This window comes from Rhizobacter sp. SG703 (genome assembly GCF_012275445.1).
Lineage (GTDB): Bacteria > Pseudomonadota > Gammaproteobacteria > Burkholderiales > Burkholderiaceae_C > Rhizobacter.
Window position 1 is genome coordinate 1 of the sequence record NZ_JAAZQK010000010.1, and the last position, 111,311, is coordinate 111,311.

Here is a 111,311-nt window from a genome sequence, read left to right on the forward strand (position 1 = left end):
CACCGTGCGGGTCACGGTCTGGCCGGCCGTCTGGGCCTGCGTTGCAACGCTCAACCCGAGCAGCGCCGCCAAGAACGCGGCCCGCATCATCTTGTGCTTCGTCGTGCTCATGTGCACTTCCCCGTCTTGATCGTGCCGCTCACCCCGATCGACGCAGTCGGAAAGTTTGCGCCGGAGATCTTGATGTTCTGGTTCAGCGTTCCGGCGGTGCAGCCGGTGATGAACACGACGCCCACCGTGCACGACGCCCCCGCGCCGAGCTGTGCGCCATCCACGCAGGTGCCGCCCTGTCGCCCGAAGTTCGCCCCGCCGGAAATCGCCGGCCACGTGAAGTTCAACGCCGCAGGCGCTGCGCCGGTGTTGGACACCGTCACCGTCTGCACCGCCGAGGTCTGGTCCATCCCATGGGAGCCGAATGCCAGTGAGGTGGGATTGACCGTCACCGTGGTGTTGCTCGGCGTCGGCAGCACCGTCAGCGTCACCGAGATGGGCGGCACGCTGCCGCCCATCGACGAGGTGCCGGTGATCGTGCCGGTGTAGACGCCGGCCGCTGCGGACGAATCGATCCGGAAGCCGCCGCAGGACGTCGAGGCGCCGCAATTTGCCGTGGTGGGAACCAGTGTCAGCCCAGCCCCGCTGATCGACAGCGTCAAGGTCGTCGCCGTCGGCGCGCTGTTGATGTAGCCCACGTACACCGAGGCCTGCGTCGGTGCCGTCGATGTGGCGCTGACCGAGTTCGATACCGCCGTGAGATTCGGCAGGATGTAGCCCGTGCCCGAGACGCTGAAGCTGTTCGCGTTGAACGATGCCGCACTCATCGTGAGGCCGCTGCCACTGGCGCTGCCGGCACTGCCTGGCGCGAAGCTGACGGTCACCGGGCACGAACCGCCCGGCGCCACGTTGCTGCACGCGCCGGTGTTGACCGCGAAGCCCGCCGGCAGGTTGACGACGGCGCTGTTGGCGGCCCAGTTGTAGGCCACGTTGCCGTCGTTGATCAGGTTCACGCCTTGCGACGCCGAACTGCCGACGGCCACGTTGCCGAAGGCGAGTGCGGTGCTGCTCCAGCGAGGCACCGCGCTCTGCGTGGTCCAGGTGACACCCGTCGAAGCGGGCGCCGTGGTCGCCCCGGCCGGCACGAAGCTCTGCGTCTGGCCGATCCCCGGCACATTGGTCGCCGCGGCGATCACCAGGTTGCAGCTGCCTCCGGTCGCCACCGCGCTGCAGCCATTGCTCGCCACGCTCAGCGGCGCTGCCAGCGCCGGCGAGGCCAGGCTCATCGGCAGGTTGCCGTCGTTGCGGTAGGTGGCTGTCACCGTCTGCGTCCCGCCGCCATACCAGGTTGCAGGCACGACGAGGTTCGCCGCCGAGGTCAGCGTGGCGATCGTGCCGGTGCCGTTGCCCGCCACCGGCAGCGCGAGGTTCACGCCATTCGCGAGGATGATACCGCCGGTGGCCCCGCCCTGCATGCGCGGATACGACCCCTGCACCTGCAGCGTGGCGCCGATGCCGTTGGCGATCGCCGTCGGCTTGAAGCTCACCGTCACCGTGCAGGCCGCGCCCGCCGCGAGGGCGGTGCCGCAGCTGTGCGTCAGCGCAAAGTCCCCCGGCTTCGTGCCGCTCAGCGCGATCGACAGGTTCGCGAGCGTGCCGCCGTTCGTCGCGTTGTTGGTCAGCGTCAAACTCTGCGCAGCGCTCGTCGTGTTCACCGGCACGTTGCCGAACGACAGGCTGCTCACGCTCGGCGTGGTGCTCGCCATCGAGAAGCCATAGCCCTGCTGCACCGTGTAGGTCGTGCCGGTCGCGCCGACCACCTGGTAGCCGATCTGGTCGGTGGCCGTGTAGCTGCCCGCGGTGGCCAGGCCGCCGGTGCCGAAGAAGGTCTGGCACGACGCACCGGGCGCAAGCACCGTGCTGCCCGGCTGGCAGTAGCCGGCCTGTCCCTGCCACGACCACATGCCCCCCGGCCCGGCGGCGGTCGTGTGTGCGGTGATCAGCAGCGACACGCTGCTGTTGTTCTTGATCGTCGGCCAGTCGCCCGAGTCGGACGCCGCACCGATGGTGCTCCACTGCGTCGACACCGGCACGAAGACCAGCGGCGGCGGCGCCACCGTCAGCGACACCGCCTTCGACGCGGCGCTGCCCGCCGGCGACGGCGTCGCACTCAGCGTGCCGCCGTAGGTGCCGGCGGCGGCGCCCGAGGTCAGCACCACCGCGCCGCAGTCGGCGGTGTTCGCCGAGCAGTTGGCCGGGCCGTTCACCGTCATGCCCGCCGGCGCGGCGTATGCGATCGATGCGGCCACCGTCTGGCCGGTGTTGCCCAGCGTGCAACTCATCCACGCCAGCGCCGGCATGGCCGCCGGGCTCGAGGTGTTGCAGGCCGAGAAGGTCAATGCAGCCGGCGTCGCCGCGACGTCGCCCGCCTGCTGCGCCGACTTGGCCACCACAGACTTGCGCAGCAGCCCGATCAACCACGGGCCGGTGAGGTTGTCGTAGGTGTTCGTCGTGGTCGTCGTGAAGCTGTCGCCCCCGCCGCTCACCGTCTCGCTGCTCGACGTGATGTTGCCGAAGGCGTCGATGCCGTTCGCATTGACCTGCGTCGTGCGCGTCACCATCAGCGCGTTGTTCAGGTCGCGCGTGATGCTCGTACTGCTGCTTGTGTAGGTGAACAGCGCGCCACCGGTGGTCGCGAACGACGCGAGGGTGCTGTCGGTCTGGCTCAGCACGACGCCGTTGGCCTGCGTGGCCTTGGTCTGCACCGGCATGCCGATGAACGGGTCGTCCTGCTTGAAGCGGCTCAGCGTGGTGGTGCCGGTGGCTTGGTCGGTCGATTCGATCGTCTCGAAACCCACCGAGCCCAGGCCCTGCTGGTTGCTGCGCAGGCCCTGGTAGCGGTAGTCGGTGCTGAGCCAGCCGCCCTGCCCGTTGGCGACGCGGCGCTGCGCCACCAGCGGCGGGCCGCTGACGGTGTTGCGCAGCGGCCAGGCGACATCCGCGCCGCGCGTGTAGACGCTGGTGTCGTCCATGCGCTTGTAGCTGAACTGCGTCTGGTGGCCCTCGCCGTCGGTCACCGACTCGAGCAGATCGGTGGTGCCGCCGTTGCCGGTCAGCGCCACGTACCAACTGCCCGCGGAGTTGCTCGCGGCGATGTAGTAGGCGCGGTCCGGGATGCCGTCGCCGTTGAAGTCGCCGACGTAGGTGGCCGTCGGAGTGCCCGGTGTAGCCATGGTCCATGCGCGGCAGGCCACGTTGACGCCGCCGCCGTAGGTGGCGCCGAACTGATACGGCGCGCTGTCGCCCATCTGGCAGACCGATGCGCTGCCGGCCGGATCGGCTCGGCCATCGCCGTCGTAATCGCCGACGTTGGCGTCGGAGTACCCGCCGTGCGCGAAGTCACCCAGGATCGGCGAGCACGACCAGGACACGCCGGTCGAGCGGCACACCTTGGCCGAATAGACGCCGTTCAGCGAATGCGAGTCCAGTGCGTCGCTGTAGCTGTCGTACGGGTCGCCGTTCTGGTCGCCCAGGATGGTCGTGCCCGGGTCGGGGATCGGCGGCAGAAAGAAGTCGGTGGCGCCCATCAGCCGGGAGCGCACCAGCCCCTGGTCGGTCGACAGGAACACGCTTGCATCGCTCCAAGCCCCCGACTTCTCGGTGATGAGGAAGTCGGCGCGTCCGTCACCGTTGAAGTCCCCGGTCACCTTCTTGATGGTCGGGCCGCTCTCCCAATCCGTCAGCGTGGCCAGCACGAACTCGGCGGTGTCGTAGGCGATGCAGCCACCGCCGGTGGCCACGCCGGTGCACAACCTGGAGCCGCCCTTGCTGCCGTTCTTGTCGACGGCAAGGATGTCGTCGCGCCCGTCGCCATTGAAGTCGGCCACCGGGCCGCCGAAGCTCGGGCCGGCCCAGTCGCTGCACGAGAAGCCGCTGCCGGTCGAAAGACACACGCTCCAGGTGGATGAGCCCACGACGGGAATCCATGCGATGTCCATGCGGCCGTCGCCATTGAAATCGCCCTGCGCCACCCCGCGATCGCCGTTGGCCGGTCCGGCCCACGACTGGCATGTGAAGGTCGTGCGCCGCGACAGGCACACGCGCCAGTTGCCGTTGCCATCCGAGCGCGCCAGGTCGACCGCGCCATCGCCGTCGAAGTCGCCCATCAGCACCTGCGTCTGCACCTGCTGCGTCTTGCTGCCGAGCTTCTGGTTCACCGGCATCAGTTCCTGCAGCTGCGGCACCGGGCCGCCCCAGTTGCCGCTGCCGGCAGCCGCAAAGGTCTCCGCCGCGGGGTCGCGCACCGTCCACGCGAAGCGCGTTGCGGGCAGGCAATTGCCCGCGCTGTCGCAATCGCTGATCGCATCAACCAAGCTGCGACCGTTGATCGGGTTGGTCTTGTAGGCCACGCGGTAGTCGCGCACCAGCGTGCCGCCGCTGCCGTCGGCCGCGGTGTCGACGCGCGTCTGGATCGCCGTCAGCCGCTGCGTGCGGCTCAGCAGGTTGCCGGCGACATAGCCTTGCCACGGGTCGGGCCGGGTCTCGTAGACGAAGTTGACCGCGTTGTACGGTAGCAGCCCGGTGCTGTCGTTGCCGGTGTAGCGGATGCGCGTCGGCACCATCTCGCCAAGCGCGCTGTTCTTCGCGTAGCTGATGGTGGAATAGCTGCCGCGCCGGTCCTGCGAGCGCGACAGCGCCCAGCGCAGGTTGCGCGTGCCGCCTTGCACGTCGAAGGTGGCGTCGGCCGTGCCGCCGTAGGTCATCACCTGCCCGGACTTCAGGTAGACCCTCCAGGAATCAGGGCCCTTCGCCGCGTCGGTGATGGTCGGCACGATCTTGCTGAAGCCGTCGATGCGCGTGCGGTACTCGGTGCCGTTCGAGCCGGTCGCCGGCAGCAGCCGCTGGCCGTCCAGGCAGAACTGGTCGTTCGCATCGAGCGACACCGCCGTGCGCACCTTGTCGATCGCCAGCGTCTTGCCGCAGCGCGCAATGCTCGACTGACCGCCCACGGCCCAGCCGCGCCCGAGCGTGCCCATGCCGGACTGGCTCGAATAGTTCAGCGACACGCCGGGCGCCATGCCCGCCGTGCCCGGCGGCACCGCGATCGACACCGAGTATGTCGCCGCACCGGCGCCCACCGAGGCCCGTCCGGCGAGGCTGCCGGACACCGCACCCGACAGGTTCGGCGGCTGGATCGTCACGGCGGTCTGCGCGAGCGCCATCGTCGGAATGCAGACGAGAGCGAGCACCGAGGCCGCCACTGCGACGGCCGTGCGTGGCCGCGCCACGGCCACATGACGTGAATGATTCAAGGATTTCCCCCAATGAGCTTCAAGCACCACGCCATGCGCATCGATCGTGCGACTTTGGCTGTGCCGCGCAACCGTCGGTGCGTCAGCAGTGGGAGTGCACGTTATGAACGGCGCAAGGGCTCGTCAAGACACTCCGATGGGGGTGTTGCGAATCAGCGAACGGGCCATTCGCTGCATTCAATCTCCACAATGTCCTGCCAACTCACCCCACCACCGTCTGCCGCACCGCGTGCTCCCACTCGCCCATCAAGGCCTGCGCGCGCTCGCGCGACATCGTCGGGTGGAAGGTGCGTTCGACCTGCCACTGGCGTTCCAGCTCGCCGAGCCCGCTGTAGACGCCGCACGACAGCCCGGCCAGCGAGGCCGCGCCGAGCGCCGTCGTCTCGATCACCTTCGGCCGCACCACCGCGATGCCCAGCAGGTCGGCCTGGAACTGCATCAGCAGGTTGTTGACGCAGGCGCCGCCGTCGACGCGCAGCTCGCTGACCGGCGCGCCGCCCGCGGCCACCGCGTCGCGTCCCATCGCCTGCAGCAGCGCCGCGCTCTGGAACGCGATGCTCTCCAGCGCCGCGCGAGCGATGTGCGCCACCGTGGTGCCGCGCGTCAGCCCGACGATCGCGCCGCGCGCATCGGCCTTCCAGTACGGCGCGCCCAGGCCGGTGAAGGCCGGCACGAACATCACGCCACCGGCATCGGGCACGCTCTCGGCAAGCGACTGCACCTCGCTGCTCGCCTTGATCGCGTTCAGCCCGTCGCGCAGCCACTGCACCACCGCGCCGCCGATGAAGACGCTGCCTTCGAGCGCGAACTCGGCCTGCGCCGTCGGTTGCGCCGCGCTGGTGGTGATCAGCCCGTTGGTCGAAGTCTGGAACTGCGCGCCGGTGTGCGTCAGCATGAAGCAGCCGGTGCCGTAGGTGTTCTTCGCGAGCCCGGCGCGGAAGCAGGCCTGGCCAAACAACGCACTCTGCTGGTCGCCGGCCACGCCGCCGATCGGCAGCGACGCGCCGAGCAACTCGGCCTTCGTGTGGCCGTACACGTGGCTGGACGGGAACACCTGCGGCAGCACCTCGCGCGGCACGTCGAGCAGTTGCAGCAGCTCGTCGTCCCACGCATTGCGGCGCACGTCCAGCAGCAGCGTGCGCGACGCGTTGCTGACGTCGGTGGCATGCACCGCGCCGCCGGTCAGGTGCCACATCAGCCACGAGTCGACGGTGCCGAAGGCCAGCTCGCCGCGCGACGCCGCCTCGCGCGCGCCGCCCACGTGGTCGAGGATCCACTTCAGCTTGGTGCCCGAGAAGTAGGCATCGATGATCAGCCCGGTCTTCTCGCGAAAGGTGCCCTCGAGCCCGCGCTCGCGCAGCGCGGCGCAGGTCGGCTCGGCGCGGCGGTCCTGCCAGACGATCGCGTTGTACAGCGGCTCGCCGGTGCGGCGGTTCCACACCACCGTGGTCTCGCGCTGGTTGGTGATGCCTATCGATGCGATGTCGCGCGCGGCGATGCCGGCCTTCGCCAGCACCTCCTTCGCGGTCGCGAGCTGCGACCGCCAGATCTCCATCGGATCGTGCTCGACCCACCCCGGCTGCGGGTAGATCTGGCGGAACTCGCGCTGCGCCATCGCGACGATGCCGCCGGCGCGGTCGAACACGATGCTGCGTGAACTGGAGGTGCCCTGGTCGAGGGCCAGCAGGTAGGTCGGTGTGCTCATGGACGGATCATGTCGCGACTTCGCACTGGACTCCAGCGTCGGCCAGCAATGAAGGGAAGGGCTCCGGCGGCGCCTGGTCGGTGAACAGCGCATCGATCTCGGCGAAGCCCGCCACCTGCACCATCGCCGGCCGGTTGAACTTGCTGTGGTCGGCGGCCACCCACACCTGGCGCGACTGCTCGATGATCGCGCGCGCCACCTTCACCTCGCGGAAATCGAAGTCGCGCAGCGTGCCGTCGCTCTCGATGCCCGAGATGCCGATCAGCCCGATGTCGACCTTGAACTGCTTGATGAAATCGACCGTCGCCTCGCCGACGATGCCGCGGTCGCGCGAGCGCACCACGCCGCCGGCGACGATCACCTCGCAGTCGGGGTTGTCCGACAGGATCGCCGCGACGTTCAGGTTGTTGGTGATCACCCGCAGCCCCTTGTGCCGCATCAGCTCGCGCGCGATCGCCTCGGTGGTGGTGCCGATGTTCAGGATCAGCGAGCAGCCTTCCGGCACGCCCTGCGCGACGCTGCGCGCGATGCGCTGCTTGGCCTGCTCGTTGAGCTGCTGGCGCTGCCGGTACGCGATGTTCTCGGTGGTCGAACTCGGCAGCCGCACGCCGCCATGGAAGCGCGACAGCAGCCCGGCATCGGACAGCAGCTTCACGTCGCGCCGCACCGTCTGCAGCGTCACGCCGAACTGCTCCGACAGCGCCTCCACCGTCGCCGTGCCGCGCGCGCGCACCTCGTCGAGCAGCAGCGATTGGCGCGGGTTCGGGGTCATGGCGGCGGAGGGTACCGAAAGCCCGAACGAAAACAGATGCTGGATTCCCTGGGTTGCATTGCTTTCGTTTTTCGCATAAAACGAAAAAAGAAGATCAGAAACGAACCGAATCGAACAGATCGTCGAACAACAACGCCGGACCGCCCCTTTGCGGTCGGCCAAACGTCGATGGGCCAGGAGACAGAGTGTTGAACCAAGCGTTGCCGGGTGAAGTGGACGTGCTCGTCGTGGGCGGCGGCATCAATGGTGCCGGCATTGCGCGCGACCTGGCAGGCCGCGGCGTGCGGGTGCTGATGTGCGAGAAGGACGACCTGGCGCAGCACACCTCGTCGGCGTCGACCAAGCTGATCCACGGCGGCCTGCGCTACCTGGAGTACTACGAGTTCTCGCTGGTGCGCAAGGCGCTGGCCGAGCGCGAGGTGCTGCTGAAGGGTGCCCCGCACATCATGTGGCCGCTGCGCTTCGTGATGCCGCACGACGCCAGCATGCGGCCGGTGTGGATGATCCGCGCCGGGCTGTTCCTGTACGACCACCTGGCCAAGCGCGAAGTGCTGGCCGGGTCGCGCACGGTGTCGCTGCGCGAACACCCGGCCGGCGCACCGCTGAAGCCGCAGTACACGCGCGGCTTCGTCTACTCCGACGGCTGGGTCGACGACGCGCGGCTGGTGGTGCTGAACGCCCGCGACGCCGCCGACCGCGGTGCGACGGTGTTGACGCGCTGGCGCTGCATCGATGCGCAACGCGGAGGCACCGCCTGGCGCGTCACGCTGCAGGCCGGCGACGGCCGCACGCACACGCTGACCGCGCGCGCACTGGTCAACGCGGCCGGCCCGTGGGCCGCGCAGTTCCTCGCCGAAGGCACGCATGCGCCGCGCGCCCGCTCGCTGCGCCTGGTGAAAGGCAGCCACATCGTCGTGCGCAAGCTGTTCGACCACGACCATGCCTACATCTTCCAGAACCCGGACCGCCGCATCATCTTCGCGATCCCGTACCAGGACGGCGAGTTCACGCTGATCGGCACCACCGATGTCGAGCACCACGGCGCGATCGGCGACGCCCGCATCGACGACGGCGAGATCGCCTACCTGTGCGAACAGGCGAGCCGCTATTTCGCGAAACCGGTCGTGCCGGCCGACGTGGTGTGGACGTATTCCGGCGTGCGGCCGCTGCTGGACGACGAGTCGGGCGATCCGTCGGCCGTCACTCGCGATTACTCGCTCGAGTTGAGCCTCACGCAAGCGAGCGCCCCGAGCGCCGGGCCGCCCCAAGCTCGGGGCGAGCCCCCTCGGGAGGCGGGCGCGCAGCGACCGGGGGCTCCACTTCTTTCGGTGTGGGGCGGCAAGATCACCACCTTCCGCAAGCTGGCCGAGGAAGCGGCCGACCTGCTGGCCGCGCCGCTCGGCACCGCCCGCGGCGCATGGACGGCCGGCGCCTTCCTGCCCGGCGGCGACCTCAGCGTATGGATCGGCGACCCGCAGCGGCCCGACACCGACTTCGCGCGCTTCGAGCAGGCCTTTGCGCTGCGCCACCCGCAGCTGTCGGCGGCGATGCGCCACCGGCTCGCGCGCTGCTATGGCTCGCGCGTGCAGGAGCTGCTGGCCGACGGTGCCGGCGCCGAGGTGGTGCCCGGGCTGCACGAGGCCGAACTGAACTACCTGCACGACCACGAATGGGCGCGAGAGCCCGACGACGTGCTGTGGCGGCGCACCAAGCTCGGCCTGCACCTGACACCGGCCCAGCGCGAACAGGTGGCCCGCTGGTGCGCCCAACACTGGCACGGCACGCCCGGCGCGGCACCGCAGACGAGACCTTCGGAGACCTCATGGAATTGACGCTGGAGCGCATCGGCAAGCAGGTCGGTGCGCAGACCCACCTCTACCCGCTGGACCTGACCCTGGTCCCGCGTGCGGTGACCGTGCTGCTCGGCGCGACGCAGGCCGGCAAGACCTCGCTGATGCGCCTGATGGCGGGGCTGGACACGCCGACGCAAGGCCGCGTGCTGGCCGATGGCCGCGACGTGACCGGCCTGCCGGTGCGCGAGCGCAACGTGTCGATGGTCTACCAGCAGTTCATCAACTACCCGTCGATGACGGTGGCCGACAACATCGCGTCGCCGCTGAAGTTGCGCGGCGAAAAAGGGATTGCCGAACGCGTGCAGGAGCTCGCGAAGCGGCTGCACATCGAACCCTTCCTGAAGCGGCTGCCGGCCGAGCTGTCGGGCGGCCAGCAGCAGCGCGTGGCGCTGGCGCGGGCGCTGGCGAAGAAGGCGCCGCTGATGCTGCTCGACGAGCCGCTGGTGAACCTGGACTACAAGCTGCGCGAGGAACTGCGCGACGAGTTGTCGCAGCTGTTCGCGGCCGGCGAATCGACCGTCGTCTACGCGACCACCGAGCCGACCGAAGCACTGCTGCTCGGCGGCTACACCGCGGTGATGGATGCCGGCGAGCTGCTGCAGTACGGCCCGACCGCCGAGGTGTTCCACCGCCCGCAGTCGATCCGCGTCGCGCGCGCCTTCAGCGACCCGCCGATGAACCTGGTCGAGGGCACGCACGCGAGCATCGGCATCAGCCTGCAGGCGGGCGTGAACCTGTCGGTGCCGCTGCCGGCGTCGAGCACGCCGGCGCTGACGATCGGCATCCGCGCCAGTGCATTGCGCGTGCGCCAGCGCGACGGCGACATCGCGTTGAGCGGCAAGGTCGAGCTGGCCGAAATCTCCGGATCGGACACCTTCGTGCACGTCGACACACCGATCGGCGAGCTGGTGGCGCAGCTGACCGGGGTGCACCAGTTCACGCTCGGCGAGGCGGTGACGCTGTACCTGAACGCGGCGCAGGTGCATGTGTTCGATTCGGCGGGCAAGCTGCTCGTCGCCCCGCATCGGGAAGGCATCTGACATGGCCCGAATCGATCTCGACCTGGCGCATGCCTACAAGCCGAACCCGCAGCGCGATGAAGACTATGCGCTGCTGCCGCTGAAGATGACGTTCAACGACGGCGGCGCCTACGCGCTGCTCGGCCCGTCGGGCTGCGGCAAGACGACGCTGCTGAACATCATCTCGGGCCTGGTGACGCCGTCGCAGGGCACGGTGAAGTTCGGCGGGCAGGACGTCACCGGCCAGACGCCGCAGCAGCGCAACATCGCGCAGGTGTTCCAGTTCCCGGTCATCTACGACACGATGACCGTCGGTGAGAACCTGGCGTTCCCGCTGCTGAATCGACGAAAGAGCCAGCGTGGCCTCACACCCGACCGCATCCGCCAGCGCGTCGGCCAGATCGCCGAGATGCTGGAGATGAGCGGACAGCTGAACACGCGCGCGGCCGGGCTGTCGGCCGATGCGAAGCAGAAGATCTCGCTCGGCCGCGGGCTGGTGCGCGAGGACGTGTCGGCGGTGCTGTTCGACGAACCGCTGACGGTGATCGACCCGCACCTGAAATGGCAGCTGCGTCGCAAGCTGAAGCAGATCCATCACGAGCTGAAGCTGACGCTGGTCTACGTGACGCACGACCAGGTCGAGGCGTTGACCTTCGCCGACCAGGTGGTGGTGATGACGCGCGGCCGCGCGGTGCAGGTGGGCAGCGCGTCGGCGCTGTTCGAGCGGCCGCAGCACCGCTTCGTCGGCCACTTCATCGGCTCGCCGGGGATGAACTTCCTGCCGGTGCGCTGGGCCGGCCAGGGCCTCGACGTGGCCGGCCGCGTGCTGCCGATGGCCCGCAACCCGCTGCACGGCGAAGGCAGCTTCGCGCTCGGCGTGCGGCCGGAGTACGTGACGCTGGCCGCGCCCGAGGCCGCCGGCGCCGTGCCGGCCACCGTGACGCAGGCGCAAGACATCGGCACCTACTGGCTCCTCGGTGCGCGCCTCGGCGCGGGGTCGGGTGCCGACGGCGGCGAGCAGACGATCCGCGCCCGCCTGTCGCCCGACCAGCGCATCCCGCGCGCCGGCGATACGGTGTGGCTGTCGCTCGTCGGGCCACACACCTGCTATTACCGAGACGACGTGCTGATCGACAACGTCAGCGATTCTTCCGTGGAGGTGGCGGCATGAAGCCGGTCAACCAGAAAGCCTGGCTGCTGATCCTGCCGGTGGTGCTGTGCGTGGCGTTCTCGGCGGTGCTGCCGCTGATGACCGTCGTGAACTATTCGGTGCAGGACATCATCTCGCCCGAGCGGCGCGTGTTCGTCGGCACCGAATGGTTCAAGTCGGTGATGCGCGACGAAGACCTGCAGGGCGCGCTGCTGCGCCAGATCGGCTTCTCGCTGGCGGTGCTGCTGGTGGAGATCCCGCTGGGCATCGGCCTGGCGCTGTCGATGCCGGCCAAGGGCGCGCGTTCGTCCGCGGTGCTGGTGCTGGTGGCGATCTCGCTGCTGATCCCGTGGAACGTGGTCGGCACCATCTGGCAGATCTACGGCCGCACCGACATCGGGTTGATGGGCGCCGCGCTCGCGAAGCTCGGCATCGACTACAGCTACACCGGCAATGCGACCGACGCCTGGTTCACCGTGCTGCTGATGGACGTGTGGCACTGGACGCCGCTGGTGGCGCTGCTGTGCTTCGCCGGGCTGCGCGCGATCCCGGATGCCTACTACCAGGCCGCGCGCATCGACGGCGCCAGCAAGTTCGCGGTGTTCCGCTTCATCCAGCTGCCCAAGCTGCGCGGTGTGCTGATGATCGCGGTGCTGCTGCGCTTCATGGACAGCTTCATGATCTACACCGAACCCTTCGTGCTGACCGGCGGCGGGCCGGGCAACGCGACCACCTTCCTGAGCCAGTACCTGACGCAGAAGGCGGTCGGCCAGTTCGACCTCGGCCCGGCGGCGGCCTTCTCGCTGATCTACTTCCTGATCATCCTGCTGCTGTGCTTCATCCTCTACAACTGGATGCAGCGCGTCGGCCAGGATGCCGCGACGACCGAGGGAGCCGCCCATGGATGAGCGCCGTTTCAAGAAGCGGGTGGTCTTCCTGCTGCTGTACCTGGTGTTCGCGATCCTGCCGGTGTACTGGATGGTGAACATGTCGTTCAAGACGAACGAGGAGATCCTGTCCTCGTTCAGCCTGTGGCCGCAGCATTTCACGATCGACCACTACGTCACGATCTTCACCGACGAGTCCTGGTACTCGGGCTACATCAACTCGATGATCTACGTGGCCATCAACACGGTGATCTCGCTGCTGGTGGCGCTGCCGGCGGCGTATGCGTTCTCGCGCTACAGCTTCCTCGGCGACAAACATGTGTTCTTCTGGCTGCTGACCAACCGCATGACGCCGCCGGCGGTGTTCCTGCTGCCGTTCTTCCAGCTGTACACGACGCTCGGGCTGATGGACACGCACATCGCGGTGGCGCTGGCGCACCTGCTGTTCAACGTGCCGCTGGCGGTGTGGATCCTCGAGGGCTTCATGAGCGGCATCCCGCGCGAGATCGACGAGACGGCCTACATCGACGGCTATTCGTTCCCGCGCTTCTTCCTGACGATCTACATCCCGCTGATCAAGGCCGGGGTCGGCGTGGCGGCGTTCTTCTGCTTCATGTTCAGCTGGGTCGAGCTGCTGATGGCGCGCACGCTGACCAGCGTCAACGCGAAGCCGATCGTCGCGGTGATGACGCGCACGGTGAGTGCCTCGGGCATGGACTGGGGCGTGCTGGCCGCGGCCGGCGTGCTGACCATCGTGCCGGGCGCGATCGTGATCTGGTTCGTGCGGCACTACATCGCCAAAGGTTTTGCCATGGGGAGGGTGTGATGTTCGAGTGGATGGCATGGACGACACCGGTGGCGGTGTTCTTCGTCTGCATCGTGCTGATGCTGGCCGGCATGACGGTGTGGGAGCTGAAGTCGCCCACCACGCTGCGCCGCGGCTTCCTGCCGATGGCGACGACGCGCGGCGACCGGCTCTTCATCGGGCTGCTGAGCGCGGCGTACGTGAACCTGGCCTTCGTCGCGCTGAGCGAGAAGATGGTCGGCTGGTTCGGGCTGGCGGAGGAACCGTCGATCTGGATCAGCTTCGGCGTCTCGATGGCCTTGCTGGCGCTCGTGATGCGCAAGGGTTGATGAGCTGGCGCAAAAGCTGAAGCTCCCTTTCTGTTTGAAAAGGCCGCCGGTGATTCTTCCCAGCCGGCGCGTCGAGTGAACCCCGGGAAGTACCAGAGGAGACAGACATGAAGTTGCGCTTGAACGCCGTGGCGTTTGCCGCCGTCGCGCTGGCACTGGGCCACAGCGCCTGGGCCGGCGAGGCCGAGGCGAAGAAATGGATCGATGCCGAGTTCCAGCCTTCGACGCTGAACAAGGACCAGCAGATGGCCGAGATGAAGTGGTTCATCGACGCCGCGAAGAAGCTGCAGGCCAAGGGCGTCAAGGAGGTCTCGGTGGTGTCGGAGACGCTGACGACGCACGAGTACGAATCGAAGACGCTGGCCAAGGCCTTCGAGGAGATCACCGGCATCAAGGTGAAGCACGACCTGATCCAGGAAGGCGACGTGGTCGAGAAGCTGCAGACCTCGATGCAGTCGGGCAAGTCGATCTACGACGGCTGGATTTCGGATTCGGACCTGATCGGCACGCACTACCGCTACGGCAAGATCATGAACCTGACCGACTACATGTCGGGCAAGGGCAAGGAGTTCACGAACCCCGGCATCGACCTGAAGGACTTCATCGGCACGAGCTTCACGACCGCGCCGGACAAGAAGTTGTACCAGCTGCCCGACCAGCAGTTCGCGAACCTGTACTGGTTCCGCGCCGACCTGTTTGCACGCCAGGACCTGAAGGACAAGTTCAAGGCCAAGTACGGCTATGACCTGGGCGTGCCGCTGAACTGGAGCGCCTACGAAGACATCGCCGCGTTCTTCAGCGAAGACGTGAAGACCATCGACGGCAAGCCGATCTACGGCCACATGGACTACGGCAAGAAGGATCCGTCGCTCGGCTGGCGCTTCACCGATGCGTGGCTGTCGATGGCCGGCACGGCCGACATCGGCATCCCGAACGGCATGCCGGTGGACGAGTGGGGCATTCGCGCGTCGGCCGATGGCTGCACGCCGCTGGGCGCGAGCGTCTCGCGCGGCGGTGCGACCAACTCGCCGGCGGCGGTTTATGCGCTGACGAAATACGTCGACTGGATGAAGAAGTACGCCCCGAAGGAAGCCACCGGCATGACCTTCGGCGAAGCCGGCCCGGTGCCGGCACAGGGGCAGATCGCGCAGCAGATCTTCTGGTACACCGCGTTCACCGCCGACATGGTGAAGCCGGGGCTGCCGGTGGTGAATGCCGACGGCACGCCGAAGTGGCGCATGGCCCCTGGCCCGAACGGCCCGTACTGGAAGCAGGGCATGCAGAACGGCTACCAGGACGTCGGCTCGTGGACCTTCTTCGAAGGGCATGACGCGAACAAGGTGGCGGCCGCGTGGCTGTATGCGCAGTTCGTGACGGCGAAGACGACCTCGCTGAAGAAGTCGATCACCGGGCTGACCTTCATTCGCGACAGCGACATCCGCAGCGACTACTTCACGCAGAACGCGAACAAGTACGGCGGCCTGATCGAGTTCTACCGCAGCCCGGCGCGCGTCGCGTGGACGCCGACCGGCACCAACGTGCCCGACTACCCGAAGCTGGCGCAACTGTGGTGGAAGAACGTGGCAGTGGCGGTGACCGGCGAGAAGACGCCGCAGGCCGCCATGGACAACCTGGCCGAGGAAATGGACCAGGTGATGTCACGGCTGGAGCGCGCCGGGATGGCACGCTGCGCACCGAAGCTGAACCCGAAGGGCGACCCGAACAAGTGGCTGAGCGACAAGGGCGCGCCGTGGAAGAAGCTGGCGAACGAGAAGCCGAAGGGCGAGACGATCGCTTATGACACGCTGTTGAATGCGTGGAAGGCGGGGAAGGTTCGCTGAGCTTTCTCCGGGCTGTCCAGCGCTCGCCGGGGGCACGGTTTCCTTCCGTACCACCGGCGAGGCTGCTGCGGCCAAGGGCCTGCGGCAGGCTCAGCGAGCGCGGTCTACCCTGGCCCGCCGACTCCACGACGAAGTCGCTCCGCCGAGGATTGCGCGTAGGGTCTCGTCATCCCGTTGAAGGTCGATCGTCGAATACAGAGTGATCTGAGAGTTCGACTTCACGGACGGGATGGCCCGCGTCCGGCGGCGCCTGGTGCATTTGCGCACTTCCGCGCCGCACTGGAGTCCCGGTGGCCGGATGCCGCAGCCGACCGGGCCCTGCCGGAGGGCCTTGAGCCGCCCGCCGACGGCGATGCCGTCTGGGCACTGGCCGTCGACCCATCGCGGGCGGGAGAGAACCTGTGGCGGCACATCGGAGGAGCCGCAGCTCAGGCCGGTCTGCACGTCCTCGATCCACAGGCCGGCGTGCTGCTCCGGCGCGACAGCGTACTCGTCGACATAAGTGGCGCAAGCCGCGCGCTGCGCACTCCGATGCCTTGGCCCACCGAGGAGCCGCGTGCGCCGCAACTCACCGAGAAGGAAGCGCAGCTCCTCGTCGAGGCCGCGGCCGCGAACTGCTTCGGCTCACAGGGGTTTTCGATCAGCGTGGACGGGCAGTGGCTGCAACTCGTGCGCGAGACGGACAGCGTGCGTCAGTGCATCGAGCTGACGGTGAGCCAGAGCGGGCGCGAGAAGGGCACGATGATGCTGCACCTCGGCATGCGCTTCCATTGCCCGAAGGTACGCGAGGTCTGGACGCGGCATTTCCACGACCAGGTCTCTGCGCACGTCGCAGCCGTGATGCGCCGGCCTGCGCCAGAGTTCAGCGCTTCCGCGGACCAGTTCGAGGACGATCCGGGGCCGCTGTCCGTGGCGCTGGGCGGACGCAAGTTCACACGAGCTCAGACCAGCGACCAACTCATTGCCTGGGTCAGCCAAGTCTCGAACTGGTTCGACACGGTGGGTCGGGGCGTGTTTGAGCAGACCACGACGGTGACCGGCCTCGCCCACTACGCGCTCAACGCGCAGCAGATGCACTGGCTGCTATTGAACAACAACCTCGCGATCGAAGAGATCTTCAGCCGTCTCGTGCTCGCCAGCGCTTTTCAGCCACAGAGGCTCGACGAATGGCTCGCCGCTCTGCGCGACCATCGGCATCGCAAGGGGCGTGACCCGCTGTTCGGCAAGGATCTCTTTGTGCCGGACCGCTCTGCGGTTTTCGAGGCTCTCGCAGCCTGGGTAGCCAGCACGGACTTCGAGCCCGAGGTGCACGGCCTCAAAGCCTGACGCGCGTTTCGTGGCCCGTGCACCTGACTTGATGCCTTGCCTTGCACGGCAGACCGGGTCGGTATCAAGCGTGGGGCTGCAATTGTCGCCAAGGGGCCGAGGCCGCTGTCCAGCGGTCGCCATGGCGACTGTCGACTTCCGGGCACTCAATCCGGCGCGATCACGCCCCGTCCGCTCGGACGCGACCGAAAGGAAACAAGGTCCGAGGACCTCGACTGAACCCCAACGCATCAAGCCCCAATAGCCCACCCCAGATGCCCTCCCTCGCTCTTCAGATTGCCCACTTCGTCGTGCTTGCATCGCAGCTCATCGAGGTTTCTGGTCGAGCGTTGCCGGTTCATGGCAGCGCAGGATCATTTCGTCGGCGTAAGGCTTGAAGCCAAGTGACCTGTACAGGTGAGCGCCCTCGGCCGAAGCCGCCAGGTTGAACACGCGGATGCCGGATTCGGTGCAGGTTGCCATCACCTCGCCGACGAGCGCCTTGGCGATGCCTCGCATACGCCACTGAGCGTCAGTGAACACGTTCACGATGCGGGCACGTGTGCCGGACGCCTCACCGCGGGTGGGTCCCCAGTCGAGCAGAACGGCGCCGGCACCACCTACAACGCGCCCTGCCGCTTCTGCAACGAACCCGATGTAGGTGCCGCGCTCGATGCGCATCGGAAGCCAGGCCGCGTACGCGTCGACGTCATATTCAGGCTCGCTCCGGTGGTAGCGATGCCGGGCGATGCCCGGGGCATCATCGGCGCGGACTGCGCGCAGAGTCCATTCCTTCGTCATCGTTCGACGCATGATGCATCGCGATGGATCGCCAGCCACCGGAAGTAGACCCCCGCCGTCAATGCGAACAGGGCATACGGCGGCAGGAGAGTGAACTGGCCATACAGCATCATCTCTGCCCCGGGGAAGCCGATGACGCCACCGACCAGAAGCAGGATCAGGCCGCACAAGCCGAACGCCGCCCGCGAGAAGCGCGGGTACTTTGGCGGCACCACCATCGGAAGCCATGCCGGCGCGAAAAGCAGCCCGCCATCCCGCGACAGAGGTGGCGGCGCTGACGGCCGGCACCCGAAGGTCATGTCAACACTCATGGAATAGAACTCCTTCGAACTGCAAGGCCGCTGCGCGACAGAGTCAAGCACTCTGAAAGCACGGCAGTGCTGCTTCGTCGGAACGACCGGTCGTGGATGCCCGCGCGCACACCGCAGGCGAACTGGTCGTTGCACGCCGCGTTGGCGTGAATGTCGATGGTCCTGGCCTTGACCTCGACTGTTAGCTCGCAGAGCGGCGCTCCTCGCTCTCGCATCGCGTCGGCGTCCTCGTCCGGCAACAGGGTGAGGACCTCGCGCTTTCCCTTCCTGGTGGCGTCCAAGCGTCCGGTGGCTTGGCACACATGGCCGTAGTCGCCCACGACGAGCAGATCGAATTCGTAGGTGGAATCGGAGTCGCTTCGGATCCCAAAGTGATCCACCACAGAAGTGAGTTCATCCGGTGCAGTGGACGTATTGCCTCGCACGCTGATGTCATGCGTCTGGACGTAGCAGCCCTCGATGGGCCCCGCAGTCGCAATGCCGATAGATCCCATCGCCAATGTTGATGCGAGTAGCAGAGTGAGGGGAAACCGCATTCGCCTCCCGGGTATGTTGTTGTCGTTTGTTGGAAGCCGCATGGTGCCACCGATCCAGGCGCTCTCTTCATCGCGAAAGCGTGGCGCGCCAATCGGGACAGGCCACGAAGCCAGCCAACTCAGGGAGAGTCGACGATTTCAGTCAGAGCACGCGCTTCATCCTCCGAGAGGGCACGCCGATATTGGCCGTGCGGACCCGAGGCATGAGTTGTCCCGCACTGAAGTCCAGCGATGACGCCTGACCGTCGCCGTGTTGCACCCAGAGCAGCGTTCGTGGCGCGTATGTCGCGACCGTTTGCGCCCCACCCGCCGCGATGTTCGCCGACCCACTTGTTCAACGCGTGAAGCTGGAGCTCGTCAATTCCGTGCCTGGCCCGGGTGAGGCTGCGACGAAAGTCGTGGATCTTGCCGACGAGACGGAGGGAACATCGAGATCACATCCCGACAAGCTCGCCGCGAAGAGGATGGCCACTACATAGGCGAGGATTGATTTCACAGCGCCGTGGTCTCCACGAACTGGATGGTGGAGTACGGGTGATCGCAGTGCAGCCAATGCGCCAGCAGAGGCTCGGTGTCCAGCGCACCGATATCGAACGTCAGCACCACACTGAGCGGGTCGTCCCCAATGCGACGAGCGCTGGCGCCCACCGTCGCGCCGCAGAGCACGAGATCGAAGTACGCGAGTGCGTAGCGAGACAGCGCCGCCTGCTGCTGCAGCGTCCAGCTGTCCTGCGGTCATCGACCCAACCGATCCAGCGACAGCTCGATCGAGTGATGGATCTCCTCACCCTCGGCCAATAGCTCCAGCATGGGCGACACGAATGTCCAACCTCGCGCGGATCCTGCTCGTGGCTTTTGGCCGAGCTGTTGTACTCTTAGAAGTGCCGCGCCGTGAGGCTCTTCAACGTCCATTCACGCAACTGCTTTTCCGTCTTTTCGCAGACGCAGCACGCGACGCAGACATCCCAAGGAGGCCGCGCGCGCCACTGCAGCAACCCGGGTCACACCGATGCACGCGAAAAAAAGGGGGCGCAACTCTCGTCGCGCCCCTGAAGGGTCACGCGCTGACCGCCAGGCCCGCGCGACCGCCGCAATCGAGAACCTCGCTCAGAGGTTCTTCACGATCCGCAGGTTGCGGATCTGGAAGTGGATGGTTCCGTTCTGGTCGCCCCACGCTGGCAGCATCTCCAGCGGCGACGTCAGCTTCGACGGATCGAACCCGTTCGCCACGTAGTCCGGCGAGCTGAACGGGATCTTCACCGTCTGCCAGGTGTTGACCGCCGGGTGTCCGACCTTGTCCTTGAGGTCGCCGGTGCGGCAGGTGTCGCTCTTGCGATCGCACACCAGCTTGGTCCAGAAGTCCTGCGTGGTGTTGCCGTAGTCGAGCACCCGGATCTCGAACTGCACGCCGCCGGTCGCCGCGATCGCCGACGCGTCGATCAGCGTGTTGTCCGGCACCGACATGAAGATGCCGCCGTTGCCACCGCCGTCGCCCACGCCGCTGAACACCACGTCGATCAGCTTGTCGGCGCCGTCGACCACGTCGTTCGTCAGCGTCACGCTGCCCGTGCCACCGGTCGACCACGCCCCCGGTGCCGCCAGCGCCGCCGCATCGCTGATGCCGTTGACGTACAGGTCCTTGTCGGCCGTCACGGCGATCACGTTGACCGGCGGGCCGCCGGCGCACGGCACGTTGCCGGTGTTCTTCGGGTCCCAGCGGATGTTGGCCACCGACATCTCGAACTGCCCTGCGCTGTAAAGCAGGAACGGCGTGTTGACCGCGGTGAAGTCGGTGCCCTGGTCGGCAAAGCAGTGCAGTGGCACCGCCAGCTCCGTCCAGGTGTTGGCCGGCAACGTGCCGAAGGTGGTGGTCGCGTCGATCTCGCCCATGCACGGGTAGCCGCAATCCACCCGCATCTTGATCGCCGCGGTCGGTGCCACGCTGACGCGCGCATCGAACACCAGCGAGCCCTGCGAGTTCAGGTACGACTGCAGGTCCTGCTTGTCGGCATCGTTGGTGCTCTGCATGTAGATCTGGCCGGCCGCGCCGTTCCACTTCGCCTTCATCGCCGCCCACTGCTTGCCGTCCTTGTCGTCGACCGGCACCGCGGTGATCTCGCCTTGCGGCGTCGAGGTGCTCGTCGCGGTCGACAAGCCCACCGTCACCGCCCAGCTCGACGGCGCGCCGATGCGCATCGTGAAGCCGCTCTGGTTCGCACCGTCGAACACCGCCAGCGTCTGGTCGGTGGTGCCGCCGCCGCCCGCCGGCGCACCGCAGCCCTGCGCCACGGTGGCCTCGTCGTACGCGCCCTGGTCGGTGCCGGGTGCGGCATACGTCAGGCCGTAGCCGAAGGCATACAGCGGGTCGTAGCCGGCATCGCCCTTGTTCAGCGCGACCTGGCAGGCCGCCTTCGGCCACGAGTACGACAGCTTGCCGCTGAAGTCGGCATTGACGGCTCCGTCGTCCTTCCTGAACAGCACGTCGGCCAGCCCGTCACCCTCGGTGCCCGGCAGCCACGCGGCGACGAAGGCATCCGAGCGGTTGATCTCGCGGCTGGTGTACAGCGGCCGGCCGGAGTACATCACCGTGACGATCTTCTTGACGCCCTTGGCCTTCAGCGCGTCGATCAGCGCGACGTCTTCCGGGTGCAGCTTCGCATGCTCCAGCGTCTTGTTCTTGCCGATGTCGCCGACGCCTTCGGCATACGGCGTCTCGCCGATCACGACGATGGCCGCGTCGTAGTCCGCGCTGCCCAGCGCACCGGTGGCGCTGGTGTCGATCGCCGCGTTCGGCGCGATCTTCTGGATCGCCGCCCACAGCGTGGTGCCGCCGCCGAAATCGGCATTGACGTTGTCGGTGCCCTGCCAGGTCAGCGACCAGCCGCCGCTCTGGTTCGACAGGCTGTCGGCGCTCTTGCCAGCCACCAGCACCTTGGCGCTGCGCGCCAGCGGCAGCACGCCGCCGTTGTTCTTCAGCAGCACCAGCGACTTGCGCACCGCCTCGCGCGCCACCGCGCGGTTCTCGGCGGTGCCGACCTCGCTGTTCGCATTGCGTGCCGACGGCTTCGGCTTGTCGAACAAGCCCGCGCGCAGCTTGACGCGCAGGATGCGGCGCACCGCATCGTCGACACGCGCCTGCGGGATCTCGCCGTTCTGCACGCTGGCGATCGTGTTGGCGATGAAGGCTTTCCAGTCGTCGACGTACGGCACCATCACCATGTCGATGCCGGCGTTGATGGCCTGCGGGCAGTCGGCATTGGTGCAGGCCCGCGTCGAATCGCTGTTGGTCGCGTTGACCTGGCCGAGGCCGTTCCAGTCCGAGACGACGAAGCCGTCGAAGCCCATCCTGGTCTTCAGCACGTCGGTCAGCAGGTACTTGTGGCCGTGCATCTTGTCGGCCCGCGCGGTGTCGCCCTTGGCCGCATCCTTCCAGCTGCTGAACGATGCCATCACCGATTGCGCACCGGCCTGCAGGGCGGTGTAGTAGCCGCGGCCGTGGATGTTGATCAGGTCGGCTTCGGTCACCGCCGTGACGCCCTGGTCCTTGCCGTCGGTCGTACCGCCGTCGCCCAGGAAGTGCTTCGCGGTCGCGACCACCTTCTCGCTGGCCTTCGCGTCCTTCGCGAGCGCGCCCTGCAGGCCCTTGATGACCTCGCCGCCGTACGACTGCACGACCAGCGGGTCCTCCGAATAGCCTTCGTAGGTGCGGCCCCAACGGTCGTCGCGCACGACGGCGAGCGTCGGGCCGAAGGCCCAGTCGATGCCGGTGTGCGCCACTTCGCGCGCAGTGACCTCGCCGATGCGGCGCAGCAGGTCCGGGTCGCGCGTCGCGCCCAGGCCGATGTTGTGCGGGAACAGCGTCGCACCCTTCACGTTGTTGTGGCCGTGCACCGCGTCCGTGCCCCAGATCAGCGGGATCGGGTTCGGGTTGGCCGGGTCCATCGACGCGGCCCACAGTGTGTCGGCCAGTGCCAGCCAGTCGGCCACCGGCGCATCCTTGTGCTGGCCGGGGAACGAGCCGCCACCGTTCAGCACCGAGCCGAGGTGGTAGGTCTTGATGTCGTCCGGCGTCACGCCCTGGATCTCGACCTGCGTCATCTGGCCGACCTTCTCGGCCAGGCTCATCTTGGCGAGCAGCGCGTCGACCTGCGACTCGATGCCGGCGTCGCGGGCCACCGCGCTCTTGATCGCGGGCCAGTCCTGCAACGGCGTGGTCGGGATGTCGGTGCTCACGGGGGGCGGGGCCGGTGGCGGGCTGCCGTCGGAATCGCCGCCGCCGCAGGCGCTCAGCGTCAGCGCGACGGCCCAGGCGAGCCCGTGCAGGGCAGCGCGTGAAGAACGGATCATGGCTGTGTCTCCTCTTGTGGGTATGTCGTACGCATCGGCGGACCGTGCGAACGCGGCGCGAGCATAGCCACGGCTGAAAGCGCTTGCAAGAAGACGTTTACCAATCGTTAAGACGATGACAAGCCCGGAACGCCCCGTCGAAGACTGTGAAAAACATCACGTGACATCGCCGGACACAAGCAGGCGCGCGCCCTGGCGCGGATTGCGGCAGTGCAGCTACGGCACTGCAGCAAAACGGCGGGCGTCAGGGAATCTACCGAGCGTTTCATGAAACTCGGTTGAAACCGCTTGCAACCTAACTTACGCGGCCTCGGTCGCGTGGTTCAGGCGGCTTTCTGCTCGAGCAGGTAGTTCGCGTCGTCGTACTGTCCCAGCACGTCGACCAGGTAGGGCAGCACCGCGAGCAGTTCGTCGTGCAGCGTGTACGGCGGATTCAGGATGAACATGCCGCTGCCGGCCAGGCCGAAGCCCTGCGCATCGGGCACCTGCACCGTCAGGCGCACATGCAGCCAGCCCTTGGGCGCCAGGCCTTCGAGGCGACGCGGCAGCTGCGCCGCTTCGAGCTTCTGCACCTGCGGGTACCAGACCATGTAGACCCCTTCGCTGAAGCGCAGCAGCGCCTCGCGCAACGAGGCGATCACGCGGCCGTAGTCGCCATGGCCCTCGTAGCTCGGGTCCATCAGGATGGCGGCGCGCCGGCTCGACGGCGGCACCTGGCCCTTCAGCCCGTCGAAGCCGTCGGCGTTGAAGATCTCGACGTTCTTCGTCGCGCCGAGGAAGGACTCGAGGATGCGGTGGTCGGTGTTGTGCAGCTCGAACAGCCGCAGCTGGTCTTGCGCGCGCAGCAGCATCTGCGCAAAGGCGGGCGAGCCGGGGTACTGACGCAGTTTGCCGTCGGGGTTGAACTGCCGCACCGCGGCCACGTAGTCGGCCACAGGACCGGGCAGGTCGTCGCGGCCCCACAGCCGCGCGATGCCTTGCTCGAACTCGCCCTTCTTGGTCGCATACTGGCCTTCGAGCGAATAGCCGCCGGCGCCGGCATGGGTGTCGACCAAGCGGTACGGCTTGTCCTTCTGGTTCATGTAGCGCAGCACCATGCCGAGCACGGTGTGCTTGAGCACATCGGCATGGTTGCCGGCGTGGAAGGCGTGGCGGTAGGCGAGCATCGGCGGCTTTCTGGAAACGGTTCAGCACCGTATTGTCGTTGCCTCGATCGCCGCCACGGCATTCTTCAAATTTTGTTTGAAGGTGATAGTGGCCGGGGCCGGATTATCAATTCGTGTCGCCTTCCGTACAGTGCCCGGACCGCACCACTTCCTTCCGGAGCCGCTCGATGAAAGCCGTTGCCTACCGCCGCCCTCTGCCGATCACCGATGCCGAGTCGCTGCTCGATGTCACGCTGCCCGAGCCGGTGGCCGCCGGCCGCGACCTGCTGGTCCGCGTGCAGGCGGTGTCGGTGAACCCGGTCGACGTGAAGATCCGCGCCGGCAGCATGCCCGCCGACGGGCAGGCGAAGGTCATCGGCTGGGATGCCGTCGGCACCGTCGAAGCGGTCGGCGAGCAGGTCACGCTGTTCAAGCCGGGCGACCGCGTCTGGTACGCCGGCGACATCACGCGCCCGGGCAGCAATGCCGAGCTGCAGCTGGTCGACGAGCGCATCGTCGGCCACGCGCCCACATCGATCCCGGTTGCGCAGGCCGCCGCGTTGCCGCTGACCGCGATCACCGCATGGGAGCTGCTGTTCGACCGCCTCGGCACGACGGCCGACACCGAAGGCGCGCTGCTGATCATCGGTGCGGCTGGCGGCGTCGGCTCGATCCTGACGCAGCTCGCGCGCCGGTTGACGAAGCTGACGGTGATCGGCACCGCGTCGCGCCCCGAGACGCAGGCCTGGCTGCGCGAACTGGGCGCGCACCATGTGATCGACCACCACCAGCCGCTGCTGCCGCAACTGCAGGCGGCCGGCGTGCCGCAGGTCGCCGCGGTCGCGGGGCTGACGCACACACCCACCTATTACCAGCAGATCGTCGAGGCGCTAGCGCCGCAGGGCAAGCTGGCGCTGATCGACGATTTCAAAGAGCCGCTCGACGTGATGCCGATGAAGCGCAAGAGCCTGTCGCTGCACTGGGAGCTGATGTTCACGCGGCCGATGATGCAGACCGCCGACATGCACAAGCAGCACGAACTGCTCGACGAGGTCGCGAAGCTGGTCGACGCCGGGCGGCTGCGCAGCACGCTCGGCGAGCACTTCGGAACGATCAACGCGGCGAACCTGAAGCGCGCGCATGCGTTCATCGAGAGCGGCAAGGCGCGCGGCAAGGTGGTGCTGGAAGGTTTTTGAAGGCGCGTGAAAGCGCGCTGACAGGCCCCGCGGCTAGCATCGCGGCGTGCCTGAATTCCTCTCCCGCCGCCCGGCCCGCCTTGCCCTGACCTTGCTCGCCGGCGCCGCGGCCGCCGGCTTGTGCCTGCTGCTGCGCACGCCGCTGCCGTGGATGATCGGCCCGCTCATCGCGACCGCACTCGGCTGCATGGCCGGGCTGCCGCTCGCGGCCGCCACGCCGTTGCGCAATGCCGGCCAGTGGGCCATCGGCACCGTGCTCGGGCTGTACTTCACGCCGCAGGTGGTCGGCATCGTCGCGAGCCACTGGGCGGTGATCCTCGCCGGCATCGCGTGGGCGCTGCTGCTCGGTGCCGGCTTCGGCGCCTACCTGGCGCGCGCCAACGCCGGCATGGCGCTCGACCGGCCGACGCTGTTCTTCGCCAGCGCGATCGGCGGCGCGTCGGAGATGGCGGTGCTGGCCGAGCGCTTCGGCGGGCGCATGGACCTGGTCGCGAGCGCGCATTCGCTGCGCATCCTGCTGGTCGTGCTGACGATCCCGTTCGGCTTCCAGTTCGCCGGCCTGCACGGGCTCGACCCGACGCTGCCCGGCCCGCAGGTCGTCGAATGGCACGGGCTGCTGCAGCTGATCGCGATGACGGCCGCCGGCGGCGCCTTCCTGCGCTGGCGCGGCGTCTCGAACCCGTGGGTGCTGGGGCCGCTGTTCGTCGCGTTCGGGCTCACCGCCACCGGCGTCGAGCTGTCGGCCCTTCCGAAGTGGATGACCAACCTCGGCCAGCTCTTCATCGGCGTCGCGCTCGGCACGCGCTTCACGCCGGCCTTCCTGCACACCGCGCCGCGCTGGCTGCTCAGCGTGGGCGTCGGCACGCTGGTGATGATCGCGCTGTCGGCCGGCTTCGCGCTCGGCGTCGCGCAGCTCAGCGGGCTGCACCCGGCCACCGTGCTGCTCGGCACCTCGCCCGGCGGCATCGCCGAGATGTGCCTGACGGCCAAGGTGCTGGAGCTGGGCGTGCCGGTGGTGACGGCCTTCCACGTGACGCGGATGGCGGCGGTGGTGCTGCTGGCGTCGCCGATGTTCCGCTGGTCGGCGCCGGCGGGCTGAAGTCCGGCCTCAGCCCTTCTTCATCCGGGCGCGGAACAGCTCCGGAATGCCGACTTCGCGCGGCCCCGGCAGCAGCTCGAAGGCCTGCCCGGCGCGCAGCGTGCCGGGCGAGCGCACCGACAGGTAGAAGCCGCACCAGGCGCTCGACGCCATCATCTTGACGGCCTGGTTGAAGCCCATCGCCGCGTTGAACTTGAAGCACGGGAAACGCGGCTCGCTGACCGCGAGCTCGCAGTCGGGAAAGCGCAGCACGTCGCCGATCCAGGCCTGGTTTTCAAGCAGGCCGGCGAGTGTCAGGTTCTCGCCGATCGAGCCGGGCGGCAGCGGCTCGTCCCAGCCGGCCACCTGGGCCTGCGCGCGCACCGTCTGCCAGAACGCATAGTGCTCGCTCGGGTAGGCGTAGACCGCCTTGCCCAGGCCGCCATGCACGCTGAGGTCGGCCTGCTCGTCCCCGGCCAGCCCCATCGGATGCGCCGCGACCGGGCCGGCGACCGGCCGCTTGCCGATCGCCGTCAGCACCGGCCGGCCGTCGATCAGCCGCTCGCTCGCACGGGCGACGTTGACGCTGAGCAGTTGCATGGTCACCGGCGGCTCAGCCGGTGACCGAGCGCCATCCGCGCACGCCGGAAGCGACACGGCGACCCTGCGGCCCGGAGATCCATTGCGTGAACAGCTTGGCCGCCGGGTGGTTGACGCGGAAAGCCCGCATCACGTGCACCTCGGTCACCAGCAACGGGTCGCCTTCGACGACGATCGCGAGCGGCTTGGCCGGGTGGCTCAGCCAGACGCCGCGCTCCACCACCGCATAGGCGTTCTGCGCCGCGGCCTGCGCGACGATCGAGCTCTTCGGGTCGGCCGTCACGTACCACGGTGCGGCAGGCGCCACCTTCGACGCACGCCACAGCGGCAGTTCCGCGAGTGCCGCACCGCTGCCGTTGTTGTTGCCGAGGAAGCGCGCCTGGGCGTTCGCGATGCCCATCAGCGCGGCGCCGATGTCCTTGCCACCGAGCACGCCGGCCGGGTCCTTGGCCTTCTTGCCCTTGCCCTCGACCGGGCCGATCAGCACGTAGTCGCCGACCGCGACGCGGTGGCGGTCATGCGCCAGGCCCTGCTTCTCGAGCTGCATCTCGAGCTCGGGCACGTTGGTCATCGCCATGTCGATCTCGCCGCGCTCCAGCGCCTGGATCAGCGCGGCACTCTGGCCGCCCGACACCTGCACCGCGACACCGGTGTCGCGGCCGAAGCCCTTCTGGAACGCCTGGCCGAGGCCGGAGTCGAGCAGCGACTGCTCGACGCCCATCAGCAGCGGGTCGGCGAGCGACTTGCGCTGGGCCGCGCGGGCGGTGAACGGGACCGCCAGACTGCTGGCGGCTGCGAGGGACAGGAGAAGGCGGCGTCGCATCATCCGACGATCTTAAGCGGCCGCAGAAACGGACACGTAACGCCCGGACCCCGTGCCTCCGGACGCCCGGCAGCCACTGCGCAGAACCGCCGAAAAAGTCACAACTGCTTTGCATGTCCGTATTCCCAATTTGCATGGCCCCCCGGGCCCCGGTGGTTACGGCGCGATTACAGTCGAACGACAATGCCTTGCCCGGTGGCGGCACGCCGATTGCCATTTCGTCGTGAAACCGCCTGTTCCCGGCGAACGGCATGGCAGAGGGTGGTTTGCGGCATGGGGCGAGCCCGGAGGTTCGCCCGATCCCGCAACTTTGATGATTGGAGTCCACGATGAACCGACCCGCGATGGAGGGTTTGCGCCTGAACGCGCCCACGTACGTCAAACACACCCGCCTGATGGAATGGGTGGCCGAGATGGCGGCGCTGACCGAAGCCCGCGACGTGCACTGGTGCGACGGCAGCACCGCCGAGTACGACAGGCTCTGCGCCCAGCTCGTCGCGGCCGGCACCTTCAGGAAGCTGAACCCCGAGTTGCGGCCGAACAGCTACCTCGCCTGCAGCAGCCCGAGCGACGTCGCGCGCGTCGAAGACCGCACCTTCATCTGCAGCGCGAAGAAGGAAGACGCCGGCCCGACCAACAACTGGATGGACCCGGCCGAGATGCGGGCGCTGCTGCAAACGGGTCGTCCTGACGGCACCCCGGCCTTGTTCCGCGGCGCGATGAAGGGCCGCACGATGTACGTCGTGCCGTTCAGCATGGGGCCGTTGGGCTCGCCGATCGCGCACATCGGCGTCGAGCTGTCCGACAGCCCGTACGTCGCGGTCAACATGAAGATCATGACGCGCATGGGCCGGGCGGTGCTCGACGTGCTCGGCACCGACGGCGAGTTCGTGCCGTGCATGCACACCGTCGGCGCGCCGCTCGAGCCGGGCCAGAAAGACGTCGCGTGGCCGTGCAACACCACCAAGTACATCGTCCACTACCCCGAGACGCGCGAGATCTGGAGCTACGGTTCCGGCTATGGCGGCAACGCGTTGCTGGGCAAGAAGTGCTTCGCGCTGCGCATCGCCAGCACGATGGGGCGCGACGAAGGCTGGCTGGCCGAGCACATGCTGATCCTCGGCGTCGAAAGCCCCGAGGGCAAGAAGCACCACGTGGCCGCCGCGTTCCCGAGCGCCTGCGGCAAGACCAACTTCGCGATGCTGATCCCGCCGGGCGGCCTGCCAGGCTGGAAGGTGACGACGATCGGCGACGACATCGCATGGATCAAGCCGGCCGCCGACGGCCGCCTGTACGCGATCAACCCGGAAGCGGGCTACTTCGGCGTCGCACCCGGCACCAACGAGAAGACCAACTTCAACTGCATGGCCAGCCTGAAGCGCGACGTGATCTTCACGAACGTCGCGCTCACCGACGACGGCGACGTCTGGTGGGAAGGCATGACCGACGTGCCGCCGGCCCAGCTGACCGACTGGCAGGGCCAGCGCTGGACGCCGGCGATCGCGAAGGAGACCGGCGCGAAGGCGGCTCACCCGAATGCACGCTTCACGGTGCCGGCCACCAACAACCCGGCCCTCGACCCGGCCTGGGACGACCCGGCGGGCGTGCCGATCGACGCGATCATCGTCGGCGGCCGCCGCTCGACGACCGTGCCGCTGGTCACCGAAGCGCGCGACTGGACCGAAGGCGTCTACATGGCCGCGACCATGGGCAGCGAAACCACCGCCGCCGCCGCCGGCCAGCAGGGCGTGGTGCGCCGCGACCCGTTCGCGATGCTGCCGTTCATCGGCTACAACATGAGCGACTATTTCCAGCACTGGCTGTCGCTGGGCGCGAAGCTGCAGGCGAAGGGCGCCACGCTGCCGAAGATCTTCTGCGTGAACTGGTTCCGCAAGGGCGACGACGGCAAGTTCGTCTGGCCCGGCTACGGCGAGAACATGCGCGTGCTGAAGTGGATGCTCGAGCGCGTCGAAGGCCGGGCCGAGGGCCGCGAGAACGTGTTCGGCGTCACGCCGAGCTACCAGGACCTGAACTGGACCGGCCTCGACTTCAGCGCGGCGCAGTACGACCAGGTGACCGGCGACGACAAGAACGCGTGGCAGGCCGAGCTGGCGCTGCACGACGCGCTGTTCAAGCAGCTCGCCTGGCACCTGCCGGAGGAACTGAGCGCGACGAAGGCGCGCATCGAGGCACGATTGGCCGGCTGACCTGGCCGGCTGAACACGGTCGACGCCCGATGAAAAAAGGCCCGCTTCTGCGGGCCTTTGCGTTGGGGCGGCGGGCGCTCAGACCTCGGCGTCGGCCCGGTCGGCGGCCGCGCGCAGGTCGGCGGCGTAGCTCGGCTGGCCGTCGCTGTAGGCGTCGGCAAGCGAGCGCAGCCGGCTCGCGGCTTCGGCCGGGCTTTCGGCGGCCGGGCTCAGCAGGCTGGCGAGCGCGGCGGTGGCGAACGCATAAGCGTCCGAAATGCGCTGGACGAAAGCCGTCGAGGCTTGCGAGTCAGCAAAGAAAGTCGACTGGTTCATGATGGTCTCAGGTGTGTGCCGCCGCCCGTGGCAGCGGCACGGGTGTTCAGTTGCCGTACAGCTCTTCGTGCCGGTCGGCGGCCGCGAACAGGTCCGCAGCGAAGCCGGGATCGGTCTTCAGGTACTGGCGAGCCATCGCCCGCACATCGGCGGCTTCACGGGCAGCCTGGTTCTCTTCGACATTGACGCGCTGGGCGGGCATCACGGCGTTCAGCAGCGCGGCGAAAGCGGCGGCGAACGGCGCGGCCAGGCGCGGAGCGGTGCGTTGTTGGGGGACTTGCAGGTCCATCGTCGTCGTGGTCATCGTGTTTCCTTCGGGGTTGGGGTCGCTTGTGGCGAATTCGGGGGAGGTCGGTGCGTGCTGGTGTCAGCGCTGACGAGCGGAAGCCATCGAGCGCAGCTGGGCTGCGAGTTCAGGCTGCGACGCTTCGTAGCGGCTGGCCAGCGCCAGCAGTTCGGGACGGGCGCGGGTCTGGCCGGCGGCTTCCAGCGAAGCCCAGACACGGCGGCCGAGGCGGCCCCACAGGTCTTGCGATGCCGAACCGGACGCGGCGGCGCCGGTCGGCACTTGCGGGAGATTCAGGCTGATCACGGGGTTCATGGAGAGGTCCTTTCAAGACTCGCGAAATCGTTTTCGACCTCGCATGACCGCAATCCTAGGGTTTACCCCATGGGTTGACCACTGAAAGCTGTGAATCAGTGATATACACGCCAGTGATATCCCGGTGTCGAGGAGTACGAAACATGAATTTCCGCACACTTGACTTGAACCTGCTGCGCGTGTTTGACGCGGTGATGGCAGAAGGCAACCTGACCCGCGCGGCCGAGCGGCTGGCGCTGACGCAGCCGGCGGTCAGCAACGCCCTCAAGCGCCTGAAGGACTCTGTCGGTGAGGAACTGCTCACTCGCACATCGTTCGGCGTGAAGCCCACGCCGCGTGCCGAGCAGCTGTGGCCGGAGGTCCAGGCCGCGCTGGCGGCGCTGCGCCAGGCCTTCGCGCCGGGCGACTACGACCCGCAGAAAGATGTGGCGAACTTCCGACTCGCGATGGCGGACGCCACCGCGGCGATGCTGATGCCGTCGCTGGTTCAGCAGATCGAACAGAGCCAGGCGCTCGCCAACCTGCGGGTGATCCCGTTGACGACGCGCGACCCGCGCCCGCTGCTGGAGCGGGGCGAGGTCGATTTCGCGCTCGGCTACTTCCCCGACGCGGTGGCCAACCTGATCGCCCAGGGCAGCGCGAGCCCGATCCACCACGAGCGCCTGTACGACAGCCAATATGTGTGCGTGATGCGGCGCGGCAACCCGCTGGCCGACGGCGAGCTGACGCTGGACCGCTTCTGCGAAGCACATCACCTGCTGGTCAGCTTTTCCGGCCGGCCGCACGGGCTGGTCGACCAGGCGCTGACGCAGCTGCATCGCACGCGGCGCATCGTGCTGACCGTCAACCAGTTCTTCACCGCCGGCCGGGTGGTCGCCAGCAGCGACCTGCTGACCGTGCTGCCGCGCACCTTCATCGCCGCGACCGGCTACCAGGAGCACTTGGTGCAGCGGCCGATCCCGCTGCCGCTGGCGGGCATCCACGTCGAGGCGCTGTGGCACATGCGGCACGACCGGGCCAGCGCGCACCAGTGGCTGCGCGCACGGCTGGTGGAGGCGGCGCAGTCGGCCACCGACTGATCGGCGAACTGCACCCCGGGCTTGACGGCCCGTGCAAGTCCCGGCATCCTGCGCCAAGTGGTCTAGACCACTTTCCAGAACCCCTCGAAGGCCGCCGATGAATTCCACCACCGACATGAAGACCGTGGCCCACGCCGCGGCACAGGCCGCGCGCTCGGCTCCCGGCCGCGTCGTGCGGGCGCCGCGCGGCAGCACGCTGAGCTGCAAGTCGTGGCTCACCGAAGCGGCGTTCCGGATGATCCAGAACAACCTCGACCCCGAGGTCGCCGAGCGCCCCGAGGAGCTGGTGGTCTACGGCGGCATCGGCCGTGCGGCGCGCGACTGGGCCTGCTTCGACCAGATCCTCGCGTCGCTGCGCGAGCTCGAAGACGACGAATCGCTGCTGATCCAGTCCGGCAAGCCGGTCGGCGTGTTCAGGACGCACCCAGACGCGCCGCGGGTGCTGCTGGCCAACTCCAATCTGGTGCCGAAGTGGGCCACCTGGGAGCACTTCAACGAGCTCGACCGGCAAGGCCTCTTCATGTACGGCCAGATGACCGCCGGCTCGTGGATCTACATCGGCACCCAGGGCATCGTGCAGGGCACCTACGAAACCTTCGCCGAAGCCGGTCGCCAGCACTTCGGCGGCACGCTGGCCGGGCGCTGGGTGCTGACGGCCGGGCTCGGCGGCATGGGCGGTGCACAGCCGCTGGCCGCGAGCTTCGCCGGCGCGGTCTCGTTGAACATCGAATGCCAGCAGAGCAGCATCGATTTCCGGCTGCGCACGCGCTACCTCGACAAACAGGCGAAGGACCTCGACGACGCGCTGGCGCTGATCCAGCAGCACACGTCGAGGCGCGAGGCGGTGTCGATCGGCCTGCTCGGCAATGCCGCCGAACTGCTGCCCGAACTGGTGCGCCGCGCGAAGGCCGACGGGATCCGCCCGGACATCGTTACCGACCAGACCTCCGCCCACGACCTGATCAATGGCTACCTGCCGGCCGGCTGGAGCGTCGTCCAGTGGCGCGATGCGCAGCGCGACCCGAACCAGCACGAGCGCCTGAAGCAGGCGGCCGCGCAATCGTGCGCGGTGCACGTGCAGGCGATGCTCGACTTCCACGCGATGGGCATCGCGACCGTCGACTACGGCAACAACATCCGCCAGGTCGCGTTCGACCAGGGCGTGAAGAACGCGTTCGATTTCCCCGGCTTCGTGCCGGCCTACATCCGGCCGCTGTTCTGCGAAGGCAAGGGCCCGTTCCGCTGGGTCGCGCTGTCGGGCGACCCGGACGACATCCGCAAGACCGACGCGAAGATCAAGCAGCTGTTCCCGCACAACGCGCACGTGCACCGCTGGCTGGACATGGCCGGCGAGCGCATCGCGTTCCAGGGCCTGCCGGCGCGCATCTGCTGGCTCGGCCTCGGCGAGCGCCACGTGGCCGGCCTGGCGTTCAACGAGATGGTGCGCAGCGGCGAGCTGAAGGCGCCGATCGTGATCGGCCGCGACCACCTCGACACCGGCTCGGTCGCGAGCCCGAACCGCGAGACCGAGGGCATGAAGGATGGCACCGATGCGGTGTCCGACTGGCCGCTGCTGAACGCGCTGTTGAATGCGTCGGGCGGCGCGACCTGGGTGTCGCTGCACCACGGCGGCGGTGTCGGCATGGGCTATTCGCAGCATGCCGGCATGGTGATCGTCGCCGACGGCAGCGATGCGGCCGCGAAGCGCCTGGCGCGCGTGCTGGTCAACGACGCCGGCTCGGGCGTGATGCGCCATGCCGATGCCGGCTACGAGCTCGCGGTGCAGACGGCGCAGGCCCAGCACCTGAAGCTGCCGATGGTCGGGCGGTGATGGGAGGGCGCAGCGAGACGCTGGACCTGCAGTCGCTGCCGGCCGTGGCCTGGCGCAACGGCGCCGGGCTCACGCGCGAGCTGGCGGTGCATCCGCGCGATGCTTCGGCTGATTTCGACTGGCGCCTCAGCGTCGCCGAGGTCGAGCGCGACGCGCCGTTCTCCGCGTTTCCCGGCATCGCCCGCTGCATCGTGCTGCTGCGCGGCGCCGGCATGCGGCTGCAGTCGGACGATGGCCAACTCGACGAGCGACTCGACCGCGCGCACCGCCCCTTCCATTTCTCCGGCGATGTTGCGTTGACCGCCACGCTGTTCGACGGCCCGTGCCGCGACTTCAACGTGATGGTGCGGCGTGGCCGCTGGCGCGCCGACGTGCGCGCATTGCACGGCGCCACGCGCACCGAGCCGGCCGTCGCCGGGCTGCTGCTCGCGAGCCTGGGCCGCTGGTCCGACGGCGCGCGCGGGCTCGGCCCGCTGCAGGCCTGGCTGTGGCGCGACGGGATGCCCGCGCTGTCGCTCGAATGCACCGGCGAAGCGCCCTGCGCGCTGCTGGTTCGATTGGAGCCCGTGACATGAGCCCGACCGGATCGCTGTTCGCCCGCCACGCGCTGCTGCCGCAAGGCTGGGCCGACGACGTGCTGCTGCAATGGGACGATGCCGGCACGCTGACCTGCGTCGAAGCCGGCCTGCAGCCGCCTGCCGGCACCGAGCGCGTGGCCGGCGCGCTGCTGCCCGGCCTGCCGAACCTGCATTCGCACGCGTTCCAGCGTGCCTTCGCCGGCTTGACCGAGCACCGCAGCGCCGAGCAGGACAGCTTCTGGAGCTGGCGCGCGCTGATGTACGGCTTCGCGCAGGCGCTGACGCCCGACGCGCTGCAGGCCATCGCGACGCAGCTCTACATCGAGATGCTGCAGGCCGGCTACACCGCCGTCTGCGAGTTCCACTATGTCCATCACCAGCCCGACGGCCGCCTGCATGCCGATGCGGCCGAGATGTCGTTGCGCCTGGTGGCCGCCGCGCGCGACGCCGGCATCGGCCTGACGATGCTGCCGGTGCTGTACCAGGCCAGCGGCTTCGGCGGCAAGCCGGCACTGGCCGAGCAACGCCGCTTCCTGAACAGCGTCGACGGCCTGCTGTCGCTGATCGGCCGGCTGCGGCACGACGGCGTGCGCGTCGGCGCGGCGCCGCACTCGCTGCGCGCGGTGCCGCCGGAAGCGCTGCGCGACCTGCTCGGCGGGCTGCACGGCGCCGACGCCAGCGCGCCGGTGCACATCCACGTGGCCGAGCAGCAGCGCGAGGTCGACGACTGCCTGGCCTGGAGCGGCCAGCGGCCGGTGCAGTGGCTGCTCGACCATGCCGCGGTCGACGCGCGCTGGTGCCTGGTGCATGCGACGCACCTCGACGCGATCGAGCGGCGCGCGCTCGCGCGCAGCGGTGCGGTCGCCGGCCTGTGCCCGAGCACCGAGGCCAACCTCGGCGACGGCGTGTTCGATGCCGAGGCCTTCATCGCCGACGGCGGGCACTGGGGCATCGGCTCCGACAGCCATGCGAGCGTCGACGCGGCCGAGGAACTGCGGCTGCTCGAATACGTTCAGCGGCTGACGAAGCAGCGCCGCAACGTGCTCGCGAGCGCCGCGCACCCGCAGGTGGCCGATGCGATGTGGCTGTCGGCGGTGACTGGCGGCGCTCGAGCCAGCGGGCGGTCGATCGGCGGACTGCGTGTCGGCCAGCAGGCGGACCTGCTGCACCTGGCTGACGATGCGGGCCTCAACGCCTCGCAACGCCTTGCGAGCCATGTGTTTGCGACCCATGGCGCCCGCGGCGTGCGCGACGTCTGGGTGGCCGGTCAACGCCGCGTGCACGAGGGCCGGCATGCCGGCGCTGAGCGCGCCGCCGAGGCCTTCATTGCCGCACGCACCCACCTGCTGGAGCTCCGATGACCGACCTGCTGCTGACGAACGCACGCATCGTCGACGGGCTGGACGACGCCTGCACGCCGTCGGCGCCAGGCTTCGTCGCGGTCACCGGCGGGCGCATCGAACGCGTCGGGCCGATGGCCGCGCTACCGCGCGGGCTGCGGCCGCGCGCCGAGCACGACGCCGGCGGCGCGCTGCTGACCCCCGGCCTGATCGACTGCCACACGCACCTGGTCTACGCCGGTGACCGCGCGCGCGAGTTCGAACTGCGGCTGCAGGGCGCGAGCTACGAAGAGATCGCGCGCGCCGGCGGCGGCATCCGCTCGACCGTGCGGCAGACCCGCGACGCGACGCCCGAGGCCTTGTTCGATGCCTCCGCCCGCCGGCTGCGCGAGCTGATGCGGCACGGCGTGACGACCGTCGAGATCAAGTCCGGCTACGGGCTGTCGCTCGATGCCGAGCGCAAGTGCCTGCAGGTCGCGCGCCGGCTCGGCGAGCGCTTCCCGGTCGACGTGCGCACCACGCTGCTGGCCGCGCACGCACTGCCGCCGGAGTTCGAAGGCCGTGCCGACGCGTACATCGACGAGATCGTCGGCCACCTGCTGCCGGCGATCGCGCGCGACGGCCTGGCCGACGCGGTCGATGCGTTCTGCGAGACCATCGGCTTCACGCCGGCCCAGACGCAGCGCGTGTTCGACGCGGCGCGGCGCCACGGCCTGCCGGTCAAGCTGCATGCCGAGCAGCTGTCGAACCAGCACGGCGCCGCGCTGGCGGCCGACTTCGGTGCGCTGTCGGCCGACCACCTGGAGCATGTCGACGAGGCCGGCGTCATCGCGATGGCGCGTGCCGGCACGGTGGCGGTGATGCTGCCGGGCGCGTACTACTTCCTGCGCGACACGGTGGCGCCGCCGATCGCGCTGTTCCGCCGGCACCGCGTGCCGATGGCGGTCGCGACCGACTGCAACCCGGGCACCAGCCCCGGCACGCACCTGCCGCTGATGATGAACATGGCCTGCACGCTGTTCCGCATGACGCCGGCCGAGGCGCTGCTCGGCGTCACGCGCCACGCGGCGAAGGCGCTGGGTCTCGCGGCCACGCACGGCGCCATCGACGCAGGCCGGCAGGCCGACCTGTGCCTGTGGGACGTCGACCACCCGGCCGCGTTGAGCTACGCGATCGGCGCGAGCCCGCTACGCGCGTGCTTCCACCGCGGCATCGAGCGCGGCCTGCAGCATCTGCCGTAGCAGCGGCCGCACGCGGGCCGCGAGGTCGGGCCGGAAGCCGAACGGCGCCGGCTCGTCCATGTAGGTGCAGTGGCACATCTCCATCTGCAGCGCGTGGATGCCGCGTGCCGGCTCGCCGTAGTGGCGCGTGATGTAGCCGCCCTTGAAGCGGCCATTGCTGACCTGGGTGTAGTCGCGCTGGCCAGCGAGCACCGCTTCGACCGCCGCCTGCACGCGCGGTGCGCAGGCGCGCCCCTGGTCGGTGCCGAGGTTCAGGTCGGGCAACTTGCCCTCGAAGAAGCGCGGCAGCACGCTCGAGATCGAGTGGGCGTCCCACAGCACCGCGACGCCGTGCAGGTCGCGCAGCCGCTCCAGTTCGCCGCGCAGCGCGACGTGGTACGGGCGCCAGAAGCGTTCGCGGCGGGTCTCCAGCTCGGCCGCGTCCGGCGCCTGGCCCGCGAGGTACAGCGGCTGCTTGCGGAAGGTGTCCTGCGGCACCAGGCCGGTCGTGTCCTGCCCCGGATAGAGGTTGGTGTCCTCCGGCGGGCGGTTCAGGTCGATCACGTAGCGCGACATCTGCGGCACCAGCGTGCTCGCGCCCATCTGCGCGACGAAGTCGTAGAGCTGCGGCAGGTGCCAGTCGGTGTCGGCGCGCAGCAGCGCCTCGGGGGTCATGCGCGCCTCGATGTCCGGCGGGATGCCGATGCCGGCGTGCGGGAACGAGACGAGCAGCGGGACGCTGCCCCGCGAGAGTGCGTACGTCGGTGCGTGCGTGCTGGTTTCCATGGGTGGAAGTGGCCTAGACAACCGGGAGGCCGAGTGTAGACTGCCCGGCACAGGGCTTGCATCAGGCCCGTCGGCTTTCCCCTTCCCGCAGGAGTCCTGATGAATCGAGTGCATGCCCTGGCCGGCCTGATGGTCGCATCGATGATGTTGTCGGCGTCGGCCGCGATGGCGCAGGAGACGCCGGTCGCGATCGCGATCTCCGGCTGGACCGGCTTTGCGCCGCTGACGCTCGCGAAGGAGGCCGGCATCTACAAGAAGCACGGCCTCGACGTGTCGATCAAGAAGATCCCGCAGAAAGACCGCCACCTCGCGATCGCCTCCGGCGACGTGCAGTGCGCGGCCACGACGGTCGAGACCTGGGTGGTGTGGAATGCCAACGGTGTCGCCGCGACGCAGATCTTCCAGCTCGACAAGAGCTTCGGCGCCGACGGCATGGTGGTGCGCAACCACATCGCGAAGATCGCCGACCTGAAGGGCAAGACGGTCGCCGCCTCGGCCCCCGGCACCGCGCCGTACTTCGGCCTCGCGTGGATGCTGAAGAAGAACGGCCTGTCGGTGAAGGACGTCAAGGTCGTCACGCTCGAGCCGCAGGCCGCCGCGAATGCCTTCGTCGCGAACGCCGGCGACCTGGATGCCGCGATGACCTACGAGCCCTACCTGTCGACGGTGCGCGCGAAGCCCGAGGCCGGCAAGATCATCGCGACCACGCTGGACTACCCGATGGTGATGGACACCTTCGGCTGCACGCCGAAGTTCCTGCAGGAGAACCCGAAGGCCGCGAAGGCGCTGGCCGACAGCTACTTCGATGCGCTGGAGATGATCCGCAACGAGCCGAAGAAGTCGTTCGAGATCATGGGCGCCGACGTCAAGCAGAGCGGCGAGGCCTTCGAGAAATCGCAGGCCTACCTGCGCTGGCAGGACCGCGCGGCCAACCAGCGCTTCTTCACCAGCGTGCTGCAGCCGTTCAGCAAGGAGGCGGCCGAACTGCTGCTGGAGATCGGCAGCATCAAGCAGATCCCCGACCTGAAGGCGCTGTCGGACACCCGCTTCATCCAGTGAAGCCATTGCAGCCAGTCGAACCCGGGCGGCGCATCGCGCTCGGGGTCGCGTTCTTCGTGCTGTTCTTCGCCGGCTGGGCGTTCGCGACGCTCGGCGGCTTCGTCTCGAAAACCTTCCTGGCGGACCCGCTGACGATGGTGCGCTCGGGCTGGGAGCTGCTGACGCAGCAGGGCTTCGCGCACGACGTCGGCATGACGATGTGGCGCGTGATCGGCGGCTTCATCGCGGCCGCGCTGCTCGCGTTGCCGCTGGGCACCGCGATGGGCGCGTACAAGGCAGTCGAGGCGTTCTTCGAGCCCTTCGTGTCGTTCGCGCGTTACCTGCCGGCGTCAGCCTTCATCCCGCTGCTCATCTTGTGGGCCGGCATCGGCGAGGCGCAGAAGCTCTCGGTGATCTTCCTCGGCTCGTTCTTCCAACTTGTGCTGATGATCGCGGTCAGCGTCGGCAACACGCGGCGCGACCTGGTGGAGGCGGCCTACACGCTGGGCGCGCGCGACTGGGGCATCGTGCGCCGCGTGCTGATCCCGGCCGCCGCGCCGCAGGTGGCCGAGACGCTGCGGCTGGTGCTCGGCTGGGCCTGGACCTACGTGATCGTCGCCGAGCTGATCGGCGCATCGAGCGGCATCGGCCACATGATCACCGACAGCCAGGCGCTGCTGGCCACCGACCAGATCATCTTCGGCATCCTCACCATCGGCGTGATCGGCCTGGTGTCCGACCTCGGGTTCAAGCGCCTGAACCGCCGGCTGTTCCGCTGGGCCTCGCTGTGAGCCGGCTGTCGATCCGCGGCGTGGGCCGCAGCTTCGCCGGCCTGCACGGTGCCCCCCCGACGCTCGCGCTGCAGCCGACCGACCTGGAGGTCGCCGACAACGACTTCATCACGGTGCTGGGGCCGTCGGGCTGCGGCAAGTCGACGCTGCTGCGCATCGTCGCCGGTCTCGACGAGCCGAGCACCGGCCAGGTGCTGCTCGACGGCGCGCCGGTGCGCGGCCCGGGCGCCGACCGCGGCATGGTGTTCCAGAGCTACACGCTGTTCCCGTGGCTGACGGTGCGGCAGAACATCTGCTTCGGGCTGCGCGAGAAGGGCCTGCCCGACGCGCAGCAGCGCGAGATCGCGCAGCGCTTCATCGCCGAGGTCGGGCTCGCCGGCTTCGAGTCGCACTTTCCGAAGCAGCTGTCGGGCGGCATGCAGCAGCGCGTCGCGCTGGCGCGGGCGCTGGCCAACGACCCGAAGATCCTGCTGCTCGACGAACCCTTCGGCGCGCTCGACCACCAGACCCGCGCGCTGATGCAGGAGCTGCTGCTGTCGATCTGGGAGCAGCACCGCAAGACGGTGCTGTTCGTCACGCACGACATCGACGAGGCGATCTTCATGGGCAACCGCTGCGCGGTGTTCAGTGCCCGGCCGGGCCGCATCAAGACCGACCTCGCGATCGATCTGCCGTACCCGCGGCATTACACCGTGAAGACGACGCCGAGGTTCTCGGAACTGAAGGCGCAACTGACCGAGGACATCCGGGCCGAGAGCATCAAGACGGTTGGGATGGAACACTGAGCCCGGCGTGCTCGATCATCTGCGTGGCCGCCTCGATGTCCGGCGCCATCAACCGGTCTTCCTTCAGGAACGGCACCCGCTCGCGCAGCCGGGCATGCAGCGACTCCAGCGCCGGCGACGAGCGCAGCGGCCGGTGGAAATCGAGCGCCTGGGCCGAGGCCAGCCATTCGATCGCGACGATGCCGGCCGTGTTGTCCAGCATCTGGTGCAGGCGCCGCGCGGCGTAGGTCGCCATCGACACATGGTCTTCCTGGTTGGCCGAGGTCGGCAGCGAATCGACGCTGGCCGGGTGCGCCAGCGACTTGTTCTCGGACGCGAGCGCCGCCGCCGTGACCTGCGCGATCATGAAGCCGGAGTTGAGCCCGCCGTTCTCGACCAGGAAGGCTGGCAACCCGGAGATGCCCGGGTCCATCAGCATCGCGGTGCGCCGCTCCGACAACGCGCCGATCTCGGCGATCGCGAGTGCCAGGTTGTCGGCCGCGAAGGCCACCGGCTCGGCGTGGAAGTTGCCGCCGGACAGCGCCTCCAGCGTGTCGGCGAACACCAGCGGGTTGTCGGAGACACCGTTCGCCTCGGTCAGCAGCACGTTCCACGCATGCTGCATCTGGTCGAGGCAGGCGCCCATCACCTGCGGCTGGCAGCGCAGGCAGTACGGGTCCTGCACCTTGTCGCAATCGAGGTGCGACTGGCGCAGCGCACTGCCGGCCAGCCAGCTGCGGAAACTCGCCGCCACCTTGCGCTGGCCCGGCTGGCCGCGCACCTGGTGGATGCGGTCGTCGAACGGCGTGTCCGCGCCCTTGGCCGCGTCGACCGTCATCGCGCCGATGCCGATCGCCGCGTCGAAGATGCGCTCGAGCCGCTGCACCGCGACCAGCGCGAGCGCGGTCGACGCCTGCGTGCCGTTCAACAGCGCGAGGCCTTCCTTCGGGCCGAGCACCAGCGGCTGCAGCCCGGCGTGCGCGAGCGCCTGCACGGCGCCGACACGCTGGCCGTCGACGAAGGCCTCGCCGACCCCGATCAGCACGCCGCTCAGGTGCGCGAGCGGCGCCAGGTCGCCCGACGCACCGACCGAGCCCTTCTCCGGCACCACCGGCAGCACGTCGGCGGCCAGCAGCGCGAGCAGCGCATCGATCACCTGCGGCCGCACGCCCGACACGCCATGCGCGAGGCTGGCCGCCTTCAGCAGCAGCATCAGCCGCACCACCGGCGCCGGCATCGGCTGGCCGATGCCGGCGCTGTGCGACAGCACCAGGTTCTTCTGCAGCTGGGCCAGCTGGTCGTCGGGGATGCGCGTCTGCGCCAGTTTGCCGAAGCCGGTGTTGATGCCGTAGACCGGTTCGTGGCGCGCCATCAGCGTGGCGACCGCCTGCACGCTGGCATCGATGCCGGCCCGGGCCGACGGCGCGATCGTGAAGCGGGCCCCGCCGGCGGCCGCATCGAGCAGCATCGCCTTGTCGAGCTGGCCGGGGGTGATCAGGTGCGCAGGCGTCGTCATGGGGGTCCTCGCAGGCCGCGGCGAGCGCCGCAAAGTGGTCTAGACAACTTTAGCACAGGGGTAAGATCGGCCCATGAAATCCGGCGACAAGACGCTGCCCTACGAAGCAGTCAAGCATTCGATCCGACACCGCATCGACGAGGGCGGCTGGCAGCCGGGCGTCAAGCTGCCGTCGGAGCGCGAACTGGTGCAGGAGTTCGGCTGCGCCCGCATGACGGTGCACCGCGCGCTGCGCGAGCTCGAGGACGAAGGGCTGATCGAGCGCCGCCAGGGCTCGGGCTCGTACGTGGCCGAGCTGCACCCGATCTCCAACCTGCTGCAGGTGCGCGACATCCACGACGAGATCGTCGAGCGCGGCCACCGCCACACGACGCGGGTGTGCGGTGTCGAGCGGGTGAAGGCGAGCGCCGGGATCGCGACCGCGATGCGCCTGCGCAAGGGCGCGGCGGTAATCCGCTGCCGGCTGGTGCACCTGGAGAACGGCGTGCCGATCCAGTACGAAGACCGGCATGTGAACCCGGCGCTCGCGCCCGACCTGCTGGCGCAGGACTTCACGCAGGTCACGCCGTCGCACGTGCTGTTCGAGCACGCGCCGCTGACCGAGGCCGAGCAGGTGGTCGAGGCGGTGCTCGCGACCGACGAGCAGGCGCGGCTGCTCGACGTGCCGCCCGGCAGCGCGCTGCTTCAGGTGTCGCGGCGCACGCTGTCGCAGGGCGTCGTCGCATCGGTCGCGCGGCTGGTGCATCCGGGCGGGCGCTATCGGTTGATCGGGTCTTTCTCCGCCGGCAAACCGTGATCGCCCGTCGATCCGGATGACAATCCGCGTTCGATCGTTTGTTCAAGAGACCCGCCATGCCCGCTCCCACCGCCCTGCCTGCTTCGCTGCCGCCCGCCCATGACCTGACCGATGCCGAGTTCGCCGAACTCGATGACCTGCTGGCGGCCACGCCCGAACCACTGCAGCCGGTCGACGCGGTGATGCTCGACGGCTTCCTGTGCGGCGTGCTGGTTCAGCCGGTGCTGCTGGAGCCGGCCACCTGGCTGCCTCATGTGTTCGATTTCGACGGCCAGCCGCTGCCCGACGACGTCGACGCCGCCTGGCTGGAGCGCACCCGCGCGCTGGTGCTGCGCCGCTATGCCGCGCTGAACCGCGCGATCGTCGAGGACGGCTGGTTCAACCCGCTGGTGCTGGAGTTCGACGACGAGCACCCGCCGGCCCCGCTGGCCGAAGGCGAGGTCGATCCGATGGAAGGGCTGGCCGAGGTGTCGCAGCCGCTGATGCCGTGGGTCGCCGGCTTCCAGCATGCGGCGATCTGCTTTCCCGACCTGATGGAGCTGCCGCAGGACGAGGTGATGACCTCGCTCGCGCGGCTGTACCGCCACCTGCCGGCCGAGACCGACGAGGAACGCGAGGTCGTCGCGACGCTCGACCGCGAGTACCCGCTGTCGACGCTGGACGACGCGATCGAGGAGATGGTCACGACCGTCGCCGAGCTGTCCGACCTGACGCGCGACGCGCGCTACAAGGTCGACACCGTGAAGCGCGAGACGCCGAAGGTCGGCCGCAACGACCCCTGCCCGTGCGGCAGCGGCAAGAAGTTCAAGCAATGTCACGGAGCCACTTGAACCGGTGAAGCTCCAGCTGCTGTCCGACCTCCACCAGGAGACCGAGAGCTTTGCCCCCGAGCCCGCACCCGACGCCGAACTGCTGGTGCTGGCGGGCGACATCGACAGCACCTGGAAGGCATTCGACGCCTTTCGCGGCTGGCCGGTGCCGATCATTTTCGTCGCCGGCAACCACGAATTCGACGGCCGCGAGCTGAACGATGCCTGGCCGGCGCTGCGCGCGCGCTGCGAATCGCTCGGCATCACGATGCTGGAGCGCGAGACCTGCGTGCGCAGCGGCGCCGACGGCCGGCGTATCCGCTTCGCCGGCACGGTGCGCTGGTGCGATTTCGACCTGTTCGGCGAAGCGCAGCGCGACAAGTCGATGCGCGCCGGCTCGTACTTCATGAAGGTGCAGCGCTCGACGCTGAACGGCGAGGTGTTCGCCGCGCCGCAGGTGCGCGACGAAGCGCTGGCCTGCCGCGCCTGGCTGGCCGACACGCTGGCCGCGCCGGACGATGCCGACGCGACGGTGGTCATCACGCACTTCGGCCCGAGCCTGCGCAGTGCCGACCCGCGCTACGGCAGCCAGGCCGGCACCGCGAGCTTCTGCAACGCCGACGACGACCTGCTGCCCGGCGCCGACCTGTGGATCCACGGGCATGTGCACTGCCGGCACGACTACACCGTGGCGCATGCCGGCGGCACGACGCGCGTCGTCTGCAACGCGCGCGGCCACACGAAGCGCGGCGAGAGCGCGGGCTACGACGCGCTGCGGGTGATCGCCGTTTGAGCGGAGGCTGCGCTCGGGATCGTGGAATCGGGGCGTCCCGTCTTGATGCCGAAGGCACTGAGCATTTTCAGAAAGACAGGGATTTGATATCCGCAGTGCCATGGCAATCGCGCATTCCTCCTCCCGGCCCGGCAGGCGCTTGAAAGGGTCCAGCACATTTTTTGGAGACAGAAGCCGTGCGTTCGACCGTGCCGTCTTGAAGTATTTCGAGCCGAACGCCTTCTTTCCAAAGTCGTATACCTTCTTGACTACCTCGACCACGCGGTTCCGTGCACTTGCATGAAATCCGCAAGCAGCAGCCGGCCGCAGTTCAACCCATCAAGCGGCTCACCGGCTGCGCGACGTGATGCGGCTCATCCACTGCAGCGGTGCCGGTGCGGTCGCGCCCGGCGAGAACGCGTCGAGCTCGCTGTCGCGCGGCGGCGACAGGCTCATGTCGAGCCCGAACGCGGTGCCGTAGTCGGCTGCCTCGGGTTCCACCTGGCGCGGCGCGCGTCGCGGGGCCAGCGATGCCAGCCAGGACCATCCGGATGCCAGGTTCATGATGCGGCTCCACGAGTGCTTGTGACATTCAGTGTCGGATGCCACCTGCTGTTGCTGAAGCTCGAAATGAAGCACGCGAACGGTGCAGTTCGCGCCGCCGTGGTTCAAGTCACATCCAGCACCGCGCACGCGCCGGCCAGCAGCGCGTCGCCGACCCGGTCGAGCAGCCCGACGCGCGCCGACGGCGCCGCGCCGTCCGGGCCGAGCTTCCATTGGTGCCAGAACAGTCGCACCGCCAGCCGGTCGTCCGGCCGCAGTGCGACGAGTGCACCGCTGTCGAGCAGCGGCCGCGCCTGCAGTTCCGGCACGACGCCGATGCCCCAGCCCATCGCCGCCGCCCGCACATAGGCCTCGGACGACGGCACGTAGCGCTCGCTGAGCCGCGGCTGGCGCACGCCGAAGGCCTTCGACACCCATTGCTGCTGCATGTCGTCCTTGCGGTTGAAGATCAGGAACGGCACCTGCGCGAAGTTCGCTCGCGTCAGCCCCTGCGGCAAGGCCTCGGCGATGAAGCCGGGGCTCGCGACCGCGGTGTAGTGCATCGCGCCCAGCGGCACGACGCGGCAGCCGCGCAGCGCCTCGCTGACGCTGGTCACGCAGCCGAGCACCGCGCCCTGGCGCAGCCAGTCGTGCGTGAAGTCCTGGTCGTCGACCACCAGCTCCAGCGACAGGCCTTCGTGCACCAGTGCATCGAGCGCCGGCAGCACCCAGGTCGCGAGGCTGTCGGCATTCACCGCGATCGGCAGGCGCTGGTCGAACGCCGGCGCCTCGCCCAGTTCCTGCGCCAGGTCGGCCCGCATCGCCTGCAGTTGCCGGGCGAAGCGCAGCAGCAGCTTGCCAGGCTCGGTCAGCCGCAGCGGGCGCGAGCGCACCACCAGCGGCTGGCCGACCTGCAGCTCCAGCGTGCGCAACCGCTGCGAGACGGCCGATTGCGTGATCGCCAGGCGCTGCGCCGCCCGTTCGAAGCTGGCGGCGTCGGCCAGCGCAGCCAGCGCATCGAGCGCGGCGGGGTCCAGGTCTTTCATAAGCCATGCTAATGCAAGCCGAGAAATATGAATCCTCCTTCATGGATTCATCGGGCTTGCCGACAATCCGACGGCCCGCTGTTGCCCACCAGAATCCGCACCGATGCCCATGCCCACCGATCTCTCCGCCGCATTCGCCCAAGGCTGGCTGATGACCGCCGGGCTGATCGTCGCGATCGGTGCGCAGAACGCGCTGGTGTTGCGCCAGGGGCTGGCGCGGGCCCATGTCGGGCCGGTGGTCGCGCTGTGCACCGCGTCCGACTGGCTGCTGATCCTGCTCGGCGTGTTCGGGCTCGGCGCCGCGGTGCAATCGATGCCGGTGCTGCTGCAGGTGCTGCGCTACGGTGGCGCGGCGTTTCTGTGCCTGTACGGCCTGCGCGCGGCGCGCCAGGCCTGGCGCGGCGCCGAAACCGGGCTGCAGGCCCGGGCCGGCGCCGGCAGCCTGGGCGCCACGGTGGCCAGCGTGCTGGCGATGACCTACCTGAACCCGCATGTCTACCTCGACACCGTGCTGCTGCTCGGCACGGTCGGTGCGCAGCAGCCGGGCGACGGCCGCTTCGCCTTCGCGGTCGGCGCGGGTCTTGCGTCGCTGATGTGGTTCGTGACGCTGGGCTATGGTGCCGCAGCGGCCTCGCGCTGGCTGCAGCGCCCGGCGGTGTGGCGGGCGATCGACGCCAGCGTCGCGGTGGTGATGTTCTGCGTGGCGGCCCAGCTGTTGTGGCGCCCGCTCTGACAGGGCCGAAGGAGCTTCAATGAAAGTCGTCGTGTTGGGTGCCGGGATCATCGGCGTGAGCACTGCCTGGTACCTGCTGGAGCAGGGCCACGAGGTCACCGTGGTCGACCGCCAGAGAGATGCAGCGCTGGAAACCAGCTTCGCCAATGGCGCACAGATCTCGGTCAGCTTCTGCGAGCCGTGGGCGAATGCCGGCGCGCCGCTGAAGGTGTTGAAGTGGCTGGCGCGCGACGACGCGCCGCTGCTGTTCCGCCCGAAGCTCGATCCGCACCAATGGCGCTGGGGCCTGAGTTTCCTGCTGCAGTGCAACGATGCGGCCTTCGAGCGCAACGTCGCGCAGCTGGTGGCGCTGGGCCGCTACAGCCACGAATCGCTGAAGGCGCTGGTCGCGCAGACCGGCATCCAGTACGACCGGCTGGAGCGCGGCATCCTGCACTTCTTCTCGACGCAGCAGGAATTCGACGAAGGCGCGGCCGGCGCCGAGCTGATGCGCCACCATGGCGTCGACCGCCGGGTGCTGTCGCGCGACGAGGTGCTGAAGGTCGAGCCGGCGCTGCGGGGTTTCGCGAACGGCATCGCCGGCGGCACCTTCACGCCGAGCGATGAATCGGGCGACGCGCGGGTCTTCACGCAGCAGTTGGCGCTGCGCTGCCAGCAGCGCGGCGCGACCTTCCTGTACGAGCACGACATCGCCGGCATCGAAGCGGCCGGCGGTGCTGTGCGATCGGTGCAGCTGCGCTCGCTGCAGACCGGCGAACGCCGCACGCTGACCGCCGACAGCTTCGTCGCCGCGATGGGCAGCTTCACCGCGCCGCTGCTGCGGCCGCTGGGCATTTACCTGAACATCTACCCGGCCAAGGGCTACTCGGCAACGCTGGCGCTGAAGCGCCCGCAGGACGCGAGCGTGGTCAGCATGATCGACGACGCCCGCAAGATCGCGATCAGCCGGCTCGGTGACACGATCCGCATCGCCGGCACCGCCGAGATGGCCGGCTACGACACCGGCCTGGACAGCGCGACCTCGCGCGTGCGCTGCCAGGCGCTGATCGAGCGCTACGAAGAACTGTTCCCCGGCGTGGCCGACACCAGCGTGCCGAATTTCTGGACCGGCCTGCGGCCGAGCACGCCGACCAACGTGCCGTACATCGGGCGCAGCAAGCTCGCCAACCTGTGGATCAACGCCGGCCACGGCACGCTCGGCTGGACGCACGGTGCCGGCTCGGGCCGCGCGCTCGCCGAGCTGATGAGCGGCGTGCGGCCGGCGCTGGATTTCGGGTTCTGCGGCGAGGTGCCGGCCGGCAGCGCCACGCGGATGGTGGCGGCCTGAGGAGGCCGCTCCCATCCGGGAGCGTCCGTCGACTCCTTACCAGCTGCCGGCAACGAACTTGTTGCCCGCCGCCTTGTAGCGCTCGATCGCCTTCTTCAGCTCGACCGTCTCGTCGCAACCAGCGCCGCACACCTTGTTCAGCGACGCGAGGCGCTGCTCGGCAGTCGGCAGGTCGCCCTTCATCAGCGCCAGCTCGCCGGAATACTCCAGCGTGCCCTTGTGCTTCGGGTCGATGCGCAGCGCGTCGTTGTAGAACTTCTCCGAGCCGGCCAGGTCGGGCGTCTTCGCCTTGCGCAGGCTGTAGCCCATCAGGTTGTTCCAGTCGGCGCTGCCGGTGTCGTTGACCTTCTTCAGCTCGTCGATCGCGCCGCTCCAGTTCTTCGCAGCGATCTGCGCGCGCGCGGCGCCCAGCTTGTCGGCGGCCGCGGCGGCCGGCGTCGGAGCCGGCGGCGCGCTGTCGGCGGCAAAGGCGCTGCCCAGGGCCAGCGCGAGGGTCGAAAGGGTCAGCAGGCGGGCGAATGTCGTGTTCATGATCGTCAGGTCCTTTGAGCGGTGGGTTGGCAGACACCATCGTCGATGTCTTGCGGGCACTTACGGGTCGGGACGCGCCGGCGGACGCATCCGCGATTGAAAGAAATTGCTACCAGAGCTTCACGCACGGCCCGATCAGCACGAACGGTGCCGACGGGGCCGCACCGGCCTGTGCCGGCGCCGCCTCCAGGCTGACCGCCAAGCGTGTCACGTTGAAGAACAGCGTCTCGGAGCTGTCGGCGAGCGCCACCACGCCGCTGCCGTGGTCGGGCACGACGCCGACCGGGAACGGTGCGCTGCCGTCGCGCGGCAGCGCCCACAGCTGCGCGACGCGGCCGGCCGGCACCGCGACTGGCTGCAGCAGCTTCACGCTGAGTTGCCGGCCATGGCGCAGCGAACTCGCGAGCACCGCCGGGCGCCCTTCGGCATCGCTGAGCAGGCCGACATAGCTTTGCGGCAACGCCTCGGACGGCGGCTGCAGGCCGATCAGCCCCGGCTGCAGCCGCAGCACCGCGAGGCACAGCAGCACGCCGGTCAGCGCCCCGCCGAGCGAACGCGCCGACAGCAGGCCGGCGAGCCATGCGCCGAAGCCGCCCGCCTTCACCGCGCTTTGCGATGCCACCGGGAACAGCCGGCGTTCGAGCTGCTGCCACGTGGCCTCGCGCGGCTGCAGCGGCGGCACGGCGGCCGCGAGCACCGAGAAGCGCTGCTGCCACGCGCCGACCGCGAGCGAGGCCGCAGGGCTGGTCGCCAGCACGCGCTCGAAGCGGCGCCGCGCGCCGCCGGTCAGCGTGCCCAGCACGTACTCGCGCGCCAGCCGGTCCAGGCGCTCGGGCTGCAGGTAGTTCATGCACCCACCCCCGCGGCGCCGAGGCAATCCTTCAGCTTGTCGAGTCCGCGTCGCACCCAGGCCTTCGCGGTGCCGACCGGCGCGTTCAGCGCCAGCGCGATGTCGGTGTGCACCATGCCGCGGTAGTACGCGAGCGCCAGCGCCTGCCGCTGCGAGGCGTTCAGCGCCGCCATGCAGCCGTCGATGCGGGCCTTCGTCAGCCCGTCGTCCAGCAGCCGCTGCGGCTCCAGCGCCGGGTCGCCGGCCACCGCCATCGCCTCGTCGTCGAGCGCGATGGTCGAGGCGCGTTCGGTCTTGCCGGAGCGCAATGCATCGATCGCCTTGTTGCGCACGATGTTGATCAGCCAGGTCATCGGCGCCGCCACATCCGGCCGGTAGCCGGCGGCGTTGTGCCAGACGTTGATGAACGCCTCCTGCAGCACGTCTTCGGCGCGGTCGCGGTCGTTCAGCACGCGGTACGCGACGCCCAGCAGGTGCGCGCAGGTGGCGCGGTACAGCGGCTCGAAGGCCGCGCGCTCGCGCAGCGCGATGCGGGCCAGCAGCGCGGACAGGTCGGAGGGCGGGGCGCTCGTCGGGTTCATCGCGCGGCAGTGTGCCCTACAATCCGCGCCCCCCATCCGTTGCGACCCCGCCGCCATGATGTATTGCGCCATCGATTTCGGCACGTCCAACTCGGCCATCGCGATTCCCGATGGATCGCCCTCCGACGCCGGCGGCGCGATGCGCCTGGTCGAGTTGGAGCCCGGCCAGCGCACGATGCCCACCGCCGTCTTCTATTTCGTCGACGGCGCCGAGACCAACGGCCCGCCGCGTGCGTTCGGCCGTGCGGCGCTGGCCGCCTACGTCGACGGGCTCGACGGCCGGCTGATGCGCTCGATGAAGAGCATCCTCGGCAGCAGCCTGGCCGACCAGACCACCGACGTCGGCGGCGGGCGCGGCGTCAAGTACCTGGACATCATCGCCGGCTACCTGAAGCACCTGAAGACGCTGGCCGAGACCGAGGCGCAGTCGCCGATCCACCGTGCGGTGCTGGGACGGCCGGTGTTCTTCGTCGACGACGATCCGGTGCGCGACGCGCAGGCGCAGGCCACGCTCGCCTCCGCCGCCGCGATGGTCGGCTTCGACGAGGTGCACTTCCAGTACGAGCCGATCGCCGCGGCCTTCGACTTCGAGAGCGGCATCGACCGCGAGCAACTGGTGCTGGTGGCCGACATCGGCGGCGGCACCTCGGACTTCTCGCTGGTGCGCGTCGGCCCCGAGCGCGCGCCGCGGCTGGAACGCAAGGACGACATCCTCGCCAACCACGGCGTTCACATCGCCGGCACCGACTTCGACCGCCGCGTCGAGCTCGCCAGCATCCTGCGCGAGTTCGGCTACGGCGCGCTCGGGCCCAGCGTGGCCGGCGCGCCGGCGCGCGAGGTGCCGACCGGCGTCTACTTCGACCTCGCGACCTGGCACCTGATCAACTCGGTCTACAGCCCGCAGCGGGTCGCCGAGCTGCGCAGCATGCGCGGCTTCTACGGCAACCCGCTGCACCACCAGCGGCTGATGACGGTGGTGACCGAGCGGCTCGGCCACGAGCTGGCGTCGCGCGCCGAGGCCGCGAAGATCAGCGTCGCCGAGGGCGGCGACACCACCATCGACCTGTCGCACGTCGAGCGCCGGCTGGAGGTGTTGCTGACCGAGCGCGAGGCGGTGCAGGCGATCGAGGGCGACATCGCGCGCATCGTCGGCGCGGCGCGCGAGACCGTGCGGCAGGCCGGGCTGCGGCCGGAGCAGGTCGACGCGCTGTACTTCACCGGCGGCTCGACCGGGCTGCGGCTGCTGGCGCAGCAGATCGCCGCGGAGTTCCCGCAGGCGCGCGCGGTGCGCGGCGACCGGTTCGCGAGCGTCGCGACCGGGCTCGGGCTGCACGCGAAGCGCTGGTTCGAACGGGCCTGACCCGACGGCGCTAACGCCGCGGGCGGTGCGACGACCGGGGCGCCTGCGGCTGCGGCGGCAGCGGCCGCCCGACATCGGCCAGCAGCAGCGTCGCGCGCACCAGCCCTTCGACCGCCTCGCTCAGGTCGGCCGGCGGCTCCAGCGATTCGATCTCTTCGAGCAGCTCGTCGGCGTCTTCCAGATCGTCGGGGTCGAGGTGGCGGTACAGCAGCGCGAGCGGCTCGGTCAGCGCCTGCGCGTCGCCGTTCATCAGCTCCGGAAAGGCCTCCATCGCCGTCGCGAAGCCGGCCACCCACGGCAGCACCGCCTCGATGCTCGCGTCGTCTTCGTCGGACCCGTCGTCCAGCTCGAACACCCACGGGTCGAACCACTGGCGGCGTGCGATCGCATCGTTCAGCTCGGCATGGCGGCGTTGCGCCAGCTCGTGCAGCCGGCGGGCGTCGAAGTGGGCCGGCAGCGGGCGCCCGTCGACATCGGTCAGCAGCGGCAGCCAGCGCTGCGCCGGCACCCGCACCGGCTGCACCAGCACGCCGCACAGGAAGCCGTCGACCATGCTGGCGTCCAGCGGATCGAGCGGCGCCGGCACCGCATCGAGGCGGGCCTGCAGTTCGTCGATCTCGGATTCGCTCAACGGAGCGACAGGCGCGTGCGTGCGCGCGGGCGGACGGCGATGGGAGGGCGGGTGCATCGGCGGATTGTCGCGCTGCGCGGTGTGAACGCCACGCCACAGCTTCATTCGCGATGCGAACGCACGAAAACGCATGCGAACTTTTACGGTCACTTCGGTCACTTGCGATGGGCACCGCTGCACCCGCCATTGAAGTGCGGGAACCGCGCCAACCCGCGCCAATGCTGGCTTTGCGGCGCATGGCGGCAGGTCGACCGAGCACCCCGTGCCACAAGTGCCGTGAAAACGTTTCCCCCGTATTGGGGATGGCCCAAACGATTTCGTGCCCTCTATAGTGGCCCCAGGCTGTCACCTGACGCAACGATCCCAACGACGTCCTCTCTCTTGAGGACTTCCAGCCCACCCTTCACAGGGTGGGCTTTTTTTTGGGTGGATGTCCCACCCCCGAGGCGCTGGCGCGCCTCCCCCTCAAGGGGGCGCCGCCAGCGGCCCGGCAAAGCCGGTTCCGCGGCGTCCGCTGCGCTGTCGCCAGCTTCGCTCGCTCTTACGTGAGGATGATCTGCGTGCAGCGGAACAGCGCCATCTTCTTGCCCTGCGGGCTGAAGACGGTGGCGGACCAGACCTGGGTCGAGCGGCCGAGATGGTCGGCACGCGCCTCGCAGCGGATGAGCCCGTCCTTCGCGGTGCTGAAGAAGTTGCTCTTCAGCTCGATCGTCGTGAAGTTCTTGCCGCCTTCGGGCAGGTGGGCGATGGTCGCGTAGCCGGCGCTGGTGTCGGCCAGCATGATCACGCTGGCCGCGTGCAGGAAGCCGTTCGGCGCCAGCATCCACGGCTGCACCTGCATCTGCGAATCGAGGTGGCCTTCGGCGAGCGCGGTGATCCGCACGCCGAAACGGTCGGGCGCGAAACCCGCCTGGCGTTCGTGGAATCCTTCGATGGTGATGTCAGCGCGCAGCATGGTGTCCCTCCGGTGATGCAGAGGGCAACTGTAGCGAGACCTCGCCGAAGCCGCCCGCCAGCGCCGCGCGCAGGTGCGCGACCAGTGCCTGCACCGCCTTCGGCGTGCTCGCGCTCCACGGCCGCATCGCGTAGACCGCATCGCCGAAGAAGCCGACCGGGCGCCACTGCGGCAGCACCTCGCGCAGCCTGCCGGCGCGCAGCGCCGCTGCCGCGCTGAAATCCGGCACCAGCGCGATGCCCAGGCCGGCCAGCGCCGCATCGCGCAGCACCTCGCTGTTGCCGGCCCGCAGCGGCCCCTGCGCGACGACGCTCAGCCGCTGCGGCTCGGCTTCATCCCCGTGCGCGCTGCGCTCGAACTGCCACACCGCCGGGCCCGGCCGCAGGTAGGTCAGGCAGGCGTGGCCGGCCAGGTCGGCCGGCGTCTTCGGCGTGCCCTGCCGCTTCAGATACGCGCGGGTCGCCACCAGCAGCGCGCGCGACGCGCAGAGCTTCCAGGCCACATGGTTCTCCGGCGGCGCGCTGGTGTGGCGCACCGCCAGGTCGAAGCCTTCGTGCGCCAGCGTGACCAAGCGGTCCGACAGGTCGAGCTCGACGCGGATGTCCGGGTGCGCACGCACGAAGGCCTCGAGGTGCGGCGCGACATGCTGCCGCCCGAGCGCGACCGGCGCGGTGATGCGCACCAGCCCGCGCGGCTGCGCCGCCTGGTCGCGCGCCTCGACGACGCTGCGCGCGATCAGCTCGAAGGCCTCGCCGGTCTGCTCGACCAGCCGGCGCCCGGCATCGGTCAGCCGCACCGAACGGGTGGTGCGCTGCACCAGCGGCTGGCCGACCGCGCGCTCCAGCTCGGTGATGCGCTGGCTGACCGCCGCCTTCGACAGCCCGAGCCGCTGAGCCACCTGCGTGAAGCTGGCCAGCTGGCCCAGCAGCGTCAGCGTGTGCACCTGCGGCCAGAGCAGGTCGATGCGTTGATCGGTGGTCGTCATTGTTCAGATTATCGAACAATGAAGTCACCGTGATGACATTGGCAAGCAGCGGCTCGACTCCTAGACTGGATTCGCATCCCCACCGTTTCAGGAGACCACGCCATGGGCGCCCACGATCCGTTCACCGCCACCGCCGAGGTCGGCCACTTCATCCAGGGCGCGCCGATCGCGAGCCGCAGCGGGCGCCGCCAGGCGGTCTACAACCCGGCGACCGGCGCGGTCGCGCGCCAGGTGGCGCTCGGCAGCGTCGAGGACGTGAATGCCGCGGTGGCGTCGGCACAGGCCGCGTTCGACGGCTGGGCGCAGACGCCGCCGATCCGCCGCGCACGCGTGATGTTCAAGTTCCTGGAATTGATGAACCGGCACCGCGACACGCTGGCCGCGATGATCACCGCCGAGCACGGCAAGGTGTTCACCGACGCGCAGGGCGAGGTCTCGCGCGGCATCGACATCGTCGAGTTCGCCTGTGGCATCCCGCAGCTGCTGAAGGGCGACTTCACCGACCAGGTGTCGACCGGCATCGACAACTGGACATTGCGCCAGCCGCTGGGCGTGGTGGCCGGCATCACGCCGTTCAACTTCCCGTGCATGGTGCCCTGCTGGATGTTCCCGGTGGCCATTGCCGCCGGCAACAGCTTCATCCTGAAGCCGAGCGAGCGCGACCCGTCGGCGTCGCTGTTCATGGCCGAGCTGCTGAAAGAGGCCGGGCTGCCCGACGGCGTGTTCAACGTCGTGCAGGGCGACAAGGTGGTGGTCGACGCGCTGCTGGTGCATCCCGACGTGAAGGCCGTCAGCTTCGTCGGCTCGACGCCGATCGCGCAGTACATCTACGAGACCGGCGCGCACCACGGCAAGCGGGTGCAGGCGCTGGGCGGCGCGAAGAACCACATGGTGGTGATGCCCGATGCCGACCTCGACCAGGCGGTCGATGCGCTGATCGGCGCCGGCTACGGCTCGGCCGGCGAGCGCTGCATGGCGATCAGCGTCGCGGTGGTGGTGGGCGACATCGCCGACCGGCTGGTCGACGCGGTGGCCGCGCGCGCGAAGACGCTGAAGGTGAAGAACGGCATGGAGCCCGATGCCGAGATGGGCCCGATCGTCACCGCGCAGGCGCTCGAGCGCATCGGCGGCTACATCGACATCGGCGTTCAGGAAGGCGCGAAGCTCGTCGTCGACGGCCGCGGGCTGCGGGTGCCGGGACACGACGGCGGGTTCTGGATCGGCGGCACGCTGTTCGACCACGTGACGCCGCAGATGCGCATCTACCGCGAGGAGATCTTCGGCCCGGTGCTGGCGGTCGTGCGGGTGCCTGATTTCGCGGCGGCGCTCGACCTCGTCAACGCGCACGAGTTCGGCAACGGTGTCGCCTGCTTCACCAGCGACGGCAACGTCGCGCGCGAGTTCGCGCGGCGCGTGCAGGTCGGCATGGTCGGCATCAACGTGCCGATTCCGGTGCCGATGGCCTGGCACGGCTTCGGCGGTTGGAAGAAGAGCTTGTTCGGCGACATGCACGCCTACGGCGAAGAGGGCGTTCGCTTCTACACGAAGCAGAAGAGCGTGATGCAGCGCTGGCCGTCGAGCATCGCGCGCGGCGCGGAGTTCGTGATGCCGACGGCCAAATGAGCGCCTGCCGCTACTTGAGCTGCTGGACCCAGAAGGTCGCGGTGGGCACGGTCGGGGCGGAGAAGTAGTCCACCTTCAGCTCGGTGATCTTGTCGAGGGTGTCGAGCCCCGCGATGACCTTGCCGAACACCGCGTAGCCGTTCTGGTCGCAGTTGGCACCGGTCGGGTGGATGTCCAGGCAGGCATGGTTGTCGGCGACGTTGAAGAAGAACTCGCTGGTGGCGGTGGTCGTGTTGACGTCGCTGGTGCGGGCCATCGCGATCGTGCCGCGCACGTTGCTCAGGCCCTTGTCGCTCTCGAGCGCGATCGGGGCGTAGGTCGCGATGTGCTTCCAGTTGCCGTCGTAGCCACCGCCCTGCACGACGAAGCCCTTGACGACGCGGTGCAGCAGCGTGTTGTCGTAGCGCTTGGCCGCCGCGTATTGCAGGAAGTTCGCGACGGTGATCGGCGCCTTGTCGGCATACAGCTCCAGCACGATCTCGCCATGCGTGGTGAGCATGCAGACGGTGTTGGTGGCCGTGCTGGCGGCGGCGGCGGCCTTGCCGGCATCGCTGCATGTGGTCGCGGGCGCGGCCGGGATCGAGACCGGCGCCGGGGGGAAGCTGGGGGCCGGCGGATAAGACGGGCCGTCGCTGCCGCCCCCTCCGCCGCAGGCGGTCAGGGCAACCATCGCGAACAACGGAATCAGGCGTGAAGTCGACATGGGCTGGAACGGAACGGGCCGCAGATTGGACGAAGCCGGCATTGTCGGCGACTTCGCCGCCTGCCGCCGCGCCTCACAGCTTCTCGGTTTCCCCGCTCTTCGGCTGCCATTTCATCAGCCGCCGCTCGCCCCAGCCGACCGCGGCGTCCAGCAGCAGCGCGAAGGCCGTCAGCACCAGGATGCCGGCCATCACGGTGTTGATGTCGAACGAGCCCTCGGCCTGCAGGATCAGGTAGCCGACGCCCTCGGCCGAGCCGAGGTATTCGCCGACCACCGCGCCGACGAAGGCCAGCCCGACGCTGGTGTGCAACGAACTGAACACCCAGCTGGTCGCGCTCGGCAGGTACACATGCCGCAGCAGCTGGCGCCGGCTCGCGCCCAGCATGCGCGCGTTCGCGAGCACCACCGGGCTCACCTCCTTCACGCCCTGGTAGACGTTGAAGAACACGATGAAGAACACCAGCGTGATGCCCAGCGCCACCTTGCTCGCGACACCGAGCCCGAACCACACCGCGAAGATCGGCGCGAGGATCACCCGCGGCATCGAGTTCAGCGCCTTGATGTACGGCTCGCAGATCGCCGCCGCCATCGGGCTCAGCGCGAGCCACAGCCCGCAGCCCAGCCCCATCGCGGTGCCGATGCCGAACGCCAGCACCGTCTCCTGCAGCGTGATCCACAGGTGGTGGTAGATGTCGGCATTGGTCACGAACCAGGCCCACACGCGGCCGAAGATCTTCAGCGGCTCGCCGAAGAAGAACGCCGCCTGCCGGTCGTTGTCGAACAGGAACGGGCGCACCAGCCCGGGCGCGGTCAGCACATGCCAGAGCACGAAGATCGCGACCAGCAGGCCGAGCTGCCAGGCGCGCAGGTTGCCGGGACGCGGCTTGATGAAGTTCCACATGGTCGTCAGCCGCCGCAGGGCCGCCCCAAGGCGGCTGAACGCCCCCTCGGGGGGCAGGAACGAAGAGACGTGGGGGTCATCGTCATCAGGCCGCGAGTTGCTGCTGGTAACCCTTGACGACCTCGTCGCGCAGCACCGACCAGATCGCCTGGTGCAGCTCGACGAAGCGCGGCGTCGCCCGCACCTCGGCCACGTCGCGCGGGCGCTCGAGGTCGATGCGGAATTCGCCGATCGGGTGCGAGCCCGGCCCGGCGCTCAGGCAGACCACGCGGTCGCTCATCGCGATCGCCTCGTCGAGGTCGTGCGTGATGAACAGCACCGCCTTCTTCTTCGCGGCCCACAGCGCCAGAACCTCGTTCTCCATCAGCTGGCGGGTCTGGATGTCGAGCGCCGAGAACGGCTCGTCCATCAGGATGATGTCGGGATCGAGCGCCAGCGTCTGCGCCAGGCTCACGCGCTTGCGCATGCCGCCCGACAGCTGGTGCGGATAGCGGTCGCCGAAGCCGCCGAGGCCGACGCGGCGCAGCCAGTCGCCGGCCTGCGCCTTCGCATCGGCGACGCCGCGGAACTCCAGCCCGGCCATCACGTTGCCGAGCGCGGTGCGCCATGGCATCAGGCTCTCGGCCTGGAACAGGTAGCCGGCCCTCTTGTTCAACCCGGTCAGCGGGCTTCCGAAGACATGGACCGTGCCGCTGCTCGGCGTCAGCAGCCCGGCCGCCATGTTCAGCAGCGTGCTCTTGCCGCAGCCGGTCGGCCCGACCACCGAGACGAACTCGCCGGTGCCGACGGTCATCACGACATCGCGCACCGCGGTGTAGCGCTGGCCCGGGTCGTCGCGCGAGATGAAGGTGCAGCTGACGCCGTCGAACTGCAAAGCAGCGGTCATGACAACCCCTCGCTCGATGGGTACATCGATCGATCCCCCGAGGGGATGCGGACCGGCTTGGGAGCGGCCCGGCGCTCGGTCCGCCGTCATGCTTTCGGGTACTTCGCGTTGGCCTTCTTGACGAACTCGTTCGTGTAGACGGCCGACAGGTCCAGCTTCGCCGCGGCGATCTCGGGGTCGACGCTCGCGAGCGCGCGCCGCGCGGTCTCGGGGCCGGCCTCGGGCATCAGCCCGTCGACCGACAGCGCGCCCTTCGCGGCCAGGAAGGCGTCGATGTAGACCGCGCGGTCGCCGAGCAGGTAGCTTTCCGGCACCGCCTTGATGATCTCGCCCGGGCCTGCTGCCTGGATCCACTTGTCGGCGCGCACCAGCGCGTTCGCGAGCGCCTGCGTCGCCAGCGGGTTCTTGTCGATGAAGGTCTGCGGCGCGTACAGGCAGCCGGCCGGCATCGGCCCGCCGAACACCTTGTCGGCCTCGGCGACGATGCGGGTGTCGGAGACGATCTTCAGGTCGCCGCTGCGTTGCAGCAGCGTGATCACCGGGTCGAGGTTGCTCATCGCGTCGATCTGGCCGGAGCGCATCGCCGCGACCGCGCCGCTGCCGGCGCCCACGCCGATGATCGACACGTCGCTCGGCTTCAGCCCGGCCTTCGCGAGCACGAAGTTCGCGAGCACGTTGGTCGACGAACCCGGTGCGGTGACGCCGATCTTCTTCCCCTTCAGGTCGGCGATGCCCTTGAAGGCCGGCATCGTCTTCGGGTTGACGCCCAGCACGATCTGCGGCGCCCGGCCCTGCAGCGCGAACGCGCGCATGCGCTGGCCCTTGACCTGCATGGTCAGCGTGTGCTCGAACGCGCCCGACACCACGTCGGCGCTGCCGCCGACCACCGCCTGCAGCGCGCGCGAACCGCCTGCGAAGTCGACGATCGTCACCTCGAGCCCCTCGGCCTTGAAGTAGCCGAGGCTCTCGGCGATCGTCAGCGGCAGGTAGTACAGCAGGTTCTTGCCGCCGACCGCGACCGTCAGCTTCGGCTTGTCGAGCGCCTGCGCATGCAGCAGGGCGGGAAAGGCGGCCACCGCGCCGGCGGCGGCGCTGCGCAGGAGGATGTCACGACGTTGCATGGTGCGAATCCGGATCCGAGGAACCGCCGACTTTAGCCCCCGATGCCTATCCGGCCTGTGAGGGTTGCTGCGTAGGCGCCGCCGCGTCACGAAGTCACGTTCGCGCGGGAGACCCCGACTCAAGCGAGCGATGGCGGCGCCGAAGACGGGTCACCACGGGCCGCCGGGAATCGCTTCCGGGACGGCACCGTGCGTTCTTGCCATCTTGCCGGTCGCGAAGGAGCGCCATGAACCTCGGATCCCACCGTTTCGCCCTCTCCGTTCTGGCCGTGCTCGCGCTGGCCGCCTGCGGCGGCTCGCCGTCGTCGCAGAACGCCGCCCCGGTGGCCACCGTGCCGACGACGCAACTCAGCGGCTCGGTCGCGGTCGGCGCGCCGATCACCGGCGGCACGCTGCGCATCCTGGACGCCGACGGCGTGCTGGTCGCGCACGACATCGCGGTCGGCGCCGACGGCAGCTTCACGGTGCCCACGCTCACGGGCAAGGCGCCGTTCCGCATCGAGGCCTGCGGCTATGCCGGCGCGAACTACCAATGCCTGTACTCGGTCGCGCAAGGCCCCGGCACCGCGCAGGTGACGCCGCTGACCAGCGCCACCGTGCTGCTGGCGGCCGGCCAGTCGCCGGCCGACCTGATGGCGGGCAGCAGCAGCGTGCTCGACGCGAGCGCCGTCGCCGGCGCGCAGGCGCAGTTGCGGGCCGGCCTGTCGGGCGTGCTGAGCGGCAACGTCGCGGGCGATTTCGACTTCATCACCGGCGCGCTGTCGGCCGGCTCGCGCAGCGGCTACGACAAGGTGCTCGACGCCGTCGGCGTGACCACCGGCGTCGACGACAAGGCCTTCGTGCAGATCACGCCGCGCCTGGGCAGCGGCAACCTGTACCTCGAGCAGGGCTCGACGGTCGGCGCCGTGACCGTGGCCAACGGCGCCGGCGAGCTGTCGCTCGGCGGGCTGGAGACACTGTTCGCCAACATGACGCAAGCGATGGCCAGCGCGGGCGCGTGCAGCAGCGGCCTCGCGTCGCAGCTCGCCAGCGGCGCGCGCATGAGCACCGACGACGGCGCGCCGCTGAGCGGCGCGGGCGCGGTCGCCGCCGGCCTGTGCGGGATGTTCGCGTCGCAGGACATGTTCGGCTCGCGGCTGCTGAGCCCGACGCTCGGCCGCTGCGACCTCGACGGCGCGCAGCCGGTGTGCCGCGTCAGCTTCGTGCTGCAGGACCGGGACGGCGGGGTGCAGCCGGTGGGCAGCGGCATGGGCGTCACGCGCGAGGGCGGCGCATGGAAGTTCCTCGGCGATGTCGACCCGGTGCAACTGCATGCCTCGGCGAAGGCGCAGCGCGACGTGCGCATCGACGGCGACACGCCGGTGGCCAGCTACTCGCGGGCGATCGCGTTCGACATCCAGGCCGTCAGCGGCCTGCAGTGCGCGCAGGTGGTGCAGCGCAACGCCGACCAGGCGCTCGTGACCATCGCGTACTACAAGCGTTTCGGTGCGGGCGTGCCGCGGCTGTCGCTGTGGCAGCAGAACGGGTTCAGCAACGAGCGCAGCCTGGATCCGGCGATCGGCGCGTTGCGCAGTGCCGACGACACCTGGGTCGCGCTGCCGGATGGCGATGCCGGCGACGTGGTCGTGCGCAACTTCTTCCGCGGCGGCCGCACCGTCACCGTCAACACCTTCAGCGACGATGCCTGCAGCGCGCCGTTCGCGGTCTCGGGGCGCAGCAGCTTCGAGGTCGACGTCGAAGGCGTGCCGCCGGTCTGGGCCGCGATGCCGAGCCTGCCGTGGACCGACCTGACGGGCACCGGCCGGCAGGCCCTGCTCGACCTCGCGCTCGACGCGAATGCCGGCACCACGCTGAACCTGGCGTGGACCTTCGCCCACGGCACGCTCGGGCTCGACAGCGGTTCGATCTGCAGCGACCGCTCGCAATGCGGCCAGGGCGGCAGCGGCCGCATCGCCGACTTCCGGCTGCGGCCGGGTGCCACCTCGGCAGCCATCGCGGTCGCCAACGGCGGCAGCGCGCTGGCGGCGACGGGCTACAAGATGCTCGCGCTGTACGGCCGCACCGGCGACGGGCTGGACCTGCAGAGCAACGCGATCGCGTGCACGCCAGGGACTGTCGAGTGCCATTGAACGGGTAACCCGGATTCGCATCCGGGCTACGGGGGCCGGCCCGTAGAATGATTTCGATGAGATCGCCCCGAACCGGTTTTCCCGGATTGATTCAAGCCCTGGCGCTGGTGCTGTGCTCGGCGGTCCTCGCGCCCGCCACGGCACAGACGGCCCCCGCCAAGGCTGCTCCCCCCGACCCGCCGGCGTCCGCACCGGTGTCGCTGTCGGCCCGCAAGGTCTACGAGCAGGCCCGCTCGCAGCTGGTGCAGATCCGCACCGTGCTGAAGGGCCAGGCGAGCCAGACCTCGGTCGGCTCCGGCTTCATGGTGTCCGCGCAGGGGCACATGATCACCAACTTCCACGTCGTCGCCGAGGCTGCATTGCAGCCCGAGCGCCACGACCTGGTGTCGGTCACCGCCGACGGCCGCGAGGCACCGGTCCGGATCCTGATGCTCGACGTGCTGCACGACCTGGCGCTGCTGAAGCTGTCCGATCCGAAGGCCGCCGCGACCTTCGATGCGCTGCCGTTCCGGCCCGAGGCGCAGAAGCTCGCACAGGGCGAGCGCATGTACTCGCTCGGCAACCCGCTGGACGTCGGCTTCGCGGTGATCGAAGGCAACTACAACGGGCTCGTCGAGCGCTCGTTCTACCCGCAGATCTTCTTCGCCGGCTCGCTGAGCGGCGGCATGAGCGGCGGCCCCGCGCTCGACCAGGAGGGCCGCGTGATCGGCGTCAACGTCGCGCGGCGCGTGGACGGCGAGCAGGTCAGCTTCCTGGTGCCGGGCGCGTTCGCGAGCGCGCTGCTGGCACGCGGGCGCGACGCCGCGCCGCTCGCGCTGCCGGCCTGGCCGGTGCTGACCGAACAGATGATGGGGCACCAGCAGCTGCTGACCGACCGCTTCATCGCGCAGGGCTGGAAACTCGCGACGCACCCGCGCTACCAGGTGCCGGTGCCGCCCGACCGCTTCATGCGCTGCTGGGGCAGCAGCGAGCCGTCGCGCACCGGCGGGCTCGATTTCGAGCGCTCCGATTGCGTGATGGACACCCGCATCTTCATGGGCGAGTTCACCACCGGCGCGATCTCGGTGCGCCACGAAAGCTACGACGGTCGCAAGCTCGGCACGCTGCGCTTCTCGGCGCGCTATGCGCAGAGCTTCCGCAACGAGCACTTCGACCGCCGCCGCCCCGACCAGCAGACGCGCCCGCAGTGCCACGAAGATTTCATCGACCGCGACGGCCTGCCGCTGCGCGCGGTGGTCTGCCTGCGCGCCTACAAGAAGCTGCCGAAGCTGTACGACGTCTCGGTGCTCGTCGCGACGCTCGACGAGCCGAAGTCCGGCGTGCAGGGCCGCTTCGACGCGCAGGCCGTCAGCTACCCGAACGCGATGAAACTCGCGCAGCATTACCTGGAGGCCTACGCATGGGTGCGGTCGCGCTGATCGAAGTGCTGGAGCGCGACGGCACGCCGCGCCACGGCGTGGCGGTGCCGCAGTGGCCGCTGCGGGTCGGGCGCGCGCTCGACAACGACCTGGTGCTCGACGACCCGCACGTCGCGCCGTACCACCTGGTGATCGACCGCGACGAAACCGGCGCGTTCGTGCAGGTGGGCGAGACGATCAACGGCGCGCTGCTCGGCACGCAGCAGGTGGGCGCGGGCGCGCGCGGTGCGGTCGGCGATGCGCCGCTCGCGATCACGATCGGCCGCGTGCACCTGCGGCTGCGGCTGGCCGAGCACGCGCTCGCGCCCGAGCTCCGGCTGGACCCGACGCGTTCGCTGGCGCAAGGCCTGCCGCTGCTCGCGCTGCTGGTGCTGCTGGTCGGCGCGATGGAGGTGTTCAACACCTACCTCGACACCGACCCCGACGGCTTCGTGCGCGCGCTCGGCAGCGGCGCCATCTCGGCCCTGGTCGGCCTGCTCGGCTGGTGCGGCGTGTGGACGCTGCTGTCCAAGCTGTTCACCCGCCAGGGCCATTTCGGCTGGCACCTGCGGGTGGCGCTGATCGCGGTGCTGGCCTGGGAGCTGATCAGCGGCGCGACGCAGCTGCTGTCGTTCTCGCTGTCGTGGCCGTGGCTGAGCGATTTCAAGTTCGTGCTCGGCTATGCGGTGGGCGCCACGCTGCTGTACTTCCACATGCTGGCGGTCGAGCCTTACCGGCACCGCCGCGTGCGGCAGGCGGCGGTCGCGATGGCGCTGGTCGGCACCGCGCTCAGCCTGTGGTTCAACTGGCAGAACGGCGACCGCCTGGGCAGCGAGCTCTACATGAGCCACCTGTTCCCGCCGGCGTTGCGCGTCGCGAAACCGGTCGACACCGCCAGCTTCATGAAGGGCGTCGCGGAGCTGCAGGCCACGCTCGACGCAAAGGCCAAGCGCAAGGAGGATGCCGGCGATGACGACAGCAGTGCAGAAGGCGGCGGTGGCGACGACGACTGACGCGGGCGGCCGCACGGTGCTGGTGACCGGCGGCAGCCGCGGCATCGGCGCCGCGGCGGCGCTGTGCTGCGCCGAGGTGGGTTTCGACGTCGTCGTGAACTACACCCGCGATGCCGCGGCGGCGCAGGACGTCGTCGACCGCATCGTTGCGCTCGGCCGGCACGCGATCGCGCTGCAGGCCGACGTGTCGATCGAGGCCCAGGTGCTCGCGCTGTTCGCGCAGGTCGACGACGCGCAGCGCGGCGGCGCGATCGGGTCGCTGCACGGCCTCGTCAACAACGCCGGGGTCGTCGACCGGGCGGCACGCGTCGAGCAGATCGATGCCGCGCGGCTGCAGCGCATGTTCGCGATCAACGTGTTCGGCAGCTTCCTGTGCGCGCGCGAGGCGGTGCGGCGGCTGTCGACGCGCCATGGCGGGCCGGGCGGCGCCATCGTCAACCTGTCGTCGGCCGCGGCACGGCTGGGCGGGGCGGGGCAGTACGTCGACTATGCCGCCGCGAAAGGCGCGATCGACACCTTCACGACCGGGCTGGCGCGCGAGGTGGCTACCGAAGGCATCCGGGTGAACGCGGTGCGGCCGGGCATCATCGAGACCGACATCCACGCGTCGGGCGGCCAGCCCGACCGGGTGCGGCAGCTGGCACCGCAGGTGCCGATGCAGCGCGCCGGCAGCGCCGACGAAGTGGGCCGCGCGATCGCGTGGTTGATCTCCGACGCGGCGAGCTACACGACAGGCGCCTTGCTCGACGTCACTGGCGGACGCTGACCAGCGGGCCGAGCGCCGGGCCGCTCCCAGGCCGGCCCGCGTCCCCCTGGGGGATCGCCCGGTGTACCCACCGGGCGAGGGGTCGTCATCCTTAGCGCCGCTCGACGATCAGCGGCACCAGCTTCAGCGCATCGCGGATGCGGGCCGCCGCGTCCTGCGCCTCGCCGCGGCTCGGGTACGGCCCGGCCTGCAAGCGGAAGATCGACGGCTCGCCGAACACCGCGAGCAGCGGCGCCAGCCAGTCGAGCTCGCCGGACACCCGGCGCTGGAACTGCTCGGCGCCTTCGCGTTGCTTGAACGCACCGATCTGCACCCAGAAGCCCTGCGCCGCCGTCGTGAACGCACGGCTGGGCTTCGGGTCGATCGGCGCGTCGGGTGCCGAGGCGGCAGGCGATTCGGCAGCTGCCGATGCAACGCTTGCGACCGGCGTCGGCACCGGCAGCACCGCCGGTGCAGGCAGCAGCACCGGCAGCGGCGTGGACCCTTGCGCGGGCGGCAGCGTGGGCGCAGGCGCGGGTGCCGGCGCCGCCGCCACCTCGGTCGCCCCACCATCGCGCCGCCACGACCCGGTGCGGATCTGCTCGAACGTGATGCGCTCGACCTCGACCGGCGCGACGCCGTCGAGCACGCCCAGCTTCATCGCCGCGGTGTAGCTCAGGTCGATCACGCGGCCCGGGTGGAACGGGCCGCGGTCGTTGACGCGCACGATCACCTCGCGCCCGTTGGCCGGGTTGCGCACGCGGGCGTAGCTCGGGATCGGCATCGTCTTGTGCGCCGCCGTCATCGCGTACATGTTGTAGACCTCGCCGCTCGCGGTGCGCTTGCCCTGAAACTTGCGGCCGTACCACGACGCGAGGCCGCGTTCGGCCAGCGGACTGTCGTCGCGCTGCGGCGTGTAGTCCTTGCCGAGCACCTCGTAGGGCTTGTTCGGCCCGCCCGGGCGGATCGGTTCGACCTGCGGCTGCGCATCGGGCACGCGCGCGAGATCGGGCGGCGTCTTCGCCTCCGGTCCGTCGCGCGAAGGCGACCTCGACGGACCCGACGCGCACGCCGCCAGCAACGCCGCCACGCACAGCATCGAGAGGTGGTGCCTGTGCGACTGCAGCAGCTCGCGACCGATCGCATCGAACTTCGTCATTTCTCCTCAATTGGCCGACAGGATGCCGATTATTGAACACCAGACCTGCCATGTGCCAGCTTCTCGGAATGAGCTCCAGCGCGAACGCCGCGATCACGTTCTCGTTCACCGGCTTCGCGCAGCGCGGCGGCCGCACCGGCGACCACGCCGACGGCTGGGGCATCGCGTTCTACGAGCGCTCCGGCTGCCGTGTCTTCCTCGACGACCAGCCGGCCTGCGATTCGCCACTGGCCGGGTTCGTCGGCCGCTACCCGATCAAGTCGAAGATCGTGCTGGCCCACGTCCGCAAGGCCACGCAGGGCGAGCCGATGCTGTCGAACTGCCATCCGTTCCAGCGCGAGTGGTTCGGCCAGCCGTGGATCTTCGCGACCAACGGCGACCTGCGCGATTTCAATCCGCCGCTGCGCGGGCCCTACCGGCCGATGGGCAGCACCGACAGCGAGAAGGCCTTCTGCTGGCTGCTGCAGGAGTTGCGCCGCCGCTTCGACGGCCGGCACCAGCCGCCAGGCTGGCTCGAGATGGCGCCTTGCGTCGCCGAGCTCGCCGCGTCGATCGCGCGCCACGGCAACTTCAATTTCCTGCTGTCCAACGGCCACGGGCTGTACGCGCACTGCTCCAGCCGGCTGGTCGTGCTGGAGCGCCGCCACCCGTTCCCGACCGCGCGCCTGGTCGACTGCGACCTGTCGCTCGACCTCGGCGTGCTGAACCGCCGCGACGACCGCATGGTCGTCATCGCGACCGCGCCGCTGACGCTCGACGAACCCTGGTCGCCGCTGAAGACCGGCGAGTCGCGGCTGTTCGTCGACGGCGAAGCGGTCTGGCGCCACACGCATCCCGACACCCGGATGTTCCCGCCGCCGACGACGCATTGCGGCCGGGGACGCATCGCCGCCGATGGACCTCCGGTGGCTCGATGATTTCCTGACGGTGCTCGACTGCGGCAGTTTCACGCAGGCGGCGCAGCGCCGCGGCGTGTCGCAGTCGGGGCTGTCGCGGCGCATCCAGGCGCTCGAGCAGTGGGTCGGCGCGCCGCTGTTCGACCGCCTCGCGCAACCCTTGCTGCCGACCGCGGCGGGGCGCCGCTTCGCGCCGCTGGCGATCGGGCTGCGCTCGATGTTCGACGGCGCGCGGCGCCACGCGCCGTCCCGCGATCCGCGCAGCGTGGCGGTCGCCAGTTCCGACGGCTTCGAGGCCGGCCTGCTGCCGCTGCTGCTCGGGCGCATCCGGCGCCAGTTCCCCGACACCCCGTTGCGCGTCGCCAGCCACGACGAGCGCGGTGCGCGGGCCGCGCTGCTGTCCGGCCAGTCGCTGCTGTGGGTGGCGGCCCAGGACCCGCAGGCGCCGATCGACCTGGCGCCCGAGTTGTTCCACGTCAAGCGGGTCGCACGCGACCGGCTGATGACGGTGGTGGGCGCGCGCGGCGGCCGGCCCTTGTTCGAACTGCCGGGCACGCGGCAGCGGCCGGTTCCGGTCATCGACTATGCCGATGCGCATCCGCTCGCAACCTTCCTGAGCCGGCGCCTGGCGCGTGAGCGCACGCTGCCGCACCTGCGCGTGGCCTGCGTCGCCGAGAGCATGCACGCGCTGCGCGCGCTGGTGGCGCAGGGGCTCGGGCTCGGCATGCTCTACGAATCGATGGTGAGCGACGACCTGCGCGCCGGCGAGCTGCTGTGTGCGCAGCCGCGCTGGACCGCGGCGGTCGACGTGCTGATGGTGCGGCCACGATGCGCGATGCGCACCAGCCCGGCCACCGCCGTCGCGAACGCGATCTGGGAACAGGCCACCGAACTGCCCGAGGAGCCGCGCAATCCGCCGGTCACCTCGGCCGGGCGCGGCGCGCTGCTGGTCAGCGACGTCGTGGTCTGAGGCGTCAGAACGACAGCGCGGACAGCTCGGCCTGCCGGATCAGGCGGCGCGTCGCGGCCTCGTCGGCGTCGAGCTGGCGCAGCAGGCGGCGGGCAGTGTCGCGCTGGTCGGCGCTCGACTTGTCGTCGGCAAGGACCTTGCGCTGCTCGGTCGCGTCGCGCTGGATGCCGTCGAGGCGGCTGTTCAGCTCGCGCAGTTCAGTGCCCATGCGCAGGCCCGCCTGGAACGGGCCGGCCAGGTCGGCTGGGCAGGTGTTGCGGTAGGTGCCGCCGAGGCGCGCGAACTCGTAGCCGCTGCGCGCGGTGCAGAACCGGATCAGCCCCATCGCATAGCCGGTCTGGTAGGCGTTGCCGAGCGGCACCGGCGCGCACAGCGGCGCCGACACCTTGCCGAGCGTCGCATCGTTCTCGCCGAGCTCGCCGGTGCAGTAGGCGCGCTGCCCGTCGGCATGGCCGGCGGCATAGGCGGCGCGGTCGGCGCCGATGTCGTTCTTGCGGCAGGCGTCGGCACGCGCGGCGAAGCGCTCGATCGCGAGGCCTTGCGACGCATCGCGGCGGCCGAGCTCGGCCCAGTCGGCCTTCAGGCAATCGTCCTTGCTCATCACGGCGCAGCCGGCGAGCAGGGTGAAGAGGGTGGCGAGGGTCAGGATTCGAACGGGCGAGGTCATGGGCGGGTCGGCTGCTCATCGTCCGGGCGGGACGCCGGCAAGTGTCCTCAAGCTCGCGACCCGTTGTCAAATTCGAAGGCCTCGGAAGAACGCAGCAGCATCCGACGAAGCGGCCGACGCATTCGAAGGACGACCCAGACAGATTTCAAGCAGAGCCATCGGAATGCGGCTTGCTTGGGACAGCGATATCCTCTGCTCCTTTGCGCCCATGTTGAACACCATCCTTCGCTGGCTCACCGACTACGGGCTGGGCGTCGTCTTCTTCAACGTATGGGCAGAGCAGCTCGGCTTGCCCGTGCCTGCGTACCCCGTGTTGGTGGTGACCGGCGCGCTGAGCGTCGAAGGCCGCTACTCGGCCGTCGCCCTGCTGGGCGCTGCGGTATCGGCCTGCCTGCTGGCCGACCTGGTCTGGTACGCCGCGGGCCGCCGCTACGGCAGTCGCGTGCTGCGCACGGTGTGCCGCATCTCGATGTCGCCCGACTCCTGTGTGCGGCAAACCGAGTCGTTGTTCGAGCGTTGGGGCATCTGGTCGATGCTGGTGGCCAAGTTCATTCCCGGCTTCGCCACCATCGCCACCGTCCTGTGCGGGCGCATGCGGTTGCCGTTGGCAGCGTTCATCATGGTCGACCTGGTCGGTGCCACGCTCTATGCGGGCCTGGGCATCGCTCTTGGTGTGCTGTTCCACGAGGCCGTCGACGACGTCATCGCGGTGTTCGCGGACCTGGGCCGCATCGGCCTCGTGTTGCTGCTGCTGGCGCTGGCACTGTTCATCATCGTCAAGTGGGCGCAGCGGCACCGACTGATCCGGGCGCTGCGCACGGCGCGCATCACGGTGTCCGAGCTGGAACTGCTGATCCGCCAGGGCAGCGCGCCGGCGATCGTCGATGTGCGTTCGGCCGGCAGCCGCGAACGCGACGGCACCATTCCGGGTGCGCTGCCGTGGTCGGTGACCGCTGCACTGGACAGCGCACCCGACCTGCCGCGCGATGCCCAGGTGGTGGTCTATTGCGCTTGTCCGAACGAGGCCTCGGCTGCCAAGGTGGCGCAGCAACTGCAGCGCGCCGGTTTCACCAACGTTCGGCCGCTGCACGGCGGCATCGACGCCTGGATCGCCGCCGGCCTGCCGATCGAGCGGCCGCCGGCGGCAGCGGTTGCCTGACAGAGGCGTGTCCGTTCACGGCCATTGACCACGGCGCGCCGGCAGCTTCAGTCGCTCAAATGATCGAGCGAACGACGCCGCCATCGACTCTCAGCGAAGAGCCGGTCGTGCCGGAAGACTGTTGCGAACACAGGTACACGACCATGTTCGCCACTTCTTCGGTCGTCGCAAACCGGTTGATCAGCGTGGAGGGTCGCGTCGTGTCCAGGAAGTTCTGCTCGGCTTCGTCCTGGGTGATGCCCTGTTCCTTCGCCGACGCCTTCATCCAGTTGTCCATGATCTCGGAGCGCGTGGGCCCCGGCAGGACGGCGTTGACGGTGACGCCCGTTCCTTTGCCCAGTTCCGCCAACCCCCTTGATACGGCGAGCTGGGCCGTCTTCGTGACGCCGTAGTCAATCATTTCCTTGGGGACGGCAATGGCAGACTCGCTGCTGATGAACACCACGCGTCCCCAGCCCCGCGCCATCATGCCGGGCATGTAGTGACGAGAGGCGCGAACGCCGCTCATGACATTGAGTTGGTACAGGTCGAGCCAGTCGGCGTCGTTCTGTTCGAAGAAGCCCTTCGGATGCGCCGTGCCCGCGTTGTTGACGAGGATGTCGACGTCCTTGACCTCGGTCGCCAGGAAAGCGGAGCCTTCAGCCGTGGAGACATCGGCCACGACGCCGGTGAAATCTGCGTCCGGCAGCAGCGCACGCAGTTCCTTGAGCGCGGCATCCACACGCTCCTTGGTGCGTCCGTTGACGACCACGGACGCGCCGGCGCGGGCGAGGCCCTCGGCGATGGCTCGGCCGATTCCTGCGGTGGATCCGGTCACGAGGGCCTTGCGGCCGTTGAGTTCGATCTTCATGGGTTTTCTCCTGAGCACGCTCTGATGACAGGGCTTCAGTGTGCTGCCGCACGCCGCCCCCTGGAAGGGGGGCGGACCGCATATCACCTATGCTCCGATCACTCGGAGTAAACGGCTTCGGAGCTTCATGCTCGATCATCCATGCGAAAGAGGAATGACCAAAAGGCAGATGACTGAACAAGCGGCCGCTCCGGTCCTGTCCGAGCAGAGAGGCGATGGGGTTCGGCAAACGGGCAAGCTGCTGTGGATGGAGTGCTTTGTGCGCGCGGTGGAAACCGGCAGCTTCTCCGCGACGGCGCGCGAACTCGGCATCGGGCAGCCCAATGTCAGTCGGCATATCGATTCTCTGGAATCGCACCTTGCCGTGCGTCTCCTGCGCCGGACAACGCGCAAGCTGTCGCTGACGATCGAGGGGGAGCGTTACTACACCGAGGCCCGGCGTGCGCTCGACACGATAGCCGAGGCCGAATCGGTGGCCCGCGGCAAAGAAATGCCCCGGGGCCTGCTGCGCGTCAGTTGCTCGATGGCTGTCGGTCTGCTGCATGTGCAACCCTTGATAGCGCCCCTGCTCGCGCAGAACCCGCAGCTCGAAGTCGAATTGCATCTGTCCGACGAATACGTCGACCTCATCGCCGAGCGCTTCGACCTGGCAGTGCGCGTGGGACCCTTGAAAAGCAGCTTGCTGGTGGCACGACAGGTCGGCATTTCAGAGCGCGCCGTCTTCGCCAGCACCGACTACCTCGAACGCCATGGCGAGCCCGCGACGCCAAGCGACCTGATGCAGCACGAATGCATCCTGAACACCCGATTGCCTTCCGGAGGTCTCTGGCCCTTCGTTGGCGGCGACATCACGGTACGGGGTCGCTACCGCCTCAACAACCAGCAAGCGATCGTGAGCGCGGTACGTCAGGGTTTCGGGATCGGCCTCGCACCCGTCTGGGTCTTCGAGGAGGAGCTTCGCGCTGGGCGCGTCAAGGCGTTGCTGCCCGGACATCCACTCCCCGCCGCCGCGGTCCATCTGGTCTACCCGGAGCGCAGACTGCTCGCAAAGCGCACGCGGATATTCATCGAGATGATCGACGCGGCTTTCGCGGGCAACGCGAGCCTGCAGCCGGGATACCTCGATCGCCTCCGAAGAGCCTTGGCGAGCGGCAGCCACGATCGATGATGCGGCGTTGATGTCAAGCGCAACGCGGCATTCGCCCTGCGCATTGTTGGTGGACTGCTTGCCTTGCCGAGCCTGCGGGGCTTGGTCCTGGGGTCGCTGGCACTGCTGTCGGGATGGGGCTGGTATCGCTCGTCGGCTTTGCTTTCCTGAAGCAGTCCGAACGTTGGAGCGAAGAGAAGTCGCCGGGAGCAGAAGTCGCATCGCCACGAGACTTTGGACGTACCAGTGAGCGATAGCTGTGATGAACCATGAACGCGCCCTCCGCTCGCGACGCCCTGTTCTCTCAGTTGCACTCAACGGTACTCAAGGAACACGGTTTTCGCAAACGTGGCCACTGGAGCCCCCAGATGATCCGACCGGGCGAACGGCGCTTGCGACACAGCAAGACTAGTGGATGTAGGTGCCGCTCAGGCTGACCAGCGTCAGGTCCACGAAGCTGGAGCCGTTGTGGTTCTTGTTCGAGAAGTGCACCCGCATTCCTCCGAGATCCACGTCGTCCATCCTCTCCAACGCGGCAATGAGGCCTGCGCGTGTCGGGTCGGATCCGGCCGAGCGCAGCGCGTTGACCACCAACTTCGCGGCGATGAACCCTTCGAAGCTGGCGTACGACACCGGCACCTTGTTGCCGCCATCCTTGAGGACCTGCTGGTACTCGCGTGCCAGCGGGATGGTGTTGCTCCAGGGATAGGGCACGACCTGCGACATCACGACGCCACGGCCGAGGTCGCCCAGCGACTTGACGAATTCGTTGGAGTTCACGTTCGACAGCAGCAGGAACTGCGGTCGGCGCCCGGCGGCGTTCATCTGCTTGATGAAATCGGCGCAGGCGCTGGGCGTGCAGGCCATCACCACGGCATCCGGGGCCGACGCTGCGATGGCCTTGACCGCGGCCTCTATGTTCAGCGTCTTGCGGTCGTAGGTGGCTTGTGCAATGGCCGCGAGTCCTGCCTTCTTCAGCGCCTGCTCCATGCCCGACAAGGCGTCCTTGCCGAATGGGTCGTCCTGGTAGAACACCGCGATCCTGCGCACACCTTCGGTTGCGAGGTGGTCGATGAGCTTGGTCGCCTCCTGCTGGTAGCTGGCCCTCAGGTGGAAGACCATCGGGTTGTGCGGCGAGCGCACCGACTGCGCGCCGGAATAAGGCGCGATCATCGGCACGCCTTCCTTCGACAGGATCGGGATTGCCGCCTCCAGCGACGGCGTGCTGCGGTAGCCGAACAAGGCGAAGACACGGTCCTCGGCGATCAGCTTCTGGGTGTTCTGCACCACCCGCTTGATGTCGCGGCCGTCGTCGTAGGCCTTGAGTTCGATCAAGCGACCGAACAGGCCACCACGCTTGTTGACCGAATCGAAATACGCCGTTGCCCCTTGCAGGCCTTCGACGCCGACAGCCAGCCCGCTGAGTTCACCGGTCAGCCCGAGCACGATCGGCGGTTTGGAGCCGCTGTTGTCGGCCGCGGCGGCAGGCAGCGATGCGACGAGCGAGACCGTGAGTGAGGCGGCGAACGAAACAAGACAGTGGAAGAGATCCCGCAACACTGGCGATCGGAAAGTCATGGCGTGCTCGGTGTTGCAGGGCGGTTGAAGGGATGCAGCAATTGCCCGTCGAGTTTGACATCGGCTCGTGGCGGCTGCGCGGCCACGTCCCCAGGGTCTGCCCGAATTGCAGCGATCCTGACGCACAGCTACGACTCGACGGGAACCACTGCATGAGCCTCGAACATCCGGAGCTTTCCACCCGCCGACCTCCCGGTTCGCTCCCGCATCGCACAGCTGCGATCCGTGCTGCAAGTCACGAGCGGCAACCTGCTCGAGATGTTCGATTTTTTCCTTTTCGGCTTCCACGCCACAAACATCGCCACGACGTTCTTCCCGGCCCAGTCGGAATGCGCGTCGCTGATATTGACCTTCCAGACCTTCGGCGCCGGCTTCCTCATGCGACCGCTGGATGCGGCCGTCCTGGGGACGTACGTCGATCGGGAGCAGTTCGACGAGGAGGCCGCAGGTCGCCCCGGTGCAGGCAAACCGCTGACCGCAGAGTTGATGCCCAAGAGCTGCAGGTTGCGATGAAGCAAGCCCAGAGCAACGCATCTGCGTGTGCTGCGATCGTTGCAGCTCTTCATGTCGACGACGGCACCCTGCTTCGCTACGCCTCTGACGGCTACAGGATGTTGAAATCGCGGGCGACGTCCCTTCGAGTGGAACAGCGACTCCAAGCCCAGCCAAGCGGTCTTCAAGCGGCGGAAGACTCTATCTTCAGTCGTGGCGCGCAGGCAAGTTGCCGACCAACAGGATGACCAGCCAAGTTACCGGGCAGACAGTCGCCCCGTTACGCCTGAGGAACAGGCTGGATGACGCCGGTCTCGAGGAAAGCAAAGCCTCCCTACAGCTTGGCACAGCCTACCTTGGAGAGCTCGACAAAGCACAAAGCCAATGGCGGCCTCGTGTCTCAGGCCAGCTTCGGGACGGGTCGGCATATCGCCCCTGGGAACACAACAAGCGATAAGGCGTTTGTTGGTCGTTTTCGTCTTCAGTGGATATGTGGCAATCCGGCCAGCAATCGCCCGATTCCACAGGTGCTCTATCGGCGCCTAACGGTGAAATGGTGCGCCCGGCTGGGATCGAACCAGCAACCCCTGCCTTCGGAGGGCAGTACTCTATCCATTGAGCTACGGGCGCGAAGTGCGCGATTCTACAGTGGTCGCCGACTGCCCCGGGTGAGCCCTGTGGCGCGCGAGAAGGCGACCTCTATAATCCCGCGGTTTTGCCAGCACCGGCAGCCAACGGATACGCCTCGAGGAACTCCATGAGCGATGCCCACAGCACCCCCGAACACGACGCCCCGCACGAGGGCCCGATCAAGACGCCCAAGCAGTTGATCCTCGCGGTGTTCTTCGCGTTCGTGATCCCGATCCTTGCCATCATCCTGCTCGTCAGCTTCGTCGAGGCCGACCACCAGCCCGCCGCCGGCAGCGACGGCCTGAAGGCCGAGGCGGTGGCCAAGCGCATCCAGCCGATCGCCAGCTACGAGGTCAAGGACCTGTCCGACCCGGGCTCGCTGAAGAGCGGCGAACAGGTCTTCGCCGCCCAGTGCACCGCCTGCCACACCGCCGGCGTCGCCGGTGCCCCGAAGTTCGGCGACACCGCTGCCTGGGGCCCGCGCATCCCGCAGGGCTACGAGGTCCTGCTGACGCACGCACTGAAGGGCAAGGGCGCGATGGGCCCGCAAGGCGGTGGCGATTTCAGCGACGTCGAGATCGGCCGCGCAGTCGTCTACATGGCCAACAAGGGCGGCGCCAAGTTCGCGGAACCCGCCGCTACGCCGGCCTCGGGTGCCGCGTCCGCCGCCACGGCCGAAGCCGCGCCGGCAGCCTCTGCGGCAGCACCCGCCGCGTCGGCCGCCGCCTCCGCCCCGAAGTAAGCCCGGCGCCCGCCCACGCATCGAAGCCGGCCTCGCGCCGGCTTCGTCATTTCAGGGCCTGCGGGCTCAGGCAGACACCGAAGCGCTGCAGCAGCGCCGCCTGGTCGATCGCCTGCGGCACCCACCAGCCGCGCTCGACGGCATCGGCGGCCGCTTCCATGTCGAGCGTGTGCACGATGCCCAGCCCGAGGTCGGTGCCGAGGTACAGCCGGCCCGCTTCGTCGAGCCAGGCCGTGTCCATGCGCGCCGCGCGGCCGGTGTGCGATTCGAGCAGCGGCGCCGCGTCGGCCCGCGCCGCCAGCCGCCACACCCACGGCGCCGCCTCCAGTTCGACGAACACCTGCTGCGGTCCGTTCTGGAAGAACCAGCGGCCTTGCGCGTCGCCCTCGTAGTTGCGGCCAATGAATTCGCGCAGCTTGTCGTGGCGGATCGCGCTGCCCTTGACCTGCGGGAACGCGCCCGCCGCCTGAACGCGGTCGTCGCGCATGTACCACTCGCCGCGGGCATCGAGCGCGAGCCAGCCGACGCAGGCCGGCACGTTGGGCCACTTCTTCAGCGCGGCCTTGACCATCTCGTCCATCGGACCTCCTTCAGCGGCCTCAGGCGGGCCGAGCGCCGGGCCGCCCCACGCCATCGACCGGGAGGCGGTCCACCATCCAGCCCATCACCTGCTCCGGCAGCGTCATCACATGCCCCGGCCACGCGCCGGCGGGGAAGCCGACGTGCCCGCCATGGTGCGGCTGCCACAACGTGACGAACGGGCCGACCTCGGCCTGCCGGGGCAAGCTGTGCGCCGGCACGAACGGGTCGTTGCGCGCATTCAGCACCAGTGCCGGCACGCGGATGCGGTGCAGGTGGGGCTTGGCCGAGCCGCGATGCCAGTAATCGTCGGTGTCGCGAAAGCCGTGCAGCGGCGCGGTGAACACGTTGTCGAACGCATACAGGTCGCGCACCGCACGCAGCCGCTCGCGGTCGAACAGGCCCGGGTGCTGCTCCCATTTGCGCAGCGCCTTCGGGATCATCGTGCGCAGGAACATGCGGGTGTAGACATGCCGGTTGAAGCCGCGCCCGATCGCCTGCCCGCCGGCCGCCAGGTCGATCGGCGACGAGATCGCGCAGACCGCGCGCACCACGGCCGACGCCGTCTCGCCGGCCTCCTCGGCCCAGCGCAGCAGCGCGTTGCCGCCCAGCGACACGCCGACCGCGACGATCGGCCCGGCGTGCCGGGTCCGCAGCGCCTGCAGCACCCAGCCGATCTCCTCGAAATCGCCGGAGTGGTAAGCGCGCGGCGCCAGGTTGATCTCGCCGGAGCAGCCGCGGAAATGCGGCACCACGTAGCGCCAGCCGCGCTCGCGCGCCCAGTGCGCGAAGGACTGTGCGTAGTGGCTCGCCGACGAACCTTCGAGCCCGTGGAACAGCACCAGCATCGGCACATCGGCGGCAGCATCGGCTCCTTCGGGGCCGACCTGGAAATCGACGTCGATGAAATCGCCGTCCGGCGTGTTCCAGCGTTCGCGGCGGTACACCGGAGCCGGCCCGTGGTAGCGCTTCGAGTACAACGCCGGCCAGATCGTCTGCAGATTGCCGCCGACGGCACCGCGGCCGCCGAGCCAGCGCGGGGAAGAGAAATCCATCGGCGTCACCTCAGTGCAGCACCGCCGGCGTCTCGCCGAGCTCCTGCACCTCGCCGATCGACCCCGGGCTCGCATGGTGCGCGACCATGCGCCAGCCGAGCGCCGTCTTCACGTAGACGTTGGTCGCGACGACCCAGGCCGCCTGCGGACCTTCGTTGGTCATCACCTGCACCCGTTCGAGCACGCTGTGCACCGCGGTCGATTCGCTCTCGAGCCGCCGCACCTTCTCGGGGTGCGCATCGATGCTGCCGTTCGAGAACATCGATTCGAAGGCCGCGCGGATCGCGGCCGGCCCGACCACCCGCGGCCCGCCCGGGTGCACGCAGGTGATGTCGTCGTCGTCGGACCAGACCGCCATCAGCTTCTCGATGTCGCCGCGCTGCAGCGCCTCGTAGAACTGCTGTTCGGTGTCGTCGGCCGAAGACAGCAGCGTGGCGGCGGGCGGTTTGGGGCGGGCCATGTCGACAAGGTCCTCAGCGGAAGACGACGGTCTTCTGACCGTTCAGCAGCACACGGTGCTCGACGTGCCAGCGCACCGCGCGCGCCAGCACCATGCACTCGACGTCGCGGCCGACCGCGGTGAAGTCCTGCGCGCTCAGCGAATGGTCGACGCGGGCCACGTCCTGCTCGATGATCGGCCCTTCGTCGAGGTCGGCGGTCACGTAGTGCGCGGTCGCGCCGATCAGCTTGACGCCGCGGTCGTGCGCCTGGAAGTACGGCTTCGCGCCCTTGAAGCTCGGCAGGAAGCTGTGGTGGATGTTGATCGCCCGGCCCTTCATGAAGCCGCAGAAGTCGGCGCTCAGGATCTGCATGTAGCGCGCGAGCACCGTCAGGTCGACGCGCTCGCGCTCGATCAGCGCCTCGACCTGGCGCTCCTGCGCGCGCTTGGCCTCGGCACTGCTGCCGGCCGGCAGCGGCAGGTGGTGGAACGGGATCGCGTAGCGCTCGGCGAGCCCGGCGAAATCGGGGTGGTTCGACACGATGGCCGCGATGTCGACGTTCAGCTGTTGCGAATGCCAGCGGTACAGCAGGTCGTTCAGGCAGTGGCCGTGCTGGCTGACCATCAGCAGCAGGCGCGGGCGCCGCGACAGGTCGTGGAAGGTGGCATCCATGCCGTACTGCTCGCGCACGCTGGTGAACAACCGGTCGAGCGTCGCGCCGTCGGCCAGGTGGGCCGGCGCCTCGAAGTGCACGCGCATGAAGAACAAGCCGGTCGCCGACGCCTCGCCGATGTCGCCGAACTGCTGCGAGTCCAGGATGTTGCACCCGGCCTGGTACAGCAGGCCCGACACGGTGTAGACGATGCCCTTGGTGTCACGGCACGACAGGGTGAGGACGAATTCACGGGCAGGCTGCATGGGCGCAGATTGTACGGACGGGGTGGACCGGCGCGCAGCGGCGCCGGGGCGCCGCATAGAATCGCCGCCACGTGAACCTCGTCACGCCCTGTCGTGACCCCGCACCATGGCCGTTGCACCCGCCGACTGGAGTGATCGCAGCAAGGAGCTGTCGGCGCTGCTGGCCCGCAGCGGGCTCGGCGACCGCCAGGCCTTCGCCGCGCTGTACGAGCGCACCAGCGCGCATCTGTTCGCCGTCGTGCTGCGTATCAACAGGGACCGGGCACAGGCGGAAGACGTGCTGCAGGAGGTGTATGTCAATGTCTGGCGTGCCGCGCAGAGCTTCGATGCCGCGCAGAGCCAGCCGCTGACCTGGCTGACCAGCGTGGCCCGCAACCGCGCGATCGACAGCCTGCGCCGCAAGCAGACCGAACCGCAGACGCAGCCCGCGCCCTTCACGGATGACGAGGACAAGGACGTGTACGACGATGTGGCCGATGACGCGCCGACCCCGCTCGAGATGCTGAGCCGGGCTTCGGATGCGCGCGCGCTCGCGCAGTGCATGGAGGGCCTGAGCGCGTCGCAGCGGCAGAGCGTGGCACTCGCGTTCTACGACGGCCTGAGCCATGCCGAGGTGGCCGACCGGATGCGCGAGCCGCTCGGCACCGTGAAGTCATGGGTGCGGCGCGCGCTGCTGTCGCTGAAGGCCTGCCTCGACAACGCCGTGCTGCGCGATGGCCGTGCGCGGGGCGCCTGATGGACTACAGCCGGCCCGAGCTGGCCGATCGCCTGGGCGCCGAATACGTCGCCGGCACGCTGCGCGGCCCGGCGCGGCGGCGCTTCGAATCGCTGCTGCCCGGCCACCCGGCGCTGCGCGGCGCGGTGCAGCGCTGGCAAGAGCGGCTGATGCCGCTGACCGTCACGCTGGCGCCGGTGACGCCGCCGGCCCGCGTGTGGCGGCGCATCGAGGCGCGCCTCGGGCTGCGGCCCGCTGAAGCGCCGTCGCAGGCCTGGTGGGCTCGGCTCGCGTTCTGGCGCGTGCTGAGCGGCATCGCCACCGCGGCGACGCTGGCGCTGGCCTTCATCGTCGCGAGCCCGCCGCCGGCGCAGGCGCCGATCGTCGTCGTGCTGTCGGCGGCCGCACCGGCCGACCAGCCGAATGCGGTGACGCCGGCGAGCTTCGTCGCCAGCATCAGCGCCGACGGCCGCGCGATGGTGACGCGGCCGCTGTTGCCGGTCAGCGTGCAGGCCGACCGCTCGCTCGAGCTGTGGGCGCTGCCGCCGAGCGGCGCGCCGCGCTCGCTGGGCGTGATCTCGGCCAGCGGCTCGACGGTGGTGCGCCGCGGGCAGGTGCTGCAGGGCACCTCGGCGCTGGCCGTCACGCTGGAGCCGCCGGGCGGATCGCCGTCGGGCGCGCCGACCGGCCCGGTGCTGTACGTCGGCAAGCTGAGCTCGTAGCCCGCAATAGCTGGCCGGCTAGCCGCTGGGCAACACCACGCTGAAGGTCGAGCCGAGGCCCGACGCGCTCTCGACCTCGATGCGCCCACCCATCAGCACGACCAGCGCGCGCGTGATCGCGAGGCCGATGCCGGTGCCCTGGATGCCGCTGCGCTGCTGCGCGAGCCGGTTGAACGGCTCGAACAGCTGCGGCAGGTCCTTCGGCGCGATGCCGACGCCGTCGTCGATCACCTGCAGCAGCACCTCGCCGTCGAGCGGTTCGGCACGCACCCGCACCGAACCGCCGGCGCGGTTGTACTTGACCGCATTGCTCAGCAGGTTCAGCACCACCTGGCGCAGCCGAGTCGGGTCGGCACGCACCTGCAGCGCCTGCGCGCCTTCGATCGGCTGCAGCGCGACGCCCGCCTCGCCGGCCTGCGGCGCCAGCATGTCCAGGCATTCGCCGAGCAGCGGGCCGAGCGCGATGTTCTGCGATTCGATCGACAGCTGCCCGGCCTCGATGCGGGTGTGGTCGAGCAGGTCGCCGATCATGCGCAGCAGGTGCTCGCCCGATTCGCGGATCAGCCCGACGCGCCGGCGCTGCGCCGCGCTGAGCGGCTCGTCGTCGAGTTCGAGCAGCTGCGCGAAGCCGAGCACCGCGTTCAGCGGCGTGCGCAGCTCGTGGCTCATGCGCGACAGGAACTCGGTCTTCGCGCGGTTCGCCGCGTCGGCCGTCACCGCGGCGGCGCGCGCCTTCTCGAGCTCGCGGTACTCGGTGACGTCCTCGAGGTAGCCGTGCCACAGGACCGAGCCGTCGTCGCCCCGCCGCGGCGACGACACCGCCTGCATCCAACGCAGCGTGCCGTCGGGGTGGTGGTAGCGGTACTCGGTGCGCTGCGCGGCCTTGCTGCGTGCCCAGTCGGACACCGCGGCCATCAGGTCCTCGCGGTCGCTGCGCGCGATGCGGCGGAACATCTCCATCGCATCGCCCATCAACTGCTGCGGCGTCAGCCCGAGCACCTCGACGCAGCGATCGCTGACGAACGGGATCTCGGCGCGCCCGTCGGGCCACAGCCGGTACTGGTAGAGCACGCCGGGCACGTGCCGCATGATCTGCTGCAGCCGTTCGTCGCGCTCGGCGGCCTCGCCCTGCGCCTGGCGGCGCAAGGTCACGTCGCTCAGCGTGCCGACCATGCGGCGCGGCCGCCCGTCCGGCCACCATTCGACGATGCGCCCGCGCTCGGCCAGCCAGCGCCAGCTGCCGTCCTTGTGGCGCGCGCGGTATTCGCTCTCGTAGGCCGAGATCTCGCCGCGCGCATGGCGCAGGTAGGCCGCATGGTTCAGCGGCCGGTCGTCGGGGTGGATCACGGTGTCCCAGCCGGCCTGGTTCGGCGGCAGCTCGCCGACCGCGTAGCCGAGCAGCGCGACGCTGCCGTCCATGCCGCTGAGCGCGTCGGCCTCCATGTCCCAGGCCCAGACCGAGGTGCCGGCACCGACCAGCGCCTCGCGCATCAACCGGTCCTGCTGCAGCTCGGTGGCCATCGCGGTGCCGTCGGTGTCAGGCGGCAAGCAAGCGGTCGGCGAGCGCGGCTTCGACCCGCTGCGGGCTGACGCCCGTCAGGCAGCGTGTGTGGCCGAAGCGGCAGACGCGGTCGAAGCAGGGCGCGCAATCGAGCTGCAGTTCTTCCTTCAGCCAGATCACCTGCGCGCGCGGGTTCAGCGGCGGCGTGTGTTCGGGACTGGTCGAGCCGAACACCGCGACCTGCGGAATGCCGAACGCCGCGGCCACGTGCATCAGGCCGGAGTCGTTGCTGACGACGCCGCGCGCGCCGGCGATCAGCACCATCGCGTCGATCAGCGTCGTCTTGCCGGCCAGCACGCGGCAGGCGCCGGGCGCGGCCGCGGCGATCTCGTCGCACAGCGCGACCTCCTTGCCGGAGCCGAGCAGCACGACCGGCAGGCCGTGCGCGGCGTGCAATGAACGCGCCAGCTCGGCGTAGTGCGAGGCCGGCCAGCATTTCGCGGGGCCGTATTCAGCGCCCGGCGCGAAGGCCCAGTAACCTTGCGGCGCCAGCCCGGCGGCGGCGGTCACGCGTTCGAGCGTCGCCGCATCGAACTGCAGCCGCGGCCGTTCGGTCTCTTGGGCGGCAACAGCGGGCCCGCCGGCCAGCGCGCTGTAGAACGCCACCATCGGCGGTCGCCCGCCCGGGTTCGGCAGCCGCTTGTTCAACAGCAGCGGGCGGCCTTCGCCCTGGTAGCCGATGCGCTGCGGGATGCCGGCGAAGAACGGGATCAGCGCCGACTTGATCGAGTTCGGCAGCACGTAGGCGGTGTCGAAGCGGCCGCGCAGCGTGGCCGCGACGCGGCGCCGCGCCGACCAGTCGAGCCGCCCGTGCGCGAACGGCAGCTCGATCACCTCGCGCACGCCGGCCATCGCCCGGTACACCGGCGCGACCCACGGCAGCGCGGCCGCCGTGACCTCGTCGCCGCGCGCGGCCAGCCGGCTGACCAGCGGCTGCGACATCACCGCGTCGCCGATCCACTGCGGGGCGATCAGCAAGGCGCGGTTCATCACGTCGCTTCAGTGCGTCGATTCAGTGCGTGTGAAGCTTTTCGCCGGCCTTCAGGCGGTAGACCGTGCCGCAGTAGGGGCACTTGCCTTCGCCGGTCGTCGCGACGTCGATGAACACCTTCGGGTGGGTGCTCCACAGCGTCATCTTCGGGTTCGGGCAGAACACCACGCCGGGGCCCTGCACGTCGTGCGCGGTGACCTCGACCACTTCCTGTTGCTTGTTCGTGCTGCTCATGGGGTCCTCAGACGGCGGTCAGCCATTCGGCGTATTTGGGGTTGCGGCCGTTCACGATGTCGAAGAACGCGCTCTGGATCTTTTCGGTGATCGGCCCGCGCGAGCCGCTGCCGAGCTCGATGCGGTCGAGTTCGCGGATCGGCGTCACCTCGGCGGCGGTGCCGGTGAAGAAGGCCTCGTCGCTGATGTAGACCTCGTCGCGCGTGATGCGCTTCTCGACCAGCTTCAGGCCGAGGTCGTTGCAGATCGCGAAGATGGTGTTGCGGGTGATGCCGTTCAGCGCGCCGGCCGACAGGTCGGGCGTGTAGACCACGCCGTTCTTGATCACGAAGATGTTCTCGCCGGCGCCTTCGCTGACGAAGCCGGAGGCGTCGAGCAGCAGCGCCTCGTCATAGCCGTCCTCGGTGGCTTCCATGTTCGCGAGGATCGAGTTGGTGTAGTTGCTGACCGCCTTGGCCTGCGTCATCGTGATGTTGACGTGGTGGCGGGTGTAGCTGCTGGTCTTCACGCGGATGCCGCGCCGCAGGCCTTCTTCGCCCAGGTAGGCGCCCCAGGACCAGGCGGCGACCATCAGGTGGATCTGGTTGCCCTTCGGGCTGACGCCCAGCTTCTCGGAGCCGATCCAGGTCAGCGGGCGCAGGTAGCAGCTCTCGAGCTGGTTCTCGCGCACCACGGTGCGCTGCGCGTCCATCACTTCCTGCAGCGAGAACGGGATCTTCATGCGCAGGATCTTCGCGCTGTTGAAGAGCCGCTCGGTGTGCTCGCGCAGGCGGAAGATCGCCGTGCCCTGCGCGGTCTTGTAGGCGCGCACGCCCTCGAAGGCACCGCACCCGTAGTGCAGCGTGTGGCTGAGCACGTGGATCCTGGCGTCGCGCCAGTCCACCAGCTGCCCGTCCATCCAGATTTTTCCGTCGCGATCGGCCATCGACATGGCAGGCTCCTGTAGGGGGAAATGAGGCTGAACCGGCGATTTTACGGATGCGACGGGTCGGACGGCTCGGCCGGGCGCACCAGCGTCCAGGTCGCGAGCTTGCCGCCCTTGAATTCGAGCGTGACCTCGCTGCCGCCATCGTCGGCCCAGGCCCAGGTGTCGCGCTGCGGATCGATGCGTCGGCCGAGGCTGCGCGTCATCGTCACCACCTGCATCATCGTCAGGCCGGCGCTCAGCTTCGAATTCAGCATCACGGTGCTGCCGACATGGCCGACCGGCGCCTCGCCGGCGTTCTTCATCACGCGCAGTGCGCGGCTGAACTGGATCAGCAGCCAGAACACGATCACCGACACCGCCATCACGACGCCCTGCCAGCCATAGGCCTGCCACGCTGCCGCCACCGCGATCAACGCGAGGCCCCACCCGACGATTGGATTCATGCGCGCGATGTTACGGGGCCGACCGGGGCACCGGCCTGTGCAGTTTCCACAACGAAGCCGGTTCGCAGCGCGCCGGCCCAGTCTGGCCGGCCGTGCCGTTCGGCCAGGCGCGCGGCCGGTTCGGGGTCGTACGGCACCGCGCGCAGTTCGACCTGCCAGCCGGCCGGACGGCGCGTCAGCAGCGCATAGCGGGCATGCGGCGTGCCGTTCTCGACGACGTGCGGATGCGGGTGCGCATCGTCGTAGGCCTGCAGCCCGACGCTGCCGGGGTTGACGACGAGCCGGCCGTCGGCGAGCCGCAGCGCGCGCGGCACGTGGGTGTGGCCGCACAGGATCACGCCGTGGGCGACCCCGTGCTGGGCCTGGCCGGCGCGGGCCGTCGCTTCGGCGAGCGTTGCGGGCCGCATGCCGCCGGGGTCGACCGATTCGAGGAAGTAGACGAGGTCGCTGTCGGGCGTGCCGTGGCAGCAGAACAGCTCGTCGGTCAGCTGCAGCGTGGCGGGCAACGCGGTCAGCCAGGCGCGATGCTGCGGCAGCAATCGCGAGGCCGCGAACGCATCGGAGGCCCCCATCGCCGCAACGTCCGGCGCCAGCACCTGGCGCTCGTGGTTGCCGCGGATCGTCGGCACGTCGAGCGAGATCAGCCGCTCGGCGGTTTCGGCGATCCACAACGGGCCGGACAGGATGTCGCCGAGGTTGACCGCCAGGTCGGCGCCGGTGGTGGCGATGTCGGCCAGCACCGCGTCGAGCGCGTGCAGGTTGCCGTGGATGTCGGAGAAGGCGGCCAGTCGCATGCCGCCATTGGACTACGAACGGCGGTGGATGCGAATGGTCTGCGCCTTGCCGCCCTGCGCCGCCGCGGCCGCCTTCGCCGGCACGTCGCAGCCGTCGCAGCCGCAGCCGGTGGGCACCTGCGCGGCCCGCTGCAGCCGGCGCGCGACCGGCGCCGGCCACGCCGACCAGCGCGCGAGGCGCCTGGCGAGCGTGCGGCGCAGCGCCGCCGGCATCAGCACGTTGACCGCGTAGCCGAAGCAGCCGAGGACGATCAATCCGACGATCAGGTCTTGCATGGCGGGCCTTTCAGCTCATGCGCCGAACCACAGCGTGGCGCGGTAGGTGATGAAGGACGCGATGTACGCGAGCGCGAACAGGTAACCCGCCATGATCAGCGGGTAGCGCCACGAATTGGTCTCGCGGCGCACGACCGCGAGCGTCGACATGCACTGCGGTGCGAACACGTACCAGGCGAGCAGCGAATAGGCGGTGGCGATCGACCAGCTCTGCGCGATCACCGGCGCCAGCGAATCGGCCACCTCGCCGGCCGCCGACATCGCATACACCGTGCCGAGCGCGCCGACCGCCACTTCGCGCGCCGCCAGCCCCGGCACCAGCGCGATCGAGATCTGCCAGTTGAAGCCGATCGGCGCGAAGACCACTTCGAGCGCCCGGCCGAGGTAACCCGCCAGGCTGTACTGGATGGCCGGGCCGGTCGCGCCGTCGGGCGGGCCGGGGAAGCTCGACAGGAACCACAGCACCACCGTCAGCGCGAAGATGATCGTGCCGACGCGGCGCAGGAAGATGCGGGCGCGTTCCCACAGGCCGATCGCGAGGTTGCGGACGTTCGGCAGCCGGTACGGCGGCAGCTCCAGCATCAGCGGCTGGTAGCTGCTCTTCATCCAGGTGCGCTTGAGCAGCCAGGCCACCGCCATCGCCGACACCACGCCGGCCACGTACAGCACGAACAGCGTGATGCCCTGCAGGTTGAACCAGCCGATGTTGCGCTTCGGCACGAAGGCGCCGATCAGCAGCGCATAGACCGGCAAGCGGGCCGAGCAGGTCATCAGCGGCGCGACCATGATGGTCGCAAGCCGGTCGCGCCAGTTCGGGATGGTGCGGGTGGCCATGATGCCGGGGATCGCGCACGCGAAGCTCGACAGCAGCGGGATGAAGGCGCGCCCCGACAGGCCGACCTTGCCCATCACGGTGTCGAGCAGGAACGCGGCGCGCGGCAGGTAGCCCGAATCCTCGAGCACCAGGATGAACAGGAACAGGATCAGGATCTGCGGCAGGAACACCAGCACCATGCCGGCGCCGGCGATCACGCCGTCGACCAGCAGACTGCGCAGCGCGCCGTCGGCCATGTGGCTGGTCAGGAATTCGCCGGCCGCGGCCATGCCGTTCTTGATGGCGTCCATCGGCACGTTGGCCCACGAGAACACCGCCTGGAACACCAGGAACAGCAGCACCGCCAGCAGCGAGAGGCCCCACACCGGGTGCATCACGACCGCGTCGATGCGGTGGTTGAAGCGCTTGAACTGCATCGCGCCGGGCACCGCGACCGCCAGGATGCGGCGCACCTCGCGCTGCAGCTCGGGCAGCGTCGGCGTGTCGGCCACCGCCGGCGGCGTCGGCCATTCGGCCTGCTTCTCGAGCTCGGCCAGCAGCGCCTCGTGCCCGCGGCTCTGCACCGCGACCGTCTCGACCACCGGAACGCCGAGTTCGGCCGACAGCTTCGCGACGTCGATCTGCAGGCCGCGCGCGCGGGCGACGTCGGCCATGTTCAGCGAGACGATCATCGGGCGGCCGAGGCGGCGCAGTTCGAGCACCAGGCGCAGGTTCATCGGCAGGTTGGTGGCGTCGACGACGGCCACCAGCGCGTCGGGCGCCGCCTCGCCGGCGCGCAGCCCCATCACCATCTCGCGGGTGACCTCTTCGTCGGGCGTGGCCGGCGTCAGGCTGTAGGCGCCGGGCAGGTCGATCACCGACACCGTGCGGCCGCTGCGCAGCGTCGCGCTGCCGATCTTGCGCTCGACGGTGACGCCGGCGTAGTTGGCGACCTTCTGGCGCGCGCCGGTCAGCAGGTTGAAGAGGGCGGTCTTGCCGCAGTTCGGGTTGCCGACCAGGGCGATCCGCAGGGCCTGCAGGGCGTCGGTGCTCATGCCGGCAACCCTTCGACATTCACCTCGACGCACTGCGCCTCGACCCGGCGCAGCGCGAAGAAGGTCTCGCCGATCTGCACCGCGAGCGGCTCGCGCCCGCCCGGGCCGCGCCGCAGCAGCTGCACCGGCTCGCCGGGCAGGAAGCCCAGCTCGCTCAGGCGGTGCAGCAGCTGCGGGTCGGGCGAGCCTTCGGCACGCAGGCCGATGACGGTGCCGCGGGCACCGGCGGGCAGATCGGAAAGGCGGGGAGCGGTCATACGGGCGGGGCGGGCAAAACCAGGGAGCGGTCACGGCAGGGCGACAGCCGCCCGATGCAAATGATAATAGCTCTTGTTTGGCCGCACCCCTCGCAAGGGCGCTCCGGCGGTTTGCGCCGGGTCAGCCCAGCGTGCGAAGCAGGTCGATCGCTTCCTCGATGCGCTCGACCGGGTGGATCGTCAGCCCCTCGATGGCCTTCTTCGGCACGTTCGCCTTCGGCACCACCGCGACGCTGAAACCGAGCTTGGCGGCTTCCTTCAGCCGCTCCTGGCCGCGCGGCGCCGGCCGCACCTCGCCGGCCAGCCCGACCTCGCCGAACGCGATGAAGCCGCGCGGCAGCGGCCGCCCGCGCAGGCTGCTCTGGATCGCCAGCATCACCGCCAGGTCGGCCGCCGGCTCGCTGATGCGCACGCCGCCGACGGCATTGACGAACACGTCCTGGTCGAGGCACGCGATGCCGGCATGCCGGTGCAGTACGGCCAGCATCATCGCGAGGCGGTCGCGGTCGAGGCCGACGCTCAGGCGCCGCGGGCTCGGGCCGCCGGAATCGACCAGCGCCTGGATCTCGACCAGCAGCGGCCGCGTACCCTCCAGCGTGACCAGCACGCACGAGCCGGCGACCGGCTCGCCGTGCGTCGACAGGAAGATCGCGCTCGGGTTCGCGACGCCCTTCAGCCCCTTCTCGGTCATCGCGAACACCCCGATCTCGTTGACCGCGCCGAAGCGGTTCTTGATCGCCCGCACCAGCCGGAAGCTGCTGTGGGTGTCGCCCTCGAAGTACAGCACCGTGTCGACGATGTGCTCCAGCACGCGCGGGCCGGCCAGCGCGCCCTCTTTGGTGACGTGCCCGACCAGGATGATCGTGGTGCCGCTGCCCTTGGCCACGCGGGTCAGCTGCGCGGCGCATTCGCGCACCTGGGCCACCGAGCCGGGCGCGGAGGTCAGCTGGTCGCTGTAGACGGTCTGGATCGAGTCGATCACGCAGATCGCCGGCTGCTCGGCATCGATGGTCGCGGTGATCTTCTCGAGCTGGATCTCGGCGATCACGCGCACCTGCGAGCCGTCGAGCCCGAGGCGGCGCGAACGCAGCGCGACCTGCGCGCCGGATTCCTCGCCGGTGACGTAGAGCGCGCGCATGGTGCGCGACAGCGCATCGAGCGCCTGCAGCAGCAGCGTCGACTTGCCGATGCCCGGGTCGCCGCCGATCAGCACGACGCCGCCGGCGACGATGCCACCGCCGAGCACGCGGTCGAGTTCATCGATGCCGGTCGGCTGGCGGTCGACGTCCGAGGCCTCGATCTCGGACAGCGTCGCGACCGGCTGCGCGCCGGCCAGCGATTGATAGCGGTGCTTGACAGGCGCTTCGGCGACGCCTTCGACCAGCGTGTTCCAGGCGCCGCAGTGCGGACATTTGCCCAGCCACTTGGGGCTGGTGCCACCGCATTCGCTGCAGGTGTAGACGGATTTGGGTTTGCTCACCCCGCGACTGTAGCGGGGGGCCGGCGACGGCCGGCGAGGCGTTGCCACCACGGGGTCGACGGCTGCGCCGCCGGGACGGGCGAGAACACGCGCAGGCTGGCGCCCGCCGGTGCTTCGATCAGCGCCAGCGCCCCGCGGCGCAGCACGAGCGTGTCGCCGGCCGCAAGGAAGTGGTCGTCCTCGTCGCCGCTCTGCGTGACCCACACGCGACCGGCCAGCACCTGCAGCTCGACCGGTCGGGCCGAGCGCCAGCGGTGGAGTTCGCCGACGGCGAGTTGCAGATCGAGGGGGTGGAGTGTGGTCGTCATCGGGGCCTCGCCGTGGTGTCCTCAGGGCGCCAGTGTTCCCGCAAGCGCTGTGGCCCACCACATCCAGAACGGCGTGAACTGCACCGGCACAGATGCCCGCCGCGCCGACTGTGCTGGTGACAACGGGCCGGATCTGTACCTGTGCCACGGTGCAGGCCGCGGCGACAATCGCTCCCCATGGAAGAGGCCCTGCTGGATGTCGACGCGGCGCTGCCGCCATTGCCGAATTCGCCGCTGTACCAGGCGGTGGCCGGCGGGCTGGAGAAGGCGATCACCTGCGGCAGCCTGCGCAGCGGCGACCGGCTGCCGTCGGTGCGGCAGCTGTGCCAGCAGCACGGCGTCAGCGCGTCGACCGCGACGCTCGCCTACCGCTGGCTCGAGAACCGCGGGCTGGTCGAGGCGCGGCCGAAGTCCGGCTACTTCGTCGCACCGCGCCCGCAGCCGCTGCCCGAACCCGAGCTCGACGCGCGCATGAGCAAGGCCGACTTCGTCACGCCCGACGGGCTGACGCGGCAATTTCTGCTGGTCGCGAACGAGCCCGGCGCGATGCCTTCGTTCCGCGTGCAGGCCGGCCGCAGCCTGCTGCCCGAGGCCAAGCTGCGCCAGCTGACGGCCAGCGTCAACCGCCGCCACCCCGAATACGCGTCGCGCGTCGAGAGCAACGGCAGCCCGGCGCTGCGCCGCGAGATCGCCCGCCGCGCGATCCACAGCGGCGTGCGGCTGCACCCCGACGAGATCCTGCTGACCAACGGCGGCATGGAGGCGATGCACCTCGCGCTGCGCGCGGTGGCCCGCGCAGGCGACACGATCGCGATCGAATCGCCCACCTACTTCATGCTGCTCGACGTGATCGAGAGCCTGGGCATGCGGTCGATCGAGATCCCGTCGCACCCGCGCGACGGCCTGTCGATCGAGGCGCTCGACCTGGCCACGCGCACGCCCGGCGCGGTGCGCGCCTGCGTCGTGATTCCCAATTTCCAGAATCCGGTCGGCAGCCTGATGCCGGTGGAGAACAAGCGCAGGCTGGTCGCGCTGGCCGCCGAACGCGGCTTTCCGGTGATCGAGAGCGACATCTACGGCGAACTGCACTTCGGCGACGAGCGCCCGCCGGTGCTGAAGAGCTTCGATGCGCGCGACGACGTGATCCTCTGCTCGGCCTTCACGAAGGCGGTGGCGCCCGGCTACCGCGTCGGCTGGATGGCGCCGGGGCGGCACCTGCGCGAATGCCAGTCGCTCAAGTTCCGCACCTCGTCGCCCGGCGTGCAGTTGCAGCAGGAGGTGATCGCCGAGTTCCTCGCCGACGGCGGCTACGACCACCACATGCGCCGGCTGCGCGCGGCGCTGAAAGTCCAGGCGCAGGCGATGGCCGATGCGATCGCGCGCTACTTTCCGCCCGGTTGCCGGCTGAGCCGGCCGCGCGGCGGGCTCGCGCTGTGGATCGAGCTGCCGGTGCAGGTGGATTCGCGCAAGGTCTTCGAGCAGGCGTGCCGCGAACTGATCGGCGTGGCGCCGGGCGCCACCTTCACCTGCAGCGCGCGCTTCAATCATTTCATCCGGCTGCACTACGGCGACCCGTGGACGCCGCTGCTCGAAACGCGCCTGAAGCGCCTCGGGCAGATCATCTCCGACCAACTCTGAGTTTCCAGAACCTCTTCGCAAAGCAGCACCCCATGGACTTCTCCCTCTGGCTCGCCTTCTTCGCCGCCGCCTGGGCCATCAGCCTGTCGCCGGGGGCCGGCGCGGTCGCCGCGATGAGCGCCGGCGTCAACCATGGCTTCGCGCGCGGCTACTTCATGACCTTCGGCCTGGTGATGGGCATCTGGACGCAGGTGCTGGTGGTGGGCCTCGGCCTCGGTGCGCTGATCGCCGCGTCGAGCCTCGCGTTCGCGGCCGTGAAATGGCTGGGCGTCGGCTACCTGCTGTGGCTGGGCATCAAGCAATGGCGCGCGCCGGCACGGCCGATGGTCGCGGCCACCGGCGAAGCGCAGGTGACGCGTCGCTCGCTGGTGCTGCGCGGCTGGATGGTCAACGCGGTCAACCCGAAGGGCACGGTGTTCCTGCTGGCGGTGGTGCCGCAGTTCCTCGACCTCGCGCAGCCGCTCGCGCCGCAATACGGCGTGATCGGCGCGACGCTGATGTTCACCGACCTGGTCGTGATGGCCGGCTACACCGCGCTGGCCGCCCGGCTGCTGCGCCTGCTGAAATCCCCGGTGCAGATCCGCGCGCTGAACCGGCTGTTCGGCGGCCTGTTCGTCGCCGCCGCGGCGTTGTTGGCACTCTTCAAGCGCGCCTGAACGGCGCGGGTTTGCACGCCGCGAGACACCGCCTGTACGATCGCTTGCCCACGGTGCCGGTTGTTCGCAACCGGCACGACCTGATCGGGCAGCTTCTACGGGGGGCGGATGAACGAGCATCGCAGTGGGGGGCCGATGGGCCCGGGAATCGCCGTGTTCGGCAAGCTGGGCCTGGGCGCGAAGCTCTCGGTGCTGGCCGCCGGCGGTGCGTTGCTGGCCGCGGCCGCGATCGGCGGCTGGGTGCAGCAGCGCGGCTGGACACACTGGGGCAGCCTCGCGCTGCTGGCGGCGACGGTGCTGCTGGCGTACCTGCTGCTCGCGCTGTACCTGCAGATGGCGGGCGCGCTCGGCGCGCTCGACGGCGCGGTGTCGCGCATGAAGCAGGGCGACCTGTCGCGCCGGGTCGAGATCCGCGGCGGCGATGAATTCGCCCGCATCGGCACCGCGCTCGATGCGGTCAGCGAGACGCTCTCCGGGCTGGTGGCCGACGTGCGCAGCAGCACGCTGCTGGTCAACGCGGCCAGCGCCGAGCTGACGGCCGACACCGGCGACCTGTCGCGCCGGACCGAGCAGCAGTCGGCCAACCTGGAAGAAACCTCGGCCAGCGTGCAGCAGCTCGATGCCACGGTGCGCCAGAACGCGAGCGACGCCCGCGAGGCCGAAGCGCTGGCCTCGCGCGTGCACGGGCTGGCCGGCTCGGGCGGCGGCGCGATGCGCGAGGCGGTCGATTCGATGCATGCGATCAAGGCCGGCTCCGAGAAGGTCGGCGACATCATCGGCGTGATCGATTCGATCGCGTTCCAGACCAACATCCTCGCGCTCAATGCCGCCGTCGAGGCGGCGCGGGCCGGCGAGCAGGGGCGCGGCTTCGCGGTCGTCGCGTCCGAGGTGCGCGCGCTCGCGCAGCGCAGCGGCGAGGCGGCGCGCGAGATCAAGCAGCTGATCGAGCAGTCGGGCACCGAGACCGCCAGCGGCGTCGGCCACATCGAGCGGGTGAGCGGCGTGCTGACCGAGATCGTCGGCGGCGTCGCCGAGCTCACCGGGCGCATGGGACGCATCACCTCGGCCGTCGGCGAACAGAGCGACGGCCTCGCGCAGGTGTCGCAGGCGATGACGCAGCTCGACGAGCTGACGCACCAGAACGCGCAGATGGTCGAGCAGACCTCGCGCGCCTGCGCCGGGCTGAGCGAGCGGGCGCGCCAGCTGTCGGCCGCGGTCGGGGGATTCCGGTTGCGCCAGGGCACGGCCGACGAGGCGCAGGCGCTGGTGCAGCGCGCGGTCGCGTTCTACAACGAGCGCGGCGGACCGGCTGCGCTGCCCGGCATCACCGAGCCGGGCAACGGCTTCAACGACCGCGACATGTACGTCTTCGCGTGGGACCGCGACCTCGTGTACCACGCGTTCGGCGGCAAGCCGGCCAACGTCGGCAAGAGCGCGAAGCAGATCATCGGCACCGACGTGACCCAGCTGGCGCACGACGTGTGGGCCGCCGCCGAGGCCGGTGGCGGCTGGGTCGACTACGACTTCCTGAACCCGGCCAACGGCCAGGTGCTGCCGAAGACCTCGTACATCGTGCCGGTGGCGCAGGACCTGGTGCTGGGCTGCGGGATCTACAAGACGCGGCGCACCTGACACCGATCGAGGGATTCCTTACAGGCCTAGAATGTAAGGAATCGTCCAACGACCGGGCTCGCCGTCATGTATGCCACGCTCACCAGCAAAGGTCAGGTCACCGTTCCCAAGGAAATCCGCGACCGGCTCGGCCTCGATGCCGGATCGACCTTGGATTTCCAGCTACTGCCTGACAACACCATCACGGCCCGGCCGGTCACCCCGGATGCCCGCCGGATCCGCGGCATCCTCAAATCACCGGACGCCACGGCGTTGACCATCGAGCAGATGGACGAGGGCATTGCGCAGCACCTGCGCGAAAAGCACGCACCTGCAGTGGGCCGCCCCAAGAAGCCGCGTCGATGATCGGCATCGACACCAACGTCCTGCTGCGGCTGTGGCTCGACGACGATCCGGCGCAAGGCAAGCGGATCGATGCCTTGCTGGCCGACCATGGCGGCACGCCGGGTGCCCTGCTGCTCAGCGATGTGGTGCTGGTCGAGGCGGTGTGGACCTTGCGGTCGGCGTTCTCGCAGGACAAAGCCGCACAGTTGACGGCCGTTCGCAGCCTGCTGGACGAAGCCGCGTTCGCCTTTGAAGACCGGGAGGCGATCGTTCGCGCAGCGACGATGTTCGAGACCGCATCCTGCGGTTTTTCTGATTGCCTGGTGGTCGCCAAGCATGCGCATCGGGGCTGCGACTTCACCGCCACATTCGACCGCGCGATGCGCAAGCTGCCCGGTGTGCGCGTGCTCTGAATCGACCGACCTTCAGCCGTCGCGCACCTTGCCGCGCGAACTCTTCAATTCGCCGCGCTGCGATTTGCCTTCGAGCCGCCGCTTCTGCGATCCGCGCGTCGGCTTCGTCGGCCGCCGCGGCGGCGCCACCACCGCGACGCTGTCGACCAGCTGCTGCAGGCGCTGCAGCGCGTCCTGGCGGTTCATGTCCTGGCTGCGCGAGGTCTGCGCCTTGATCACGACGACGCCGTCGCCGGTGATGCGCTGGTCGGACAGCGCCAGCAGCCGCTCCTTCAGCGGCTCGGGCAGCGACGACGCGCGGATGTCGAAGCGCAGGTGCACCGCGCTCGAGACCTTGTTGACGTTCTGCCCGCCCGCGCCCTGCGCCCGGATCGCGGTGAATTCGACCTCGGCCGGATCGACCTGGGGTGTCACGGCGTCGTGTTTGTCGGCACGCGCTGCGCGAGCGCGCACATCAGCTCGTAGCCGATCGTGCCGGCCGAGCGCGCGACCTCGTCGATCGGCAGCACGCTGCCGTGCGGGCCGCGGCCCCACAGCGTGACCTCGCTGCCGACGCCGGCCTGCGGCACCGGCGTCAGGTCGACCGTCAGCAGGTCCATCGACACCCGCCCGACCAGCGCGCAACGCACGCCGTCGACCAGCGCCGGCGTGCCGGTCGGTGCGACGCGCGGGTAGCCGTCGGCATAGCCGCAGGCCACCACGCCGATGCGCATCTCGCGCTCGGCGGTGAACACGCTGCCGTAGCCGACGGTGTCGCCCGGCTTCAGCGCCTGCACGGCGATCAGCTGCGAGCGCAGCGTCATCGCCGGGCGCAGGTCCCAGTCGGCAATGGTCGATTCGGGGTGGTCGGGCGACCCGCCGTAGACCATGATGCCGGGGCGCACCCAATCGGCCCGCACGCCGGGTTGCGTCGGCGCGAACCGCAGCGTCGCCGCGCTGTTGCTGAGCGAGCGCTCGCCGTCCAGGTCGGCGGTGGCAGCATTGAACACCGCCAGCTGCGCCGCGATGCCGCGCGGCCCGTCGGCATCGGAGAAATGCGTCATCAGCGTGATCTGGTCGACCTGCGGCAGGTTCGACAAGCGCAGCCATGCGGTGCGGAACGCGGCCGGCGTGAAGCCGAGCCGGTTCATGCCGGTGTTCATCTTCAGGAAGACATGGTGCGGCCAGGTGGTCTTGTGCATCGCGAGCCAGTCGATCTGCGCCTCGTGGTGCACCGCATGCCACAGGTTCAGCCGCGAGCACAGCTCGAGGTCGCGCGACTCGAAGCAGCCTTCGAGCAGCAGGATCGGCCCGCGCCAGCCCATCGCGCGCACGCGCTCGGCCTCGGCCAGGTCGACCAATGCGAAGCCGTCGGCCGCCTGCAGCGCCCCGTACACCCGCTCGATGCCGTGCCCGTAGGCGTTCGCCTTGACGATCGCCCACACCCGCGCGTCGGGTGCGCACGCACGCGCGCGCTGCAGGTTGTGGCTCAGTGCATCGCTGTGAATCAACGCTTCGATCGGACGCGGCATGGGCCGATTCTGCCAGCCACCTGCGCCTGCGAAGCAGGATGCCCAGGAGCGAAGCGACTGGGGGGCCGTGCTATAACCGCCGCCGCGGGGAACCAGCAGCGGCCGCGTCGAGCGCTGCATCGATTGATGACCGGGCCCACCCGGCAGGCGACAGGCAGCACGCTCTCAGCGAATGAAAAAAGGTTTCTACACCATCATGTCGGCGCAGTTCTTCAGCTCGCTGGCTGACAACGCGTTGCTGGTGAGCGCCATCGAACTGCTGAAGACCTCCCACGCGCCGACCTGGCAGGTCCCCGCGCTGAGTCCGATCTTCGCGCTGTTCTACGTGATCCTCGCCCCCTTCCTCGGCGCGTTCGCCGATGCCGTGCCGAAGGGGCGGGTGATGTTCGTGTCGAACGCGATCAAGGTGATCGGCTGCCTGATGATGCTGTTCGGCAGCCACCCGCTGGTCTCGTACGCCATCGTCGGCCTGGGCGCCGCGGCCTACTCGCCGGCCAAGTACGGCATCCTGACCGAGCTGCTGCCGAACTCGCAGCTGGTGAAGGCCAACGGCTGGATCGAGGGGCTGACCATCCTGTCGATCATCCTCGGCCTGCTGCTCGGCGGCCAGCTGGTCGGCCACATGGTGTCGGCGCACCTGCTCGCGTTCGACATGCCGCTGATCGACACCGGCGTCGACACGCCGCCCGAGGCCGCGATCTCGCTGATCGTGTTCCTGTACATCGTCGCGGCGCTGTTCAACCTGCGCATCCCGCGCACCGAGGCCCCGCTGCAGCCGCTGTCGCACAGCGTCGTCGAGCTGGTGCGCGACTTCTCCAGCTGCAACGCCCGCCTGTGGAGCGACAAGCTCGGCCAGATCTCGCTGTCGACGACCACGCTGTTCTGGGGCGTCTCGGGCAACCTGCGCGTGATCGTCTTCGCATGGGCGGCGGCGGCGCTGGGCTACACGACCACGCAGGCGTCGACGCTGGCCGGCGTGGTCGCGCTCGGCACCGCGGTCGGTGCGATCGCCGCTTCGATGCGGGTGCGGCTCGACCAGGCCACCAACGTGATCCCGCTCGGCATCGGCATGGGCGTGCTGGTGATCGGCCTGAACTTCATCCACAACGTCTGGGTCGCCGCGCCGTTCCTGGTGATCCTCGGCGCGATCGGCGGCTACCTGGTGGTGCCGATGAACGCGCTGCTGCAGCACCGCGGGCACAACCTGATGGGCGCCGGCCGCTCGATCGCGGTGCAGAACTTCAACGAGCAGGCCTGCATCCTCGGGCTGGGCGCGTTCTACACCGGCATGACGAAATTCGGCATGTCGGCCTTCGCGTCGATCACGGTGTTCGGGCTGGTCGTCGCCGGCACGATGTGGCTGATCCGCCGCTGGCATGCGCGCAACCTGGTCGTGCACCGCGAAGAAGTCGATCACCTGCTCGCGCTGGCCCGCAGCGACAAGCATTGAATCGATGACGCCCGCCGCAGCCGCCGGCGGCGATGGGCGAACCGCCGCCGGATTCCTTCCCGCGCTCGCCCTCGCCTTCAACGCGCTCGTCTGGGGCGTGTCATGGTGGCCCTTCCGCGAACTGCACGCGCTCGGGCTGCACCCGCTGTGGGCTACCGTGCTGGTGTACGCGGTCGCTGTGCTGCTGATCGTCGCGACACGCCGCCGCGCCCTCGGCACGCTGCTGCGCACGCCCAGCCTGTGGCTGCTGGTGTTCGCATCGGGCGCGACCAACGCGGCTTTCAACTGGGCGATGGTGATCGGCGACGTGGTGCGCGTCGTGCTGCTGTTCTACCTGATGCCGCTGTGGACGGTGCTGCTGTCGCGGTTGGTGCTGAAGGAAGCCTTCACGCCGACCGCCGCGCTGCGCGTCGCGCTGGCGCTGGCCGGTGCGTTCATCGTGCTGAAGCCGGCGGGCGCGGGCGTCGCGCTGCCGCTGCCGCAGTCGCTGCCCGACTGGTTGGCGGTGCTCGGCGGCTTCACGTTCGCGCTCAACAACGTGATGTTGCGCCACCAGGCGCACCGGCCGGAAGAGGCGCGGGCGCTCGGGATGTTCATCGGCGGCGTGCTGGTGGCCGGCGCGCTCGCGAGCACGCTGGCCGCGAATGCGCTGGTGCCCTGGCTGCCGGCGCCGCAGCCCGCCTGGGTGCTGGCGATCGGCGCGCTGAGCCTCGCGTTCCTGGCCAGCAACCTCGCGCTGCAGTACGGCGCGTCGCGGCTGCCGGCCAATGTCACGTCGGTCGTGATGCTCTGCGAGGTGGTGTTCGCGACGCTGTCGGCCATCGCGCTCGGCGCCGGCACGCTGACGCCGACGGTGCTGATCGGCGGCGTGCTGATCCTGGCGGCCGCGCTGCTTTCCACATTCAAGCGAGCCGGTTGATCGCTACTGCAGCGTGCGCGTGCCCGGCAGGCTGAAGACCTCGGCCGGCGATTGCAGCGCATGGCAGGCCTCGCCGGCATCGCGGGTGCAGCCGGCCATCACCGCCCAGCGCTCGTGCAGGTGCCACAGCACGCAGCGGCAATCGCCCGACAGCTGCGGGTGCGCGGCCAGCATCGCGAGGTTGTGCGCGATCTTCTCGCCCATCCCCGCGCGGTGCGCCGGGTCGCTGGCGGCCTGCAGGTACTGGCTGTAGCCGGTCATCAGGGCCAGCGTGCCCGCGAGCACGGCCTCGACACCCGGCATCTGGTGTTCTTCGACGAGCAGGTCCATGCGACGCTCCCTCGACAGTGGCAATGGGACGATGCTATCTCAGATGAGAATGATTCTCAAATGGAAACAGGCGAATCACCCTGGACCGGCCGCGCCTTCAGCGCGTGCGGTGCACATCACGGCACGACGAAGTCGGGATCGAGCTCGCGCAGCACCTGGAGGAACTCGGGGTCCATCAGCGGCTTGGCCAGGTAGGCGTCGCTGCCGGCCAGCGAGGTGCGCACCCGTTCGGCCGGGGTGGCCTGGCCGGTGACGAGCACGATGCGCGGCCCGCCGGCCGACTGGCGGGCGGTCTGCTTCATGAACTGGCACAGCTGCAGGCCGTCCATCGGGCTGTCCGCGCCGAGTGCGATGTCGATGAAGGCCAGCGCGAAGCTGTGCACCGTCATCCGGTCGAGCGCCTGCGTGCTGTTGCGCGCCAGGTGCACGCGGTAGCCCAGGCGCATCAGCCGGACCTGCAGGAACTTGAGCGCGATGCGGCTGTCGTCGACGACCAGCACGTCTTTCACGGCGCGGCCGCTGGCGGCGGTGGCCGCCGCATCGAACCGTCCGGAATCGGAGGCGACCCAGTCGGCCTGCGGCGGCTCGTCGAGCAGCGCGAGCCGCTGTTCGAGCAGCAGGTCGAGTTCGCGCACGATGCGGGTGGGCTCGATCGGGCGCGGCAGGTGGGCCGCCGCGCCGGCCGGTGCCCGCGCGCCGATGAAGACGGCGTCGGCGAGCCGCCCGGCGGCCGTCACCGCGGCGATCGCGGCCGGCTGGTCGGCATCGCCGAGGACGAAGTCGGCCTCGCCCAGGTCGGCCGCGCGTTCGTACGCCGGCGCGCGCTGCTCGGCCAGCCGCAGGAATGACTGCACGCCGTCGCGCTCGAAATCGCTGAACCCCTGCAACGCCACCGAATACCGCGTGCGGATGCGCTCGGTCATCGTGTGCTCCCTTGGTCTGTTGGTATGGCGAGGATGGTGGGCGCGGTGGCAGAACGCGTCAAGCACGGGAATGGAACGCGGCCCTGCTGCGTACACTGCCCTGCGGATGCCGCGCACGCGCCGCGTTCGACGACACGCCACCCCAGCCCCACGCCAGGAGATCCCCGCATGAACCGATCGATCCTCGTCCTCGCCACCGTGGCCGGCCTCGCCGCTGCACTGCCGGCGGCCGCGCAGTTCGCCAAGCCCGAAGACGCGGTCAAGTACCGCAAGGCGGCCTTCACGGTGATGGCGAGCCATTTCGGCCGCGTGGCCGCGATGGCCAACGGACGCGTTGCGTTCGATGCCAAGGTCGCCGCCGACAACGCCGAGATCGCGACGATGATGTCGAAGCTGCCGTTCGCCGGCTTCATCGAAGGCACCGACAAGGGCGACACCAAGGCCAAGCCGGAGATCTGGACCGAGCAGGACAAGTTCAAGGCCGCCGCGTCGAAGATGCAGGACGCGATGGAGAAGCTGAACGTCGCCGCAAAGGCCGGCAACGTCGACACGCTGAAGACCGCGGCCGGCGCGGTAGGCCAGGCCTGCAAGGGCTGCCACGACAGCTACCGCAAGGAGTGATCGACGCGCGGCCGTGCGACCGGCCGGCGCGGGGAGACCATCCGCTACCATTCGGGGTTGCGTTGCGCGCAGCCACCCGCTTGGCGCCGCCCCCGCCTGCCCACGACTTCACGAGCCCGCTTCGAATGACTGTGTCTTGTTTCCGAGCCGCGCGCGTCCTCGCCGTCCTGCTTCCGCTGCATGCCGGGCTCGCAGCGGCTGCCGACGAATTGCCGCCCGGCGGCACATTCACCACCCCGGCCTATGCGACGGCTGCCAGCGCGCCCGCCGGCACCAACACCCCCGGCTATGCGCCGACGACGCCCGGCGGCGCGCTGCGCAACCTGCCGACACCCGGGCAGACCGCGCCGCGCGACGACGATGACGCTGCCGCCCGCCTGCGCAACCTGCCGCCGCCGAAGCCGAGCGAGTTCCAGAAGTTCGTCGAGGCCGCGACCGGCCGCCAGCTGCAGCCCTTCGGCAGCAACTTCTTCGCCGAGGCCTCGCGCGCCGCGCAGCCGGTCGACAACGTCCCGGTGACGGCGGACTACACCGTCGGTCCGGGCGACGAGGTGCTGGTGCGGGCCTGGGGCTCGATCGACGTCGACTACCGCAGCACCGTCGATCGCAACGGCCAGCTGAACCTGCCGAAGGTCGGCAGCTTCACGGTCTCGGGCATCAAGGCCTCCGAACTCGAAGGCCAGCTGCGCGCGCAGATCGGCCGCCTGTACCGCAACTTCAACCTCAGCGTGTCGCTGGGCAAGCTGCGCGGCCTGAAGGTGTTCGTCGTCGGCCCGGCCCGCCTGCCGGGCGTCTACACGGTGCCCAGCCAGGCGACGATGCTGTCGGCGGTGGTGGCCGCCGGCGGCCCCGGCCCGAACGGCTCGATGCGCCGCGTGCAGTTGCGCCGCGACAACCAGCTGGTGTCCGAACTCGACATCTACGAGTTCCTGGTGCAAGGCGACAAGTCCAAGGACCTGCAGCTGGCCGCCGGCGACGTGCTGGTGTTCCAGCCGGTGGGGCCGCGCGTCGCGCTGAGCGGTGCGCTCGACAACGCCGCCATCTATGAACTGAAGGGCGCGCAGGAGCCCGTCGGCGAGTTGCTGCGCTACGCCGGCGGCTCGCCGGTGCTGACCGACCCGAACCGCGTGCAGCTCGAGCGCATCGACCCGGCGCAGGCGCCGGCGGCACGCTACGTCGAAGACTTCAAGCTCGACGCAGCCGGGCTGCAGCACCCGCTGCGCGACGGCGACGTGCTGACGCTGCTGACGATCTCGCCGAAGTTCGCGAACGCGGTGACGCTGAAGGGCCAGGTGGCGCAGCCGCTGCGCTACACCTTCACGCCGGGCATGCGCATCCGCGACCTGATCCCCGACAAGGAAGCCCTGATCTCGCCCGACTTCTACCGGCGCAAGAACCTGCTGGTGCAGGTCATCGCCGACGACGACGACATCCTGCTGGAAGAGGCCGAGCAGCGCGCCGCCCGCACGGGCAGCAACACCGGTGTCGGTCTGCCCGGCGCGACGAGCAGCGGCACCCCCGGCGCGCGCGGCGAAGGCGGCCGGACCGACAACACGGCGACGCCCGTCGTCGTGGCGTCCGCTGCCGACCCCTCTGCCGCGCGCGATCCGAACCGCTTCCCGCTGACCGAGGGCGAGCGCGCGCGCCGGCGCATGGACCGCCTGGCCGCGGCCGAGTCGAGGCGCACGCCGGCCACCTTGTTCAACGAGCTGAACTGGGACTACGCGGTGATCGAGCGGCTCAGCGAGAAGGACCTGAGCACGCAGGTGATTCCGTTCAACCTCGGCAAGGCGGTGCTCCAGGGCGACCCCGACAACAACATCGAGCTGAAGGCCGGCGACGTCGTCACCATCTACAGCCAGAAGGACATCCGCGTGCCGGTGGCCAAGCAGACGCGGCTGGTCTCGGTGGAAGGCGAGGTCGGCGCGCCCGGCGTGTACCAGCTGCTGCCCGGCGAGACGCTGGCCCAGCTGATCACGCGGGCCGGCGGCTTCACGCCGCAGGCCTATGTGTACGGCCTGGAGTTCAGCCGCGAGGAAACCCGCAAGCGCCAGCGCGAGAACCTGCAGGTGGCGATCGCGCGCCTCGAAGTGCTGTCGGCGCAGCAGGCGGCCCGCGAAGCGGCCAACCGGCGCGAAGAGCAGGCCGGCGGGGCCGCCATCAGCTCGGCGGCGACCCAGGCGCAGATGGCGCGGCTCAGCCGCGTGCAGCCGAACGGCCGCGTCGCGCTCGAACTGACGCCGGAGACCACCTCGGTGAGCCAGCTGCCCGAGGTGCCGCTCGAGAACGCCGATCGCATCGTGGTGCCGAGCCGCCCCGGCTTCGTGACGGTGGCCGGCGCTGTCGTCAACAACAACGCCTTCCTGTGGAAGCCCAACCGCACGGTCGGCGACTACGTGAAGCTGGCCGGGCTGGATGAAGCCGCCGAGCCGTCCAACATGTTCGTGCTGCGCGCCGACGGCACCGTCAGCCATGCGAACGAACGCCGCGGCTGGTTCGGCAGCCTGGAATCCCAGGCGTTGCAGCCCGGCGATGCGGTGGTGGTGCCGAACCAGCTCGACTACGAGAGCTGGGGCCGCGCGGCCATCCGCAACCTGAAGGACTTCTCGCAGATCTTCTACCAGTTCGGCCTGGGTGCGGCGGCCATCAAGACGCTGCGCGGAGACTGAGCCCGATGATGCAGACCGATCCATTGACGAACGTGCCGACCGACGATTTCGAGGAACAGAACGGGCCGTCGATCGGCCTGTTCGACCTGCTGGTCTGGCTGGGGGAAGGCAAGCGGATCGTCGCGGCCTGTGCCGGCGCCGCGATGGTGCTCGCCGTGGCCGTGGCGCTGCTGAAGCCCAACATCTTCACGGCACGCGCGACCTTGCTGGCCCCGGGCGGGCAGCAGCAGAGCTCGTCGGCCGCTGCACTCGCCGCGCTGGGCTCGCTCGGCGGACTGGCCGGGGGCCTCGGCAGCAAGAGCCCCGACGAGTTGTACGTCAGCCTGCTGAAGAGCGACAGCGTGCAGCGCGCGCTGGACCAGCAGTTCAAGCTGCAGCAGCGCTACGAGGTCAAGACCTACGAGCAGTTGCGCAAGGTGCTGCCCACGTACGTTCGCGTCAGTTCGGACAAGAAGTCCGGCCTGATCACGGTCGAGGTCGACGACGAGAAACCGCAGTTCGCCGCCGACCTGGCGAACGCGCACGCCGACGAGGTGACCAAACTGCTCGGTCGGCTGGCCGTGTCCGAGGCCCAGCAGCGCCGCGTCTTCTTCGAGCAGCAGCTGAAGGACACCAAGGAAAACCTGATCCAGGCCGAACAGGCGCTGCGCGCGGTGCAGGAAAAGTCCGGCATGGTGGTGCTCGACAAGCAGGCCGAGGCGATCATCACCGGCGTGGCCCAGCTGAAGGCGCTGATCGCCGAACGCGAGGTGCGGCTGAAGGTGATGCGCACCGGCGCCACCTCCGAGAACCCGGACGTGCTGCGGCTGACTTCGGAACTGACCGCGCTGCGCAGCGAGCTCGCGCGGATGGAAGCGGCCCCCGGCGGCAACGCCAGCAGCGCCGCCACCGGCAGCATCGACATCCCGGTCGGCAAGCTGCCGGGTGCGGCGGTCGACTACGTGCGGGCGCGCCGCGAAGTGAAGTTCCAGGAGACGCTGCTCGAAGGCATGCTGCGCCAGTACGAGATCGCCAAGCTCGACGAGGCGAAGGAAGGGCCTTCGCTGCAGAAGGTCGACGTCGCCCAGGCGCCGGACCGCAAGTCGAAGCCGGCGCGTTCGATCTTCGTGCTGACGAGCACCCTGCTGGCGCTGCTGGCGTCGGCGATCTTCGTGATCGGGCGCCGCTACATGGCCCTGCGCCGCGAGCAAGACCCCGGAAGCGTCCAGGCGCGCGAGGCGCTGCGCCACGCGTGGCGCTGGCGCCGCGCCTGACGAACGTCGCTCAGAGCGTCAACGTGCCGCGGATGCAGCTGGTGCTGTGTCCGCCGACCCACACCTGGCCGTCGACCTGGGCGATGTGCACGCGGCCAGCGCGGTCGAGCCGGGTGCCCTGCGCCGCAACATAGCGGGCCGGCGCGAGCCCGGTGCCGATCAGCCACTGCGCGAGGCTCGCGTTCAGGCTGCCGGTGACCGGGTCTTCCGGGACGCCGATCGGCGCGGCGAACCCGCGCACCTCGAACTGGCAGGCGCCGCCCGCCGCATGCGGCCCGATCACGCCGACCTTGGCCAGCGACTTCAGCGCCGCATGGTCCGGCTCCAGCGCCAGCACCGTCCCGGCCTGGTCGAGCAGCAGGCCGAGCCAGCGCGGGCCGTTGTCGAGCCACTGAGCCTGCAGCACCTGCCGGCGGTGCAGGCCGAGCGCCTGCAGCACCGGTGCCAGCTCGGCATCGGTGACCGGCGCCTGGCGCAGCGGCGGCGCCGCGAAGGCCGCGCGTTCGCCGTCGAGCCGGATATCGACCCGGCCGACGCCGCACTGCTGCACGACCGCGCCGGGTGTCTTCGGCACGCCGCCGGCCTCGAGCCAAGCGTGGCAGCTGCCGAGCGTCGGGTGGCCGGCGAACGGCAGCTCGCCGCCCGGCGTGAAGATGCGCACCCGGTAGTCGGCCTGCGGGTCCGTCGGCTGCAGCAGGAAGGTCGTCTCCGACAGGTTGGTCCAGCGCGCGAAGGCCTGCATCTGCGCGTCGTCGAGTGCGTCCGCACCGTGCACGACGGCCAGCGGATTTCCCTTCAGGGCCACGTCGGTGAAGACATCGACCTGCGCGAAGGCGAAGCGCGTCATGCCGCCTCCTTCAGCGCCGCAGCCAGCGCGCGGATGCCGCGTTCGATCTGCTGCGGCGACACCGTGACGAACGACAGCCGCATCGTGTTGGCGCGTGCCTGCTCGGCGAAGAAGGCCGCGCCCGGCACGAAGGCCACACCGTTGGCGACCGCCTTCGGCAGCAGCGCGATCGCATCGACGTTCGCCGGCAGCTCGACCCAGAAGAACATGCCGCCGGTCGGCACCGTCCAGCGGCAGCCGGCGGGCATGTGGGCTTCGAGCGCGGCGCGCATCGCATCGCGCTGGGCTTTGTAGCGCGCACGGATGGTCGGCACGTGCGTGTCGAGGAAGCCGTCTCGGATCACCTCGTGCACCACCCGCTGGTTGAAGCCCGGCGTGTGCAGGTCGGCGGCCTGCTTGGCCTGCAGCAGCTTCGGCACCAGCGGCGCCGGCGCCACCACGTAGCCCAGGCGCAGGCCGGGCGCCAGCACCTTCGAGAACGAGCCGAGGTAGACCGTGCCGTCGGCCCAGCGCGCGGCCAGCGGCGGCGGCGGCGGCGCGTCGAACCACAGGTCGCCATACGGGTTGTCCTCGACCAGCGGCAGGTTCAGCGCCTGCGCCCGCGCGACCACCGCGGCACGGCGGGCCTCGCTCATGCAGCGGCCGCTCGGGTTCTGGAAGTTCGGCAGCAGGTACAGGAAGCGCGCGCCTTCGGCGGTGTGCAGCGCATCGGGCAGCGGGCCGTCGTCATCGCAATCGACCGCGGTGAAGACCGGCTCGTATGGTGCGAAGGCCTGCAGCGCGCCGAGGTAGGTCGGCGATTCGACCGCCACCCGGCTGCCCGGGTCGACCAGCACCTTGCCGACCAGGTCGAGCCCCTGCTGCGAACCGGTGGTGATCAGCACCTGGGCCGCGTCGACCTGCTGGCCGTGGCCGCGCAACATCGCGGCGACCCATTCGCGCAGCGCCGGCAGGCCTTCGCTCGACGCGTACTGCAGCGCCTCGCGCGGGGTGTCGCGCAGCACGCGGGCGGTGGCCTCGCGCATCGCGTCGACCGGGAAGCCGTCGGGCGACGGCAGGCCGCCGGCCAGCGAGATGATGCCGGGCTGTTCGGTCACCTTCAGGATCTCGCGGATGATCGACGGGTTCATGCGGTGGGCGCGCTGCGCGAGCTGCCAGGGGGTGCGCGAGGTCATGCGGATTTCCTTGAAGGCGTGACGGGAGAGGGGACAGGAGACGAATCGGAAGAGAACGGCGGCGACGACGCCGCGTGCGTCGGCATCTTGCGCCCGACGAACACCGTGGCGATCACCGCCAGCGAGAAGAAGACGGTCGTCGCCGACAACCGCTCGCCGAGCACCGGCACCGCCAGCAGCATCGACAGGAAGGGCTGCAGCAATTGCACCTGGCTCACCCGCAGCGTGCCACCGAGCGCCAGCCCGCGGTACCACGCGAAGAAACCGAGCCACATCGAGAACAGCGTGACATAGCCGAAGCCGACCCACGCGCCGGCGCGCACCGGCTGCGCCGGCCAGGTCCAGCCCATCAGCGGCAGCGTGAACGGCAGGCTGATCACGAGCACCCAGCAGATCACGTGCTCGCCGTGCCATTGCCGCGACAGGTGCGCGCCGGCGACGTAGCCGATCGAGCCGCTGACGACGGCCAGCAGCAACAGGCCGTCGGCCCGGCCCAGCCCGCTGCCCGATTGCGCCGCGAAAGCGAGCACCAGCGCGCAGCCGACCGCCGCACACGCCCAGAATCCGACCGACGGCCGCTGGCGGAAGAACAGCGCCGCCGCGATCGCGGTGCCCAGCGGCAGCACCCCGGTGATCACCGCGGCATGCATCGCATCGACCTCGCGCAACCCGAGGCCGAGGAACAGCGGGAAGCCGACCACCGTGCCGGCGGCGCTGACCGCCAGCGCCGTCCATTGCCGGCCGCGCGGCCGCGGCGCGCCGGTCAGCAGCAGGTAGAACACGCTCAGCACGCCGGCCAGCGCGGCGCGCCCGGCGACGACGAACAGCGGCGACAGCTGCGGGTCGGCGGCCGGCCCGACGGCCAGGCGCGTCATCGGCGTCGTCATCGCGAAGATCGCGACGCCCAGAAAGCCCAGCCACAACCCCTTGCGCTCGATGTCCATGCGCCAGTCTAGGCGCTGCGACCAACACAGGGCCGGTACACTCACCCGTCTCAGATTGCGCACTGTATTGGTCACCTCGCCAGCACATGAACCCGCTTGCCCCGCTCGATCCGCTGTCCCGCCACGCCGATGCCACGCTGACCGAGCAGCTGTCCGGCCGCTTCGCCGAGCGCATCCGGCAGCGGCTGCTCGCGCCGGGCTCGCGGCTGCCGTCGGTGCGCGACTGTGCGCGCCGGCACGGCGTCAGCGCCTACACGGTGGTCGCCGCCTACGACCAGCTGCTGGCGCAGGGGTTGGTCGAGGCCCGCAAGCAGCGCGGCTTCTTCGTGCGCGAACAGCACCCGCGCGATGCCGGTCGGGCCGCCGCAGCGGCGGCGCCGGCCGCCGCCGACCCGGTCGCCCGTCCGCGCGCGCCGCTCAGCGCGATCGCGCTGGTGCGCAGCATGTTCCAGCCGCCGGGCGCGCGGCCGATGCCGGGACTGGGCACGCTGCCGTCGGAATGGCTGGACCTGCCGATGCTCAGCACCGCGCTGCGCCGCGTCAGCAGCGGCACGCAGCTGGCCGCGCTGGCGCTGCAGTACGGCGAGCCGGCCGGCGACCTGCGGCTGCGCCGGGCGCTGTCGCAGCGGCTGGTCGACTTCGGCGTGAAGGCCGCGCCGGAGCAGATCGTCACCAGCTTCGGCGCCACCCATGCGCTGGACATCGTCACCCGCAGCCTGACCCATGCCGGCGACACCGTGCTGGTCGACGAACCCGGCTGGTCGGTCGAGTTCGCGCGGCTGGCGGCGCTCGGCCTGCGCGTGCTGCCGGTGCCACGCGGCGAGGACGGCCCCGACCTCGCGGTGATGGAACGGCTGATCGAGGCCCAGAAGCCGCACGAGCGGCCGCGGCTGTACATCACCGTCTCGGTGCTGCACAACCCGACCGGCGCGACGCTCGCGCTCGGCCACGCGCACCGGCTGCTGAAGCTGGCGCAGGCGCACGGGCTGCACATCGTCGAGGACGACACCTACGCCCACCTGGCGCCACCGCATCTGCCGCGGCTGGCGGCGCTCGACGCGCTGGAGCGCACGATCTACATCTCCGGCTTCTCGAAGATCCTGGTGCCGAACTGGCGGGTCGGCTATCTGGCAGCGCCGCCCGGGCTGGTCGACCGCTTCGTCGACACCAAGCTGCTTGGCAGCCTGACCACCACCAGCCTGACCGAGCAGGCGCTCGCCCACTGCCTCGAGCAGGGCCTGCTGCGCCGCCATGCCGAGCGCGTGATGGCCCGGCTGGATGCGGCCCGGGCGCGCTCGGTGCAGTTGGCCGAAGCGGCGGGCTGCCGGTTCGCGGCCACGCCGCGCGGCCTGTTCGGCTGGGTCGACACCGGCGTCGACACCGAACGGCTGTCGCAGGTGATGCTGGACGGCGGCTGGCTGCTCGCGCCGGGGTCGATCTTCCATGCCACACCCCGCCCGAGCACGCTGATGCGCATCAACTTCGCGACCACGCAGGATGCGCAGTTCTGGCAGGCGCTGCAGCGCGCCCGCGACGCGCCCGGCATGGCGACACCCCGGAATCCGGGCTTTTCAGCGCCAGCCCGGTGACCTACAGTCACACCTTCTTGCATTCCCGAGTCCATGTTCGAGCCCACCATCCCGTTCGGCGAGCCGGAACTGATGCGCGTCAGCGCCTTCGAGCGCTACCTGCATGAGCCGGGCGGCCCGCGCGCGCTCGGCGAGGTCGCCGACAGCAGCCTGCGCGGCGCGACACTCAGCCCGTCGCTGCTGGCCGACCTGAGCCGCTTCGAGCGGGCCGGCCAGGCCTCCGAGGTGCTCGACGTGCTGGCCGCCTGCGTGCGGCATTCGCAGCAGGTCGTGATCCACCTGCAGATGGGCGAGGCGGTGGTGCCGCTGACGGTCTTCGCACGCGAACGCCTGGTGCACTGCCCGATCAGCCTCGATGCCCTGCTGCGCGAGCGGCCGACCGAATTGCGCGTGATGCACGTCGAGCCGGCGGTGCTGCGGCCGCCGGGCGACGAAGAGCTGTCGCTGGTGGCCGACGAGCAGCACTACCACTCGCTCGGGCCGGTGCTGTGGGAACTCGCGCTGCGCGGCTCGCGCGGCACGCTGCTGCCGGAGATCGCCGGGCCGGTGGCCTACCGCGTCGCGCCCGGCTTCGCGATGGGCGGCCTGCGCGCCGGCGGCCTGTTGCGCGCCGCGGTGCAGCGGTTGCAGGGCGACCGCTCGTCGCTGCGCGAGATGGCCGACTGGCCGGGCTTCGACAGCTCGCGCGCGGCGCGGCTGCTGAACGCGCTGTACCTGCAATCGGGGCTGATCATCAGCCGCTCGCACCGCAATGCGATCGGCGAATCGTGGTTCGGCGCGCTCGGGCGCTGAGCAAGCCGCCCCGTCAGCGAGCGCCGAGTTCTTCCCAGCGCGTCAGCGCCGCGAGCAACTCGTCGTCGAGCGCCGCGAAGCGCGCCTGCGCGGCCGCGAGCTTCGCCGCGTCGCCGGCGTAGATCTCGGTGCCGGCCAGCAGCTCCGACAGCGTCTTCTGCTCGGTCTCCAGCGCCTCGATGCGCGCCGGCAGGCCGTCGAGCTCGCGCTGTTCCTTGTAGCTGAGCTTGGCCTTCTTCGCGGCCGGCGCGGCAGCGGGCGGCGGGGGAGCCGCAGGCGTCGGCGCGGGCGCGGCCTTCGCGGCCTTGTCGCGAATCGCACGTGCGCGGTCGCGCTGCAGCTTCCAGTCCTCGTAGCCGCCTTCGTACTCGCGCCAGAAGCCCGGGCTGTCGTCGCCTTCCCAGGCGATCGTGCTGGTCACGACGTTGTCGAGGAAGCGCCGGTCATGGCTCACCAGGAACACCGTGCCGGGGTAGCCCTGCAGCAGCTCCTCGAGCAGCTCCAGCGTGTCGATGTCGAGGTCATTGGTCGGTTCGTCGAGCACCAGCACGTTGGCCGGCAGCGCGAACAGGCGCGCCAACAGCACGCGGTTGCGTTCGCCACCGCTCAGCGTGCGCACCGGCGAGTTGGCACGCTCCGGAGAGAACAGGAAGTCGTTCAGGTAGCTCATCACGTGCTTGCGCTGGCCGTTGAACTCCACCCATTCGCTGCCGGGACTGATGGTGTCGGCCAGCGTCGCATCGAGCTTCAACGTGCTGCGCATCTGGTCGAAGTAGGCGACTTCGAGCTTGCTGCCCTGGCGCACGTGGCCGGAGTCGGGCTTCAGCTCGCCGAGGATCAGCTTCAGCAGCGTCGTCTTGCCGGCGCCGTTCGGCCCGATCAACCCGACCTTGTCGCCACGCAGGATGGTCGCGGTGAAGTCCTTCACGATCACCTTCTCGCCGAAGCGCAGGTTCACGTCGCGCAGCTCGGCGACGATCTTGCCGCTGGGCGCGCCGGAGTCCACTTCCAGCCGCACCTGGCCGAGCGAATCGCGCCGTTTCTGGCGCTGGTCGCGCAGCACCTCGAGCCGCTGGATGCGCGCCACGCTGCGCGTGCGGCGGGCTTCGACGCCCTTGCGGATCCACACTTCTTCCTGCGCCAGCAGCTTGTCGGCGCGCGCATTGGCGAGCGCGTCGGACGCCAGCTGTTCTTCCTTCATGCGCTCGTAGGCGCTGAAGTTGCCTGGGTAGCTGCGGATGATGCCGCGGTCGAGCTCGACGATGCGGGTGGCCACGCCGTCGAGGAACGCGCGGTCGTGGGTGATCAGCATCACGCTGCCCTTGAAGCCGCGCAGCAGCTCCTCGAGCCAGGCGATCGAGTCGAGGTCGAGGTGGTTGGTCGGCTCGTCGAGCAGCAGCACGTCGGGCACCGCGACCAGCGCCTGCGCCAGCGCGACGCGCTTCTTCATGCCGCCCGACAGCTGGCTGATCTCGCGCGTGCCGTCGAGGTGCAGCTGCGCGAGCGTGGTGTCCACGCGCTGCTCCCAGTTCCAGGCGTCGAGCGCCTCGATGCGCGTCTGCAGCGCGTCGAGGTCGACGCCGTCGGCATGCTCTTCGTAGGCCTGGCGCACCGCGCGCGCCTCGGCGACGCCTTCGCTGACGGCTTCGAACACCGTGTGGCCGGGCTCGAACGACGGTTCCTGCGGCACGTAGCAGATGCGCACGCCCTGCGTCATCTGCAGCAGGCCGTCGTCGAGCTTCTCGAGCCCGGCGATGACCTTCAGCATCGAGGACTTGCCGGCGCCGTTGCGGCCGATCAGCCCGAGGCGTTCGCCGGTCTCCAGCGAGAAGGCCGCGTTGTCGAGCAGGGCCACGTGGCCGAAGGCCAGGTGGGCATTGGAGAGCGAGAGGACGGCCATGGAGAAACCAGCGGAGGAAACCGCGATTATCCCGTGCCCGCGGTTTCAGGGAAGCTTGGCTTCCAGCGCGTCGACGAACATCTCGGCGACGTCGAATCCTGCCTGCTGCGCGATCTCCTGGAAACAGGTCGGGCTGGTCACGTTGATCTCGGTCAGGCTGTCGCCGATGATGTCGAGCCCGACCAGCAGCAGCCCGCGCGCCGCGAGCACCGGGCCGAGCGCTTCGGCGATCTCGCGGTCGCGCGTGGACAGCGGCTGCGCGACGCCCTTGCCGCCGGCCGCCAGGTTGCCGCGGATCTCGCTGCCCTGCGGAATGCGCGCCAGCGAGAACGGCACCGGCACCCCGCCGATCACCAGCACGCGCTTGTCGCCGTGCACGATCTCCGGCAGGTAGCGCTGCACCATCACGGTCTGCGTGCCGCCCTTGTTCAGCGTCTCGGTGATGCTGCCCAGGTTCAGTCCGTCGGGCCCGACGCGGAAGATGCCCATGCCGCCCATGCCGTCGAGCGGCTTCAGGATGATGTCGTGGTGCACGCCATGGAAGCGCTTGATCTCGGCCTCGTCGCGCGTGACGATCGTCGGGCCGATGAAGTCCGGGAATTCCAGGATCGCGAGTTTCTCGGGGTGGTCGCGCAGCGCGGCCGGCTTGTTGAAGACGCGGGCGCCTTCGCGCTCGGCCTGCTGCAGCAGGTGGGTGGCGTAGAAGTACTCGCTGTCGAACGGCGGGTCCTTGCGCATCAGCACCGCGGTGGCATCGGCCAGCGCCAGCGTCTGCGCCGGCTGCTCGGCGAACCAGGCCTGCGGGTCGCTGGTGACGGTGAACGGCCGCACCTTCGCCTGCACGCGGCCGCCGCGCTCCCAGACCAGGTCGCGCGGCTCGCAGGCGGCCAGCAGGTGGCCGCGGCGGGCGGCTTCGCGCATCATCGCGAAGGTCGAATCCTTGTAGGTCTTGAAGCCTTCCAGCGGGTCGGCAACGAACAGCAGCGTCATGGCGGGGCTCTCTCTGTCGGTCAGGCGGCGATGCGGGGCCGCCACTGTTGCACAAAAAGCGCGAGCGCGCCGGCGACCACGCCCCAGAACGCCGAGCCGATGCCCCACAGGCTCAGGCCGCTCAGCGTGACGAGGAAGGTGATCAGCGCGGCTTCGCGGTGCGCGTCGTCCTTCAGCGCTGCCGCGAGCCCGTTGCCGATGGTGCCGAGCAGCGCAAGCCCGGCGATGGCAACCACCAGCTCGCGCGGAAACGCCGTCAGCACGCCGGTGACCGCCGCGCCGAACAGCCCGATCACGCAGTAGACCAGCCCGCAGGCGACCGCGGCCATGTAGCGGCGGCCCTTGTCTTCATGTGCTTCGCGGCCCATGCAGATCGCCGCGGTGATCGCCGACAGGTTCAGCGCGAACGCGCCGAACGGCGCGAGCAGCAGCGTCGCGAGGCCGGAGAGCGTGATCAGTTTCGAGACCGGCATGTCGTAGCCGGCCGCCCGGATCGCCGCGACGCCGGGCAGGTTCTGCGACGCCATCGTGACGATGAACAGCGGCAGCGCGAGGCTGACCAGCGC

At 69.6% G+C, this 111,311-nt stretch carries 106 protein-coding genes, 1 tRNA gene and 1 pseudogene (1 of these 108 running past the window's edge); 50 read left to right on the forward strand and 58 right to left on the reverse strand.

Annotation, left to right across the window (positions count from 1 at the left end):
* Positions 1-107: 107 nt before the first annotated feature.
* From FHT26_RS20820 to FHT26_RS20830, 3 genes are all read right to left on the reverse strand, one after another.
* Positions 108-5,240 carry a choice-of-anchor D domain-containing protein gene (locus FHT26_RS20820; protein WP_168562021.1) on the reverse strand — a complete coding sequence of 1,711 codons (5,133 nt, stop codon included), beginning with the start codon at positions 5,238-5,240 and terminating at the stop codon, positions 108-110.
* Between the two features lie 265 nt (positions 5,241-5,505).
* Complete coding sequence (gene glpK / locus FHT26_RS20825) at positions 5,506-7,008, reverse strand: glycerol kinase GlpK (protein WP_168562022.1); 1,503 nt, start codon at positions 7,006-7,008, stop codon at positions 5,506-5,508.
* 7 nt (positions 7,009-7,015) lie between these two features.
* Entirely contained in the window at positions 7,016-7,780 is a 765-nt protein-coding gene (locus FHT26_RS20830) for a DeoR/GlpR family DNA-binding transcription regulator (RefSeq protein ID WP_168562023.1), read from the reverse strand.
* A gap of 185 nt (positions 7,781-7,965) precedes the next feature.
* On the opposite strand from FHT26_RS20830, the gene glpD reads away from it, so the two are divergent.
* From glpD to FHT26_RS20870, 8 genes are all read left to right on the forward strand, one after another.
* On the forward strand, positions 7,966-9,612 hold the full coding sequence (glpD, locus tag FHT26_RS20835) for a glycerol-3-phosphate dehydrogenase (RefSeq protein ID WP_168562024.1): 1,647 nt from the start codon (positions 7,966-7,968) through the stop codon (positions 9,610-9,612).
* Entirely contained in the window at positions 9,603-10,673 is a 1,071-nt protein-coding gene (locus FHT26_RS20840; RefSeq protein ID WP_168562025.1) for an ABC transporter ATP-binding protein, read from the forward strand. The genes glpD and FHT26_RS20840 overlap by 10 nt, the downstream gene beginning before the upstream one ends.
* A 1-nt stretch (position 10,674) precedes the next feature.
* Entirely contained in the window at positions 10,675-11,823 is a 1,149-nt protein-coding gene (locus FHT26_RS20845; RefSeq protein WP_168562026.1) for an ABC transporter ATP-binding protein, read from the forward strand.
* Positions 11,820-12,710 (forward strand): carbohydrate ABC transporter permease, encoded by an 891-nt coding sequence (locus tag FHT26_RS20850; RefSeq protein ID WP_168562027.1) that lies wholly within the window; start codon positions 11,820-11,822, stop codon positions 12,708-12,710. The genes FHT26_RS20845 and FHT26_RS20850 overlap by 4 nt, the downstream gene beginning before the upstream one ends.
* Positions 12,703-13,515: a carbohydrate ABC transporter permease gene (locus tag FHT26_RS20855; protein WP_056803669.1), complete on the forward strand. Its 813-nt coding sequence runs from the start codon at positions 12,703-12,705 to the stop codon at positions 13,513-13,515. The genes FHT26_RS20850 and FHT26_RS20855 overlap by 8 nt, the downstream gene beginning before the upstream one ends.
* Positions 13,515-13,823 carry a DUF2160 domain-containing protein gene (locus tag FHT26_RS20860; protein WP_056803667.1) on the forward strand — a complete coding sequence of 103 codons (309 nt, stop codon included), beginning with the start codon at positions 13,515-13,517 and terminating at the stop codon, positions 13,821-13,823. The genes FHT26_RS20855 and FHT26_RS20860 overlap by 1 nt, the downstream gene beginning before the upstream one ends.
* 107 nt (positions 13,824-13,930) lie before the next feature.
* A complete protein-coding gene (locus FHT26_RS20865; RefSeq protein ID WP_168562028.1) occupies positions 13,931-15,664 on the forward strand; it encodes an ABC transporter substrate-binding protein in 1,734 nt (577 codons plus the stop codon).
* A gap of 174 nt (positions 15,665-15,838) precedes the next feature.
* Positions 15,839-16,990: a hypothetical protein gene (locus tag FHT26_RS20870; protein ID WP_168562029.1), complete on the forward strand. Its 1,152-nt coding sequence runs from the start codon at positions 15,839-15,841 to the stop codon at positions 16,988-16,990.
* Between the two features lie 306 nt (positions 16,991-17,296).
* Here FHT26_RS20870 and FHT26_RS20875 read toward each other — a convergent pair whose 3' ends face one another.
* The 6 genes from FHT26_RS20875 to FHT26_RS20900 all read right to left on the reverse strand — a co-directional run bounded on the left by FHT26_RS20875 (position 17,297) and on the right by FHT26_RS20900 (position 24,130).
* Positions 17,297-17,770, reverse strand: a complete 474-nt coding sequence (locus FHT26_RS20875) for a GNAT family N-acetyltransferase (RefSeq protein ID WP_168562030.1) — start codon at positions 17,768-17,770, stop codon at positions 17,297-17,299.
* A complete protein-coding gene (locus FHT26_RS20880) occupies positions 17,767-18,081 on the reverse strand; it encodes a hypothetical protein (protein ID WP_168562031.1) in 315 nt (104 codons plus the stop codon). The genes FHT26_RS20875 and FHT26_RS20880 overlap by 4 nt, the downstream gene beginning before the upstream one ends.
* Positions 18,078-18,617 carry a hypothetical protein gene (locus tag FHT26_RS20885; RefSeq protein ID WP_168562032.1) on the reverse strand — a complete coding sequence of 180 codons (540 nt, stop codon included), beginning with the start codon at positions 18,615-18,617 and terminating at the stop codon, positions 18,078-18,080. The genes FHT26_RS20880 and FHT26_RS20885 overlap by 4 nt, the downstream gene beginning before the upstream one ends.
* 492 nt (positions 18,618-19,109) lie before the next feature.
* Positions 19,110-19,283, reverse strand: a complete 174-nt coding sequence (locus FHT26_RS20890) for a hypothetical protein (protein ID WP_168562033.1) — start codon at positions 19,281-19,283, stop codon at positions 19,110-19,112.
* A gap of 441 nt (positions 19,284-19,724) precedes the next feature.
* On the reverse strand, positions 19,725-22,964 hold the full coding sequence (locus tag FHT26_RS20895; protein ID WP_168562034.1) for a glycoside hydrolase family 3 N-terminal domain-containing protein: 3,240 nt from the start codon (positions 22,962-22,964) through the stop codon (positions 19,725-19,727).
* 323 nt (positions 22,965-23,287) lie between these two features.
* Positions 23,288-24,130, reverse strand: coding sequence for a 23S rRNA (adenine(2030)-N(6))-methyltransferase RlmJ (locus tag FHT26_RS20900; RefSeq protein WP_168562035.1), 843 nt, complete (start codon positions 24,128-24,130; stop codon positions 23,288-23,290).
* A gap of 167 nt (positions 24,131-24,297) precedes the next feature.
* Between FHT26_RS20900 and FHT26_RS20905 the strand changes: the two genes are divergently transcribed.
* Both FHT26_RS20905 and FHT26_RS20910 read left to right on the forward strand, forming a co-directional pair.
* Complete coding sequence (locus FHT26_RS20905) at positions 24,298-25,305, forward strand: zinc-binding alcohol dehydrogenase family protein (RefSeq protein ID WP_168562036.1); 1,008 nt, start codon at positions 24,298-24,300, stop codon at positions 25,303-25,305.
* A 46-nt stretch (positions 25,306-25,351) separates the two neighbouring features.
* A complete protein-coding gene (locus FHT26_RS20910; protein ID WP_349238191.1) occupies positions 25,352-26,404 on the forward strand; it encodes an AbrB family transcriptional regulator in 1,053 nt (350 codons plus the stop codon).
* Between the two features lie 9 nt (positions 26,405-26,413).
* Here FHT26_RS20910 and FHT26_RS20915 read toward each other — a convergent pair whose 3' ends face one another.
* Together FHT26_RS20915 and FHT26_RS20920 are read right to left on the reverse strand one after the other, a co-directional pair.
* A complete protein-coding gene (locus FHT26_RS20915; protein ID WP_168562037.1) occupies positions 26,414-26,983 on the reverse strand; it encodes an MOSC domain-containing protein in 570 nt (189 codons plus the stop codon).
* A gap of 13 nt (positions 26,984-26,996) precedes the next feature.
* Positions 26,997-27,809, reverse strand: coding sequence for a substrate-binding domain-containing protein (locus FHT26_RS20920; protein WP_168562038.1), 813 nt, complete (start codon positions 27,807-27,809; stop codon positions 26,997-26,999).
* A gap of 326 nt (positions 27,810-28,135) precedes the next feature.
* Here FHT26_RS20920 and FHT26_RS20925 point away from each other — a divergent pair, with 326 nt between their 5' ends.
* Positions 28,136-30,013 (forward strand): phosphoenolpyruvate carboxykinase (GTP), encoded by a 1,878-nt coding sequence (locus FHT26_RS20925; protein WP_168562039.1) that lies wholly within the window; start codon positions 28,136-28,138, stop codon positions 30,011-30,013.
* 78 nt (positions 30,014-30,091) lie between these two features.
* Here the strand turns inward: FHT26_RS20925 and FHT26_RS20930 are convergent, their stop codons facing one another.
* The 3 genes from FHT26_RS20930 to FHT26_RS20940 all read right to left on the reverse strand — a co-directional run bounded on the left by FHT26_RS20930 (position 30,092) and on the right by FHT26_RS20940 (position 30,929).
* Positions 30,092-30,328 carry a hypothetical protein gene (locus FHT26_RS20930; RefSeq protein ID WP_168562040.1) on the reverse strand — a complete coding sequence of 79 codons (237 nt, stop codon included), beginning with the start codon at positions 30,326-30,328 and terminating at the stop codon, positions 30,092-30,094.
* A gap of 46 nt (positions 30,329-30,374) precedes the next feature.
* A complete protein-coding gene (locus tag FHT26_RS20935) occupies positions 30,375-30,632 on the reverse strand; it encodes a hypothetical protein (protein ID WP_168562041.1) in 258 nt (85 codons plus the stop codon).
* Positions 30,633-30,695: 63 nt separating this feature from the next.
* Positions 30,696-30,929, reverse strand: a complete 234-nt coding sequence (locus tag FHT26_RS20940) for a hypothetical protein (protein WP_168562042.1) — start codon at positions 30,927-30,929, stop codon at positions 30,696-30,698.
* Positions 30,930-31,072: 143 nt separating this feature from the next.
* Here FHT26_RS20940 and FHT26_RS20945 point away from each other — a divergent pair, with 143 nt between their 5' ends.
* The 5 genes from FHT26_RS20945 to hutI all read left to right on the forward strand — a co-directional run bounded on the left by FHT26_RS20945 (position 31,073) and on the right by hutI (position 36,998).
* Positions 31,073-32,008 (forward strand): LysR family transcriptional regulator, encoded by a 936-nt coding sequence (locus tag FHT26_RS20945; protein ID WP_168562043.1) that lies wholly within the window; start codon positions 31,073-31,075, stop codon positions 32,006-32,008.
* A gap of 115 nt (positions 32,009-32,123) precedes the next feature.
* Positions 32,124-33,839: a urocanate hydratase gene (gene hutU / locus FHT26_RS20950; RefSeq protein ID WP_246868045.1), complete on the forward strand. Its 1,716-nt coding sequence runs from the start codon at positions 32,124-32,126 to the stop codon at positions 33,837-33,839.
* Complete coding sequence (locus FHT26_RS20955; protein ID WP_168562045.1) at positions 33,839-34,414, forward strand: HutD/Ves family protein; 576 nt, start codon at positions 33,839-33,841, stop codon at positions 34,412-34,414. The genes hutU and FHT26_RS20955 overlap by 1 nt, the downstream gene beginning before the upstream one ends.
* Complete coding sequence (locus FHT26_RS20960) at positions 34,411-35,778, forward strand: formimidoylglutamate deiminase (RefSeq protein WP_168562046.1); 1,368 nt, start codon at positions 34,411-34,413, stop codon at positions 35,776-35,778. The genes FHT26_RS20955 and FHT26_RS20960 overlap by 4 nt, the downstream gene beginning before the upstream one ends.
* Positions 35,775-36,998, forward strand: coding sequence for an imidazolonepropionase (hutI, locus tag FHT26_RS20965; protein WP_168562047.1), 1,224 nt, complete (start codon positions 35,775-35,777; stop codon positions 36,996-36,998). Before FHT26_RS20960 ends, hutI begins: the two co-directional genes overlap by 4 nt.
* On the opposite strand, the gene hutG is transcribed toward hutI, so the two are convergent.
* Positions 36,945-37,763, reverse strand: coding sequence for an N-formylglutamate deformylase (gene hutG, locus FHT26_RS20970; RefSeq protein ID WP_168562048.1), 819 nt, complete (start codon positions 37,761-37,763; stop codon positions 36,945-36,947). The two genes, hutI and hutG, sit on opposite strands and share 54 nt — an antisense overlap.
* 99 nt (positions 37,764-37,862) lie before the next feature.
* Between hutG and FHT26_RS20975 the strand changes: the two genes are divergently transcribed.
* From FHT26_RS20975 to FHT26_RS20985, 3 genes are read left to right on the forward strand one after another with little or no spacing between them, the layout of a single operon-like run.
* Positions 37,863-38,822: an ABC transporter substrate-binding protein gene (locus FHT26_RS20975; protein WP_168562049.1), complete on the forward strand. Its 960-nt coding sequence runs from the start codon at positions 37,863-37,865 to the stop codon at positions 38,820-38,822.
* Complete coding sequence (locus FHT26_RS20980; RefSeq protein WP_168562050.1) at positions 38,819-39,592, forward strand: ABC transporter permease subunit; 774 nt, start codon at positions 38,819-38,821, stop codon at positions 39,590-39,592. Before FHT26_RS20975 ends, FHT26_RS20980 begins: the two co-directional genes overlap by 4 nt.
* Positions 39,589-40,377 carry an ATP-binding cassette domain-containing protein gene (locus tag FHT26_RS20985; RefSeq protein ID WP_168562051.1) on the forward strand — a complete coding sequence of 263 codons (789 nt, stop codon included), beginning with the start codon at positions 39,589-39,591 and terminating at the stop codon, positions 40,375-40,377. The genes FHT26_RS20980 and FHT26_RS20985 overlap by 4 nt, the downstream gene beginning before the upstream one ends.
* On the opposite strand, the gene hutH is transcribed toward FHT26_RS20985, so the two are convergent.
* Positions 40,352-41,872 carry a histidine ammonia-lyase gene (gene hutH, locus FHT26_RS20990; protein ID WP_168562052.1) on the reverse strand — a complete coding sequence of 507 codons (1,521 nt, stop codon included), beginning with the start codon at positions 41,870-41,872 and terminating at the stop codon, positions 40,352-40,354. The two genes, FHT26_RS20985 and hutH, sit on opposite strands and share 26 nt — an antisense overlap.
* A gap of 73 nt (positions 41,873-41,945) precedes the next feature.
* On the opposite strand from hutH, the gene hutC reads away from it, so the two are divergent.
* Genes hutC through FHT26_RS21005 form a run of 3 tightly spaced genes read left to right on the forward strand, consistent with a single transcriptional unit; the run spans position 41,946 to position 44,270 of the window.
* On the forward strand, positions 41,946-42,668 hold the full coding sequence (gene hutC, locus FHT26_RS20995) for a histidine utilization transcriptional repressor HutC (RefSeq protein ID WP_168562053.1): 723 nt from the start codon (positions 41,946-41,948) through the stop codon (positions 42,666-42,668).
* 56 nt (positions 42,669-42,724) lie between these two features.
* Positions 42,725-43,498: a YecA/YgfB family protein gene (locus FHT26_RS21000; protein WP_168562054.1), complete on the forward strand. Its 774-nt coding sequence runs from the start codon at positions 42,725-42,727 to the stop codon at positions 43,496-43,498.
* A 4-nt stretch (positions 43,499-43,502) separates the two neighbouring features.
* Positions 43,503-44,270 carry a metallophosphoesterase gene (locus tag FHT26_RS21005; protein WP_168562055.1) on the forward strand — a complete coding sequence of 256 codons (768 nt, stop codon included), beginning with the start codon at positions 43,503-43,505 and terminating at the stop codon, positions 44,268-44,270.
* 327 nt (positions 44,271-44,597) lie between these two features.
* On the opposite strand, the gene FHT26_RS21010 is transcribed toward FHT26_RS21005, so the two are convergent.
* Together FHT26_RS21010 and FHT26_RS21015 are read right to left on the reverse strand one after the other, a co-directional pair.
* Complete coding sequence (locus tag FHT26_RS21010; protein ID WP_168562056.1) at positions 44,598-44,813, reverse strand: hypothetical protein; 216 nt, start codon at positions 44,811-44,813, stop codon at positions 44,598-44,600.
* Between the two features lie 104 nt (positions 44,814-44,917).
* Complete coding sequence (locus FHT26_RS21015) at positions 44,918-45,838, reverse strand: LysR family transcriptional regulator ArgP (protein ID WP_168562057.1); 921 nt, start codon at positions 45,836-45,838, stop codon at positions 44,918-44,920.
* A 103-nt stretch (positions 45,839-45,941) separates the two neighbouring features.
* Between FHT26_RS21015 and FHT26_RS21020 the strand changes: the two genes are divergently transcribed.
* Together FHT26_RS21020 and FHT26_RS21025 are read left to right on the forward strand one after the other, a co-directional pair.
* A complete protein-coding gene (locus FHT26_RS21020) occupies positions 45,942-46,571 on the forward strand; it encodes a LysE/ArgO family amino acid transporter (protein ID WP_210427521.1) in 630 nt (209 codons plus the stop codon).
* A gap of 19 nt (positions 46,572-46,590) precedes the next feature.
* Positions 46,591-47,898, forward strand: a complete 1,308-nt coding sequence (locus FHT26_RS21025) for a D-amino acid dehydrogenase (RefSeq protein ID WP_168562058.1) — start codon at positions 46,591-46,593, stop codon at positions 47,896-47,898.
* A gap of 36 nt (positions 47,899-47,934) precedes the next feature.
* Here the strand turns inward: FHT26_RS21025 and FHT26_RS21030 are convergent, their stop codons facing one another.
* The 3 genes from FHT26_RS21030 to FHT26_RS21040 form a co-directional block, all read right to left on the reverse strand.
* Complete coding sequence (locus FHT26_RS21030) at positions 47,935-48,429, reverse strand: tetratricopeptide repeat protein (protein WP_168562059.1); 495 nt, start codon at positions 48,427-48,429, stop codon at positions 47,935-47,937.
* A gap of 109 nt (positions 48,430-48,538) precedes the next feature.
* Positions 48,539-49,279: an anti-sigma factor gene (locus FHT26_RS21035; protein ID WP_168562060.1), complete on the reverse strand. Its 741-nt coding sequence runs from the start codon at positions 49,277-49,279 to the stop codon at positions 48,539-48,541.
* The gene (locus FHT26_RS21040; protein WP_168562061.1) at positions 49,276-49,860 is read right to left on the reverse strand and encodes an RNA polymerase sigma factor; all 585 of its coding nucleotides are present in this window, start codon (positions 49,858-49,860) and stop codon (positions 49,276-49,278) included. The genes FHT26_RS21035 and FHT26_RS21040 overlap by 4 nt, the downstream gene beginning before the upstream one ends.
* Before the next feature lie 55 nt (positions 49,861-49,915).
* Here FHT26_RS21040 and FHT26_RS21045 point away from each other — a divergent pair, with 55 nt between their 5' ends.
* Positions 49,916-51,220 (forward strand): Hsp70 family protein, encoded by a 1,305-nt coding sequence (locus FHT26_RS21045; protein WP_168562062.1) that lies wholly within the window; start codon positions 49,916-49,918, stop codon positions 51,218-51,220.
* A 10-nt stretch (positions 51,221-51,230) separates the two neighbouring features.
* Here the strand turns inward: FHT26_RS21045 and FHT26_RS21050 are convergent, their stop codons facing one another.
* The 3 genes from FHT26_RS21050 to FHT26_RS21060 all read right to left on the reverse strand — a co-directional run bounded on the left by FHT26_RS21050 (position 51,231) and on the right by FHT26_RS21060 (position 53,791).
* Entirely contained in the window at positions 51,231-51,851 is a 621-nt protein-coding gene (locus tag FHT26_RS21050; protein ID WP_246868027.1) for a YecA/YgfB family protein, read from the reverse strand.
* A gap of 541 nt (positions 51,852-52,392) precedes the next feature.
* Positions 52,393-52,806 carry a PaaI family thioesterase gene (locus FHT26_RS21055; protein ID WP_168562064.1) on the reverse strand — a complete coding sequence of 138 codons (414 nt, stop codon included), beginning with the start codon at positions 52,804-52,806 and terminating at the stop codon, positions 52,393-52,395.
* Complete coding sequence (locus tag FHT26_RS21060) at positions 52,793-53,791, reverse strand: LysR family transcriptional regulator (protein ID WP_168562065.1); 999 nt, start codon at positions 53,789-53,791, stop codon at positions 52,793-52,795. Before FHT26_RS21060 ends, FHT26_RS21055 begins: the two co-directional genes overlap by 14 nt.
* 102 nt (positions 53,792-53,893) lie before the next feature.
* Between FHT26_RS21060 and FHT26_RS21065 the strand changes: the two genes are divergently transcribed.
* The gene (locus FHT26_RS21065) at positions 53,894-55,414 is read left to right on the forward strand and encodes a CoA-acylating methylmalonate-semialdehyde dehydrogenase (protein WP_168562066.1); all 1,521 of its coding nucleotides are present in this window, start codon (positions 53,894-53,896) and stop codon (positions 55,412-55,414) included.
* A 10-nt stretch (positions 55,415-55,424) separates the two neighbouring features.
* Here the strand turns inward: FHT26_RS21065 and FHT26_RS21070 are convergent, their stop codons facing one another.
* The 4 genes from FHT26_RS21070 to FHT26_RS21085 all read right to left on the reverse strand — a co-directional run bounded on the left by FHT26_RS21070 (position 55,425) and on the right by FHT26_RS21085 (position 59,025).
* The gene (locus tag FHT26_RS21070; RefSeq protein WP_246868028.1) at positions 55,425-56,117 is read right to left on the reverse strand and encodes a peptidylprolyl isomerase; all 693 of its coding nucleotides are present in this window, start codon (positions 56,115-56,117) and stop codon (positions 55,425-55,427) included.
* 73 nt (positions 56,118-56,190) lie between these two features.
* Positions 56,191-57,018, reverse strand: coding sequence for an ABC transporter permease (locus FHT26_RS21075; protein WP_168562067.1), 828 nt, complete (start codon positions 57,016-57,018; stop codon positions 56,191-56,193).
* An 85-nt stretch (positions 57,019-57,103) separates the two neighbouring features.
* Entirely contained in the window at positions 57,104-57,904 is an 801-nt protein-coding gene (locus tag FHT26_RS21080) for an ABC transporter ATP-binding protein (RefSeq protein ID WP_168562068.1), read from the reverse strand.
* 86 nt (positions 57,905-57,990) lie between these two features.
* Positions 57,991-59,025 carry an ABC transporter substrate-binding protein gene (locus FHT26_RS21085; RefSeq protein ID WP_168562069.1) on the reverse strand — a complete coding sequence of 345 codons (1,035 nt, stop codon included), beginning with the start codon at positions 59,023-59,025 and terminating at the stop codon, positions 57,991-57,993.
* Between the two features lie 227 nt (positions 59,026-59,252).
* Between FHT26_RS21085 and FHT26_RS21090 the strand changes: the two genes are divergently transcribed.
* Genes FHT26_RS21090 through FHT26_RS21105 form a run of 4 tightly spaced genes read left to right on the forward strand, consistent with a single transcriptional unit; the run spans position 59,253 to position 64,330 of the window.
* Entirely contained in the window at positions 59,253-61,154 is a 1,902-nt protein-coding gene (locus FHT26_RS21090; RefSeq protein WP_168562070.1) for a hypothetical protein, read from the forward strand.
* A gap of 56 nt (positions 61,155-61,210) precedes the next feature.
* Positions 61,211-62,572: a S1 family peptidase gene (locus FHT26_RS21095; RefSeq protein ID WP_246868029.1), complete on the forward strand. Its 1,362-nt coding sequence runs from the start codon at positions 61,211-61,213 to the stop codon at positions 62,570-62,572.
* Entirely contained in the window at positions 62,554-63,564 is a 1,011-nt protein-coding gene (locus FHT26_RS21100; RefSeq protein ID WP_168562072.1) for an FHA domain-containing protein, read from the forward strand. Before FHT26_RS21095 ends, FHT26_RS21100 begins: the two co-directional genes overlap by 19 nt.
* The gene (locus tag FHT26_RS21105; protein ID WP_168562073.1) at positions 63,521-64,330 is read left to right on the forward strand and encodes an SDR family oxidoreductase; all 810 of its coding nucleotides are present in this window, start codon (positions 63,521-63,523) and stop codon (positions 64,328-64,330) included. The genes FHT26_RS21100 and FHT26_RS21105 overlap by 44 nt, the downstream gene beginning before the upstream one ends.
* 91 nt (positions 64,331-64,421) lie before the next feature.
* On the opposite strand, the gene FHT26_RS21110 is transcribed toward FHT26_RS21105, so the two are convergent.
* Positions 64,422-65,468 (reverse strand): septal ring lytic transglycosylase RlpA family protein, encoded by a 1,047-nt coding sequence (locus tag FHT26_RS21110; protein ID WP_168562074.1) that lies wholly within the window; start codon positions 65,466-65,468, stop codon positions 64,422-64,424.
* A gap of 50 nt (positions 65,469-65,518) precedes the next feature.
* On the opposite strand from FHT26_RS21110, the gene FHT26_RS21115 reads away from it, so the two are divergent.
* Positions 65,519-66,385, forward strand: a complete 867-nt coding sequence (locus FHT26_RS21115; protein ID WP_168562075.1) for a class II glutamine amidotransferase — start codon at positions 65,519-65,521, stop codon at positions 66,383-66,385.
* The gene (locus FHT26_RS21120) at positions 66,363-67,334 is read left to right on the forward strand and encodes a LysR family transcriptional regulator (protein ID WP_168562076.1); all 972 of its coding nucleotides are present in this window, start codon (positions 66,363-66,365) and stop codon (positions 67,332-67,334) included. The genes FHT26_RS21115 and FHT26_RS21120 overlap by 23 nt, the downstream gene beginning before the upstream one ends.
* A gap of 4 nt (positions 67,335-67,338) precedes the next feature.
* Here FHT26_RS21120 and FHT26_RS21125 read toward each other — a convergent pair whose 3' ends face one another.
* The gene (locus FHT26_RS21125; protein WP_168562077.1) at positions 67,339-68,001 is read right to left on the reverse strand and encodes a DUF2799 domain-containing protein; all 663 of its coding nucleotides are present in this window, start codon (positions 67,999-68,001) and stop codon (positions 67,339-67,341) included.
* 211 nt (positions 68,002-68,212) lie between these two features.
* On the opposite strand from FHT26_RS21125, the gene FHT26_RS21130 reads away from it, so the two are divergent.
* Positions 68,213-69,160, forward strand: coding sequence for a DedA family protein/thiosulfate sulfurtransferase GlpE (locus tag FHT26_RS21130; protein WP_168562267.1), 948 nt, complete (start codon positions 68,213-68,215; stop codon positions 69,158-69,160).
* Between the two features lie 55 nt (positions 69,161-69,215).
* Here FHT26_RS21130 and FHT26_RS21135 read toward each other — a convergent pair whose 3' ends face one another.
* Positions 69,216-70,010: an SDR family NAD(P)-dependent oxidoreductase gene (locus tag FHT26_RS21135; RefSeq protein WP_168562078.1), complete on the reverse strand. Its 795-nt coding sequence runs from the start codon at positions 70,008-70,010 to the stop codon at positions 69,216-69,218.
* Between the two features lie 169 nt (positions 70,011-70,179).
* On the opposite strand from FHT26_RS21135, the gene FHT26_RS21140 reads away from it, so the two are divergent.
* On the forward strand, positions 70,180-71,178 hold the full coding sequence (locus FHT26_RS21140) for a LysR family transcriptional regulator (RefSeq protein WP_246868030.1): 999 nt from the start codon (positions 70,180-70,182) through the stop codon (positions 71,176-71,178).
* A gap of 387 nt (positions 71,179-71,565) precedes the next feature.
* On the opposite strand, the gene FHT26_RS21145 is transcribed toward FHT26_RS21140, so the two are convergent.
* Positions 71,566-72,861, reverse strand: a complete 1,296-nt coding sequence (locus FHT26_RS21145; RefSeq protein ID WP_168562079.1) for an ABC transporter substrate-binding protein — start codon at positions 72,859-72,861, stop codon at positions 71,566-71,568.
* Between the two features lie 39 nt (positions 72,862-72,900).
* Here FHT26_RS21145 and FHT26_RS21150 point away from each other — a divergent pair.
* Positions 72,901-73,158, forward strand: a pseudogene (locus tag FHT26_RS21150) (citrate-proton symporter); the annotation flags it as partial.
* A 623-nt stretch (positions 73,159-73,781) separates the two neighbouring features.
* Here the strand turns inward: FHT26_RS21150 and FHT26_RS21155 are convergent.
* Positions 73,782-73,857: transfer RNA gene (locus FHT26_RS21155), tRNA-Arg, on the reverse strand.
* Positions 73,858-73,984: 127 nt separating this feature from the next.
* On the opposite strand from FHT26_RS21155, the gene FHT26_RS21160 reads away from it, so the two are divergent.
* On the forward strand, positions 73,985-74,599 hold the full coding sequence (locus FHT26_RS21160) for a c-type cytochrome (protein WP_168562080.1): 615 nt from the start codon (positions 73,985-73,987) through the stop codon (positions 74,597-74,599).
* A gap of 46 nt (positions 74,600-74,645) precedes the next feature.
* On the opposite strand, the gene FHT26_RS21165 is transcribed toward FHT26_RS21160, so the two are convergent.
* The 4 genes from FHT26_RS21165 to purU are packed head-to-tail and all read right to left on the reverse strand — an operon-like array spanning position 74,646 to position 77,591.
* Positions 74,646-75,179, reverse strand: coding sequence for a DUF2946 family protein (locus FHT26_RS21165; protein ID WP_168562081.1), 534 nt, complete (start codon positions 75,177-75,179; stop codon positions 74,646-74,648).
* Positions 75,180-75,198: 19 nt separating this feature from the next.
* A complete protein-coding gene (locus tag FHT26_RS21170) occupies positions 75,199-76,233 on the reverse strand; it encodes a YheT family hydrolase (RefSeq protein WP_168562082.1) in 1,035 nt (344 codons plus the stop codon).
* Between the two features lie 10 nt (positions 76,234-76,243).
* Positions 76,244-76,693, reverse strand: coding sequence for a YybH family protein (locus tag FHT26_RS21175; RefSeq protein ID WP_168562083.1), 450 nt, complete (start codon positions 76,691-76,693; stop codon positions 76,244-76,246).
* Between the two features lie 13 nt (positions 76,694-76,706).
* Positions 76,707-77,591 (reverse strand): formyltetrahydrofolate deformylase, encoded by an 885-nt coding sequence (gene purU, locus FHT26_RS21180; RefSeq protein ID WP_168562084.1) that lies wholly within the window; start codon positions 77,589-77,591, stop codon positions 76,707-76,709.
* A gap of 106 nt (positions 77,592-77,697) precedes the next feature.
* Between purU and FHT26_RS21185 the strand changes: the two genes are divergently transcribed.
* Together FHT26_RS21185 and FHT26_RS21190 are read left to right on the forward strand one after the other, a co-directional pair.
* Entirely contained in the window at positions 77,698-78,327 is a 630-nt protein-coding gene (locus FHT26_RS21185; RefSeq protein ID WP_168562085.1) for a sigma-70 family RNA polymerase sigma factor, read from the forward strand.
* The gene (locus FHT26_RS21190; protein ID WP_168562086.1) at positions 78,327-79,028 is read left to right on the forward strand and encodes an anti-sigma factor; all 702 of its coding nucleotides are present in this window, start codon (positions 78,327-78,329) and stop codon (positions 79,026-79,028) included. The genes FHT26_RS21185 and FHT26_RS21190 overlap by 1 nt, the downstream gene beginning before the upstream one ends.
* 18 nt (positions 79,029-79,046) lie before the next feature.
* Here FHT26_RS21190 and FHT26_RS21195 read toward each other — a convergent pair whose 3' ends face one another.
* The 11 genes from FHT26_RS21195 to FHT26_RS21245 all read right to left on the reverse strand — a co-directional run bounded on the left by FHT26_RS21195 (position 79,047) and on the right by FHT26_RS21245 (position 88,169).
* Complete coding sequence (locus FHT26_RS21195) at positions 79,047-80,576, reverse strand: sensor histidine kinase (RefSeq protein WP_168562087.1); 1,530 nt, start codon at positions 80,574-80,576, stop codon at positions 79,047-79,049.
* Positions 80,566-81,579: a lipopolysaccharide heptosyltransferase II gene (gene waaF / locus FHT26_RS21200; protein ID WP_168562088.1), complete on the reverse strand. Its 1,014-nt coding sequence runs from the start codon at positions 81,577-81,579 to the stop codon at positions 80,566-80,568. Before waaF ends, FHT26_RS21195 begins: the two co-directional genes overlap by 11 nt.
* 22 nt (positions 81,580-81,601) lie before the next feature.
* A complete protein-coding gene (locus FHT26_RS21205) occupies positions 81,602-81,814 on the reverse strand; it encodes a zinc-finger domain-containing protein (protein WP_168562089.1) in 213 nt (70 codons plus the stop codon).
* Between the two features lie 7 nt (positions 81,815-81,821).
* Complete coding sequence (locus tag FHT26_RS21210; protein ID WP_168562090.1) at positions 81,822-82,745, reverse strand: branched-chain amino acid transaminase; 924 nt, start codon at positions 82,743-82,745, stop codon at positions 81,822-81,824.
* A 41-nt stretch (positions 82,746-82,786) separates the two neighbouring features.
* Positions 82,787-83,185 (reverse strand): hypothetical protein, encoded by a 399-nt coding sequence (locus FHT26_RS21215; protein ID WP_168562091.1) that lies wholly within the window; start codon positions 83,183-83,185, stop codon positions 82,787-82,789.
* Positions 83,182-83,979 carry a metallophosphoesterase family protein gene (locus tag FHT26_RS21220; protein ID WP_168562092.1) on the reverse strand — a complete coding sequence of 266 codons (798 nt, stop codon included), beginning with the start codon at positions 83,977-83,979 and terminating at the stop codon, positions 83,182-83,184. Before FHT26_RS21220 ends, FHT26_RS21215 begins: the two co-directional genes overlap by 4 nt.
* Before the next feature lie 12 nt (positions 83,980-83,991).
* The gene (locus tag FHT26_RS21225) at positions 83,992-84,255 is read right to left on the reverse strand and encodes a DUF6587 family protein (protein WP_168562093.1); all 264 of its coding nucleotides are present in this window, start codon (positions 84,253-84,255) and stop codon (positions 83,992-83,994) included.
* Between the two features lie 15 nt (positions 84,256-84,270).
* Complete coding sequence (feoB, locus tag FHT26_RS21230; protein WP_168562094.1) at positions 84,271-86,124, reverse strand: ferrous iron transporter B; 1,854 nt, start codon at positions 86,122-86,124, stop codon at positions 84,271-84,273.
* Positions 86,121-86,381: a FeoA family protein gene (locus FHT26_RS21235; RefSeq protein WP_168562095.1), complete on the reverse strand. Its 261-nt coding sequence runs from the start codon at positions 86,379-86,381 to the stop codon at positions 86,121-86,123. The genes feoB and FHT26_RS21235 overlap by 4 nt, the downstream gene beginning before the upstream one ends.
* A gap of 121 nt (positions 86,382-86,502) precedes the next feature.
* Positions 86,503-87,861 (reverse strand): DNA repair protein RadA, encoded by a 1,359-nt coding sequence (radA, locus tag FHT26_RS21240; protein ID WP_168562096.1) that lies wholly within the window; start codon positions 87,859-87,861, stop codon positions 86,503-86,505.
* Positions 87,858-88,169 (reverse strand): DUF2917 domain-containing protein, encoded by a 312-nt coding sequence (locus tag FHT26_RS21245; RefSeq protein WP_168562097.1) that lies wholly within the window; start codon positions 88,167-88,169, stop codon positions 87,858-87,860. The genes radA and FHT26_RS21245 overlap by 4 nt, the downstream gene beginning before the upstream one ends.
* Positions 88,170-88,346: 177 nt before the next feature.
* On the opposite strand from FHT26_RS21245, the gene FHT26_RS21250 reads away from it, so the two are divergent.
* The 5 genes from FHT26_RS21250 (at position 88,347) to FHT26_RS21270 (ending at position 92,832) form a co-directional block, all read left to right on the forward strand.
* Positions 88,347-89,807: an aminotransferase-like domain-containing protein gene (locus FHT26_RS21250; RefSeq protein WP_168562098.1), complete on the forward strand. Its 1,461-nt coding sequence runs from the start codon at positions 88,347-88,349 to the stop codon at positions 89,805-89,807.
* A gap of 32 nt (positions 89,808-89,839) precedes the next feature.
* Positions 89,840-90,463, forward strand: a complete 624-nt coding sequence (locus FHT26_RS21255) for a LysE family transporter (protein ID WP_168562099.1) — start codon at positions 89,840-89,842, stop codon at positions 90,461-90,463.
* A gap of 135 nt (positions 90,464-90,598) precedes the next feature.
* Positions 90,599-92,095, forward strand: a complete 1,497-nt coding sequence (locus FHT26_RS21260) for a methyl-accepting chemotaxis protein (RefSeq protein ID WP_168562100.1) — start codon at positions 90,599-90,601, stop codon at positions 92,093-92,095.
* 66 nt (positions 92,096-92,161) lie between these two features.
* The gene (locus tag FHT26_RS21265) at positions 92,162-92,440 is read left to right on the forward strand and encodes an AbrB/MazE/SpoVT family DNA-binding domain-containing protein (RefSeq protein WP_168562101.1); all 279 of its coding nucleotides are present in this window, start codon (positions 92,162-92,164) and stop codon (positions 92,438-92,440) included.
* Positions 92,437-92,832, forward strand: a complete 396-nt coding sequence (locus tag FHT26_RS21270) for a type II toxin-antitoxin system VapC family toxin (protein WP_168562102.1) — start codon at positions 92,437-92,439, stop codon at positions 92,830-92,832. The genes FHT26_RS21265 and FHT26_RS21270 overlap by 4 nt, the downstream gene beginning before the upstream one ends.
* 12 nt (positions 92,833-92,844) lie before the next feature.
* Here the strand turns inward: FHT26_RS21270 and arfB are convergent, their stop codons facing one another.
* Both arfB and alr read right to left on the reverse strand, forming a co-directional pair.
* The gene (gene arfB / locus FHT26_RS21275; protein WP_168562103.1) at positions 92,845-93,246 is read right to left on the reverse strand and encodes an alternative ribosome rescue aminoacyl-tRNA hydrolase ArfB; all 402 of its coding nucleotides are present in this window, start codon (positions 93,244-93,246) and stop codon (positions 92,845-92,847) included.
* Positions 93,243-94,343, reverse strand: a complete 1,101-nt coding sequence (alr, locus tag FHT26_RS21280; RefSeq protein WP_168562104.1) for an alanine racemase — start codon at positions 94,341-94,343, stop codon at positions 93,243-93,245. The genes arfB and alr overlap by 4 nt, the downstream gene beginning before the upstream one ends.
* 172 nt (positions 94,344-94,515) lie before the next feature.
* Here alr and lplT point away from each other — a divergent pair, with 172 nt between their 5' ends.
* Positions 94,516-95,793: a lysophospholipid transporter LplT gene (gene lplT, locus FHT26_RS21285; RefSeq protein ID WP_168562105.1), complete on the forward strand. Its 1,278-nt coding sequence runs from the start codon at positions 94,516-94,518 to the stop codon at positions 95,791-95,793.
* A gap of 4 nt (positions 95,794-95,797) precedes the next feature.
* Entirely contained in the window at positions 95,798-96,712 is a 915-nt protein-coding gene (locus FHT26_RS21290) for a DMT family transporter (RefSeq protein ID WP_168562106.1), read from the forward strand.
* Positions 96,713-96,715: 3 nt separating this feature from the next.
* On the opposite strand, the gene FHT26_RS21295 is transcribed toward FHT26_RS21290, so the two are convergent.
* Positions 96,716-97,042, reverse strand: a complete 327-nt coding sequence (locus tag FHT26_RS21295; RefSeq protein ID WP_168562107.1) for a hypothetical protein — start codon at positions 97,040-97,042, stop codon at positions 96,716-96,718.
* Between the two features lie 116 nt (positions 97,043-97,158).
* Positions 97,159-97,965 (reverse strand): response regulator, encoded by an 807-nt coding sequence (locus tag FHT26_RS21300; protein WP_168562108.1) that lies wholly within the window; start codon positions 97,963-97,965, stop codon positions 97,159-97,161.
* 168 nt (positions 97,966-98,133) lie between these two features.
* Here FHT26_RS21300 and FHT26_RS21305 point away from each other — a divergent pair, with 168 nt between their 5' ends.
* From FHT26_RS21305 to FHT26_RS21315, 3 genes are all read left to right on the forward strand, one after another.
* A complete protein-coding gene (locus FHT26_RS21305; RefSeq protein ID WP_168562109.1) occupies positions 98,134-98,586 on the forward strand; it encodes a c-type cytochrome in 453 nt (150 codons plus the stop codon).
* Positions 98,587-98,711: 125 nt separating this feature from the next.
* A complete protein-coding gene (locus tag FHT26_RS21310) occupies positions 98,712-101,255 on the forward strand; it encodes a polysaccharide biosynthesis/export family protein (RefSeq protein ID WP_168562110.1) in 2,544 nt (847 codons plus the stop codon).
* 5 nt (positions 101,256-101,260) lie between these two features.
* On the forward strand, positions 101,261-102,508 hold the full coding sequence (locus tag FHT26_RS21315; RefSeq protein WP_168562111.1) for a Wzz/FepE/Etk N-terminal domain-containing protein: 1,248 nt from the start codon (positions 101,261-101,263) through the stop codon (positions 102,506-102,508).
* A gap of 10 nt (positions 102,509-102,518) precedes the next feature.
* Here FHT26_RS21315 and FHT26_RS21320 read toward each other — a convergent pair whose 3' ends face one another.
* Genes FHT26_RS21320 through FHT26_RS21330 form a run of 3 tightly spaced genes read right to left on the reverse strand, consistent with a single transcriptional unit; the run spans position 102,519 to position 105,474 of the window.
* On the reverse strand, positions 102,519-103,355 hold the full coding sequence (locus FHT26_RS21320) for a PhzF family phenazine biosynthesis protein (protein ID WP_168562112.1): 837 nt from the start codon (positions 103,353-103,355) through the stop codon (positions 102,519-102,521).
* Entirely contained in the window at positions 103,352-104,530 is a 1,179-nt protein-coding gene (locus tag FHT26_RS21325; protein ID WP_168562113.1) for an aminotransferase-like domain-containing protein, read from the reverse strand. Before FHT26_RS21325 ends, FHT26_RS21320 begins: the two co-directional genes overlap by 4 nt.
* The gene (locus tag FHT26_RS21330; protein WP_168562114.1) at positions 104,527-105,474 is read right to left on the reverse strand and encodes a DMT family transporter; all 948 of its coding nucleotides are present in this window, start codon (positions 105,472-105,474) and stop codon (positions 104,527-104,529) included. The genes FHT26_RS21325 and FHT26_RS21330 overlap by 4 nt, the downstream gene beginning before the upstream one ends.
* 86 nt (positions 105,475-105,560) lie before the next feature.
* Between FHT26_RS21330 and FHT26_RS21335 the strand changes: the two genes are divergently transcribed.
* The gene (locus tag FHT26_RS21335) at positions 105,561-107,063 is read left to right on the forward strand and encodes an aminotransferase-like domain-containing protein (protein ID WP_168562115.1); all 1,503 of its coding nucleotides are present in this window, start codon (positions 105,561-105,563) and stop codon (positions 107,061-107,063) included.
* A gap of 33 nt (positions 107,064-107,096) precedes the next feature.
* Positions 107,097-107,855, forward strand: a complete 759-nt coding sequence (locus FHT26_RS21340) for a hypothetical protein (protein WP_056803351.1) — start codon at positions 107,097-107,099, stop codon at positions 107,853-107,855.
* Between the two features lie 13 nt (positions 107,856-107,868).
* Here FHT26_RS21340 and FHT26_RS21345 read toward each other — a convergent pair whose 3' ends face one another.
* The 3 genes in view from FHT26_RS21345 to FHT26_RS21355 are tightly spaced (at most 45 nt apart) and all read right to left on the reverse strand, a layout consistent with a single transcriptional unit that may run on beyond the window.
* Positions 107,869-109,755 carry an ATP-binding cassette domain-containing protein gene (locus FHT26_RS21345; protein WP_168562116.1) on the reverse strand — a complete coding sequence of 629 codons (1,887 nt, stop codon included), beginning with the start codon at positions 109,753-109,755 and terminating at the stop codon, positions 107,869-107,871.
* A gap of 45 nt (positions 109,756-109,800) precedes the next feature.
* Complete coding sequence (gene gshB / locus FHT26_RS21350; protein WP_168562117.1) at positions 109,801-110,745, reverse strand: glutathione synthase; 945 nt, start codon at positions 110,743-110,745, stop codon at positions 109,801-109,803.
* 20 nt (positions 110,746-110,765) lie between these two features.
* Positions 110,766-111,311, reverse strand: partial view of a benzoate/H(+) symporter BenE family transporter gene (locus tag FHT26_RS21355; RefSeq protein ID WP_490362805.1) — the final stretch only. Its footprint extends 618 nt past the window's final position; only the last 546 of its 1,164 coding nucleotides appear in the window; its start codon lies off the right edge, out of view; its stop codon occupies positions 110,766-110,768.

Bases quoted from the DNA above. Each gene is read 5' to 3' on its own strand.
- glpK (WP_168562022.1), bottom strand. From the start codon at position 7,008: ATGAGCACACCGACCTACCTGCTGGCCCTCGACCAGGGCACCTCCAGT.
- FHT26_RS20830 (WP_168562023.1), bottom strand. From the start codon at position 7,780: ATGACCCCGAACCCGCGCCAATCGCTGCTGCTCGACGAGGTGCGCGCG.
- FHT26_RS20840 (WP_168562025.1), top strand. From the start codon at position 9,603: ATGGAATTGACGCTGGAGCGCATCGGCAAGCAGGTCGGTGCGCAGACC.
- FHT26_RS20845 (WP_168562026.1), top strand. From the start codon at position 10,675: ATGGCCCGAATCGATCTCGACCTGGCGCATGCCTACAAGCCGAACCCG.
- FHT26_RS20850 (WP_168562027.1), top strand. From the start codon at position 11,820: ATGAAGCCGGTCAACCAGAAAGCCTGGCTGCTGATCCTGCCGGTGGTG.
- FHT26_RS20855 (WP_056803669.1), top strand. From the start codon at position 12,703: ATGGATGAGCGCCGTTTCAAGAAGCGGGTGGTCTTCCTGCTGCTGTAC.
- FHT26_RS20860 (WP_056803667.1), top strand. From the start codon at position 13,515: ATGTTCGAGTGGATGGCATGGACGACACCGGTGGCGGTGTTCTTCGTC.
- FHT26_RS20865 (WP_168562028.1), top strand. From the start codon at position 13,931: ATGAAGTTGCGCTTGAACGCCGTGGCGTTTGCCGCCGTCGCGCTGGCA.
- FHT26_RS20875 (WP_168562030.1), bottom strand. From the start codon at position 17,770: ATGACGAAGGAATGGACTCTGCGCGCAGTCCGCGCCGATGATGCCCCG.
- FHT26_RS20880 (WP_168562031.1), bottom strand. From the start codon at position 18,081: ATGAGTGTTGACATGACCTTCGGGTGCCGGCCGTCAGCGCCGCCACCT.
- FHT26_RS20885 (WP_168562032.1), bottom strand. From the start codon at position 18,617: ATGCGGTTTCCCCTCACTCTGCTACTCGCATCAACATTGGCGATGGGA.
- FHT26_RS20895 (WP_168562034.1), bottom strand. From the start codon at position 22,964: ATGATCCGTTCTTCACGCGCTGCCCTGCACGGGCTCGCCTGGGCCGTC.
- FHT26_RS20900 (WP_168562035.1), bottom strand. From the start codon at position 24,130: ATGCTCGCCTACCGCCACGCCTTCCACGCCGGCAACCATGCCGATGTG.
- FHT26_RS20905 (WP_168562036.1), top strand. From the start codon at position 24,298: ATGAAAGCCGTTGCCTACCGCCGCCCTCTGCCGATCACCGATGCCGAG.
- FHT26_RS20915 (WP_168562037.1), bottom strand. From the start codon at position 26,983: ATGCAACTGCTCAGCGTCAACGTCGCCCGTGCGAGCGAGCGGCTGATC.
- FHT26_RS20920 (WP_168562038.1), bottom strand. From the start codon at position 27,809: ATGATGCGACGCCGCCTTCTCCTGTCCCTCGCAGCCGCCAGCAGTCTG.
- FHT26_RS20925 (WP_168562039.1), top strand. From the start codon at position 28,136: ATGAACCGACCCGCGATGGAGGGTTTGCGCCTGAACGCGCCCACGTAC.
- FHT26_RS20930 (WP_168562040.1), bottom strand. From the start codon at position 30,328: ATGAACCAGTCGACTTTCTTTGCTGACTCGCAAGCCTCGACGGCTTTC.
- FHT26_RS20935 (WP_168562041.1), bottom strand. From the start codon at position 30,632: ATGACCACGACGACGATGGACCTGCAAGTCCCCCAACAACGCACCGCT.
- FHT26_RS20940 (WP_168562042.1), bottom strand. From the start codon at position 30,929: ATGAACCCCGTGATCAGCCTGAATCTCCCGCAAGTGCCGACCGGCGCC.
- FHT26_RS20945 (WP_168562043.1), top strand. From the start codon at position 31,073: ATGAATTTCCGCACACTTGACTTGAACCTGCTGCGCGTGTTTGACGCG.
- hutU (WP_246868045.1), top strand. From the start codon at position 32,124: ATGAAGACCGTGGCCCACGCCGCGGCACAGGCCGCGCGCTCGGCTCCC.
- FHT26_RS20955 (WP_168562045.1), top strand. From the start codon at position 33,839: ATGGGAGGGCGCAGCGAGACGCTGGACCTGCAGTCGCTGCCGGCCGTG.
- FHT26_RS20960 (WP_168562046.1), top strand. From the start codon at position 34,411: ATGAGCCCGACCGGATCGCTGTTCGCCCGCCACGCGCTGCTGCCGCAA.
- hutI (WP_168562047.1), top strand. From the start codon at position 35,775: ATGACCGACCTGCTGCTGACGAACGCACGCATCGTCGACGGGCTGGAC.
- hutG (WP_168562048.1), bottom strand. From the start codon at position 37,763: ATGGAAACCAGCACGCACGCACCGACGTACGCACTCTCGCGGGGCAGC.
- FHT26_RS20975 (WP_168562049.1), top strand. From the start codon at position 37,863: ATGAATCGAGTGCATGCCCTGGCCGGCCTGATGGTCGCATCGATGATG.
- hutH (WP_168562052.1), bottom strand. From the start codon at position 41,872: ATGACGACGCCTGCGCACCTGATCACCCCCGGCCAGCTCGACAAGGCG.
- hutC (WP_168562053.1), top strand. From the start codon at position 41,946: ATGAAATCCGGCGACAAGACGCTGCCCTACGAAGCAGTCAAGCATTCG.
- FHT26_RS21000 (WP_168562054.1), top strand. From the start codon at position 42,725: ATGCCCGCTCCCACCGCCCTGCCTGCTTCGCTGCCGCCCGCCCATGAC.
- FHT26_RS21010 (WP_168562056.1), bottom strand. From the start codon at position 44,813: ATGAACCTGGCATCCGGATGGTCCTGGCTGGCATCGCTGGCCCCGCGA.
- FHT26_RS21015 (WP_168562057.1), bottom strand. From the start codon at position 45,838: ATGAAAGACCTGGACCCCGCCGCGCTCGATGCGCTGGCTGCGCTGGCC.
- FHT26_RS21020 (WP_210427521.1), top strand. From the start codon at position 45,942: ATGCCCATGCCCACCGATCTCTCCGCCGCATTCGCCCAAGGCTGGCTG.
- FHT26_RS21025 (WP_168562058.1), top strand. From the start codon at position 46,591: ATGAAAGTCGTCGTGTTGGGTGCCGGGATCATCGGCGTGAGCACTGCC.
- FHT26_RS21030 (WP_168562059.1), bottom strand. From the start codon at position 48,429: ATGAACACGACATTCGCCCGCCTGCTGACCCTTTCGACCCTCGCGCTG.
- FHT26_RS21035 (WP_168562060.1), bottom strand. From the start codon at position 49,279: ATGAACTACCTGCAGCCCGAGCGCCTGGACCGGCTGGCGCGCGAGTAC.
- FHT26_RS21040 (WP_168562061.1), bottom strand. From the start codon at position 49,860: ATGAACCCGACGAGCGCCCCGCCCTCCGACCTGTCCGCGCTGCTGGCC.
- FHT26_RS21045 (WP_168562062.1), top strand. From the start codon at position 49,916: ATGATGTATTGCGCCATCGATTTCGGCACGTCCAACTCGGCCATCGCG.
- FHT26_RS21055 (WP_168562064.1), bottom strand. From the start codon at position 52,806: ATGCTGCGCGCTGACATCACCATCGAAGGATTCCACGAACGCCAGGCG.
- FHT26_RS21060 (WP_168562065.1), bottom strand. From the start codon at position 53,791: ATGACGACCACCGATCAACGCATCGACCTGCTCTGGCCGCAGGTGCAC.
- FHT26_RS21065 (WP_168562066.1), top strand. From the start codon at position 53,894: ATGGGCGCCCACGATCCGTTCACCGCCACCGCCGAGGTCGGCCACTTC.
- FHT26_RS21070 (WP_246868028.1), bottom strand. From the start codon at position 56,117: ATGTCGACTTCACGCCTGATTCCGTTGTTCGCGATGGTTGCCCTGACC.
- FHT26_RS21075 (WP_168562067.1), bottom strand. From the start codon at position 57,018: ATGTGGAACTTCATCAAGCCGCGTCCCGGCAACCTGCGCGCCTGGCAG.
- FHT26_RS21080 (WP_168562068.1), bottom strand. From the start codon at position 57,904: ATGACCGCTGCTTTGCAGTTCGACGGCGTCAGCTGCACCTTCATCTCG.
- FHT26_RS21085 (WP_168562069.1), bottom strand. From the start codon at position 59,025: ATGCAACGTCGTGACATCCTCCTGCGCAGCGCCGCCGCCGGCGCGGTG.
- FHT26_RS21090 (WP_168562070.1), top strand. From the start codon at position 59,253: ATGAACCTCGGATCCCACCGTTTCGCCCTCTCCGTTCTGGCCGTGCTC.
- FHT26_RS21095 (WP_246868029.1), top strand. From the start codon at position 61,211: ATGAGATCGCCCCGAACCGGTTTTCCCGGATTGATTCAAGCCCTGGCG.
- FHT26_RS21100 (WP_168562072.1), top strand. From the start codon at position 62,554: ATGGGTGCGGTCGCGCTGATCGAAGTGCTGGAGCGCGACGGCACGCCG.
- FHT26_RS21105 (WP_168562073.1), top strand. From the start codon at position 63,521: ATGACGACAGCAGTGCAGAAGGCGGCGGTGGCGACGACGACTGACGCG.
- FHT26_RS21110 (WP_168562074.1), bottom strand. From the start codon at position 65,468: ATGACGAAGTTCGATGCGATCGGTCGCGAGCTGCTGCAGTCGCACAGG.
- FHT26_RS21115 (WP_168562075.1), top strand. From the start codon at position 65,519: ATGTGCCAGCTTCTCGGAATGAGCTCCAGCGCGAACGCCGCGATCACG.
- FHT26_RS21120 (WP_168562076.1), top strand. From the start codon at position 66,363: ATGGACCTCCGGTGGCTCGATGATTTCCTGACGGTGCTCGACTGCGGC.
- FHT26_RS21125 (WP_168562077.1), bottom strand. From the start codon at position 68,001: ATGACCTCGCCCGTTCGAATCCTGACCCTCGCCACCCTCTTCACCCTG.
- FHT26_RS21135 (WP_168562078.1), bottom strand. From the start codon at position 70,010: ATGAAGATCGAACTCAACGGCCGCAAGGCCCTCGTGACCGGATCCACC.
- FHT26_RS21140 (WP_246868030.1), top strand. From the start codon at position 70,180: ATGACTGAACAAGCGGCCGCTCCGGTCCTGTCCGAGCAGAGAGGCGAT.
- FHT26_RS21160 (WP_168562080.1), top strand. From the start codon at position 73,985: ATGAGCGATGCCCACAGCACCCCCGAACACGACGCCCCGCACGAGGGC.
- FHT26_RS21165 (WP_168562081.1), bottom strand. From the start codon at position 75,179: ATGGACGAGATGGTCAAGGCCGCGCTGAAGAAGTGGCCCAACGTGCCG.
- FHT26_RS21170 (WP_168562082.1), bottom strand. From the start codon at position 76,233: ATGGATTTCTCTTCCCCGCGCTGGCTCGGCGGCCGCGGTGCCGTCGGC.
- FHT26_RS21175 (WP_168562083.1), bottom strand. From the start codon at position 76,693: ATGGCCCGCCCCAAACCGCCCGCCGCCACGCTGCTGTCTTCGGCCGAC.
- purU (WP_168562084.1), bottom strand. From the start codon at position 77,591: ATGCAGCCTGCCCGTGAATTCGTCCTCACCCTGTCGTGCCGTGACACC.
- FHT26_RS21185 (WP_168562085.1), top strand. From the start codon at position 77,698: ATGGCCGTTGCACCCGCCGACTGGAGTGATCGCAGCAAGGAGCTGTCG.
- FHT26_RS21190 (WP_168562086.1), top strand. From the start codon at position 78,327: ATGGACTACAGCCGGCCCGAGCTGGCCGATCGCCTGGGCGCCGAATAC.
- waaF (WP_168562088.1), bottom strand. From the start codon at position 81,579: ATGAACCGCGCCTTGCTGATCGCCCCGCAGTGGATCGGCGACGCGGTG.
- FHT26_RS21205 (WP_168562089.1), bottom strand. From the start codon at position 81,814: ATGAGCAGCACGAACAAGCAACAGGAAGTGGTCGAGGTCACCGCGCAC.
- FHT26_RS21210 (WP_168562090.1), bottom strand. From the start codon at position 82,745: ATGTCGATGGCCGATCGCGACGGAAAAATCTGGATGGACGGGCAGCTG.
- FHT26_RS21215 (WP_168562091.1), bottom strand. From the start codon at position 83,185: ATGAATCCAATCGTCGGGTGGGGCCTCGCGTTGATCGCGGTGGCGGCA.
- FHT26_RS21220 (WP_168562092.1), bottom strand. From the start codon at position 83,979: ATGCGACTGGCCGCCTTCTCCGACATCCACGGCAACCTGCACGCGCTC.
- FHT26_RS21225 (WP_168562093.1), bottom strand. From the start codon at position 84,255: ATGCAAGACCTGATCGTCGGATTGATCGTCCTCGGCTGCTTCGGCTAC.
- feoB (WP_168562094.1), bottom strand. From the start codon at position 86,124: ATGAGCACCGACGCCCTGCAGGCCCTGCGGATCGCCCTGGTCGGCAAC.
- FHT26_RS21235 (WP_168562095.1), bottom strand. From the start codon at position 86,381: ATGACCGCTCCCCGCCTTTCCGATCTGCCCGCCGGTGCCCGCGGCACC.
- FHT26_RS21245 (WP_168562097.1), bottom strand. From the start codon at position 88,169: ATGACGACCACACTCCACCCCCTCGATCTGCAACTCGCCGTCGGCGAA.
- FHT26_RS21250 (WP_168562098.1), top strand. From the start codon at position 88,347: ATGGAAGAGGCCCTGCTGGATGTCGACGCGGCGCTGCCGCCATTGCCG.
- FHT26_RS21255 (WP_168562099.1), top strand. From the start codon at position 89,840: ATGGACTTCTCCCTCTGGCTCGCCTTCTTCGCCGCCGCCTGGGCCATC.
- FHT26_RS21260 (WP_168562100.1), top strand. From the start codon at position 90,599: ATGGGCCCGGGAATCGCCGTGTTCGGCAAGCTGGGCCTGGGCGCGAAG.
- FHT26_RS21265 (WP_168562101.1), top strand. From the start codon at position 92,162: ATGTATGCCACGCTCACCAGCAAAGGTCAGGTCACCGTTCCCAAGGAA.
- FHT26_RS21270 (WP_168562102.1), top strand. From the start codon at position 92,437: ATGATCGGCATCGACACCAACGTCCTGCTGCGGCTGTGGCTCGACGAC.
- alr (WP_168562104.1), bottom strand. From the start codon at position 94,343: ATGCCGCGTCCGATCGAAGCGTTGATTCACAGCGATGCACTGAGCCAC.
- lplT (WP_168562105.1), top strand. From the start codon at position 94,516: ATGAAAAAAGGTTTCTACACCATCATGTCGGCGCAGTTCTTCAGCTCG.
- FHT26_RS21290 (WP_168562106.1), top strand. From the start codon at position 95,798: ATGACGCCCGCCGCAGCCGCCGGCGGCGATGGGCGAACCGCCGCCGGA.
- FHT26_RS21295 (WP_168562107.1), bottom strand. From the start codon at position 97,042: ATGGACCTGCTCGTCGAAGAACACCAGATGCCGGGTGTCGAGGCCGTG.
- FHT26_RS21300 (WP_168562108.1), bottom strand. From the start codon at position 97,965: ATGACCGAGCGCATCCGCACGCGGTATTCGGTGGCGTTGCAGGGGTTC.
- FHT26_RS21305 (WP_168562109.1), top strand. From the start codon at position 98,134: ATGAACCGATCGATCCTCGTCCTCGCCACCGTGGCCGGCCTCGCCGCT.
- FHT26_RS21310 (WP_168562110.1), top strand. From the start codon at position 98,712: ATGACTGTGTCTTGTTTCCGAGCCGCGCGCGTCCTCGCCGTCCTGCTT.
- FHT26_RS21315 (WP_168562111.1), top strand. From the start codon at position 101,261: ATGATGCAGACCGATCCATTGACGAACGTGCCGACCGACGATTTCGAG.
- FHT26_RS21320 (WP_168562112.1), bottom strand. From the start codon at position 103,355: ATGACGCGCTTCGCCTTCGCGCAGGTCGATGTCTTCACCGACGTGGCC.
- FHT26_RS21325 (WP_168562113.1), bottom strand. From the start codon at position 104,530: ATGACCTCGCGCACCCCCTGGCAGCTCGCGCAGCGCGCCCACCGCATG.
- FHT26_RS21330 (WP_168562114.1), bottom strand. From the start codon at position 105,474: ATGGACATCGAGCGCAAGGGGTTGTGGCTGGGCTTTCTGGGCGTCGCG.
- FHT26_RS21335 (WP_168562115.1), top strand. From the start codon at position 105,561: ATGAACCCGCTTGCCCCGCTCGATCCGCTGTCCCGCCACGCCGATGCC.
- FHT26_RS21340 (WP_056803351.1), top strand. From the start codon at position 107,097: ATGTTCGAGCCCACCATCCCGTTCGGCGAGCCGGAACTGATGCGCGTC.
- FHT26_RS21345 (WP_168562116.1), bottom strand. From the start codon at position 109,755: ATGGCCGTCCTCTCGCTCTCCAATGCCCACCTGGCCTTCGGCCACGTG.
- gshB (WP_168562117.1), bottom strand. From the start codon at position 110,745: ATGACGCTGCTGTTCGTTGCCGACCCGCTGGAAGGCTTCAAGACCTAC.